Here is an 88,911-nt window from a genome sequence, read left to right as displayed (position 1 = left end):
GCACCCTCAGGCAAACCAGTAATGGAAATATCTTTTGAAGTTCCATCGTAGGTGAAAGTTTTACCTTCAAAAGTTACTCCCGCGATCTCTGCATTTTCGATTACCAGGGAAACCTCTTTTGAAGTTGACAGGTAATTATGCGTTTCTTCTGCAGAAATAGTAACAGGATAAGTTCCTGCATTGGTATAACCTTGCTGAGGAGTATACGATAATTCAGCTTCTGAATGGTTTAGCGTTGCTGCAACATCCTTAACAGTACCATCATAAGTGAAAGTTTGAATAGCATCGGCAGTGATTAAGGCTTCAGCTTTGTTAATCACAAGATCAGCAGTCTGAACTTTATCATTAAAGTTTTCCTGACTGATAGTTGCTGTTACTTTATAAGTGCCAGCATTGGTTTGTCCGTTGTTCTCATATTTCACTGTGGCACCCTCAGGCAAACCAGTAATGAAAATATCTTTTGAAGTTCCATCGTAGGTGAAAGTTTTACCTTCAAAAGTTACTCCCGCGATCTCTGCATTTTCGATTACCAGAGAAACCTCTTTTGAAGTTGACAGGTAATTATGCGTTTCTTCCGCAGAAATAGTAACAGGATAAGTTCCTGCATCGGTATAGCCTTGCTGAGGAGTATATGATAATTCAGCTTCTGAATGATTCAGGCTTGCAGTTACATTCTTCTCAGTACCATCATAAGTAAAAGTTTGAAAAGCATCGGCAGTGACAACGGCTTCTGCTTTTTTGATGACAAGGTCAGCAATCAGAACTTTATCATTATAGTTTTCCTGGCTGATAGTTGCAGTTACTTTATAAGAACCTGCATTAATCTTATCATTGTTATTATAACTTACAGAAGCACCTTCTGGAAGACCGGTTACTTCGATAGTTTTTGAAGCTCCATCATATGTGTAAGTTTCTCCTTCAAAAGTTACTCCCTCGATTTCTGCATTGTCAATTACCAAGGAAACCTCCTTTGACGCTGACAAATAATTGTCAGTCTCTTCAGAAGAGATAGTAACTGGATAAGTTCCTGCATTGATATAGCCTTGCTGAGGAGTATAAGTCAATTGAGTTTCAGAATGGTTTAATGTTGCTGAAACATCCTTAACAATACCACCATAAGTGAACATTTGAATAGCATCGGCAATGATTACCGCTTCAGCTTTCTTGATCACAAGATCAGTAGTCAGGATTTTATCATTGTAGTTTTCCAGCGTTACAGTAGCAGTAACTTTGTAGGTCCCAGCATTGATTTGCCCGTTGTTAGCGTATGTTACTGTCGCTCCTTCAGGAAGACCGATTACCGCGATGGATTTTTTAGTACCATCATAGATAAAAGTATCTCCTTCAAAAGCTACTCCTTCGATCTCCGCATTTTCAATGACCAACGACACCTCTTTAGAAGCAGACAAATAGTTGTCGGTCTCTTCCGAAGAAATGGTAACAGGATAAGTTCCCGCATTGGTATATCCTTGCTGCGGAGCATAAGCCAATTGCGTTTCGGAGTGATTCAAATTTGCTTCAACATTTTTAACAGTTCCGTCGTACGTGAAAGTTTGCGTAGCTTCGGCAGTAATTATAGCTTCTGCTTTGTTGATCACAAGATCAGCAGTCAGGATTTTATTATTATAGTTTTCCTGGATTACTGTGGCAGTAACTTTGTAAGTTCCAGCATTGATTTTATCGTTGTTGTTATAACTTACAGAAGCACCTTCTGGAAGACCGGTTACAGCTAAATTGTGAACTTCATCATTATAAGTAAAAGTTTCATTCTCAAAAGCAACTCCTGTGATCTCTGCATTATCAACTACCAAAGACACTTCTTTTGAAGTAGCCAGATAATTGTCAGTTTCATCAACAGAGACAGTTACAGGATAAGTTCCTGCCTTGGTATAGCCTTGCTGTGGAGTATAGGTCAATTCAGCTTCTGTATGATTCAATTCTGCAGTCACTTCTTTTTCTGCTCCATCATAAGTAAAAGTTTGTGTATCATCTGCAGTGATTAACGCTTCTGCCTTTTCAATGACAAGATCAGCAGTCAGGATTTTGTCATTATAGTTTTTCTGGCTAACTGTTGCAGTTACTGTGTAAGTTCCTGCATTAATTTTATCGTTGTTGTTATAACTTACAGAAGCACCTTCTGGAAGACCAGTAACCGTGAGTGTTTTTGAAGCTCCATCATATGTATAAGTTTCACCTTCAAGAGTTACTCCCGTGGTCTCTGCATTATCAATTACCAAAGACACTTCTTTTGAAGTAGCCAGATAATTGTCAGTTTCTCCGACTGATACGGTTACAGGATAAGTTCCTGCATCGGTATAGCCTTGCTGAGGAGTATATGATAATTCAGCTTCTGTATGATTCAATTCTGCAGTCACTTCTTTTTCTGCTCCATCATAAGTAAAAGTTTGTGTATCATCTGCAGTGATTACCGCTTCTGCCTTTTCTATGGTTAGATCGGCAGTTTTATAGGTAAGATCATAGTTGCTGCTTAAGTTTAATGTACCCTGTTGAATAGTATAGGAGCCAGCATTTTCCCCATTCTCACGGATCAGTTCTCCCGTAATAGTATCATCTCCTACTAAATCTCCGGCAGCAATCTCGTAAGTCAGTTCAGGATCAGGACCCCCATAGATTTTCGACTTATTATCTGCCGCTATGGTAATTGCTGCTTTATTAACGCTTAAAGTTTGTGTTACAGGTTCTGCCGAAAAAGTTTCCTCATCTCCTTCCTGGGTTGCTGTGATTTGAGTAGTTCCAACTTTCAAAATAGTAGCCTTATTCCCCGAGATTGATATTATATCAGTATCCTGGGCAGTGTAAGTGACAACCAAGCCCTGATCGGTAACTTCATCACCCAGGATAAATTCATCGTCTCCATAAGCTTTTGTGGAAATTTCTGGGAAAGTGATGTTTTGATCTAATTTGTTGATGGTGGTGAATGTCCAGGTATTGGAATCCCGCGTAAATCCATCAAAATCATTTTCAGCTTGATCCTGAACAAAACCGCCAGATAGTCCAATACTGATTTTTGTATTGACTGGTAAGGCAATATCTAATGGAATCGAAACACTAAGATTATCTTCTGCAACTTCGATCAAATCCAGATCCACAGTTTCCGAAAGATCAAAAGTTCTAAGCACCGTAGACCCATTATTGACTGTCAGCGTACCTGAAGTTCCCAAAGCGATTTCCTCGTCAAACGTGATTTTTAGCGAAGGCTGAAGCGTAACATCAGTGGCATTATTTGCCGGCGACAGCGTAGTGAGTGCCGGAGCTGTTTCATCTATTACAGTGATGGTAAAGGCTTGCTCGATGAACCCGGTTTCATTTTCGGCCCTTAATACCACAGGATGATCACCTACATCAGATTTAGTAGGCGTTCCGGTTAATACCGCTCCCGTCTGAAGGCGATAAACTTCATTGGTACTATACTTCGCATAGACCAAAGAGCCGCTCGAAGTAAAAGAGAGGCTCCAAATATTATCAGTCTCACTAAGCGAAACAACTTCGAAGGAACTGAAATCTGAAGTGTACTTCCTGACTCCACCGTTTGACATCGAAAGATAGAAATTACCCGATGCATCAACTCGAATAGAGGATACGTTCCTCGGTAGATTGGAAAGAACCGTACTGACTGATGTTCCATCATATTTTAAGATGGTATTATTTCCCCAGGTAGCGATGTATAGATTATCTTCATCGTCGAAGGTTAATCCAAATGGGCCGTATGTTGGTATTCCATCAGCGTCGGTTAAAACCACCTCTACCGCTTTGGTAGATTCATTTATTTTCAATATCTCACTATTACTATAATTGGCGGCATAAATAAATCCATCTTTATCTGTCAAAGAAAGAACTCCACCGGATCGGGCGATAAAAACCTCTTCTGTGGCTGATGGATCGTTAAGCGGTACCCTTGTGATAGACTGTGTAGAATTATAATATCTAGGGATATAAACATATCCATTCGCAATATGGAGTGCATAAACGCTTCCTGGTATCATTCCTGACTTCCAGGAAGTAGAAGTACCATCCGGTTCTATTTTAAAAATTTCGGTTCCATTTTGTCTGATGGCATAAATATTTCCCTCTTCATCTCCGGCTACACCAGACAAATATACACCTGAAGGAATATCACCAAATTGAGCGGCGGTACCTACTCCATCTGTACTAAAGCTCGACCAAGCAGGTAGGGTGGGTGCACTTAAGATTGTTTCCAAATTTCCTTCTACCGAAGCTACTACACCATAATTGTATTGTTGACCGTAAGGAATAGTTTTCGCTGGTGTACTGGTAATAGATGGTGGGTTTTGTGAAGTCAAGGTTGCAAAACTTTCCACTCCGCCATAACTAGTCCCTTCAGTGTTAGTCGCATAGGCTTGGTAATAATAATTTGTGGAACCGCTTAAACCAGAAACACTTTCTTCAAAAGTACCTGTTCCACTACCATTACTAATTTGGGTTACCCCAGATCCTCCTATGGTTGGAGTATTGTCTGAACTGGAATAGACAAAGCCGCGCTCTGTAACGGTAGCTCCGCCATCAGAAGTGATATTTCCGTTCAGTATAGCCTGGGAAGAATTTACCTCCGTAGCTGAAATTGTACTTACAACTGGAGTAGTGCTTGACAGTAACACAATTGGGTTTGGCCCAAAAGCTTCATCGATAGGCTGACCGGAGGGATATGAAGTCCTAATTAAGCGCCAAGAATGGGAGCCAGCACCTTTATTGGTTACATTATCTACAATAATTTGAACCTGGGCCCCAGCGGCGATATTTGAATCTGTTAAACTAACCTCCATCAGCCCTGTATTCCAGTTTCGAATTGAGAAGTCTTGATCCACACCATTCACCTTTACAGTAACATTCTGTTTTTCGGCATCGGTGATTTTATTATTATTAGAGCTTTCTCCAAGAAAGGGAACTTCCCATCCATCATAATTAATAACGTAAAGAATATTGGTAGGATTGGGCGTTACAATTTCATAATTAAATGTATACGTTACCCCGGTGGTATTCGCAACATTACTGGAACTTGTCCATGAAAAATTTTCAAAACTATAAGCGACATTAAATGAAAAGATCTTCTCAAAAGTATCTATTCCATCACTAGTCTGTATCCGTATACTATTTAATCCTTCAGGGATGAATTCTCCACTCACCTTAAATCGTACATAAGAATCTACCCCAGATTTTACTATTTCATAACTACTGTTATTATCATCTCCTTCCCCAGCAATTAAAGTATAGGTAAATGTATCCGTTGGATCAGCATCAGTTGTTGTAAGTTTTGCGAATGGACTTTGATTTCGACTTACATTATATAGCGGTAACTTAATATCAGTAGGGGGATTGTTCACAGCGCTAGTTATAAAACTCTCTACCCCACCATAAGTTGTCCCTTCACTATTGGTCGCATAGGCTTGGTAATAATAAGACGTGGAAGCGCTCAATCCCGTAAGTGCCTCGCTGAAAGCACCTATTCCACTTCCATCATGGGCTTGAGTCACTCCCGATTCTCCTATTGTTGGGGTTTGGTCTGAGGATGAGTACACAAAACCACGCTCGTATACTGGGTCTCCGCCATCGGCAGCTACTTCTCCATTTAAAGTAGCTTCGGTGGCGGTTATGGAAGATGCAGCTGAAGTTGTTGCTGTTGGAACTGTTGTTGGGGAAACAGCCGGCTCAAAATCAATATTATCCAATCCCACCAAGTAATATGCAGTGGATGGAATTTTTATCTGAAATCGTACCTGATCAATATTTTCCCAATTTGAACCAAAAGTCAAGAGACCTGAAACATCACCCCCTCCCTCTGAATACAAATTAGAATAAACTACGGCATCATTTCCAAAACCATAAGTACCCGCAGTTAACATATTTATTTCCACGGCTACTTTCTGGACTCCATCATCATAACCAATTACTTTATATTCCGTAGCATATCCCCTAAAATCAGAGTAGGTCTCTATGTTAAGAGAGACGAGTTTAAAATTATTGGTATTATCAATGCTAAAAAACTCAGCATAACCTCCAGCTTCGGCCACATTGTTTCCAATCAGTAATGCTTTTCCTGAAAACGCAGGATGTGGTGAGATTGCTGATACTTCATCAACACCAACGAATCGGTCAGAGCCAGGGCCTCCTGTATATCGAACTCCATCAATACCTAAGGATAGGTTTTGATAAGAATTACTTAAAGGTTGAGCATCAAAATTCTGGTCTGCTGGCGTTTGAGCGAATGGCGTTCCACTAATGAAAAAGGTTAAGATAAATAATATTAAAAAGCTCTTGTTACAGATGATCAGAGCTTGTATTTTGTTGTAAAATTGTTGCATAGATTAAGATTCAATATAGGTTATAACAAAGAATTGCAGGCCTCAGATTGTAGGAAAAAATGAAGGATAGGGCTAAAGAATAATCTCAGATTAGTAGGATATCTAAGTTGTTGAATTATTCTTCATAACCACTCCGAGCATTAATGTTAGTCCGGGATAGTTAAAAACTGTTTTAAATGTTTCGGATTTGAACTGAAGTAGACAGATTAAATGCCGACTTGAAAATCGTAGAAGTGTAAAAGTTCATCATATGAGAGTAGGTTAAGAATTTTATATCATTGGTGTGAAAATTTCACAAGACCAAAATTTGAAATGTGCACTATTTATTTACCAAACAAAAAAAGTCTAAATAAAATGTTAAGACTGTTAAAATAAGAAAAATGAGGTGTCCAAATCTGATTTGAGCACGGGTTGTTTTCCGAAACCGGAGCTTTTAGGCTGTTAATTTAAGGTGCTGGCATATTCGCTGGGGCTAATGTTTATAAGACTTTTAAAAGTTTTACTGAAGGAAGTTCTTGTGGCGTATCCGCATTCTTCGGCTAAAGCATCGATAGTATTATTTTCCAGGTAGCCTTGTTCAATTAAATTCCTGGCATGCTCTGTACGCAAGGTATTTTTATATGCAGCGAAACTTAATCCATAGTATTGTTTTAAAAAATATGAAATATGATGGGAAGGCATATCCAACTTTTTGGCACATTCAGATAGATTAAAATTTTTATCTAAATGACAGTTGTTTTCCTTCAAACGTTTGAGTTTGACCAGTACTTCTTCCTTTTCTAAGCCAAATTTCAGGCCTTCAGTTTCTTCATGTAAAATAAAATTTGCGTCAGGTCTTTGCTTTTGCGGATATCCATACAATATACTGGGAAAGTAAATTGGAATTATACCAATTAGGAAAAGGGCAATATACAATAGAAGCGTAATTATTCCACCATTTTTACCTATTATGATTAATGAGTCGAAAATTTCAACCAACATCATTTTTTCCAGGGCATAAATAATAGCCAACAAAGCCATTATCATCAGGATTCCCCAGAAAATCAACAACCACTTGTTGAGAATATTTTTTAATTCATCATTATCGCCATTTTTTATAAAAAATCTGATTTCAGGAATTATTGTAACCAAGACCCCGAGCTGCCATAGGTGTCTCATAAGAAGATGTTGATCAAGGCTTAGCAGCAAGTATTCTGCATTGAGCCTTGTCTCAGGGTTTGAGATTGCTCCTGATATAATATTTTGATAAACACTTTCTGGTTGAAGATAAACGTAAGTAACATCTATCAAACCTAATAAAAAAGGAACAAGTAAAATTAATTCCGTTTTATCAAAGCTTAAATGATCCGTCAAAATAACTTTAAAATAATAATATATAGGAATGAAAATAAGATTATAGGGTAGTAAGGGCCATAAAAAAAACCATTGAAAATGCTCTAAATATCCCCCATCTATTATATAAGCCTGCAATGCATAAACCGATAATAGAAAATAAAAGCTACCCAGGATGCGAGTTGCAACTGTATTAACGGATTTTTTAAAAAATAAAGTGGTAGTTAGCACAAAGCCGAAGATGGCTGCGAGAAGCAATATTATAATCATTTAACTTTAAATTTTCTCTCAATAATAAGCTTGCTATTTCGATGCAATTCTCCTCACAATGAATAAAGCTACATCAATGAATAATCAGGTCACCTAAGGGTTATGTTGTATTTTAAGATATATTTAACAGCAAATATAAAAAGATAATTAATATGATTTAGAATGCATTAAAAAAAAATCATCCCCATTGATATTTTAAAATATTCAATTCTAAATAATTTATGCTGTAGCTTAGTAAATTATTTACCCTCAATCCGAAGTAAGCTATGGTTTTGAGATTCCAAGATAAGGTTAGCATTGGTTCTATAGGTTAAGGAATTTTGAACTTGTTTAGGTCTTAAATATTTAAGAGCGAATTAATATCCGTTCAATACAGTGATTCTAAGGTTTTATATAATTTACGTAAAAAAAGATGATAGAAGATCTACTTAGTTTTCTAACACTGGTTTTTTTAATTTTACTTATCCGATCGTTTCGGGTAAATACTTCATTAAATAAAAAAATTACCTTAATTGAAAAATCCTTAATTAGGATTAAAGCAAGAAATCAGGCTAAACGACTCAATAAGTAGTAATTTTAATTTAAAACGGGATTTAAGAGGGCCTACCTTCAAATATAGCTTTTGCCTTCCTGAAAATCCTCTCAAAGTTGTGTTCTAAATCATCTTTTGAATACCTATTTTTCTTCTTATCATCCGGTAGTTGCCTCTTTATTTGTTGCAATTTAAACTGTAGTCTTTTATCCTGCCCATCGGCATAGCTTATTATTGAAAATTATATTTTGATTTCGAGGCCTCCCGATGCTTCGGGACGGAGCATTTAAACTCGATTATCGAGTAAAATTTTTCTTCTATTACAATTCAGAATCATAGGCGAAAATTAATTATAGAATACGTATTAGCTGAAGCGCCACCGTACCTGGGAGCAATTGATCAAAGCCTTGATTACTTCAGAATAATATCATCAATAAAGTGGATATTGCTAAGCCCGTTTAATAAGTAATGCAGAAGAAGGATAAAAGAAAAATAATCTCTAAAAAATAAAAATTCCCGTATATGGCAAATATGGCCCGCCGTGGCTTTTAAGCGGGAAAAAAATATATGGATTATTACCTTGAAGAGCTAGATGTTATCTGGCTTATGGGGATACCTAAAAAATAAATATAGACCTAATAACGCCATAAAACTTCCTGGAGAAAACTCAGCGATCAATATGGCTACTGTTGAAGTATCATTTAAATTGATTAAATTAAAAAATAAAATAGCACGAATCAATTCAAAAAAGAACCCTAAATCTAATGAAGATATTTTCATACCTTCTTTTATTTATCTCCCTTCAAACATACGGACAAGAAGTTAAAGGATATTTATATAATGCTAATGGTCGAATTGATCATAATATAACAGTGAAGAATATAACTCAACAACTGAATTCTACGTCTGATGGAAATGGCTTTTTTAAAATAAGTGCTAATGTTCAGGATACCATAGTTTTTAAGTCGATTTTATATGAAGAAGAAAACCTTATAATTGAAAGAAATCACCTAACCAACAATATTGTAATAGAATTAAAAAATACAACGCTGGACGAGGTAAAGATTCGTAATCGCAATTTTAAAACGGTACCTATTGAAAAATTAGATGAAAAATTATATTATTCCCTCCAACAGGACATTCTAAAAAACCCTACATTTTACGAACCCCACAAAGGTAATATTATTTATCTTTTACAAGCGGTTAAGGGCTTACTGAGTAAGAAAAAAGAAGCCCGCAAAACGGATCTTCCCAACCAAAAAATGATCAGTTATAATGAGCTCAAAATATTATTCAAAAAGGATGATATTTTAAATAAACAGTTCTTACTTGAGAATCTTTCAATCCCTAAAAGCTATCATCCCTTATTTTTAGATTTTCTTGTATCGAAGAAAATTAATTCTAATTTATTGCAGGAAAAGAAAAAACTTGACTTAATAAATCTGATTTATAATGCAGGAAAGGAATATAGGGAAATCAATCAACTTTAATGAAATACTTTTAGTTAGTAACAGGAAAGTCTAGGACCATTTATATGTTAACTGAGACAATCGCAGAAGAAATCAAAACTGGTCATCTAAAAATAAATGTTAGCATAGGTATTTCAGAAACAGTCGTAGGATTTCAGGCAACCTGGTATGTCCATCATCATAAGTATTCCAATAAACAACGGTATAAACAACCAACGCTAATTTATTAAGAAATTTATGTTTTAAAAAAGGACATACTTTAAAAAAAATTGAATTATCTGTAAAAATATTAATAAATAATTAACAGAATTAACACCTAAATTTGAGCTGTAATTCAGATGTTATTATGTCGTATTCTAAGTTGGTTCTAATTTTAATTCTAATACTTTTCGGAAACAGTACGATTAATTTGTATGCTTCGGATACTGAATCAATTCATACTAAAAATCAGGTTGAAGCTGAATTATCAGAAGACCTGAAATTATTATCCCCAAGCCATCTTTCTACTTCAATAGAGTTTTCACATTACCGATCCAGCAACTATTCAATCATCTATCGGTATTTGGAAAATGCCAGCGCGCTTTCAAAATTAAAAGCCTACTATTCAAAAAACCGATTTATAAAGCCGGGCTTAGATCTTTCAGCTATCATTTTTCCATTTCATTTTTTTCTTTAGAATTCCGGTGAGGGTTCACCTACTAGTGTATTCATCTATCGGTGACATATCCCTATGGATATGTTTTACCAGCTCCTAATTTTTTAAGAATCACAATTTTAAATCCAGAAAAATGAAAATCGATTTTATAATTATTTCCAGTATATTAGTAATCATCTGTTTTTTACCTTTTATTATATTTCCTTTAATCGCAAACAAAGAGAAAAAAAATATCATAAACAGGTTTAAGGAAGAAGCCCAAAAACTAGGGCTTAATATTAGTTATGAACTCCTCTGGAATAACAACCTTGCAGGAGTAGATGTAGAAAAAAGGCAATTTTTATTTGTCCAAAAAACAGAAATGAATTTTGAAATAAGATTAATAAATTTAATTAAGATGGGGGATATTAAAATACGACCCCAAACTCATACCTACAAGATACAAGGAAAACCTGAAGAAATTCTAACGCGTATAGATCTTGAAATTTATGAGCAAAATTCACTGGATTTTCAGGTAATAACCTTGTTTGATCATGACCTGAATTATAATCAGGAGTTTGAATTAAATAATGCACAAAAACTGGCATTGGAATTACGGAAATACCTCTCCACTCAACCATACCTAAGACGTACTGCATAATGTTTTTATATATTATTTTATTAGCCCTTGGCCTGTTTCTTCTAATCAAAGGAGCAGGCTGGTTAGTCAGCGGTGCATCCACGATTGCTAGGAAGAAAAAAATATCTGATCTGGCAATTGGATTAACTATAGTTGCTTTTGGGACCTCTGCCCCTGAATTAGTGGTAAATTTAGCCGCTTCTATCGAAAACCATCAGGACATTGTTTTCGGAAATATAATTGGTAGTAATAATTTTAATTTATTCTTTATTCTTGGAGTAGCAGGATTAATCACCCCTTTAGCGGTTCAATCCAGTACGCTTTTTAAGGAGATTCCCATCTCATTATTGGCGGGATTAATGGTATTGCTAATGGCGAATAGTTATATTTTTCAGGAGGAAATTTTAAGCCGTGGGGATGGGATCATCCTGTTAATTCTGTTTTTAATATTTCTGGCTTATGTCTATACCCAACTAAAAAGTGAACCGGTACTTGAGGAAATCAAAGAAGTAAATTTACCGATTTGGAAAATTTGGGGATTAATCATCATTGGACTTATTGCACTAGTTGCCGGAGGGAGAATGGTGGTATCCAGTGCCGTATTTATGGCTACTGAAATGGGAGTTAGCGAAAAACTTATTGGTTTAACGATTATAGCGGCGGGAACTTCTTTACCTGAACTTGCTACTTCTGTGGTGGCTGCACTGAAAAAAAATAGTGATATCGCCATAGGTAACGTAATAGGTTCAAACATTTTCAATATTTTCTTTATCCTTGGTCTAAGCGCCACTGTGAGACCAATCGCATATGATGTAGCATTTAACCGAGATGTTTACTTACTTCTTGGAGGGACGACCCTATTATTCCTGCTCCTTTACCTTGGAAAGAAAAAACTGGGTAGACTTGCGTCTGCATTACTGGTAGTTATTTTTATCTCCTATACCATTTACCTGGTAAGCCAGGAAATCTAAACTATACGATGCTCAACGATATACTCACCTCCATGCTATGGAGTATTTCACCTTTTGGTGAGGCAAAGGTTGGAATACCTTATGCAATCTATAATAATGTAAACCACTACCTTGCTTTTACACTATGCTTTGCCGCTAATGTAATGGTCTTTCCGCTGATGCAATTTTTCCTGAAACATATCAACAAGTATTTGCTCAAGTGGCGCGTTTATAAAAAGTCTGCTATTTTCGTTGCCCGCAGAGCAAAATTAGGTGCTGGAAAAAATGTTCAGAAATATGGATTTTGGGGATTACTTTTTTTTGTGATGATGCCAATTCCTGGAACTGGCGTTTATGCCGGGACTATCGCTGCCTGGTTATTTGGTCTGGAAACGAAACAAGCTTTTATTGCTAATACCCTAGGGATTTATCTTTCATGTATAATAGTTTGGACACTAACAGTTTTATCTTTCCAGGGAGTTTATTAAAATTTGATTAATCCATTCTTTAAATTCTAATATGTTCGGTAACAGGGTACAATATAAAAAGCAACAGAGAATGCTATCGTACTATTGCTTTCAGGATTTTACCAGGTACATATTTTATAAAAGATTGAGTAAAACTTTTTTGTACCAGGTTTATTAATGTGCTTAACTAATTTGGTTCCCATTATAATAGTTTAAGAAGGGAATTCCCGATTTTGAGTATTTCTGAAAAAAACCTAGTGATCATTAAATTTGGTCATTCTATCTTAGGCAGTACGATATTATATATTTAAAAAATATCCATTCTTTAAATATACTTGTGCACTAATAAAACTCATTTACTTTTGTGAGTTTCAATTACAGTTCAATTTTAAAAGCTATAATAATAATTCTATGAGGTATTATTTTTTCATTTTAATTGCCATCCTTAGCATTTCTTGTAAAGAGACAGAAGACAAAATACTCTTACAACAACAATCTTCCAAAGCTTTAATTACTCCCAATGCCATGGTAGTTTCTGCACGTGCAGAAGCTTCCGCGATCGGGGTTAAAATTATGCAAAAAGGAGGTAATGCCTTTGATGCTATGGTAGCTACCGAAATGGCTCTGGCAGTAACCTATCCTTTTGCCGGGAACCTTGGGGGTGGCGGATTTATGGTCTATCGTGAAGCAGATGGGACCAAAGGTTCACTGGATTTTAGGGAAAAGGCACCTGGCGCTGCTACTAAAAAAATGTACCAAAATGAAAAAGGAGAAGTCAATACAGAAATTAGTCGGTATGGAGGTTTAGCTGTTGGAGTACCGGGTACGGTAGCGGGTATTTTTGCTGTACACGAGAAATTTGGTTCACTCCCTTTAGATACCATTCTGGTTCCAGTAGTAAAGCTGGCACGCAGTGGTTTTATTATTACCGAAAAACAACAAAATCGATTAGATAAATATCGAGAAGAATTGTTAAGAGAAAATCAGGATAGTATTTTATTTTCAAAGAATTACCAAATGGGTGATACCCTTAGAAATATTGCACTCGCCAATACCCTGGAAAAGATAATAAAAAATGGAAGAGATGAGTTTTACAATGGAACAATTGGGAATAAAATTGTGGCTTTTTTAGAGCAAAACGGCGGTATAATTACACAACAAGACTTAAAAGACTACGAAGTGCAATGGAGGGAACCCATAGAAGTTAAATATAAAGACCTTAATGTCATTTCAATGCCTCCACCTTCCAGTGGAGGTATTGTATTAGGACAGATCTTACAAATGATTGAACCCTATCCCCTTTCCCAATATGGGCATAACAATTTATCATATATTCAAGTATTAACAGAAGCCGAAAGAAGAGCTTATGCAGATAGGAACTATTATTTAGGAGATCCAGATTTTGTAGAAATTCCCACCGATAGCCTTCTTTCAACAGATTATTTGAAAAAAAGAATGCAATCTTACGATCCTAACCAAGCCACGCCTTCCAGCGAAATAAACTATGGGGAGATTAATGGTTGGGAAAGTATGGAAACTACCCACTACTCTATTGTAGATTCCTTGGGTAATGCAGTTTCCGTGACCACGACTCTTAATGGTGCCTACGGTTCCAAAATGTATATAGAAGAACTAGGTTTTTTCCTAAATAATGAGATGAATGATTTTAGTTCCAAACCAGGAGTACCTAATATGTTCGGTTTAATTGGAGCAGAAGCTAATTCGATAGCACCTGGCAAAAGAATGCTTAGTTCTATGACACCAACAATTGTAGAAAAAGACAATGATCTCTATATGGTAGTTGGAAGTCCTGGAGGTTCTACTATTATAACCTCGGTGCTACAAACAATTTTAAATGTAGAATCCTTTGGTATGACAATGCAAGAAGCGGTGGTCGCTCCCAGGTTTCATCATCAATGGCTCCCGGATGAAATCCTCTTCGAACCCAATGCATTTAAAAAGCAATTATTGGATTCACTTAAAGGTAAAGGATATCATATAAATGAAAACGATTCTCAGATTATAGGGAAAGTCAATGCCATTAAAATATTACCTACAGGTGAATTAGAAGGCGGTGCAGACCCAAGAGGTGATGAAGCAGCACGAGGATTTTAACGAAAACGGTTTTCGTTAAAGTTAATAACATATAGGTTTACTAGGTTTATGTTTTAGTATCTTCGTTTTTAAAATGAGATATTATGATAAAAAATTACTTAGTAGTTTGTTTTCTTTTACTGGGGGTTTTAGCCTTTGGACAGGAGCAAATTTCGGGAACAGTAGTAGATGATCAATCCCAGCCTTTACCGGGAGTGTCAGTTGCCATAAAGGGGACTAACCAGGGAACAGTTACCGATTTCGATGGTAATTATTCGATCAGTGCGTCTCTTGGACAAACACTTGTGTTTACTTTCGTAGGATTTGATCCACGGGAAGTACTGATAGACCAAACTACCATAGATGTCCAGATGGTAGCTGGAACTAATTTAGGAGAAGTAGTATTAGTGGGCTCCCGAAGTCGCAGCCGAACGGTAGTAGAGTCTGCCGTTCCCGTAGATGTTTTGGATATCCAGGAAATACAAACCGCAGTACCCCAGGTTAACCTTAACCAGATGCTTAATTATGTGGCTCCTTCATTTTCCTCAAATACACAAACTATTGCCGATGGTACCGATCACATTGATCCAGCTTCGTTAAGAGGACTTGGTCCAGATCAAGTTTTAGTCCTTATAAACGGTAAGAGAAGACATAATTCTTCCCTAATAAATGTAAATGGATCGTTCGGACGCGGAAGTGTAGGAACCGATTTAAATGCAATTCCAGCAGCGGCAATTCAAAGGATTGAAGTTTTACGAGATGGTGCGGCGGCTCAATATGGTTCAGATGCTATAGCGGGAGTTATTAATATCGTTTTAAATGAAGAAGTTGGAGAATTAAACCTAAATGTAACTTCAGGGGCGAATTTTTCTAAAAATGCAAATAAGCAAACCGGTGGAATAGATGGCGAAACAGTAAATGTAGCTGCCAGTTATGGTATCGCTTTAGGTGAAAATGGTGGCTTTGTTAATTTCTCCGGTGATTTTGATTATCGGGAACCCTATAACAGAATGGGAGAATGGGAAGGCTCTATTTTTAATGCCTACAACGCCATAGAACGTGTTGCTGCAAATAATGGTGCCGATATCTCTAATTTAAGCGATAGTCAAATTCAGGAATTTGCACAACAGGTCTCCTATTTTGATTCCGATTTTCAAAATGATATTGCCTCCGCTGACCGATCAGGATTACAAGATTTACTAAGTATGAATGTCACCGAAGCTGAATTGGATGCTCGCGGCCAACAACGCAGCGATTATAATATGAGGGTAGGACAATCGGCCCTTCGTGGCGGCCGGTTTTTTGCTAATCTTTCACTTCCTTTAGATGACAATGGAACCGAAATATATTCATTTGCCGGTATAAGTTCTAGAAGAGGAGAATCAGCAGGATTCTACCGATTACCAAATCAGAGTCGAACATATACTCCAATATATATTAATGGATTTCTTCCAAGAATTAATTCAAAAATTAAAGATCAATCCTTGGCAGCAGGTATTAAAGGAATGGTTGGTGATTGGAACGTAGATTTTAGTAATACGTATGGCCAAAACCGATTTGACTATCTTATTTCTAATACTTCCAATGCATCGTTAGAAGGCGCCTCTCCGACAAGTTTTGATGCCGGTGGATTTTCTTTTGCTCAGAACACTACGAACCTTGATATTTCTCAATACTTTGACGATGTGTTTTCAGGATTTAATATTGCTTTTGGAGCTGAACATCGTTGGGAGAAATATGAAATTACTGCAGGGGAAAAAGCTTCTTACGAACAGTATACCGAGAACGGAGATGTTATTACTAATGCATCACAAATTCCCGCACAAGATTTCTTCGGAAACTCTCGGGCTGGAGGTTCTCAGGTTTTTCCAGGATTTAGTCCAAAAAATGAAATTTCAAGAGAACGTAGTAGTGTAGCCGGATACCTTGATTTAGAAGCGGATTTGACTAACAAGTTTCTTTTAACCTTTGCTACAAGATTTGAAAATTATTCAGATTTTGGTTCGACTATAAATTTCAAACTTGCCTCACGATATAAACTTAGTGATAATGTAAATATTAGGGCAGCAGCCAATACTGGATTTAGAGCTCCCTCTTTGCACCAATTAAATTTTAATTCTACCTCCACCATTTTCAATGATGAAGGAGATCCGGTAGAAGTTGGAACCTTTTCAAATGATAGTCGTGCTGCACAATTACTTGGTATTCCAGAGCTAAAAGAGGAAACATCCCGTAGCTTAAGTGTTGGCCTTACTGCGAAAATCCCTGATGCTAATCTTACCTTCACTGCAGATGGATATTTTGTAGCTATAGATGACAGAGTAGTTTATACAGGTCAGTTTAGAGGTCCAGGGACGGGTACCGAATTAGATCAGTTACTCTCGCAGGCCAATGCCACAGCCGCAGCTTTCTTTGCAAATGCCATAGATACCGAATCCAAAGGAATTGACGCGGTTATTACTCATAATGCTATTTTTGGGGATAATTTTAAATTGAAATCAGATCTGGCCGCTACGTTTTCTAAAACAAAGCAAGTCGGCGATATTCAGGCTTCTCCAGAATTGGAGCGTGCAGGTTTAGTTGACACCTATTTTCCAGAGGATAGTCGTATTTATCTTGAAGAGGCTGTGCCAAGAACAAAAGTTAATTTAAGCAATAGTCTTATTGCAGGAAAATTCAACTTCTTCTTAAGAAATGTTTACTTCGGTAAAGTAACGGAGGCGGTTTCAGATCCGCTCAGACAACAGGAATTTGATGGGAAAGTAATAACCGATCTTTCTATAGGATTTAAAGCGACTAATGCTTTAACCTTAACTATTGGCTCAAATAATATTTTTGATATTTATCCAGATGCAGCGGATCCAGCTTTCGGAAACCGTAGTGATGGAAGGTTTGACTGGTCCAGGTCTGCCCAGCAATTTGGGTTTTCTGGTCGGTTTTTATTTGCCAGGTTGAGTATTAATCTCCAATAGAGATTTTTATAGAGTCTTATAAATAGTCCCCGGAATTATCTCGGGGATTTTTTATTTTAAATATTTGCTATTTATTTTCTAGATTTATATCTAAACTGATTTGAAAAAAGATAAAATTTAATTACCAATTAATATATTGGGCCACTGCCCCACCCCTATCTAAATAGATGTCTTTTATTGCTTGCCAACGTCTCATCCTATGAAAAGCAATAATCTTGTCTCTCAAAAATAATATTTTAAATTTCATTATTCCATACTCCTTCAATTTTTAGGGCGTTGAATTTTTAATGAAGCTTTGCTTCAGTAAGAATTCAATGCAAAATAACCAGCTCAGCATCCTATTTGTGGTCATCTCTTTGGACGCCACCAGCATCATTATGATTGGTTAAAGTAGCCCATCCACTAGCTATAAAATGTGATCCATTAATGGTCACCCGAGACGTTTTGTGGTATGGGCCTTATTCTTTGAGCTTGATCATTGATTTATATTTATGCTACAACCCCCACTTCATAAGGAGTTTTTGTTTTTATCACAGCTAAAGTCCGACTCAGTAATTTGTGAGCTACCTTAACTATTATTTTTTTGACATCTTTCCCCAGATGCTTCCGGTAGTAAGCCTGAATAACCGGGTCGGTTCTAATGGCCTGCCAGGCAGCTTCCACATAATAAGAGCGAATGAGCCCGTGACACCGTGGACTCATTCCCATAGATCTGGAAGTAGCTCCGCTTTGATATATACCGGGAACCAGCCCTACATATCCTGCAAGGTGTTTGAGGCTGCTAAAACGTCTGAGATCTCCCAGTTCTGCAATAATTCCTACCGCTACAATTCCGCCAATTCCCGGAATACTTCTTAGCAGGTAGTAGTCCTCTTTAAAATGTTTACGACAGTAGGCCCTGAGCTGACTGGAAACATCACGAAGCTCTTTATCTATAAACCTAAAGGTGCGCATCTTACTGGCCATAGTTTCCCGGGCAGTAGGATAATTAAACTGTTGGCTATCTACCCAATTCCGAAAAGCGTGGCTCCAGTGATCATTATCAAACTCCGGAGGAACTTTGATTCCAAAATAAAGTAGCTGCATCTTGATCATACATTTGATGCGCCTGAGGTCTTTAACTAATTCGTTCCGGCGACGGAAGAGACTGCGTAATTCTTCTCGTTCCTTACCTGGAACTATAATTCCTTCCAAACGCCCGTCCTTAAGTTCCCGACTAATCAATTGGGCATCGATACGGTCGGTTTTGGTATGGCGCTCCTTTCCTTTTCGATGGATATCAGCTGGATTTACCACCAGGGATTTCCAACCGAAACTCTCGAAGCTACGATGCGCAGAATAGCCACAACAACCAGCCTCATAAGCAGTGGTTACCTGGTAATCGGGAAAATGTTTCTGAACGTATGGATATAATTTCTCTGGCTCAGGTGGCATGGTAAAAGATTTCCCAGCAAAAAGATCTGTGCTGCAGTGTATCTTCCAGCTTCTCTTGTGGATGTCAATTCCTATGAATAACTTTGGTAAGGCAGTAACTCGGGTTTCCATATCTTTAGTTTTTATAGTGATTATTAAAGATACTCGATTACTGCTTTTTCATTGATGCTATAAAAACTGTGCGAGCGGGCGAGCGTGATTATCCGTAGGACAAGTGAGCTCGGAATTCCGATTTAAAACAGGTCTTAGCATTATTTTTATATATTGTTGTTGCAAGTTTTTCTTCTCTAATTTAGTTTTAGAGGAGGCGTGGCGGTGTTGTAATCATTTCTAAAGCTCTATCTCTGAAGTATATTTTCAAATATAAAGTATCAGAGTACTTGTTATTCAAATGATTAAACTTATTAGAGAGATCAGTTAATAGGCTTTTAATTTCATCCGATTCTACATTATCCTCAAAATAGATTTCTATCCCAGCACGATCTGGTGAGTCCGAATAATTAAAATCTTGTCCTTTATTCAAGAGATGTCTTTTCAATATTATCTCTAAACTATCTATAGAGTGTTTAATATCATAATTTGTTAGAATCGAATCGTTTTGGATAAATATTCTTGATCTGAATGTCGGACAACTAACAATATTACTCTCTGAGCACTCGTACCAAGGGAGAAGTTTAAATCTATTTTCTTTTGTTGAATAATTAATAATTGGAACCGAATCATTGCAAGCTGCTTTGTCAATTTCTTTCAATAACTCAGCATAATTGCTAATGCTATCAATAAAAATATTTTTACGATTTGTAATCTTTTTAAGCTTTTCTTTTTCAGGATAGAAATAGGCTCCTTGTTCCAAATTTTTATTCTTTTGGTCACAAGAGAATAAAATTAGAATCATCAAAAATGATATGTAATTTACATTTTTCAAAATTTGCTACCACGCTGGGCTAAAAGCGTTGCTGTCCCGCAGGGCAGCTATGATTTTTTAGCCATTGTTACTCACCGTTCTTCTTATTCTTTCTACATTCTTATTCATTAAATGTCGAACATAATTCTGGTATATCCACCTTTTGAAAGGACTGAGTTTCTGTTGATGTAGTTTGTAAAAGTCATCTGGGGTGTCAAAAAGTCCAAAGTCCTGGTTGATTCCTTTCTCTTGGATATATGTGTGATTTTGATTCCAATCAACTTGTGGTCTTTGAAAATTATTTGTGTAGGCACCATAGCCGCAAAATGTTGTCTTACAATCAGAGAACTTTTCTTGTAAACCTGTTAGGTAAGGTTTGTCAAGAATAAGCCCTTCTAAATTGAACCATTCTTCATTAACATACACTTCGACCCAACTGTGAAGAATATTTGTTGGAGAAAGTTTATACCAAATTCCTGTAATTGCACCTTTCTGAAGGGCTTTATGGATGGTGAAACCATGCATTCTGTTGGGAATACCAACTGCTTTTAAAAGAGCCATAAAAAGATTCGCCTTTGTGTTACATTGACCGAATCCATCTTTCAATACTTCTGAAGCTGAAATGTTGTCCGCGATGTTGTAGCCAAATTTCACATCATCTTTCACATAATTGTAAATGCTCTTTACTTTATCTATTTCAGTCATTTTTTTCCATCCTCTGTCCCTAATCAAGGATGTTATTGAAGGATTGTCAAAATCTAAGATGTCCGTTCGTTTCAGATATTTTTTAAAGTCTATCGCCTTTTCAATTTGCTGTTCCATATCAATATCGTTTTTGATTTGTATACCAAAGGTCTTTTGACCTGTAAACTTAAACTTGAACAAACTGGCTAATCTTTAAAAAATCAAGAGGGCTGAAGCCAAAGTTTTCTTTAAAAACCCTACTGAAGTGGGCGTTGTCAGAAAACCCAACTCCAAGTGCAATCTCTGTAAACGACTTTTTACCGAACTGAGTTATACCTTTAATAAGTTTGTTCCATAGTTGGGCTCTCCTGTAAGTAATTCCTGTCTCTTCTTTGAAAAGGTGAAGAAATCGACTTGATGAGACATTAAAATGATCTGCAATTTCATCAAGGGATACTACTCTGTCGAAATGGTTTGATAAATAGACTAAGGCGTTATTAATTCTTTCATCGCCTTTGTGGATAGCTGAACTACAAAAACAGTCGTGTTTTTCTATAATTGAATTTAGCTCTTTGGCTAAAACCTGCTGCGGATTCGTATCAATCAATGCTCTTCTTAATTCCAATGCAGGTGTCAGATTGATTTCTTGAATTTCCTTATCTGATAGATGATTCCAAAAATGACCGATGGTCGAAGCGGGATTGATTAGAAGTAAAAATTGGCGAGTATTGGAAATAATCTGATGGGCCACATTTGACTTAATCAGTATTGGCTGTTCAGATTCGAAGGTGCCATCTTTAGTTTTTAAAATCACCTTACCATTAATTGGAATACTCAACTGAACAGCATAGTGCTTATGTTGCTGGTTATTTTCAAAGCTACCAACAAACCAACCAAAGTCTCTATCAATATGTACTGTATTCGTCATTTTTAAATGGTGGGTACCATTGATGCCCTTGCAGTTAGCGATGAATCTGCTATTTTTAATTCCCTAATTAAATATAATCAGGGTTTACTTTAAGTTTAAAAACTCGAAAAGAATATAGAAGTCGCATCTATTTAGGATAACCAACTTCATTCTATCTATGCGAGTAAACGTTGAAATATAATAGTGTAGGGAATCCAAATCTATAAATTATCCACGCAAGTATAAAGCGTTTTTCTTATAGTTATTAACAAAATATTAAGAATAAAAGCGATAATTGAATAATTTATGGATTTAAATAAATAAATTAGTCAATATAAATGAAACTGGATTATTGAAAAAATACTCTAAATATTGTGAAATTTAACCTCTAAAGCTGCTATTTCCTACTCATTTTCCTATAGACATTAAACTAAATATAGTAAGGGAACATCACAAAAAATTATATAGTGATCTCCTTCGTTTGTTAATTAAGCGTCCGACAAAATTGCTTTCTAGAAATTGAGGACTTCATCAAGTGCATCATCGGTTGGTCTCGCTACTACAAATCCCTTCTTTTTCAGAAGGGATTTTTTTATGCTTTTTATTTAAAGAAAACTTATCTTTCCTTTTCTAAAACATTGATTTACAATGAAACCAAAAATTATAATTTTTGATGTAAATGAAACTCTTTTAAACCTTATTCCGCTAAAGGAAGAAATAAACGCCGCGCTGGAAAACGAGATGGGTTTTGATGTTTGGTTTCCGAAATTACTTCACTATTCCCTGGTAGAAACTTCTAATGGCAACTACCAAAATTTTAGTGAAATTGCCGCTGCAACTTTTAAAATGATTTCAGAGAAATTTGACAAGAATTTTTCTGATTCAGAAATTAAGAATATTCTTTCTGAAATTACTAGGCTCCCTGCCTATCCCGATGTAAAACCAGGTTTGAAACAGCTAAAAGATGCTGGTTTTAAGCTCATCGCTTTTAGCAATGGCAAGCCAAATGTTCTCAATGCACAACTTGAATTTGCTGAAATAGCTTCATTTTTTGATGGAATTCACAGCGTAGAAGAAATAAAAAAATATAAACCACATCCTGAAAGTTACAGGTATATTCTAAAAAAATACGAGGTAACCCCCAAAAGAGCAATGATGGTGGCAGCACACGCCTGGGATATAATGGGTGCCCAGCGGGCAAACCTTCAAACCTGTTTTGTAGAAAGACCCGAAAAAAAGTTTTACAATTTAGCCGAAAAACCTAATTTTTGGGTAAAAGAAATAACAGAAATTGCAGAGAAAATAGGGTGAAAATTAACTTCAACTACGCATTTAGATTAGCGAGTACACCATACCTGCACTTATTCCGAATAAAATATGTGCAATTATAAGCTGTAAATAGAATTGGCTGAAATCTATTTCTGGCGGATTTTGATTTAATTTAAACATTATTTTCCAACCAAATATCCCAATTATTCCCGCAGCCAAACCAAGAACAGCCCCGGAAATTATATCTGCAGAAAATTGAGTGTATTCCCATATGAAACTAAAAACCAACACAAAAAACCAACCGATTAAATAATGTATAAGCCAACCCAAAAAATGATTCTTTGATGGTTTCTGTTCAATAATTTTAGAGCGTGAAATTAAAGAGTTGAGCAACTCCGGTTCCCTAAATTGCTTAGATTTAAAATTAGACACTACGTAGCTAAATAAGGTCATAACCGATGTAGCAACCAATCCCGAGACTAAAATTGTAAATACATCCATTGCTCTTTCTTTATATCCAAGGCTCATAATAGCAATAATGCTATCCGCCTCGGTCCATTAAAATATTTGACTAAATAAAATAAAAAGAAAGATAAAAATTGTTTCTAAAAAGAAATTGAGGCTTAACAATTAATTGACTTTAAATTAACCTTGCGCTAATTCTTGTGCTTTATATTGAAGCCAAATCTTAATAGAAACTAAGTCGAAAAATTCGGTTTAAGTAGAGTGAAAGCCCTAATGCCTATTTGAATTTCAAAATATAACTTTATGAAACTAATAATAAAAGTATTATTAACATTAGGCGTTTTAGCCGGAAGTTTCGTGATGATTGGTTCTTTTACATTTGATCAGGAAAATGTTGTAGACGCGCCGCCCAAAATATTTGCTTTGGTTTTGGGGCTGGGAACAATTGCTGCTATTTATATAATATGGCGCAGAAAAAGTCTAACTACTGAAGAAGATAATACTACCGATTATTAAAACCACTTCAACTTTATCTTTACCACCTCGAATACTAAATAACTCTTCTTAAAATATCCACCGCTTTTTACAAAGTTAAATCTTTCCAAAACCTTTACTATAATTCGCCTTTCTGCTAACTGATAGCTAATTTTAAAGAAAAAATAAAGCAATGGAAAAAGTTGAATTAGGAAAATCTGGTTTAAGATCGGCACCAATTATATTTGGAGGAAATGTTTTTGGATGGACATTAAATGAAAAAGAGTCCTTTAAAATGTTAGACGAACTTTTTGAGCTCGGTTTCACCACCATAGACACCGCAGATGTTTACTCCCGTTGGGCAGATGGCGTTCCACACGGCACTTCAGAAAGAATTATTGGTAAATGGATGAAAGAACGCAAATTACGCGATAAAATTACTTTAATTACTAAAGGTGGATCCAGTTTACAACCCGGAGGGCCAAAAAATAATACGCAAGATTATCTTACCGGTGCAGTTCAGGATTCACTTTCGAGACTGCAAACCGATTATATAGATTTATATTTTACGCATTTTGATGATGGAGAAACCCCTGTGGAAGAAGCCCTGGAAGCTTATCAAAAGTTTATAAAAAAAGGAGAAATAAAGCATATTGGTGCTTCAAACTTTTCTGCAGAAAGATTACAAAAATCCCTGGATGTAGCCACTGAGAAAAACTTACCGGCTTATGAAGTTTTTCAGCCTGAATACAATTTAATGGTGCGTGATAAATTTGAAGGGGATATTAAAGAAATTTGCACCAGGAATAACTTAGGAGTAATTCCTTATTTCTCACTCGCCAGCGGATTTTTAACCGGGAAATACCGAACTAAAGAAGATTTTGAAGGCAAAGAGCGTAAAATGTTTGCCGATAAATTCCTGAATAATCGTGGTAAAAAAATCCTGAAATCCCTTGATAAAATTTCAGAAAAACATGATGTTTCGCAAGCTGCTGTTGCTCTTGCCTGGTTAATAAACAGACCCGGAGTAAGTGCCCCAATTGCCAGCGCTACTAAGTCTTCACATCTTAAATCCTTTACCGAAGCGGTAAAGATCTCTCTTTCTAATGAAGATATGGAGATTTTAAATAAGACCAGTGAAGAGTAGAAATACTATATAGAGATTGCTTCAGCTAAAAGCTCTTCACACAACAAAATTATTCAGTGTAACTTACTTTTATCCATTAGTATTAGAGAACGTCATGCTGAACTCGTTTTAGCATTTAACAAGATAATACTTAAGCTAAACTTAGACCCTGAAACCAGTTCGGGGTGACGTCTAATCCACAATTTAAAAATTTATATCAGCATATTTAATTACCCTAAAACCTTTACCAATTCAGCGAAATCAACTTTTTGTTGCTCGCCAGATTTCATATTTTTCAGAGTAAATTTTTCAGCTTCCATTTCTTCCTCTCCAGCAAGAATTACAAATGGAATTTCGCGCTTGTTGGCATAATTCATCTGCTTTTTCATTTTGGCTGCATCTGGAAATAGTTCAGCAATAACACTTTCGTTTCTCAATTTATTTACTGCTTTTAGCGCGTAAAGTGCTTCTTTATCACCAAAATTGATAAAAAGTGCCTTGGTGTTTTGGGTAACAGCTTCAGGAAAAAGATTGAGTTCTTCCAGTACCAGGTAAATTCGGTCCAGGCCAAAAGAAATTCCCACGCCACTCATATCTTTTAAGCCAAAAATTCCGGTAAGATCGTCGTAACGGCCACCGCCACCAATTGAGCCCATTTTTACATTTTCGGGAGCCGAAACTTCAAAAATTGCGCCGGTATAATAATTGAGTCCGCGGGCAAGAGTAACATCTAAGTCAAGTTTTGCAGTTTTTAAAGGCATCTCCTGGATAGCTTTTTCAACAAATTCCAGTTCTTTAATTCCTTCCATACCGGTTTCCGATGAACTCAGGATTTCTTTAATTCCGGCTATTTTTTCAGTAAAATTACCGTGTAATCCAAAAATTGGTTGGATTTTTTCAATAGCAGTTTCAGAAATACCTTTTTGCAGCATTTCTTTTTTAACGCCCTCTTCCCCTATTTTATCCAGCTTATCTAGGGCAACAGTAAAATCTATAAGTTTGTCTTTTTCGCCAATCACTTCAGCAAAACCAGATAATACTTTTCGGTTATTGATTTTAATGGTTACACCTTCCAATTTTAATGCTGAAAAAACGGCATCGTATAATTGTACGAATTCAACTTCCTGCCACAAGCTTTTGCTTCCAACAACATCGGCATCACATTGAAAAAACTCTCTAAATCGTCCTTTCTGCGGCCTATCGGCTCTCCAAACCGGTTGAATCTGGTAGCGCTTAAACGGAAAATCTATTTCATTTTGATGTTGCACCACGTACCGGGCAAAAGGCACCGTAAGATCGTAGCGGAGGGCTTTTTCACTAATTGAAGAAGTAATCTTTAAGCTATCTCTTTTTTCATAAGCTTCGTTATCTGCTTTTTTAAGAAAATCTCCGGAATTTAGAATTTTAAAAATTAAACGGTCTCCTTCTTCCCCATATTTTCCCATCAGGGTATCTGAGTTCTCGAAACTTGGAGTCTCTATTGGCTGAAAACCAAACTTTTTAAATTCGGTTTTAATTACATCAAAAATATAATTTCTTTTGGCAACTTCGGCCGGGTTAAAATCTCGAGTTCCTTTTGGAATAGAAGGTTTTTGTGCCATACAATCTTGAGGAATAGTTTCCTTTTTTAGTTTAAAGTTAACGCCGCAAACCGGCTGAAACATTGCTGCAAATATCTTAAATTTTACCCGAACCCAAACAAATTTCAGATTTTAAGTAACATTCTGCTACTTATGAAGTCTAATTAAATAGCACTGAAAAAACATTCTATGTTCGGGTTATTAAAAGAAAACATAAGCATCGCTTTTAATTCCATTAAAAGTCAGCTACTTAGAACTATTCTTACAGTTTTAATTATTGCCATTGGGATAACTGCTCTGGTTGGGATTTTAAGTGCGGTTACCGCGCTGGAAAACACAATTAGCAGCGATTTTGCTTCTATGGGAGCAAATACTTTTAATATTCAGCGGTACGACTTCAATTCACAGCGACAGGGTGGCGGGGAAGTTGAAAAAATTAATCCTATAATTAGTTATAGGGAAGTAAAAAAATTTGAAGAAAATTTTCAATATCCTAAAGCACAAACCGCAGTTTCCTTTACAGGAACTACTGTTGCAGAAGTTAAATATATTAATGAAAAAACCGATCCTGAAGTACGTGTAATTGGCGTGAACGAAAATTTCCTGGAAAATTCTGGGTTAAATGTAGAAGCAGGACGTGAATTCAACATTTTTGATATTCAGAATAATAATAACGTAGTAGTGCTTGGAGCCGATTTTGCCAAGCCCGAAGGACTTTTTAAAGGTGCAGATCCTATAGACAAAATTATTAGTATTAGAGGAGCAAAATTTAGGGTTATTGGGGTTCTGGAATCAAAAGGCTCCACTTTTGGAAACAACCAGGATTTACGTGTTTTAATGCCTATACAATTGGCGCGGTCTATGTTTACCCAACCGCAAATAAATTATGCAGTAAGCGTTAAAGTTGACGATAAGGAATTGTTAGAAGGCGCGCAAGACGAAGCTATTTTAACCTTCAGGAATATACGAAAATTGAATCCCATGGAAGAGAATAATTTTGGGATGGAACGCAGTGACGATCTTATTAACCGCATTTTTTCTATTACCAGTTATCTTAATTTTGCAGCCTGGATAATTTCTATAATTACCATTTTTGGTTCATCAATCGCTTTAATGAATATTATGTTAGTGAGTGTAACCGAAAGAACGCGAGAAATTGGAGTAAGAAAAGCCTTAGGTGCTAAGCGAAAAACCATAGCTACCCAATTTTTTATGGAAACACTTATAATTGGACAAATTGGTGGAATTGTAGGCATTATCTTCGGAATATTAATTGGAATGGCCGTTTCTGCCGCAGCCGACTTTAACTTTACCACGCCCTGGGTGGCTATGATCTGGGCTACTGCAATCACTATTCTTGTAGCCATTTTAGCCGGAAGTTATCCCGCCGCCAAAGCAGCCAGGCAGGATCCTATTGAGTCGCTTAGGTATGAGTAGTAAGTAGTAAAATTAGAGATTTTTCATTGAATTTAATCCCTTGTAAGGCATAAATAGTAAACTAAAATTTTACTGTTTTCAACCTTTTCTTATACTAACCTTTTTAATAATTTATTCCAGGATTCTAAAAGCTTATTTGCTTTCTACCATATTATCAAAATACTTATAAAGCTCACCCTTTGTGATATTGGCTCCTTGCTTTATTAACGCGAAAATATCTTTATTTCTATCGTCACTTAATGCTTTAGATGAAGTATAAATATTCACAGATTCGTCCAGCAAATTAGTTTGTAGCCAGCTGTAGCCTTTTCGGGTAGTGAGATCTACTCCTTCATGTTCAATTTTAATGGCAATAAGATGAATAGTAACTTCGGTAATATGAAATAAATAGATTTGATTTGCAGAAAAGTGCTCCAGATATTCTACTTTATTAAGAACCCCTTCCCAAATTAGATCGCTAAAAACATCAAGTTCCTGCTCTGCAGCCTTTGGCTTGTTCTTTTTAATATCTTCCCACTCATCTGCAGTAATAGATTGTGTAGCAAGGAAATTAATAAATTCCTGCTTCATTTCTTCAAACTGCTCTTTGGTTAATCTGGAATATTTCATTTTGGTAAAAATTAAAATTAACTTTCAAATTCCATATATTTAAAATCGTCATTCTAAATTTATTTCGGAATCTAAATATTTGGAATGCCAACATGTTAGAAGCTGAAACCAGTTCAGCTTGACGATAATAAAGATCCCGACCTGCGTCTGGATTAATTCGACCAACTAATTTACGGCGTAGCTTCGCTACTTGTAAATCAGGGTCTCATTAGAATAAGAAAAGCCCACTACTGGAGCGGGCTTTTAAACTTTGTAAAAAAATAAATTAAGCTTCAGCTACAACATCAAAATTGTAAGTAGAAATCACTTCACGATGAAAACGTAAAGTTGCTTCGTACTGTCCTAATCTCTTGATGTTTCCACCAGCTATAGTTATATATTTCTTATCGATTTCAATGCCTTCTTTAGCAAGTGCATCGGCCAAATCAGCGTTAGTAATAGATCCAAATAATTTGTCTCCTGCACCGGCTTTAGCTGTTAACTTAACTTCAACGTTATTAAGTTTTTCAGCCTGCTTTTTAGCTTCGTCGATAAATTTTTGCTCTTTATAAGCTCTTTGTTTCAGGGTCTCCGCCAAAACTTTTTTAGCTGAAGGAGTTGCAAGATGTGCATATCCCTGAGGTATAAGATAATTTCTACCGTAACCGTTTTTAACGTTTACAACATCATCTTTAAAGCCTAAATTATCTACGTCTTGTTTAAGTATCAATTCCATAATTGCCTCTTTTTATTTTAGTAAATCACCAACATATGGCATTAACGCAAGGTGACGTGCTCTTTTCACAGCAACAGCCACTTTTCTTTGGTATTTTAAAGAAGTTCCTGTTAAGCGACGAGGCAATAATTTTCCCTGCTCGTTTACGAAACTCATTAACCAGTCTGGATCTTTGTAATCTATATACTTAATTCCAGATCGCTTAAAACGACAATACTTTTTCGTTTTACTGGTCTCTATATTAAGAGGAGTAAGATACCTGATCTCTCCGTCTTTTTTTCCTTTTGCTTGTTGTTCAATAGATGTAGCCATACTTACGCTTTTTCTTGTTGTCTTCTATTTCTTCTTTTCTCAGCCCAAGCGATAGCGTGCTTGTCTAACTTTACAGTTAAATAACGCATCATACGCTCGTCTCTTCTAAAAGCAAGTTCCAACGGCTCTATAGCCTCTCCTGGAGCTTTGAATTCAAACAGGTGGTAAAACCCGCTTTTTTTGTGTTGAATTGGATAGGCTAATTTTCTAAGCCCCCAATCTTCTTTCGATACCATCTCGGCCCCTTTAGAAACAAGAAATTCTTCGTATTTCTGAACTGTCTCCTTTATCTGCTCATCAGATAAAACGGGATTCAAGATGAAAACAGTTTCATAAGTGTTCATAAAAATTTACTTTAAATTTATTTGGCTGCAAAAGTAACTCAATTATTTCTATTATCAAAGCTTAAAAGTAAACTACCATATAGTAATTTAAAGAGGCATTAATAAAGAAAAAAGGTTTGATTTTTAAGTCAGGTTTCAGAATATTTAGATTTTTGATTAAACCAGTTTTGGAATAAAAAATTAGAATATTTTAATACCAGGGTTAAAGCACTTCATTTCTTACTACAAAATGAAAGATAAGCTTGGAATTTCACCTATGATTTTAAAGTTTATCTTGTGATTTAAGTATTTTATGTTTAATATTGTTATTACTTAACCTAACTACTGTGGAAGAAATTTTACTCAAATGTATTGTTGTTGATGATTCCAGCTTACAACGATTATCTATCGTAAAGTTGATAAAAGACCATGCTAATCTTAAGCTGGTTGCCGAGTACAATAACGCTATTGAAACTAAAAACGGCCTGCTCGATAATGAAATAGATTTGATATTTCTTGATATTGAAATGCCTGTATTAACAGGTTTTGAACTTCTTGACGATCTTCCCAACAAACCACAAATTATCTTTGTGACCGGGAAAACACAGTATGCTTTTAAAGCTTTTGATTATGATGCCGTAGATTATATTCATAAACCGGTAACTAAAGAACGCTTTAATAATGCGGTGAATAAGGCGATAAATCTTTACAAATTAAAGCACCAGATCTCTGCACCACCAGAAGATGAAGATTATATTTTTGTAAAAAGCAATCTTAAAAACCGAAAGGTTTTCCTCAATAAATTAAAATATATCCAGGCCCTGGGAGATTACGTAAAATTTGTTACCGAGAAAGAAAATTTTGTAGTTCTCGCTACCATGAAATCTTTTGAAGAGCAACTTCCCAATGATAAATTTCTGCGAACTCATAAATCTTATATAGTAAACCTCGATAAAATTGAGAGATACAATTCTAAGAATATTGAAATAGATAAACAGAAATTACCACTTAGCCGCCACAAAAAAAGCAACCTGGTTGAAGCTTTAAGTGCGATTCAGTAGAGTATTACTTTCTTTTTTAACGTTAACCTGAACTTGTTTTCGGGTTCTAACTTATTATTCCTATTACTTTATATATTATATAGGATCTACATTAATCACCACTTTAACACTTCTAAAAGCGCCAATAGCATTAAAACTTCCCATAATTCTTTGCAGTACTTCTTTTGTTTTTCCTAAAGATTGTTGCTGCGGAATTTTAAGCAAAATATTCTTATAATATTCGTTTCTAATTCTGGCTACGGGCGGGAATTCGGGACCAAGAACGTTCTCCTTAAAAACGTTTTTCATTCCTGCGGCAAGCCAATCTGCAGCATCATTGGTTTTAGAAAAATCACGACATTTTAATGTAATTCTTATTAAACGATGAAAGGGCGGGTATTTATAATTATACCGCTCTTCTAATTGGTCTTTATACATCCCCGAATAATCACCCATTGAAACCTGCTGAATAATCTGGTGATGCGGATTATAACTTTGAATTAAAACCTTTCCACGCTTTTTTGTTCTTCCTGCCCTTCCCGCAACTTGCAGCATCAACTGGAAACTGCGTTCGTGGGCTCTAAAGTCAGGGAAATTCAGTAAATTATCAGCATTCATAATTCCCACCAGGTTTACTTTTCTAAAATCGAGACCTTTGGTAAGCATTTGAGTTCCAATTAAAATATCTGTTTCCTGTTGTTCAAAAGCATTTATTAATTTTTCGTAGGCATATTTTCCACGGGTTGTATCCTGGTCCATTCTCGCGGTTTTATATTCGGGAAAAATGGCTTTTAATTCAGTTTCAATTTGTTCAGTTCCAAAACCTTTGGTGGTAATTTCAGAACTATCGCAAGCCATACATTTCTTTTGCATTGCAATATGATAGCCGCAATAATGGCACCGTAGCTGGTTGTTATGGCTGTGATAAGTCAAACTTACATCGCAGTTAGGACATTGCGGAGAGTGGCCGCAAGTATTACATTCCAGCACAGGAGAAAAACCTCTTCGGTTTTGAAATAAAATTACCTGTTCCCCTACATTCAGGGTTTCTTTAATTTCCGCGAGCATTCTATCAGAAAAATGCCCCTTCATCTCCTTCTTTTTATATTTTGTTTTTATATCTACAATTTCCATTTCGGGTTCCAGGACATCACCATACCTTCTATTTAATTCTACCAAAGCATATTTATGATGTTGTGCGTTAAAATAAGATTCTAAAGAAGGAGTCGCCGATCCCAAAATAGTTTTCGCATTAAAGAAATTCGCCAAAACCACGGCCGCATCCCTGGCGTGGTATCGCGGGGCAGGATCAAATTGTTTAAATGAGGTTTCGTGTTCTTCGTCTACCACCACTAAGCCGAGATTTGCGAAAGGAAGAAAAATTGAAGAACGCGCGCCAATCACTATCCTCGCTTTTTCTGAATCTTCTAAAATATGCCGGTACACTTCTACCCTTTCATTTACCGAATATTTACTGTGATAGACCAAAACTTTATCTCCAAAATAAGCTCGCAAACGTTCAATTAACTGGGTGGTTAAGGCAATTTCAGGCAAAACATAAAGTGCCTGTTGGCCATTCTCAATAACCTCTTCTATAAGTTTGATATAAATTTCAGTCTTCCCTGAAGAAGTTATTCCGTGGAATAAACAAACATCCTGTTCTTTGAGACCTGCCTTAATTTCTGAAAAAGCTTTCTGCTGAATTTCACTTAACTGAATCCCTGTTTCTGAAGCATCGCCATTAAACGTAACTCTATCGGTTTTTTCGTAATATTCTTCGAGAATTTTCTTATTGATGAGGCTCTTTATAATCGCTGCTGAAACCCCTGATTTTGCGCTTAAATCTTTTACTTTTAATGGCTTTTTATGTTGTGCTTTAATACTGAAAAAACTTAGTAAAGCTTCTTTCTGCTTTGGTGCTTTTTCTAAATCATCCAGAAGGCGATGCATTTCGGTTTCATTATCATAAACCGGGTTCAATTTTACAAAGCGTATTTTCTTCGGCTTATACTGCTCATAAATTTCTTGGTTAAGAACCACCAAACCTTTTTCTACCAGGGCATTTATTACCGGTAATACTGCTTTTTTATCCAGGATTTTCATCACTTCCTGAATTTTCACCGAGGACTGTCGCTGCAAAGCTTCAATCACTAAAAACTCTTCATCTTTAAGCTGATTTTCATCAAATTCAGCATCTTTAATTAGCTGTACAATACTTTCACTTTCCAGTAAAAACGCACCGGGTAAAGCAGCTTTAAGAACATCGCCTTCGGCACACATATAATAAGAAGCAATCCAGGCCCAGAATTTTAGTTGATGTGCTGTAACCAACGGATTCTTATCTAGAATCTGGTTAATAGGTTTAGCCTCGTAAAGCTGCGGCGGATTTTGATGAATTTTCCCAACAATAGCGGTATACACTTTTGATTTTCCAAAGGGAACTGCAACTCGCATTCCTTCTTCCAAAAAATCGGCTTCAGCTTTGCTTATTGAATACGTGAAGCGTTTTTGTAACGGCAACGGCAAAATTACATCTATAAAATAGGCCATATGGAAATTGAAAGTTTAATCAAAAATAAAAACCATCCTTAAATAAGAATGGTTTTTAGTGTTTTAAATTTTAGAAAGTTTTATTCTGCTCTTTCCCAAATTTTCGTTTTGTAGAAAAAAGCGATATAACCTCTAACATTTAGTTTATCGGGATTTTTTTCATCAACCCAAATTTTACCTTTATATTCTTTCCCGGACTTCGGGTCTATTAAAGTTCCATCTATATATTCATCACCATCTTTTATAAAGTCACGAATCACATTTAGGCCCTCTATAGGTTTATTTTTAAGCTCTCCCGGGCACTCGGTACATTTTTGGTCACGATCTTCTTCTTTGGTAATCTTTATCACTTTACCGTGAACTGCATCGTCTTCTTCGTAAATCTCTATTATAGAATTCACACGGCCGGCATCGTTTACTACCTTCCATTTACCAAATACCCCTTGCGCGTGGACTCCTGAGGAAATCAGGATAAATCCAAAAAGTAGTAGGTTAATTAAGTTGAATTTGGTTGTCATTATCTTATTGTTTTATTGTTTACCCAGCATACCTTCTTTAAGGTCATCATCTGCGGGTTCATTAGAAAGCCATATTCCAAATAAAGCCTTTTTAAACTCCATTCCTTCAATTGAGCCACTTTCTTTTTCATTTTTATAAATTACTGAACCTCTTGATGGCAAATAAACGATATCAAAAACATCTTCTTTATTTATTTCATCTTTAAAAAAGCTGATGAACTTTTTTATTTCTGCTGAAATTGGGGCTGTATTTCCACCGGTTGAGCTTTCAAAACCTTCAGTAACTGCGTCAATCATTCGGTCGCTGGTAATCATTTTTGAAACTATGTGCAATCTTATTGCCATAGCTTCATCTTTATTCATTATTTCAGAAGCATTTCCAGATTTATTTTTAAGGTAAAGTCCGCCGGCATACATATCCATCCAAAACTTTTCTCTAACTCCGGCGCCGTTCAGCGTCATTGTTTCAGAGCCATATTCTAAAGTAGCAGGTAAAGTAGCACCTCCAATTTCGGTTTGTGCTGAAGTTAAATTTAAGCCGAAAACGGCTATTAATACAACTATTAATTTTTTCATTTTTAATGTGGTTTTAGGTTGTTAAGTTATTTAATTTTTTTCTTCATTTTTATTAAAGAAGCATTTAATTCAAATCCTAAGAGCAATATATTAGAATTTAACCAGATATACACCATTAAAATTAGCAATGCCCCTATAGAACCATATAATTCGTTATACGCTGAAAAGTTTTCTATATACAACCCAAAGAAATAAGTAGTTATAATTATTAATAAAGTAGTAAAAAGAGCTCCTATAGAAAAGAATCTTGCCTGCCTGGCTTCTTTAGTGCCAAAATAATACAACATGGCCACTACAATATAAATTAGTAAAACAAACCCAACATATTTTACAATGGCAGCGCCTCCATCTGTTGCCAGGCCTAACTCCTTTAAATCGTCCATTGCATAAGTTAAATAGACTACCAGTATAATGGTAAGAAGCAACAACAATGCCATAATAAGGGATATTCCCACGGCTACCAAGTATTGTCTAATTATAGACCTGTTGGCGTTGGTATGATAAGAAAATTCAAACCCGGTAAAAATCGCGTTTATTCCATTGGTCATTAAAAATATGGAAACAAGAAAAGCGATAGAAAGTAGTCCACCCCTGGGGGTATTGGCAATATCTAGCAAAATATCGTTAAAATATTCCTGGGTATCTGGCGGTAATAAAGATTCCATAAAAAGCAGGAACTGCAGCTGGAAATCGTCTATAAATTGGATATAGGGAATTAGGTTAAGCATAAACAGCAAGAACGGAAACAGCGCCATAAAAAAACTAAATGCAATGGCACTTGCCCTGGTAGAAAAGGTTCCTTTAATAATTCCTCCCGAATAAATTTCCCAAAGATCGTAAAGCGATAGGCCATCAAAGCCGGGCAAAATTATAGCCCTGGTCTTTCTCTCCCACCAATTTGAAAATTGTTCTAATTTAGACAGAAAGGCTTTTTTTGGAGCCATACCTTATATTGCTTTTAAGCTAAGATCTAAGTTATAAACCGAATGCGTTAACGCACCACTGGAAATATAATCTACGCCGCATTCTGCATATTTACGCGCGGTATCCAGGGTAATTCCTCCGCTGGATTCTGTTTGGCATTTACCATTAATAAGTTTCACCGCTCTACGGGTATCTTCATAATTAAAGTTATCTATTAAAATACGGTGAACACCTTCGTTTTCTAGAATTTCTTCAATTTCCTTTAAATTTCTCGCTTCAACAATTATTTTAAGATCAAGTTTATTGCTCTTAAGGTAATCTTTAGTCTTGTTAATTGCTTTAGAAATTCCGCCGGCAAAATCTATATGATTATCCTTTAACATGATCATATCATACAAAGCAAACCTATGATTCTCCCCTCCCCCAATTTTTACTGACCATTTTTCCAGCGCTCTAATCCCTGGAGTGGTTTTTCGGGTATCCAAAATTTTAGTGTTAGTACCTTCCAGTTTTTGAACAAAAGTATTTGTTTTGGTAGCTATGGCGCTCATTCTCTGCATAGCGTTTAATACTAATCTTTCGGCCTTTAAAATTGATTGTGAACTCCCTTCTACAAAAAAAGCCACATCTCCCCTTTGTATTGTTTTACCGTCTTTGAGTAAAACTTCAACTTTTAACTCAGGGTCTACTTTATCAAAAACCTGCAGGGCAAAATCTACTCCTGCCAGAATTCCTTTATCTTTCACCAGGAGTTTAGCTTTTCCTATAGCTTCTTCAGGAATACAGGCCAGAGAGCTATGATCACCTTCTCCAACGTCTTCTCTAAGCGCATTTTCAATAATTAGGTCTATTTCTTTTTCAAATTGTTCTTTTGAGATCATTTGCAATACTTATTTTTGTAAATGTAGCAAAGTCTGCGTTAAATATACCGAATGACCATAAAATTACTCTGCATAGGAAAGACCGATAACAGGGAGCTTAAACAGCTTATTGAAGTTTATAAAAAACGACTTCAGTTTTATAATAAATTTGAAATTGAAATTATTCCCGATCTTAAAAAGACGAAAAACCTTGATGAAAATCAACAAAAGGAAAAAGAAGGGGAATTAATACTGGCAAAAGTTCAGAATTCAGATTACCTGGTGCTTTTAGATGAAAATGGAAAAGAATTTTCTTCAGAAAAATTTTCAGTATACATTCAGAAAAGATTAAACAGTGGGCTCAAGCAACTTATTTTTGTAATTGGCGGGCCTTATGGTTTTTCTGAAGCGGTTTACCAAAGAGCCAATTCTAAAGTAGCACTCTCACAAATGACATTCTCTCACCAAATGGTTCGCTTATTTTTTACCGAACAATTATACCGTGCTTTCACTATTTTGAAAAACGAACCCTACCACCACCGCTAAAACCCAATCTATGGAACTTGTATTCGCTACGCATAATAAAAATAAGCTAATTGAAATTAAGGCACTTTTGCCACATTACATCAAACTACTGTCTTTGGACGATATTGGTTGTGAGGAAGATATTCCCGAAACTGCCGATACTATTGAAGGTAATGCAATTTTAAAAGCAGAATATGTTAAAAACCGATACGGTTACGATTGTTTTGCAGATGATACCGGGCTGGAAGTTGAAGCGCTAAATGGAAAACCCGGGGTTTACTCTGCTCGTTTCGCAGGAGAAAATAAGGATGATGCCGCAAATGTGAGAAAATTACTAAGCGAGTTGGAAAATAAAGAAAACCGAAACGCTCAATTTAAAACTACCATTGCTTTAAATTTAAACGACAGGCAAAACCTCTTTACCGGAATTTGCAAAGGCGAAATTATAAAAGAAATACGCGGGGAAAAGGGTTTTGGTTATGATCCTGTATTTAAACCAAATGATTTTGAAAAGACTTTTGCCGAAATGAGCCTTGGTGAAAAATCAGAAATAAGTCATCGTGGAAAAGCCTTTAGAGAGCTAATCGCCTATCTTTCAAAATAAAAGAACTAGATAGGTGTATATTGCTATGTAAGCCGTACCTTTGCCGCTTATTTAATTTTTTATATGAACAAATTTGAACAATTAGGTTTAAACCCTTCTATTCTTAAAGCAGTCGAAGAAATGGGTTTTACAAGCCCAAGTGAGATACAGGAAAAAGCGATTCCTGTTTTACTAAACGAAGATACCGATATGGTGGCATTGGCCCAAACCGGTACAGGAAAGACAGCTGCTTTTGGATTCCCGCTTATCCAGAAAATAAACGTAAGTAAAAAACATACCCAGGCATTAATTCTTTCACCAACACGTGAACTTTGCCTGCAAATTACCAACGAATTAAAGAATTACTCGAAGTTTGAAAAAGGTCTTAATCCGGTTGCTATTTATGGTGGTGCCAGCATTACAGACCAGGCCAGACAAATTGAACGTGGAGCTCAAATTATTGTGGCAACACCGGGACGTATGCAAGATATGATTAATCGTAATCTTGTAGATATTTCTAAAATAGAATACTGTGTTTTAGATGAAGCCGATGAAATGCTTAATATGGGCTTCTTTGAAGACATTAAAGCAATTCTTTCTCATACTCCAAAAGAAAAGCATACTTGGTTATTTTCTGCCACTATGCCTAAAGAAGTTGCAACAATTGCCAAGAAATTTATGCGTACTCCTATTGAAATTACCGTAGGATCTAAAAACCAGGGAACATCTAATGTTTCCCACGAGTTTTACCTGGTAAATTCAAGACAACGTTACGAAGCTTTAAAAAGACTGGCAGATGCCAATCCAGATATCTTTTCAGTAATTTTTTGCCGAACAAAAAGAGATACTCAAAAAGTAGCTGAAAAACTTATTGAGGACGGTTATAGCGCTGCAGCTTTGCACGGTGACCTTAGCCAGAATCAACGTGATTTGGTGATGAAAAGTTTTAGAAACAAGCAAATCCAAATGTTGGTAGCTACAGATGTTGCTGCACGTGGAATTGATGTAGACGATATTACTCACGTAATCAACTACCAGTTACCCGATGAGATTGAAACGTATACTCACCGTAGTGGCCGTACCGGTCGTGCTGGCAAGAGCGGAGTTTCTATGGTTATTGTTACCAAAAGTGAAATGCGTAAAATTAAAAGTATTGAGCGTATTATTCAGCAGAAATTTGAGCAAAAAGATATTCCAGACGGAATGGAAATTTGCCGTGTGCAGCTGTTTCACCTTGCAAACGATATTAAAGAAACCAAGATTAATCACGATATAGATGCGTATCTACCGGGAATTAATGAGGTATTAGAAGATTTTACCAAAGAAGAGCTTATTAAGAAATTCTTTTCTGTAGAATTTACTCGTTTCTTCAATTATTATAAAAATTCTGAAGGTTTAAGTTCTCCTTCCGCTCCTGCAGATGGTGGTGGTTCTGGAGATTCTACACGTTACTTTATAAATGTAGGTGCAAAAGATGATTTTGACTGGATGAGCTTAAAGGACTTCCTTAAGGCTACTTTAGATCTTGGCCGTGACGATGTTTATAAAGTTGATGTTAAAGACAGCTTCTCTTTCTTTAATACCGATGCAAAAAATACCGAAACTGTTTTAAGCACCTTTAAAGACTTTAAACATCAGGGTAGATATATTAATGTTGAAGAAACTACTGATACCGGCGGACGTGGAAAACGCGGCGGCGGTGGCGGCCGAAAAGGCGGTAAATTTAACAAAGGCGGTGGCAAACCTGACTTTAAAGGAGGTGGACGTAGACGTTCAGACGATTTTAAAGGTGGTTCTGGAAAAGGAAAAAAATCTGGAAACCGAAGCAAAAACATAGAAAGCTCTATTAAAAGAAGACGGAGCAAAAATTAAATTCACATCTGGCGCCTAAATTTTCAATTATGGCATTGTTTTTTATAAGTATTTTATAATTTAGGCGCCAATTGTTATGAAGAAATTCCTTTTTACCTTTTTATTACTTTTTTTAGCTTTTCAGGCATTTTCACAGGATGTTGTATCGGGAACCGTTATGAACGCTGCCGACGATAAACCTATTGAAAAAGTTCATATTGTAAACCTAAACCAGGTTAAAGGTGCCGTTAGTGAAGAAGACGGATCCTTTGAATTACAGGCCACAGTTAACGATACTCTCTATTTTTCTTATCTTGGATTTAGACCTATAAAAGTTAGGGTTACCAACGACTGGCTTAAATATGGAAATGTAAAGGTTAAAATGACCGAGTTGGGAATTGCTTTAGAAGAAGTGGTTTTAAAACCGGTTACTCTTACCGGATATTTAGAGATTGATGCCAGGAACATTCCTATTTATGAGAATAACCGCTATAGCATCTCGGGCTTAAATGCCGGTTACGAAGGCGGAGATAATTCTGCCAGTGCGGTTTCCCGTACTTTGGGAGCTATTTTTAATCCTGCCGATTTGATGCATAATATTTTTGGGAAGAAACCAAAGCAAATGCGAAAATTAAGGCAAATGAAAGAAGATGATGAAATAAGAACACTTCTACGTAATAAATTTGACAGGGAAACTCTTATCGCACTTCTTCCAATCAATAAAGTAGAAATTGATGAAATCTTACAGCGCTGTAGCTATTCTAAAGATTTTTTAAGATCGGCAAACGATTTGCAAATTTTAGACGCTTTAAGTGGTTGCTACGAAGAATACAGGGTTTTACAAAGAAACTAAACCCTTACTCCTTTTTCCATAGTGGTTTTTAAACTAATTAGGCCTTTTTCGAGATCCTGGCCCATTAATTTATCGGCACTATAAAACAAACTTATTACTGAAAGTGGAAACGGTAAATTACCGCGAATTCCCCAAACTACTTTAGATTTTCCCGGTTCCAGTTCTTTTGCTGCAAAATAAGTAAGCATACTCACTTTTACCGGTTTTACAAAAAGCACGCGAGTCTCAAAAACTCTTGGGTGTTTTACTTTTATAATTTTTTGAAGCCCTTCCCCTATTTCGTTATTCTTACTTTTCCAGTAAATAGCCGCTCCTAATTTTCCATCCTCACCTTTATGTTTTAAAACTGCTTCAGGATGTTTTGCAAACCAGGGCACCCAAAGCGGATGTTTCTTTAATTGCCGTACATAGCTAAAAACCACGTCTCTCGGAGCATTGATCACCATTGTTCGGCTAATGTCATACCTTTTCTTTGCCCAGGCGTGCAGAAAAGCTATAAAAGTGATAAACGCTATAAGTAGGTAAAAAAAGAGGGTCATTAGAAAAAAATATTTAACTAATTTAAGGATTTTCTGTGTTGAATTGCGCTATAATTGAATTTGAATTTTTAATACATTTTTTTAGCCATTCATATTTCAGCTTAATTTTATCTTCTTCAGAAAGTTGCCAGTTAATTTCACTACTTTTTAGTCTTGAAGTAATGCTCTGTAAAATAATAGCTGCAGAAACCGAAATATTAAGACTTTCAGTAAAACCAAACATCGGAATATTTAACCTGCAATCGGCTTCATTCAAAATTTCATCGCTTAAACCATCTTTTTCGGTTCCGAAGAAAATAGCCGAAGGTTTTTCTATATCAAAATCTTTAAGGGCAGTGCTTTCTCCATACGGTGTGGTGGCTACAATTTGATAGCCTTTTTCTCGTAATTCTTGTATGCATTCTTTTGAAGTGGAATACCTGTTAACATCTACCCATTTTTGGGCGCCCATCGCAATCTCTCGGTCAATTCGTTTAGGCTTGCGTTCTTCTATTACGTGAATATTCTGAATTCCAAAAACCTCACAACTTCTAATTACCGCACTGGTATTATGTAATTGATAAACATCTTGGGTTGCAACCGTAAAATGATTGGTTCGTTCTGCAATCACCTTATTGAATAAAGCAATTCGTCGTGGTGTAAGAAATGTTTCAAGATGTTCTAGAAGACTGGTTTTTTGCATGGGCTAAAATTATAAAACCCCACTTGAAGTGGAGCGTTTTCGCGAGAATATTTTTTAAAATTTTCAACTGAAAAAAATTAAAATTATAATTCATAAAAAGTTTAAAAATGAATACAAAAAAACCCGGCCTCATTGAAACCGGGTTTTTCACTCTAACATCAACATTTAAGTTCTAAGAATTAGAACCAACATTACCTTGAGCTACAAGCGTCTCTAAATCTTCAGCATTTAAGTGCACATTTAGATAACCGTTATATTCTAAAAGCCCATTATAATCTATCATATCTGCATCTTCCCCGTCAAAAGCTGAAACATTGGTCATACTCATTCCGGTATCACCATCAACTGCATTTAGAGAGATGGCAATATCTCCTGGTGCATCTTCAACAGAACCAACGTGGATATGTGCAGGGTGTTCTCCACCATCAGGAGTCCCATCTAAGATAATAGTAACCAAAGTTTCGCCGTTTACACGTTCTTCAAACATTGCAGTTCCCATTATTCCATCAACATCTACACTTCCTAAATCATAAGAAGCAGATTCGCCGGTTAGTTCATTCTGACCTATATCACCCTGAGCTACAATAACTCCAAGTTGATCTGCACTTAAATGAACGTTTACATAACCGTCATAATTTAATACATCTTCGTAACCAAATTCGGTATCATCATCAAGCATCCCAACGTGAGTCATACTCATTCCGGTAGCTCCATTTACCGGATTAAAAGTGAAAGCTATATCGCCACCTTCAGCGGCAGTTCCCATATGGATGTGAGCAGGGTGCATTCCGTCTTCTGGAGTTCCCTCTAGCATAATAGTTGCCAGGGCTTCTCCACTCATTCTTTCTTCAAAAATTACAGAACCACTAATTCCTTCAACAGCTCTTTCTCCTAATTGGTAAGCTTTGCTTTCTCCGGTTAATTCATTTGCTCCTATATCTCCCTGGGCAACAACAGTAGCCAAATCTTCTGCACTTAGGTGAACGTTAACGTAACCATCATAATTCAATACTTCTTCGTATCCAAATTCGGTATCGTCGTCTAACATTTCTACCTGGGTCATACTCATTCCGGTTGCTCCGTTTACCGGATTAAAAGTGAAAGCTATATCGCCTGGGCCTTCAGTAAATGAGCCCATATGAATATGTGCAGGGTGCATTCCATCTTCAGGAGTATTATCTATCATAATAGTCGCCAGGGCAGCACCACTCATACGTTCTTCAAACATTACCGTTCCACTAATTCCTTCAACAGCTCTTTCATCAAGCTCGTAAGATTTAGTTTCGCCAGTAAGTTCATTACCACCTATATCGTTTTGAGCTACAAGTGTTCCAAGTTCATCTGCGCTTAGGTGAACATTTACATAACCATCATAATTAAGTATATCGTTATATAAAAATGCAGTACCATCGTTTAATTCCGCAACATTGGTTTTACTCATTCCGGTCGCTCCGTTCACTGGTGTAAAAGTAAAAGCAATATCTCCCGGTGCTTCTACAACAGATCCCATATGAATGTGGGCGGGATGCTCACCATCGTCTGGAGTGCCATCAAGCATAATGGTTGCTAAAGCTTCACCATTTACTCTTTCTTCAAACATTATATTTCCAGAAATTCCTTCTATAGCTCTTTCTTCAAGCATATAGTTTTTAGATTCTCCGGTAAGTTCATTTTGACCGATATCTCCCTGGGCAACCAAAGTACCAAGATCGTCAGCACTTATGTGAACATTGATATATCCATCAAAATTTATAGCTTCTTCATAAGTAATACTTGTTCCATCATCTAGTGTAGAGAAAGTAGTTGTACTCATTCCGGTAGATCCATCTACTGGTTCAAAAGAAACTGCAATATCTCCACCTTCTGCAGCGGTATTATAATGAATATGTGCTGGGTGCATTCCTCCATCTGGAGTTCCGTCTAATTCAAGCTCAACGGTGGTACTGTTATCTTCATTTTCCATAAATGTAGCTGTACCTGAAATTGAAGGATCGGCAACGGAGTAAAGTTGAAAGGATTTTGTTTCCCCTTCAAAATCATCGCCCCCTCCATCGGGGTCTACTGCATCATCATCGCTGCTGCAGCTCATAAACATAAACGGTAGTGCTATAAAAATAGCAAGTAAGAATTTTTTCATAAGTTTAAAATTTTTAAGTTATTAGTAAATTAGAGATAAGAAAAAGCAACAAAATGCTTTTTACGTTATCAAATCTATAGATAGATACGAGGGAGCTGGATTTAACGGATGTTAAGGTTTATAAAAATAGCACCCAAACTATGTTAATATGAAAAAAATAGTGGTTTTAACCGGTGCCGGGGTGAGTGCCGAAAGTGGAATTAAAACGTTCCGGGATGCCGATGGCCTTTGGGAAGGCCACGATGTTATGGAAATTGCATCGCCTATTGGTTGGGAAAAAGATCAAAAAAGGGTTTTAGAGTTTTATAATCAACGTCGCCGGCAATTATTAACGGTAGACCCTAATGCTGCGCATACTGCACTGGCTGAACTTGAAAAAGAATTTGACGTAGAAATAATTACTCAAAACATAGACGATCTTCACGAAAGGGCCGGCAGTACAAAAGTTACCCATTTGCACGGCGAGCTATTGAAAGCCAGAAGCACTTTTAATGAAAATCTTGTACTAGATTGGAAACAGGATATTAACCCCGGAGATTTCTGCGAATTTAAATATCAGCTTAGGCCCCACGTTGTTTGGTTTGGAGAAGCGGTGCCTATGTTTGAGAAAGCTATGGAAATTGTAGCTGAAGCCGAAATACTTATGATTATAGGAACCTCAATGCAGGTCTACCCGGCAGCAGGCCTGGTAGATTTTGCGCCCGAAGGAATTCCCATTTATTTTATAGACCCGAAACCTAATATTCAGGAAAAAGGGAATCTTCATATTATTGCAGAAAAAGCTTCCATTGGCGTTCCTCAGCTGGTAAAGGAATTAAAGAATTCAGCATAAAATTTCCTACTATTCATAGAAAAAGAAATGCTACAGCGGTTTTAAAGATTATTTGGAAGCAGTATATTTACGGCTTTTAATTTCTAAATCAAATACATGACACCGCTAACCGCCATTTCTCCAATAGATGGAAGATATCATTCCAAAACCAAACAGCTCTCGCAGTATTTTAGCGAAGAAGCCCTAATAAAATATCGTGTAAAGGTTGAAGTTGAATATTTTATTGCGCTTTGCGAATTACCACTACCCCAGCTTAAAGATGTAGATCATTCGGTTTTTAGTGATTTGCGCACCATTTATGAAAACTTCACTACGATTGATGCACAGGCGGTAAAAGAGATTGAAAAAACTACCAATCACGATGTAAAGGCGGTAGAATATCTTATAAAAAATAAGTTTGATCAATTAGGCCTGGAAGCTTATAAAGAATTTATCCATTTCGGATTAACCTCACAGGACATCAACAATACCGCGGTTCCATTAAGTTTAAAAGATGCAATTGAAGCCGAGTATATTCCTGAAATAGAACAAATAATTTCTAAACTCACGCAGCTTTCCCAGGATTGGGCAAATGTCCCTTTATTGGCAAGAACTCACGGGCAACCGGCTTCCCCTACTCGTTTAGGTAAAGAAATAGAAGTTTTTATCACGCGTTTAGAAGCTCAATTAGATCTTTTAAATAAAGTTCCACACGCCGCCAAATTTGGCGGAGCCACTGGTAACTTTAACGCTCATAAAGTTGCTTACCCAAATACCGACTGGAAAGAATTTGGAACTAATTTTGTCCAGGAAAAATTAGGGTTACACCATTCTTTCCCAACCACTCAAATTGAGCATTACGACCATATGGCTGGGCTATTTGATGGCTTAAAAAGAATAAACACCATTTTAATAGATTTAGATCGTGATATCTGGACCTATGTTTCTATGGATTATTTTAAGCAAAAGATCAAAAAAGGTGAAATAGGTTCTTCGGCAATGCCTCATAAGGTGAATCCGATAGATTTTGAAAATAGTGAAGGAAATTTAGGAATTGCCAATGCTATTTTTGAACACCTTTCAGCGAAATTACCACTTAGCCGTCTGCAAAGAGATCTTACTGATAGTACGGTTCTAAGAAATATTGGCGTACCCATGGGGCACACAAGTATTGCTTTTAAAAGTACCTTAAAAGGACTGGATAAATTATTGCTGAATGAAGAAAAACTAAATGCTGATCTTGAAGCTAATTGGGCGGTTGTTGCTGAAGCTATTCAAACTATATTACGCCGCGAAGGATTTAAAAATCCATATGAAACGCTTAAAGGTCTTACCAGAACTAACGAAAAGATCAATAAAAAGAGTATCGCCGATTTTATTGAAGCCTTAGAGGTTTCTGATGCAGTAAAAGAGGAACTTAAAAAAATAACCCCGCAAAATTACACGGGTATTTAAATTAAAAAGAGGTTGTTTGAATTTTCAAACAACCTCTATAATAGTTTCAACTAAAAAACTATTCTTCAATTTCTGTTTTAAACATACCGGTAATTCCTTTTAAACCGTCTACATCTACGTCTCCTTTTTCAAGCGATTTCATAAGTTCCATCAATTTCTGCGGATTCATATCTTCACCTAATACACGAGCTACTCCCACTCCTTTGGTATCATCATACCCGTAAACAATAATTTCGTCTATGGCCTCTTCGTCTCCGGTAAAATAAATTTCTGCTTTACGATCGTTTGAGCCATATTTCATTAATAGCTGGTACTTCTCATCCTGCAAAATACTACTTAGTTTAGCTTTTTCGGCTTCATATTCCTCTTTGCTTTCCTTAACCGGCAAAGCCAAAACATTAATTTTCTTCACACTTTCCAGCGTAGCTCTTTGATTTTCGTCCAGGGCATCAGCGTTGGTAAACATACTGGTAGGTACATCTAAAGCGATGAACTTATTGTCCTGCTGATTTTCTACATAATACTCCTGCAAACTCGGCTCGTTCGCACACGAAACAAAGGCTGCAGCCGCCAGTGCCAGGCCTAAAATTTTTATTGATTTCATTTTATATTGATTTTAAGTTGATCTAAGATTTATTTTCTACATTTTTAAGCTCTTCAGCACCTGGTATTTTAAGGTCTGATGTTAAGCGCGATAATTGCGAAAGGTCTATTTCTCCGGTAATACTCAAAATAACAGAAATTAGTTCACCTTCTTTTTCACCTTCCATAAACATAAACAGCTCGCTTACATAATTATCGTTTTTTCCTCCTTTAGAATAAAACCTAATATTTTTCCCATCTTCGTTTACTCGCATTAACTGCTCTAAAGAATTTGAGTTTAAATAACGCTCAACATCTTTTTGCATTTCATTTCGCACTGAAGCCGTGGTGCTGGTAAACATCTTAATTTCATCAAGATTTTCAATGAGTTTCAGGTATTCCCTGGCTTCTGGGTTATCTTCGCTTAAATCTACTTTTGCAAGCATTTTAAACATCTTGCTGGTCATTACCATCGCATCAACATCCTTCATATTTTCATACTTGGCAAACGACTGGGCTTGCGTTATTACTGGTAAAAGGCCAATAATAATAACTATTGCTATCTTTTTCATATTATTCGGTTTTTATAAATTTATCTTTGGTGTTATTAAATTCTTTTAGGTATATAAGGTCTTCTTTCCCTTCATTCATTAATTCGGAAACCATTTTTAAAGCTTCCATGCTTTTTTGCAAAGCCTCCTCTTTATCCTGAACTGTACCAAGATCACTATGATTCATTTCCGTAGGTTTATTCTGAAAAAAGAAAAGTCCCACTATTACAATTATACTTGCCGCTATGGCTGTCCAAAAGTATTTATTCCCCTTTGCTTGCGACGGAAGTTCTACTTCCCGCTGCATTTTTTGTGTTCTGGTTTTTTCTGAAAAAGAAAATAATAACCCATAACTTTTTAAATCGGCCGGCACCTCATTTTTTTGAAAATATTCCCGAAGTGCATTTTCTTCAGCCAGAGATGTTTCACCGGCATCATATTTTTCCAGTAATTCTCTAATTTTTTGTAATTCCATAATTATGCTTGTTTGTTAAGCTTTCTCTTATTTTTTTCCTAGCTCTAGATAAGGCTACCCGAATGGCCGTAGCCTTCATTTTAGTAATTTCAATAATCTCGTCAAATTCCAATTGCTCAATATCCCTAAGCTGAAAGACAATTTTTTGCTGTTCTGGCAACTCATTTAAAATTTGGTCTATCCACAGCATTTCATCTTTAACCTCCAGTTCTCTTTGGAGCGAAATTGAATTATTCTCATAATTCTGATGAACAATTCTTAAATTATTATTCTTTTTAGCTTTTAATTCATCTAAACAATAGTTTTTTGTTGTAGTCATTGCAAAAGCTTCAACATTGGTATAATCCTTGAGTTTGTCCTTTCGAGCCCATAGTTTATAGATTACTTCCTGGGTAGCATCTTCTGCAGCTTCTTTAGAAATAAGCAGTCTCAATGCAAGCCGGTACATTTTATCTTTCACCGGGTTAATTTTTTCCAGGAAGGCTTGTTGTTTCATGTATGGTTGGTTTAATAACCTTCTTACCTTTAAAACGATTAGCGGTAATATTTGTTACAATAGGATTTTGAATTTAATTTAATGTGGGTATTTTTAGCAATCTAAAACAAACTTAACTTTATGAAGATTAATAAACTAATTTTACTTTTATTCCTGGCTACAGGAGTCTTGAGCAGTTGCTCCAAAGACAGTGATGACGAACGCTTCCCGGTTGAACCAGGAGGCGAAAAGCCGGGGGAAACTCCTAATTTAGAAATCGAAAATTATTTATATGATGCAATGAGCATCTACTATGTATATGAAGCCGATGTTCCAGAATTAGGTGAGAATTATTTTGATTCTGAAGCCGATAAAAATGAATGGCTGGCTAGTTTTGATTCTCCCGAAGATCTTTTTAATAACGGATTAAAAGTTCCTGCGCCAAAAGATCGTTTTAGCTTTATTATAGATGATTATACTATTTTGGAAAATAATCAAGCTGGAATTCAAACTACAACCGGAATGGATTATGGATTGGTAAGATTTGGCAGTAATGGAGTTTTAGCCTATGTACGGTATGTGATACCAAATAGTCCTGCCGATGAAGCCGGCGTTACTCGTGGTACTCTTTTTACCGATATTGATGGGGAAACCATGAACCTTGATAATTATCAATCTCTTTTAGGAAGAGATGGCTATGAAATTACAGTAGCTGAAATTAACGATAATATTATTAGTAATACCGATGAAACCATAGCACTAAACAGAATAGAAATTACCGAAAATCCGGTTCTTTTATCTAAAGTAGTAGAAGTAGATGGAATAAGTGTTGGCTACATTATGTATAATAGTTTTACCGCCGATTTTGATGATGAATTAAACGCTGCTTTTGGAGCTTTAAAAGCTGAAGGTATAGACGAATTGGTTTTAGATCTTAGGTACAACGGCGGTGGTTCTGTAGAAAGTGCGGTAGATCTTTCCAGTATGATTACCGGGCAGTTTAAAGGCGAAATTTTCTCTAAACAAACCTGGAACGCTCTATTACAAAGTCAATTTACCGAAGAAGAGTTGGTAGATAGGTTTAATGATAAAATTAGAACAGAAGAAGCGATAAACAGCCTTGGACTTAGTAAAGTATATATAATAGGTACAGGTTCTACAGCTTCTGCCAGTGAATTAGTAATGAATGGTCTAGCTCCCTATATTGAAGTAGTTCACGTTGGAGAAGGTACAGTAGGGAAATTCCAGGCGGCGGCCCCATTATATGATTCTCCAAATTTTTTACGTCAAAACCGAAATCCGAATCATAAATATGTAATTCAACCACTTATTTATGAATCTAAAAATGCGAATGAAGATGCATATTATGAAGAAGGTTTAGTTCCAGATATTGAAGCTGAAGAAGATATTGTAAATCTTTTGCCATTAGGTGAGCCAGAAGAACCACTTCTTGCTGCAGCTCTTGCCGATATTACCGGTAATAGAATGGCAATTCCTGCGGTTTCTTACGATTCCAGATTTACTAAAATTGGTGAGCGTGGAGATACCGATGTAGATTACCAAAGAATGTATATAGACGAAATTCCTGAAGAAATAAGGAAAAAAGCTGCTGAATTTAAGCAGTAATTTTAAAAGTATATTTAATGCAAAGCCCCGATTCAGTTGTGAAACGGGGCTTTTTTATTCAAATTTGAATAAACAAAAAAAACAGTTTTTAATCGGTAAAGTAGAAACCGTTTGGGCTTACGCCTCCGGAATCAAATTGTGAAATTATTTCTCCTTCAAAATTATATATTCTTACCACACCATTTGAGCTATAATCTCCTGCATCGCCAGTATATAAATATCCATCCTCGATTTCAAATCCGTAAAAAGAAGTAATATCAGTAAAAGTAAAAAGACTCTCCTCAGGTAACTCTGTAGCAGATTCTTCCATAGAGTAAACAGATCCATTGAGAGTATAATAAATAGTATCATCTTCAATTTCAAAATTTGAAGGATGATCTGTGGTATTTGGAAAAATCAACTCTTCTGTTATTTCATTATTTGATAAGTCTATTTTAGAAATACTGCCAGCTGTTTCACCAACTCCTTGAGCATAACCGGGTACTCCTCCAGACATTACCCACAAGAAGCCATCTGATATCTCTATTGCATTAGGAGAATCACCAATTTCTATACTTACTTCCACAGTATTGGAAATAGGATCTATAATCACAATCTTATTATTATAATTATAGCCGCCCTGTAAAGCTACATATAGTTTATTATTATCATTAATAATCTTTTCAGGCCCTTCTCCTACACTAATTGTTCCAGTAGATTCATAGGTACTTGCATTATATATAGCGATATAATCATCTGTATCATTAGAGGCATCTCCCCAATTGGTAACATATATCTTCTCGTCTACCAAAGTAAGATACCGTGGATTACTTAATCCCTCCTCAATTGTATGAATGTGCTCAAAAGTATACCGATCAACAATTTGAACTATATTGGAAACATTCATAACGATATATGCATAATTATCATCCAATGTGAGACTCTGCCCTGTATCTCCCAGAGAAGAACCATTTACTGTAGAAAATATATCGGATTCTAGATTAGAAAAATCATTATCAATATATGATATTGAACTATTATTGTTACCGAAACCACCTTCATTAAGCACAAACAATCCATCTGCATAGGTGCTTTCAGGTTGCTCTATTTCAGGATCCACAACATCGTCATCGCTGCTACAGGAATTCAAAAATAAGCCACTTATCACGGCCATAGTTAATAGTTTACTAATTCTTTTCATTGGTTAGAATTTTAGCAAAGAGCGGAGCAAATAAGCAGTTTAAAAATCTGATTTTAAGAATATTTGCTTCCAGCACCATGCTGGTTAAAAATTAAGGTTTAGGTATATATTAAAGTTTCTGCCGGGCATCCACCGGTTTTCTACACTTTGATATTCTTCGTTTAAAATATTGAGCACCCTCGCTCCAATCTTGTAAGTACTTGTTTTTCCCAAATCATATGAAATTCCAAGGTTTGAAACCGTATAAGCATCCATATTATAGCGGGAATTATTATCAGATCTGGTAAAAATCTCTCCGTTATATAAAAGCTGATAATCTATACTGAAATCTTTAAAAGCATAAGTAAGTGCACCTGTGGCTTTATGAAACGGTACATAAATAAGTTGGTATCCCGTATTCATATTTTCTGAAACCGTATAGGCATAAGTACCAGAGGCGCTAATTTGGTGATCTTTAAAAATCTCTTTTTCCCAGCCTGCCAAAACCTCAATACCGTAGGTTTCTACCTTTTCTTCATTTCTTGGACGCCAAATATTATTACTGGAAGGTAACCAGCGTATCATATCATCAATTTTAATATAATAACCGGTTAGACTAAACTTCAGGTTTCTATGTTTAAAATGGTTTCCAAGCTCAACCTGGTTAGAAGTTTCGGGGCGTAAATTAAGATTACCGGCACCGGCCCAGTAAAGATCGTTGTAAGTGGGAATTCTAAAATTTCTGGAAATATTCATTTTTAGACTATAGAAATCGGTAAAATCATAATGTGTTCCTGCAGAAAATAGTAACGGACTTTCATAATTTTCGGTTATCTCTTTTCTGATTCCCAATTCATATTGAAATTTTTGAAATGGCCTATGCTTCATTAAGAATGCCGAAGAAAATATATTTCGGATATTTTCGGTAATTCCAGAGCCGCTACCATCGGTGTACGTGTTCGTGAGTACAGCATTTAGCTCTAAAGTTTTTGAAATTGAATAATTTAAATCGTATTTGCCAATCAAGATTTGCGCTTTGCCAGAGGAAGATTGATTTTCAGTAATATTCCCGTAGAACTTATAATTTTCATTTAGATGGGCTAACCTTGCAACCGAAATAAAATCACCAAACTCTCCTACCCATTCCAATAAATTTCGGGTATCAAAATTCTGGTATTTTGTTTTGGTTTCTGACGGGCGAATCAGGGAGAAATGCCGCTCCCCATCAAAAATTTCACTATAAAATTTTAAAGTGTTTTTTTCATTTAACCGATACGCGAATCCAAGATTTAAATTGCTATTGTAGAACTCCCCATTCTCGTTCTTTCTGTCTTCAATGGGCCATTCATAATCATTATCTGATGAATTTCTAGCCGCAGCAAGACTTAAACTCCATTTTTTTCTTGAAGTCTTTATTTTATACCGGGCATCGAGGGTATTAAAACTGCCATATTGAAAGAAAATATCCTGCTTTGTTTTTCCGGTAAAATCAAGATTGGTATTTAAATGAACGGTTCCTCCAATGGCTCCGGTACCATAAACTACACTTCCGCCGCCACCACGAACACTAATATTATCAAATCCGCCTGCGTTTAGAGCATTAAAATCGGTTTGGCCGTTAAATTGTGAATTTATATTAATCCCGTTCCATAAAACCGCTGTTTGTGAGGCTGTTGTTCCGCGGAAGGAAGGTGAGGAAACCATTCCCAGTCCATTCTCTTTAAAATAGATATTGGTGTTGAAATTTAATGCTGAAGTAAGCAGCGCCCCGTTTTTCTTTAAAACTGAATCGTTTAAAACGGTAACCTGTTGGCCGGTAGAAAAGTCTTTCAGCTTGATATCTGTCAAAAATACTTCGTCTAAAACGTTAATTGTATCGTTTTGAGCAAATACAGGCAAACTGCATAGCAGGCCAAGGAATAGAATGTAAAATCGCGTTTTTTTCATCTGCACTCTGACTTTTATCCCGAAAGTCTAAGAATTTATTGGTTATATTTTGGCAGGTCTCCTGGCTCGCGTCTTGTTGTTTACCTTCCCATTCCAAATAAGAACAGTGGTTTTTGAAGTGATAACAACAAGCATCCCTTTCGGGACTTAGCTTACAGTTGCGGGAACAGCTCAGGCTTAATAAAGTTAGATGGTAGAAGTTTGAAATACGAAGAAAACTTCGTGCTTCATATTTTGTACTTCCAAAATCATACTTTTCCTGATTCCCTTTTAATCGGCGTGAAAAACACATCCGAACCAAAAATTTCAATGCGAAATTAAACATTTATTTTAGTTGCGACCATTAAATTCTAAATAATCTTACTTTTGAAAATTCCTAATTATAAATATTCTATATAAAAGTTTTCGTCATCCTTAACTTGTTTCAGAGCTTGCCCCGTAATTTATTTAGGGGGCTAAAAGAAGATAGCATTATATAAATTCAATTTTTTTAAACTACCATAAAATGAAAATAAAGACTGTAAAAGCACTTAATCTTCTACTCCTTTTTCTAGTATTTTCCGCCTGTAAAAACGAGCAAAAAGATAAAAATATTGCTTCAGAAACACCTCAAGATTCAGTTGATTTAAAACACGCTACTAATTTCAGCATCAATGATTTTGGAGATTATTATATTATAAAAATAGAAACCGCCTGGCCCGATGCCGATAAAGCTTTTACCTATTTATTAACTAAAGAAAATACTGAAATTCCTTCCGGTTTAGATTATGACCAAAAAGTGCAAATTCCGATAGAAAAAATGGTGGTGACTTCTACCACGCATATTCCGGCTTTGGAAGCTTTAAATGAAGAAAACAGCTTAAAAGGATTTCCAGGTCTCGATTATATTTCTTCAGAAAAAACCAGGAAATTGATTAATTCAGGAAAAATTAAAGAGCTGGGGAAAAATGAAAATATAAATACCGAGGTTCTTATTGATCTGGATCCAGAAGTGGTGATTGGTTTTGCAATTGACGGAAACAATAAAACATTTGAAACCATTCAAAAAACCGGAATTCCGGTGATGTACAATGGCGACTGGACCGAAAAAACTCCGCTGGGAAAGGCGGAATGGATTAAATTCTTTGGCGTTTTTTATAATAAATTAGATGAAGCTGAAAAGATTTTTAATAAAATAGAAACCGATTATACTGAAGCCAAAGAATTAGCAAAGTCGGCAGCAGAAACGCCTAAAGTATTAAGCGGCGCTATGTATAAAGACCAGTGGTATTTACCCCACGGAAATTCGTGGCAAGCCCAATTTATTAAAGATGCCAATGCAAATTATGTCTATGCCGATACTCAAGGGAATGGAAGTATGGCTTTATCTTTTGAAAATGTGTTAGACAAAGCCCAGGATGCCGATTATTGGATTAGTGCAGGACAATACACTTCTTATACCCAACTTTTAAAAGAATCGCAACATTATGAACAGTTTGAAGCAGTACAGAATAAAAATGTCTACAGCGTAAGCCTAACCAAAGGAGAAACAGGGGGTGTACTTTATTTTGAATTAGGCCCGCAACGTCCAGATTTGGTATTAAAAGATCTGGTATCCATTTTTCATCCAGAGCTATTGGGAGATTATGAAAACAGGTTTTTTAAGGCTTTGGAAGAATAATTATGGAGATTTGGTTCTAAAAAACTTAGTGGACTATCCTTCTAAATATAGCTTGATTTCGAAACAAATTCCGGATCAATTAAATCTAGATTATCGAGTAAAATCCCATTATCGTTCTTCATTAATTTTATCTACTCAATTTATTTCAGATATTTACACCGAAATAAATCACCAGCCTTGTTGCAGTCCCAAAAATATGTACTTCCACTTCTACTCCTTTTTATAGGAGTAATTATCCTGGTTTTTTTAAATATTAGTTTGGGCTCAGTCAATATTCCTTTTAAAGATGTTTTTGCTTCAATCTTTAATTTAGAAGTTTCAAAAGAAACCTGGCGATATATTGTAGTGGAATACCGCTTACCTAAAGCTATTACAGCAATAATAACCGGCTCTGGACTCGCCATTAGCGGACTGTTAATGCAGACTTTATTTCGTAACCCCTTAGCTGGACCGTATGTTTTAGGCTTAAGTAGCGGTGCCAGTTTGGGTGTGGCAATCGTTATTATGGGTGCTTCAGTTTTTGGAGGTGCTTTTGCTGGAATTTTACTTTCCAAATGGAGCTTGGTAATTGCTTCCAGCCTGGGAAGTTTATTAGTATTAATTGCTGTTATGCTGGCTTCCCTCCGGCTTCGAGATACTATGGCAATTCTTATTATAGGTTTAATGTTTGCCAGTTTAACCGCGGCAGTGGTTAGCGTTCTTTCCTATTTTAGTCCCGCGGCACAGCTTCAGCAATATGTATTTTGGTCTTTTGGAAGTTTGGGTGATCTTTCCTGGAACGAGGTGGGAATTCTCGCCATGTTTTGGTTTGTGGGAATAATTTTAGCCATTTCCTGTATTAAAAACCTCAACACTTTGTTGCTTGGCGAACAATATGCTAAAAGCCTTGGGGTAAGTATTCAAAAAAACCGTTTAATCATCATTATAGCCACCAGTTTACTTGCCGGAAGCATTACTGCTTTTGCAGGGCCAATTGCATTTGTAGGTTTAGCAGTTCCGCATTTAATTAGGCAAATAATTCCTGTAAATAATCATAGCATTTTAGTGCCAGCAGTTATTTTAGGTGGTGCGGCGCTCATGCTTATTTGCGATATTGCGGCACAAATGCCGGGACAGGAATACACTTTACCTATAAATGCCATAACTTCGTTAATTGGCGCGCCGGTGGTAATCTGGCTCTTGGTGCGTAAACGTAAATTTTTATTCTGAAGTTGAACCAACCTAAAAAACATAGCATTCTTAAAACCATTGGTCTTGATATCGGGTACAGTAATAAAACCGAGAAAACGATTATTACTGAAGCTATTAATATTGAAGTTCACGAAGGAGAACTGGTTGCTGTTATTGGTGTTAATGGAGTCGGAAAATCTACATTTTTACGAACCCTAAGTGGTGTTCAGGATGCGCTAAAGGGAAAAGTTCTGGTTAAAAATGAACAAATTCAGCAGATAGGTTCTTTGGAGCTGGCATCTTTAGTGAGTCTCGTACTCACCGAACAACCTATTTCTAAAAACTTAAGTGTTTTCGAGCTCGTGGCACTTGGCCGACAACCCTATACCAATTGGATTGGCAGGTTAAGCAAAACCGATTTACGGCAAATCAAGAAATCTTTGCAAAATGTAGGAATCGAAGATTTACAAAACAAAAAGTGCTACGAATTGAGTGACGGCCAGCTACAAAAAGTTTTAATTGCACGCGCCATTGCACAAAATACGCCTCTGGTTATCCTGGATGAACCTACCACCCATTTAGATCTTTACCATAAAGCATATGTACTAAAACTGCTCAAAAAACTCACCCGAAAAACCAATAAAGCTATAGTTTTTGCTTCCCACGAAATCAATTTGGCCATCCAGCTTTGCGATAAAATTATTCTCATGCAAAATAATAGCGTGACCACCGGTTCCCCTAAAGAATTATTGGAATCTGGAGCATTTGCTACTGTTTTTCCAGAAGGCTTGATCGTTTTTGATAAAGCTTCAGCCTCATTTAAAATTAATCCTTAATTATCTTTTAGAAAATATTTTAGACCGAAGGTAAAGTTGTTGGAATAAAAGTTTTTAAGCGTATAGAATTCGGCCTGGGTATTAAGATGAAGATACTTCGTGACTGGCCATACCACAATCCCACGATACCGCTGAAATTCATCTGAAAACGTATCCAGAAAATATCCGGCATCTAGATTAATTTTCCAGAAGTTATTTTCATTTACATATTCGTAAGCCAACCCTAAACCACCATAAAAACGTTCATCTAAAGTCCAGTATGGAAAGCCATTAGACCTGTTTGAATTACCCAGCATTCCAGATAATTCGGTATAAGGTCTAAATTTCGCCATTTTATTCAGTCTAAGATTCATAGATAAACTGGTAAGCGCCTGTACATCCATCACATCTTCGTCGTCATAATGGTTTCCTTCTATATAAAAAACCGCCTGGAATTTCTCTTTAAACTGAAGTTCTTCATAAACATTTAATTGCGTTTGATAAATGTCCAGGATATACGCGGGGCCGGTGATAGCGGGTTTTCTAAAAAACTGAAAAGAACTATATAAACTATCTTTTGCAATTGACGCCGAAGCTTCCAAATGAAGATAAGCTTTTCCTGCTTCGTTAAACTCAAGACGACTTCCAAATCCAAAATTAAATTTTTCTATTCTTTCCCTGGTTTTAAACCTGTAAACCAGTCCGTATAGCTCCATATCTCCATTATTTTCAAATTCACCCTGAAATGGAATTGCATATGCATTATAGCGACTTAACCCAAATTGATGCTCATTGAACTTCTTATCTCGAGTGCCATAAACCGCTTCTAAACCTACAGAAGTTGGATCTAACCTATCGCTAATAATATTACTCCCTATTTGTACAAAATCGCCCTGTGTTATTCTAAGATTCTGCTCTATTTTAGAAGCTACTTCAGGATAAAAAAGTGAAGGATATTCTTTTAAAAGCTGTCTTTTTTCTTCAGGATTAAGGTAAACCACGGTATTATTCAATTGCCTTCGTAAACGCTCTTTATTACTTGATTCTGGCAGTTGAGAGGCAAGGTTCCAGGCTTTCAGCATTTCGCTACGACCCAAATAATATTCGGTCATAAAAACCTGAATAGCTTCTTTTTCCTTTGGATTATCTTTTTTAGTATAATTAGCATACAAACGCTCTACTTCACTGAAATTTTCCAACGAATAAAACCATTGCATCCTTTCTACTACAGGGAAATTTGGCACGCAAGAAGACCATTCCAGCGCTTTTCTATAACTTCCCTGGTCGCTATAAGTATAGGCAATAGTCGTAGCCAAATGCTTTAAATCTTCTCGGCAAGCTTCTATCTCCAAAAGTTTTTGCGCCGCTTTTTTATCATTATCGGCAATAAGATATTCTATAAAAAGCGGAAAGTTCTTTTCTTTTAAAAACTCATATTCCCCGGTTTGTACCCGCCAGTTATCTATTGCGCTTTCCGCTATATCGTCACTACACTTAGACCATTTAATGGCCTCATTGTATTTTTTAGCATCGGCGAAAATCCAGGAAATAGTAGAAGCGGCAAAGCGAAAATCTTCACGGCAGTGCTCTATGTTTTTCACTAAATTAAATGCAGCTTCGGGATGTTTCTCATTTAACAGTGAAAAATAGCTGGAGCGCTCCTCATCTACTTCAGTATTCTCTATTAGGTTCAATAATTCTTCTTTTGTTAATTGTACCTCTGTATTGCTTCCAAAGTAACCTATAAAATCTCTTCTAAGCTTTAGGCTTTCTGGATTTAATTCTATTTGTCTCAACATCCAGCGTTTCCTGGTTTCCAAATCAGGATAATCACTCTGAGTGGTAAATTCTGAAGAAAGGTTTATGTAAGCAGATGATTTATTTTCACTGTATTTTCTTTCCAGCAACGGCCAAATCTCCATTTGGCGATTTTCCCAGCCTAAATATTGAAATAATTTTAACCAATCTTCGCGTTCATAATGATTGTTCTTCGCAATTTTAGATTTTAATTCATTAATCTCTTTGTGGATATCTCCTAAATCTTCTGAAGGTTTTATTAAAAGGTAAGATTCATAGTTTTGAGTGATTTTGCTAAAATCCTCAGAAAAATTATTTTTAAATTTTGGAAAAATTATTTTTTTGTCCTGTGTTTGAATATTAAAAAGATAGCCGTCTAAGAATGGTGTTTTTGTAAATTTTAGTTGTTTATTTTTTATAAAATTTTCAGCTTCAGCAGTATTTTTTTCTGAAACATATGCAAACCAGAAATTTTGGTTCTCACTATTTTGAATGCTGGCAGTAACTTCAACTTCACTCTCATTTTCAATAAAATTATAAGGAATTTCTCTCCAGTTTTGAGTAATCTTAGCTGCTTCAGAAACTTTTAAAAATCGAATTAAAGGAAAAGTATTCTTTACATCTTTAATATAATTTCGAAATCGTGGAAACAAACCCGGTGAGCCATCTTCTGAAACTCTCCAGCCATAAGAATTTATATTCCGTAAAGTATAATCACCGGCACTTTCCCGAGGTTCTTCTCCGGGAATTTGGTAAATATCATCGGGGTGAATAAAATGCGTCCAAACGCCTGTATATAAATATAAAGATTGCTGATTGAATTGCCTGGTAGAGGTTAAAGCAAACCCGCTGGTAATTCGTGGAAAATTGAAAAAATGATCGTTATAAGGCTCCCTGTCAAATTCTCTATCGCCACCTTCTTCAAAATTTCCCAGGTAAATACTGGCATTATAAATAATTTCGGGGATGTTTTCTTCTAAAGCAAGAAAACCGGTGCTGTCTATAATATTTGAAGGTGGAACATATGAAACCGGTAATTCACCGTAATTACGCGCTGCCCAGCGTTTTTTAACCGCCTTAAGGCTTAAACCCATATAATTTTGATTAGGCCAAACTTCATCGGTAAGTGAAGCGTGATTATAACCATGTAAAGCTACCTCATGTTTAGAATCTTTGAAATCAACCATAAGTCTGTCGGCAGCATTCGCTCCATTAGAACCTGTTAATACAGATTGTTCCCACTCGGGAAAATTAAATGGCGGCGAGGTACGATTAGAATAATCAAAACATACGTAGGCAGAATATTCCAAACCTTCTTCCCTGGCCAGTTTAAGCATATCTTTCCACCAAACTTCAGTATAAAAACGCGCCTGACTAATATCCATTTCTGAAGTAACCGGCTCCATCTTTACGTTATAAAGCGGCGCAGGAAAATCGTCTAACATTATGCTTGAAGCATTAGCCACAGGATAAGGAACCCCTTCTAAACCCTGCAAAATTGCTGCAAAGAAAAGTCCGCGCTCCTGTTTCTGAGAATATTGATCGGTATTAAAAGTGATTACCGAACCATTCCCTATTTTATTTTTTATAATAAGAGGATAATCTTCTTCAGAAATTGAAGTTGCCAGAATCTCTATATCTTCCTTAAAGTTATCTGTTTGCAGGCCAAAATGTTTATTCTCGTTTTTATAAACTTTCCCTTTTAGAGCCGGTAGAAAACTGGACTGAAATTTAAAACCCTGGGCTATGGTATCTATTTCAAAGTCTGCATCTCCCCTTACGCCTGCTAAAAAACCAAAATTTTTATTGGTAGCGACCGAGGGAATAAAAATATGACCTCCTTTAGCAACAAATTCAATTAAAAAATTCATTGCATCTTGATTTAGTGGTTCCAGATCATAGACCACAATTACTTTAACTGCATTGCCTACTTCTGGCTTTTCATTAAAATCAAACCTATTAATTTCATTATAAGGGATTTTTGCATAATTAAGAGCTTTTCTAATATGATTGCTGTTTCTAAAACTTAAATCATTTCCCGGCTCTACCAGGTAAGTTATCCACGGGTTCTCACTAAAATTATCATACTGCACCTTGGGACTGGCTTCCTTAACCTCCTCCTTCTTAATATCTTTTTCGCATCCTATTAAAATAATAGAAAACACTAAAAAAACAGCCTTAAATATTTTAGTTGGTAAAAATTTTTCCATCAAAATAATAGTTCATTAATATTACTGGCCCGTTCCCTGTTTTCTATTTGGTAAACCTCTAAATTTTTATCCTCATAATATACATCCACATTTCTCCCTTTCATTTTTAGTAATTCCAGCCTTTCCAGGGTTAAATTACGTTGCTTTTCTACTATAGCTTTTTTAGCCTGGTTAGCCTCCTGTATGTCTTTATACACAAAAACATACATCGTTTCGGGTAAAATAATATCTGGGTTATTTTGTAGGTATTCGAAATTATTTTTATATCTGTTGAATCTCCTGTCCAGCTCTATATAGGTATTATTAAAATAATCGTAGTTATAGTAATAATGGCTGTTTCTGCTAAAACTGAAGTATGGCAAAGCATTTACAACCGCATAGGAATATGGTAAATTTTGAGATTGAATTTTTGAATAGGCTTTAAAAACAACATTTTCTGTCTTATTTTCTTTAAAATTTAATGTGGCTACACCAGGGAATGTGAATATGGTAAGCACGGTAATTACTATGCTACCTATTATTACTTCCAGACGTATGCCAACTTTAGGAGAAAAATTAAAAATAGAAAAGAGGTTAACCATTACATTTAGAATTATCCCAAAAAATATGGGGAGAAATATGCAAAGCACCTGACTTAAAATATCCAGGTCTACAAGACCAGTATCTAATTGGTAAATCCCGAACATTAAATTGATAAAACTGAGGAATACCAGACTGGCCAACCATTTATGCGATTTTTTAAAATAATTATAAATAGCAATAAGCAGAAAAACTACAGCGGCTATTTGGTAATAATCCATCAGGTCTCTAAATGGTGCAACCAAATGAGGATTGTAGGTATAAGTATCAAAAGAATAAAAGTTAGACAAAATAAAGGCGCCAAAATCTTCTTTTATAAGCAAAGCCGCGATGCCGTATATTGTTCCAATAAAGGCTAACGAAAAGAAATAGGCCAGCAAAACCTGAGTGATTTGCTTTAAATTATCTTTAAGTTTAAATATAAAAAGTACTAGCAAATAAGGAAGAAGAAGTAATACACCCACAAAAAGATCTAATAAAAGAATAGCGCTAAACAAGGTAATTAACCAATAAAATTTCGCCTTTTTACTGTAACTAAAACTTTGCGGATAAATACAAAAATACATTGTAGGTAAAGCAATAATCAAAGCGGTAAAAACCGATTTATGTTCAGCAATTAAATCAATATTAATGGGGAGGAATCCGTAAAAAAGGGCAAAACTTAAGCCCGCGAATATGCCCGGAGCTTGCTTTCGTGAAATTTTAAAAACTAGCCAGTATATTATTAAAGAAAGCAATGCAGATTCTAATAATCCAAAAGATTGCAAAGCCTGGGCGTTAGTTATATGCGTTAATTTTGCATATAAATTAATAAGTAAATAATCTCCCATCATTTCCCCGGTTTGAAAGAACCAGGTATTAGCAGAAATCCCATTTATAAAATTAAGCTTACTAAACCAACTCGAGGAAAGTGTGTAAACATCTTCCTGAAAAAGTGAACTTCTCGAGATATAAGTAAGCACAGGTAATAAAAGCCCTATGGCTAATTGCCAGTTTCTATGATATTGAGAAAGGCCATGTTCAGAATGTTTACGCTCTGGTTTAATTATATTATCTCTATCCAGAAACCTCTGTCCCTTTTCCATTTTAATAGTAATATATAAAAGGGAACGCGTATAAATTTTACGTAACTGAGCTTTTAAGGGTTGCTTAAAATTAAGATTCATAAAGGCTAAAACAGCCAGGCCAATTATAATGCTTATAATAACAAAGATGTCAAATATCCCGGTTAGTATTAAAATAAAACCACCTAGTAATACCGCTGCCATTACAAGCGCAATAGTAGGAACCAGAAAATTTAAAGCAGATTGTGCAGAAATTCGTGTAGAAACAATTCTATGTATTAATAAAATTAATACAAATAACAGGATGATTCTTAACGGACCGGTTAATAGGTAGGGTTCTAAAAACATATAAATTAATTCAACCTTTTTCGGGGATTTCCTGCAAATCTATTTTCCCAATAAAATAAGGCCAGGGGGTTTGTGCTAATCTTTGTTTAATATCTTTTTTTAACTTTCGGGTTTCGGCATATTCTATTAAAACCACTGGGACTTCGTATTCATCATACACCTGCTTTAGCTCGTTTAAAAGTTGCTGAAAAATAGCTTCCTCTCTTAATTGATATTTTTTCTCCTGAAAATTATAATCTGAAGCAATACTTTCTTTTGCTACAGAATCTATAAATGGATGGGTATCTTTTAGTATAGAAACACCGGCATTTTGCATTAAATGAATATTGGGATAAACCAAGTTTAAAATCTTTAAAAAATCTATTAAAGCTTCTTTCTTTTCTGGTGTAGGCCCAAAACCGGTATAGTTATCTATATTGTCTAAAAACATCCCGTCCAGTCCTTTTTTCATATTGTAATCAAAAATTGCCATTAGAGCTTCCCGGGTTTCTTCATTTTCAATGTCTAAAATATGGCTATTCCATATTTTATTTTTTCCAAAAGTGAAATCTTTAATTTCGGGAAAATGAGCAGCAGCCTCATTAACTTCTCCCAGGCTAATATAACCCAGAATGGTAGTATTATTTTGCTTTAGCATTGCAATGTCTTCACTGTCAAAATGAGCGCTTTCTATTACTACAATTTCGTATCCTGAAACTTCTGCTGGGTAAAAATCGCCATAGGTAAAAAGTATTTGTTTTTCCTGGGTAACCTTTTGAGCGACTAACTGGGCGGTATTTAAACAGATTGCTGCTGTAACCATAAATATTTTAATAAGATGCATAGTAATAATAGTCCAGATTTTTAAAGAAACTATATGTTTCCCGTGTTGTAAGTATTGCAAATAACAGAGACCCCACTAACATTCCCATAACACTATATTCGTAAGAAACCCATCTGCTTAAAAAGACTCCAATTATAAAATTAACCAGAAAAGCACTTATAATGGCCACCAGTGGTTTCCTATGTCTTCCCAGCGTATATAGATAGAGTACATTTAACATTCCCAGGCTAAGAAATAAGTAACCTATACTTCCAAGAATACAAACTTTTATACTCAACGGACTCAGAATTTCATCAAAACCTCTGGAGTAGCCCCAGGGTTGCGTAACAATTAAATATAATAATACGGCAATACCCGCGGCACTAATAGCAAATAAACGTAAATGTTTAAAATACATCTTTTTCATTTTATCGTTAAAACGCTGAAAATCTGAATATTTTGTTTGAAGTTGATGAAAATCCATATGCCTAATATAAGAGTGAATAGCGTATTCCATTACTCCGCCAAGAAGGAAGAAAATGAGAATAGCGAGATCCATTCCAATCTCATAATCTTTTTCATAATAAATTATATAGGGAATATCCCTGTTTAAGGTAGAAGACCAGGCCACTATCCTGTCCAGGAAAACAAAAAGAAAAATAAAAGTACCGTATAAAAAGTAGTTGAAATTACGATATAACGAGAGCATTACCTTTGGCTTCTTTTTTACCGCGGTTTCATTTTTCAGCTTAAAATGAAAGAAGGAATAGATATAACCAACCGAAATTAAAGAAGCAACCAGAATCCCTGTCCAATGAATATAATAAGGGTGCATATCAGTATAAAAATGAAGTAAAAGCGCTAACACCGTACCTGCAAAGACGCTAAAAGAAAGCATCCATCGTTGTTTTAACGCATATAAAGGCGCTAAAACCAAAAGAAGAAAACCTATAAACAAGGCGTAAATAAAGGTTATAACTACAAAAAGAAGACTATAAAGTGGGATTACTAAATTGATAAGTAAAGAGAATATAAAAAAGCCTAATATAGCAATAGTCCCGTTTTTTATAATTTGGACGGTAGAATGTTTCGCCATATGGTAATCTTTATTATACCAGTAATAGGAAACCTGTTTTCCCAAAACCTGCACAAAACCCGCACTGCTAATAAAACCAATAATTACCCCCAGTACCACTGCGGTAGATTGTAGGTTATTAAAATGAGAGTAAGTCCAAAGGGAAAATCCGAATAAAATTATGGCAACCACCTGCAAGAAAACCGGAAATAAATGTAAAAGTCCTGAAGTATAATCTACAAGAAAGCGCTTGGTATTTTTTGTCGTAATATACTCGGTTAGAGCGAGTCTTTTATAAGTTTTGGCTTCAGCAACACGCTGATTATTATTTTTAAGGTTTGCCAGGGTAATGGCATCATAAGCTTTATAAATATAATTTGAAAGATGCATTATACTTTCAAAGCCATAATCTTCTTTCGCATCTACTTCCCTAATTCCAAAAGATTCTATTGTGGCGGCTACCACATAAACATTCACGGGTTTACCATTACGTTCTTTAACCGCAACAACAAGTTTTGCAATAGCTTTAATTTGATCTTTAGTCATTTTCAGGAAAAATCTTCAATCTTGGTAAGTTTTTTTTTGGCCCTGGGTATTTTCACAATATCATCATAAATAGCTTCATATTCGCCAATAAACTTGGATAAGGTGAAATTATTCAAAACTTTTTCCCTGGCATTTCTTCCCATACTCTTTCGCAAATCATCATCTAACAGCAATTTTAAAACATTGTCACCAATTTCTTCGGCATCTTTTGGTTTACAGGTAAAACCACAGCTATTATCAAGTGCTTCTTTAACTCCGCCCACATCAGTAGAAACCACGGGAATACCACAACCCATAGATTCAATTACGGTATATGGAAATCCTTCAGAAATAGACGTCAGGATAGAAATATCTCCCTCTAAAAAAACTTCCTGTGGGTTGTTCCTTGGGCCCATTAATTTAAAATTGTTTTGCAATCCTAATTCGGCTATAAGTTCAAGGCATTCTTTGGTATAATCAGGTACGGCATCATTATCTCCATAAACCAGGTATTGTACCTCGGGAATACTTCTTTTAACTACCGCACAAGATCTAATCATGGTAAGAATATCCTTTAATTCAAAAATTCTCGCCAAAGCAACTACGGTAGGAATGTCTTTTAAATGTGGAGGTTTAGGGCCGGGTTTAAAAACTTCGGGATCAATACCATTGTATATTATTCTGAATTTAGACGGATCTGCCCCGTACCATTTTTCCCATTTTTGATTGAATTTATTTACAGAAATAATTACTTCGGCCTTATGATAAACCAAACGGGTAATAGCTTCTGAAAACCTTATAAGTAAACTCTTTAAAAAATATGGATATTCTGAATTGTTTATAGCCAATAACCTTTCTCTAATAAAAACTCCGTGTTCTGTGAGGATTATTGGGGTCCCGTATTTGTAATTGGCAATAAGTGCCGGAATTACCGGGAAGCCACTTAGCGTTAAATGAGAAACATCTACTTTTGGAATGTTCACTATGGCAAGTGGTATTAAAAACCTGTAAATCCAGCGCAAGCCTATGGTAATATCTATTAAAGATGCATCGGGGTTACGCTCACCAATAATAAATTTAGCGAGAGTATCTCTATAAGTTAGCCAAACCTGCTCATTTCTAATGGTTTCTTTATAATCATAATCTTCAAAATAAAACCACAACTGATGAAAAATTATATCCAGGTCTTCTATATCACGGTCGTCGCTATAAATAAACTCCAGTAAGCTTTTAAAAATAGGAATAAACTTTTGAGCAACTACTTCATCATTAGTCCACTCTTTTTTAGCTACCGTTTTATAATATTCCTCACCGTAACTTATATAATCGTAAGGTTCATCTGGTGTCCAAAGAGGCACCTGTATTACTTCGTTTATATTATCGCTAAGTTTATACTTATACTCTGTCTCAAAAGAAGCATTTATAGAATACAGTTTAAAATCTACATTGCTAACCCTGTTACATAAAATATGCGCCCAGGTAGAAACACCGCCACCATTAAAAGGATAAGTGCCTTCCATTATAAGCAATACAGATGGTTTTGCCATTTAAAAGTTTTGCGCCAAAAATATATTAAAAATCAGTTACTTAAAAACCCGGCGATATAAATTTTACAAGAAAACCCTAAATTATAATTTGTTTAAATAGAATAACAATCCTACTATAAAGCGTAATTTAGGGATGGTAATTTAACTTATCTTTGTTTAAAATTGCTCCATATCTATGAACTTCTTTAGAATAAGCATTTATATGCTTTGCTACTTATTCCTTTCCTGCGGTGAACACGTGGCTCAGGAATCGAATAATAATAATAATAATAATATTGACTACCGCCAGGAAATGCGGGAGTTTGTTATTGAAATAAGTGAAATCGCAAAAGAAGAAAATCCTAATTTTATAGTTGTCCCACAGAATGGAGTTCAGTTGGTTTCCAAAGAAGCTAAATTAAAGAAAACTCCTGCTTTAGATTATTTAAATGCTATAGATGCGGTAGCCCAGGAAGATCTTTTTTATGGTTATCCAAAGTTAAACAAAATCACCCCAAAAGCCGATAATTTATATTTAAGAAAGTACCTTGATTTGGCAAAAGACGAGGGCAAGCAAGTATTGGTAACTGATTATTGTTCGGGTTTTAAGCTTATGAAAAATTCCTACAGGCTTAATGAGGAAAACAATTATACTTCTTTCGCGGCGCCACGGCGGGAACTTGATAGAATTCCAGCTTATCCTGTTTTTAATGAAAATAATAAAAATATAAGCCATCTTTCTGAAGCTAAAAACTTCCTGTATCTTTTAAATTACGCTGAATATTCTTCGAAATACGATCTTATCACCGAACTTGCTTTTACTAATTACGATCTTATTATTATGGATCTTTTCTTTCATAACGAAGCTTTTACTGCCGAAGACATTCAAAAATTAAAGAAGAAAAAAAATGGTGCTGAGCGTTTAGTTATATCTTATATGTCTATTGGCGAAGCCGAAGATTATCGTTTTTACTGGGAAGAAAATTGGAGTTCCAAATCCCCAACCTGGCTCCTTGAAGAAAACCCGGAATGGGAAGGGAATTTTAAAGTAGAGTACTGGAACGAGGACTGGAAAGATTTAATCTACGGCAGCGAAAACGCTTATCTCTCTAAAATTATCGCTGCAGGTTTTGACGGGGTTTACCTGGATATTATAGACGGTTACCAATATTTTGAGGACCGGGAATAATTAATATCTCTGCATAATCCAGGTCCTAAATTCTTAATCAATTCGGGCAAATAAGTATCTTTGGGAAAACTCCATTTTCTCAATGAACGATTATTTACTTTTCGCCTTAATTTTTGTCACACTCTTAATCGGACTTTACTTCGGAAAATTAATTTCAGGATTAAAAAGTAAAAATAAAGAAGCTATTCTTGAAGAAAAGAATAATCAATTATCACTTCAGGTTGATGAGTTTAAAAATCATATGAATAGCAATTTAGAGAATTATAAAACTGAATTATTAGATTATAAAAATACATTCCGGGTACAAACTGAAAAACTCGAAAAAGAACGCGAAGAAATTCGAAGAGAGAAAGATTTTTTAAATACAGAACTCACCCGCCGTAATGCCGAATTTGAAAATTTAGAGCAAAGAAATAAAGAACAAAAAGCCGAAGTTGAACAACTTCAGGAGAAATTCGAGAAAGAATTTGAAAACCTCGCCAATAAAATTTTAGAGCAAAAATCTGAGAAATTTACCCTTCAGAATAAAGAAAATATTCAGAATATTCTAAACCCTTTGCAGGAAAAAATCCTTCATTTTGAAAAACGAATCGAAGAAGGAAATAAAGAAAGTATAGATCGCCATGCTATGCTGCGACAACAAATTATTGGGTTAAAAGAGCTTAACGAGCAAATGAGCAAGGAAGCCACCAATCTCACTAAAGCGCTTAAAGGCGACACTAAAACACAGGGAAACTGGGGCGAAATGATCCTGGAGCGGGTTCTGGAACGCAGCGGACTCCAAAAAGGCAGCGAATACAGTGTACAACAAAGTTTTACCAATGCCGACGGGAAACGGGTTTTGCCCGATGTGGTAATTAATCTTCCTGGCGATAAAAAAATGATCGTAGATTCTAAAGTCTCCCTAAACGCCTACGAACGCTACAGCAATGAAACAGATGAGCAGGATAGAAAACAACATCTGAAAAATCACCTTACCGCTATTCGAAACCGGGTAAGTGAATTGGGTAATAAAAATTACCACCAATTATACGAGATGGAAAGTCCCGACTTCGTTTTACTTTTCATTCCCATTGAAGCTGCGTTTGCTGTCGCTTCCAACGAATATCCAGGACTGTATTCTGAAGCTTTTGATAAGAATATAATTATCGTTACACCCACCACTCTACTCGCTGTACTCAAGACCATAGACAGTATGTGGCAAAACGAAAAACAAAAGCAAAACGCCATTGCCATCGCAACCCAGGCCGGGGCTTTATACGATTCTTTCACTGCTCTAACCGAAGAGCTTACAAAAATTGGCAGGCAATTGGGAACGGTTCAAAATTCCTATGAAGGCGCGATGAAAAAGCTTACCGGAAAAGGAAATCTACTTAGACGGGTAGAAAAACTTAAAAAACTGGGTGCTAAAGCCAATAAACAAATAGATCCTAAAATGCTATCAGCTATAGATGAGGAAGAAATTGAAGAAAATCATGAAAATTAACCACTCTCCTGCAAGGTTTTGAAAACCTTGTAGGTTTGTAATTATTATGCATTCAAGAAAATAAAACCAAAAATTAATATGAAAACCTATAACAAATCAGTTTTCAGTTTTTTATTGATAAACCTTTTTATGCTGAATATTTCAGCACAGTATATTTATTTTCCTGAAGCCGGAACCTGGGAAGAAAAAGATCCAAAATCTTTCAATTTAGATTTCTCCGAAGCTATTCAGCTTGCTGAAGCAAACGAATATTCCGAATCCAAAGATTTACGCCAGGCAATATTAAAGGGCTTCCAACACGAACCTTATCACGAAATCTTAGGACCTACCAAAAGACGCGGTGGCCCGGCGGGAATAATTTTAAAAAATGGCTACTTAGTGGCAAAATGGGGAGATACAAAGCGTGTGGATATGACTTTTAGCGTTACCAAAAGTTTTCTCTCTACCACCGCCCTACTCGCCTTAGATCAAAACCTGATCACTAATGTTAAGGACCCGGTAATCAATTACGTTTGGGACAATACTTTTGAAGGCGAACATAACTCAAAAATCACCTGGAAACATTTGCTTGAGCAGAATTCAGATTGGAGCGGGGAACTTTGGGGTTCTTATGATTGGGCCGACAGGCCTTCTCAGGATACAGGAATAGACGATTGGCGAAACCGGAAACTCAACGAACCTGGAACGCATTTTAAGTACAACGATGTTCGGGTTAATGTACTCGCCTATTCTTTACTCAATGTTTTTAGAAAACCACTTCCCAAGGTTTTAAAAGAAAAAATTATGGATCCTATAAACGCTTCTTCGAGCTGGCGCTGGTTTGGGTACGAGAATTCCTGGACTACCATAGATGGCTACAAAATGCAATCGGTTAGTGGTGGCGGGCATTCCGGCGGCGGAATGTTTATCAATACCGAAGATATGGCGCGTTTTGGTTTACTATTTATGAATAATGGCAATTGGAATGGCGAACAATTAATTTCAGAAGCACTTATTCAAGAAGCTATTCAGCCTTCAGCTACAAACCCAAACTACGGATATATGTGGTGGTTAAATGCCGATGGCCCGAGACAATGGAAAAATATAGATAAAAACATTTTTTATGCGGCTGGTTTCGGCGGAAATTTTATTATTGTAGATCGTAAAGAAAACCTGGTAATTGTTACCCGCTGGCTGGAACCTTCTAAAATAGAAGAATTCGTGCAGAAAATCTATAACTAGAATTATGAAAAAAACACTTTTTGGTATTTTAGGAGCTATTTTACTACTCTTCATCGCCTGGTTTGCATTTATCTACTTCGTGCCTTACAGCGAAGGCACAAGGAGCGGCGAACTTATAAAATTCAGTAAAAAAGGTGTGATTTCTAAAACCTGGGAAGGTGAAATTAGCCAGGGAATTAGTGGTGCGCAAATCTTTCAATTTTCAGTATTAGACAATAACCAGGAAGCTATAGAAGCGCTACAGGAGAACGAAGGTAATTATGTTAGACTAAAATATGTTGAGCGTTACGCCACTTTTTTCTTTTGGGGTGATACCAAATATTTTATAACCGAAGTAGAAGAAGCCGAATCCCCTCATTTTAGAGATAGATAATTTATGACTCAATTTAAACACGTAAAAGACTCACAGGTAGATATTTCAGAATTAATGCTGCCTTCTCATTCAAATTTCAACGGAAAAATTCACGGAGGCTATGTGCTTTCACTTATGGATCGCATCGCTTTTGCCTGTGCCTCCAAACACTCTGGAGCCTATTGTGTAACCGCTAGTGTTGATACCGTAGATTTCCTAAAACCTATAGAAATTGGCGAATTAGTAACGATGAAGGCTTCGGTAAATTACGTGGGTAATAGTTCTATGGTAATTGGAATTCGCGTTGAAGCCGAAAATATTAGAACCGGCGAGATAAAACATTGTAATTCTTCCTATTTCACGATGGTGGCTAAGGCTGAAGACGGAAAATCGCTACAGGTTCCCGGCTTAATCCTTAGTAATGAGCACGATATTCGTCGTTTTGCAAAAAGCATAAAACGTAATAAAATGAAGCTGAATCGTAAACAGGAATTTCATGAGACCGATTTTTCTTCAAAAGAATATGTGCACTTACTGGATGAATATAAGGTTAAAATAGAGCAGTAAAGAATTTGAAATTTAATGGATTTATAGCAGCTATTTTTGTGGCGATAATAATCGCCTATTTATTCCCTGAGGGAATTGTGATTTTTCCGCTAAAAACCATCACCGACATTGGGATAGGTTTTATTTTCTTTTTCTACGGACTAAAATTATCTCCCGCAGAGTTTAAATTGGGTTTTCTGAATTATAAAGTTCACATCGCAATTCAGTTAGCCACCTTTGTAGCCTTCCCACTTTTAGCTCTGCTATGCTTACCGCTTTTTGAAGCAGGAACAGGTTCAGATCTTTGGATTGCTTTATTTTTTCTGGGAACACTTCCTTCTACAGTCTCTTCTTCTATAGTGATGGTTTCTTTGGCTAAAGGAAATTTGCCTACCGCCATTTTCAACGCCAGCCTTTCGGGTTTAATAGGCATCTTCGCAACTCCCATTTGGCTAAGTTTTTTTCTTAGTGGAAGTACCGATTTTGAATTCCTGGATGTACTTATAAAATTATGCTGGCAGATTATTATACCGCTAATTCTTGGATTATTTCTACAAAAATTTCTTGGGAATTTTGCAAGAAAGCACAGTAGAAAATTAGGCTTGCTAGATAAAACTACTATTATACTAATTGTTTACTCAAGCTTTAGTAACTCGTTCACATCCAATATCTTTAGCAGCGTAGAAACTATTGATTTACTTAAGCTTACCGGGATAGTTATTTTATTGTTTTTTATAGTTTACTTTGGACTTGGTTTAATCTGTAATATTTTAGGTTTTAGTTTAAAAGACAGGATCACCACCCAATTTTGCGGTACTAAAAAATCCCTGGTGCACGGCTCTGTAATGGTAAAAGTAATCTTTGGAAATTCAGCCAATACCGGACTATTATTACTACCTATAATGATCTATCATTCTCTGCAATTAATACTAATCGCTTTTTATGCTGAAAACTATAGAAAGCGAGTTTTAAAAGCTGAAACTTTAGAAGAAACTTTATAAGTAAAGCGCAATATCAGCGATACTTATAGTGAAAAAGATCCAACCCAGAATTAACAGAAGTCCGCCAAGTGGAGTTATTGGTCCTAAAATCTTTATTTTCTTTCCAGCGGAATCGCTTAGGGTTAAACCATAAATACTAAAAGAGAACAGAAATATTCCAATTATAAAAAACCAGGCAATAAGCTGCTGAGAAATACCAATAAACGGAAAAACTATTCCGGAAATTATAAGCATAATTGCGTGGTACATTTGGTATTTTACTCCTGATTCAAAACTTTTTAGCTGATCTTCAGAAAAACGCTTTTTTAAAGCGTGGGCTCCAAAAGCACCAAAAACTACTGCAAGTGTGCCGTAGATTCCACCTATTATGAGTACAATTTCTTTCATTAGTTATAATTATAATCCTGAGAGGTTATTTATTTAAGTTAGAAAACCTACAAAGTTTAAACACCTTGTAGGTTTTTGGTTTATTGTGTTGAGTAAAAAGAACTGGTTTCGTCAAGCTGAACTTGTTTCAGCTTCTAACATTTTTATAATTATTAAGATCTTAGATCCTGAAATAAATTCAGGATGACGATTATTTAATTCTTTCAAGAGCTTTATTTTTCATAATAAGTAAAGACCTCACAGGTTTTAGAAACCTGTGAGGTCTGTTTGTCCTACTTACTCAAATACATCTTCCTCCTACTATACAGGTCGTAAAAGGCATCGTCCCTTAAGCTATCAATAAAGAGAATACTTTCCCCTGTACTTTTCATTTCAGGACCTAGTTGCTTGTTCACTTTATGAAACTTATTGAAAGAAAATACCGGTTGTTTTATTGCATAACCTTCTAACTTCGGATTAAATTTGAAATCCTTGATTTTCTTTTCACCAAGCATCACTTTGGTCGCGTAGTTCACATAAGGTTCTTTATAAGCCTTCGCGATAAACGGCACCGTTCTGGAAGCTCTAGGATTGGCCTCAATGATATACACCATATCATCTTTAATAGCGAACTGGATATTTATTAAACCAACTGTATTAAGCGCTAAAGCGATCTTACGGGTATGGTCTTTTATCTGCTCCATCACCAGGTCTCCAAGGTTAAAAGGAGGTAACAAGGCATTAGAATCTCCAGAGTGGATTCCGCAAGGTTCAATATGCTCCATTATTCCTATAATATGAACATCTTCCCCGTCACAAATTGCATCTGCTTCAGCTTCTATAGCACCATCTAAATAATGATCCAGTAACAATTTATTATTCGGGATTTTTCGAAGTAAATCTACTACTGTTTCTTCTAGTTCGTCCTTATTGATCACAATCTTCATCCCCTGGCCACCTAATACGTATGAAGGTCTAACCAGGATTGGGAAATCAAGTTCATCGGCTAATGCCAGGGCTTCTTCAGCAGTTTCAGCGGTTCCAAATTCAGGGTAAGGAATATCGTTAGCCTGAAGCAACTTTGAGAAGCTTCCGCGATCTTCAGCAAGATCTAAAGCTTCAAAGCTGGTTCCCATAATTTTAATTCCGTAGCGATCCAGTTTTTCAGCTAATTTCAGTGCAGTCTGTCCACCAAGCTGAACGATCACTCCTTCTGGTTTTTCGTGACGAATAATATCATAAATATGTTCCCAGAAAACCGGTTCAAAATAAAGTTTATCGGCAATATCAAAATCGGTAGAAACCGTCTCAGGGTTACAGTTTATCATGATGGTTTCGTAACCGCATTCTGAAGCGGCCAATACACCGTGCACACAACTGTAGTCAAATTCAATCCCCTGACCTATTCGGTTGGGTCCAGAACCAAGAACTACAATCTTTTTCTTCTCGCTCACCTTACTTTCGTTATCTACATAACGTTTGCCGTCTGGAGTTTCAATTTCGGCTTCAAAAGTGGAATAGTAATAAGGGGTTTCAGCTTTAAATTCAGCCGCACAGGTATCTACAAGTTTATAAACCCTATTTATTCCCAGATCTACCCGTTTATTATAAACTTCACTTTCCAGACAATCCAGCATATGTGCTATTTGCCTATCGGCAAAACCTTTTTGTTTCGCTTCCAGCAAAAGATCTTTTGGTAGAGATTCTTTATCGTGCTTAGAGATCTCTACATCTAAAGCATAAAGCTCTTCGTATTGACGCAAGAACCACATATCTATTTTAGTGATCTCGTGAATGCGGCTTAACGGAATTCCCGCCTGTATTGCATCATAAATCACAAAAACACGATCCCAACTAGCGTAAGTAAGTTTTTCTATAATTTCGTCGTACTTGGTGTAGCTTTTTCCGTCAGCTCCAAGTCCGTTTCTTTTAATCTCAAGTGATTGTGTGGCTTTATGTAAGGCCTCCTGAAAGGAACGGCCAATTCCCATCACCTCTCCCACAGATTTCATTTGAAGTCCTAAGGTGCGGTCTGCGCCCTCAAATTTATCGAAATTCCAGCGCGGGATTTTCACGATCACGTAATCTAAAGTAGGCTCAAATAAAGCCGATGTAGATTTAGTAATCTGGTTTTCCAATTCATCTAAGTTATACCCAATTGCCAGTTTTGTTGCAATTTTCGCTATGGGATACCCGGTTGCTTTAGAAGCTAAGGCAGAAGATCTTGAAACCCTTGGGTTAATTTCTATCGCAATAATATCTTCCTTTTCGTCTGGACTCACCGCAAACTGTACGTTACATCCACCGGCAAAATCGCCAATGCTACGCATCATTTTTATCGCCATATCACGCATACGCTGGTAAGCGGTATCGCTTAATGTCATTGCGGGAGCTACTGTAATAGAATCGCCGGTGTGGATCCCCATTGGATCCATATTTTCTATAGAACAAATAATTACCACATTATCGTTCTTGTCTCTTAGAAGTTCTAATTCATATTCCTTCCAACCTAAAAGTGCTTTGTCTATTAGCACCTCGTGAATTGGCGAAGCTTCCAGGCCGTGGGTAAGTTTTTCATCAAACTCATCTGGACCGTGTACAAACGAAGCTCCACTTCCACCTAAAGTAAAAGAGGCACGAATCACTAAAGGAAAACCAAACTCCTGCGCAACTTCTTTTCCCTGAAGATAAGAGGTCACCGTTTTTGCCGGGGCTACTGGAATTCCAATTCTCCCCATAAGCTGTTTAAACTTTTCGCGATCTTCGGTAATATTAATGGCGTCAATATCTACCCCTATTAATTTTATTCCAAAATCTTCCCAAATTCCTTTTTCATCGGCTTCAATACAGAGATTTAAAGCAGTTTGGCCACCCATTGTTGGTAGAACTGCATCTATATTGGGATGCTTTTTAAGAATTTCTACAATAGACTTTGTAGTTAAAGGTTTTAGATAGACGTGATCTGCCATAGACGGATCTGTCATAATTGTAGCCGGATTGGAGTTAAGCAGGATAGTCTCTATCCCATCTTCACGCAAGGAGCGTAAAGACTGTGTTCCGGCATAATCAAATTCGCAGGCCTGGCCTATAATAATAGGTCCGGAGCCAATAATAAGGATACTTTTAAGGTTGTTGTTTTTGGGCATTTTTTATCAGGATTGTAGCATATGAAACATAAAAATAAGGAAGCGATTGGATATAAAAAAAGGCGTTACTAAAAAAAGTAACACCTTTAAATATTTTAAATCCTAATTCTCATTAGTGCTTATGTCTGTTTTCAGAAGAGACAGATATTTTCTTTCTTCCTTTAGCCCTTCTTCTGGCGAGGACTTTTCTTCCGTTTGCACTAGCCATTCTTTCTCGAAAACCGTGCTTGTTCTTTCTTTTTCTCTTGGATGGTTGAAACGTTCTTTTCATTTTAAATATCTTTAAATCTTCTGAATAATCGTTTTTTTAGCTCTCTGTAAAACTGCGTGCAAATATACAAAGCTTTTTAACTATTACAAGAGGTAATTTAAATTATTTTTAATTGTTTTTCTTACCTTTGCCGCTTCCAAAATAAAAGCATTTATGTTTAATAAGAATATCAAATTAGTTTTAGCGGGAGCTGTAATAGGTCTTGCCATTTGGCAGTTTATAGAAGGAAACATTGGAAATGGTATTATGTACATCCTACTTTCCTTAATTTTTATATTCCTGTATTTTAAAAATGAAATGATATTACTTGCTTTCTTGCGACTTAGAAAACAAGATTTTCCCGGCGCAAAAAAGTGGTTAGATAAAATTAAAAATCCAGAAACCGCGCTTACCCAAAAACAACAGGGTTATTACTGGTATCTACACGGGCTAATGGTTTCCCAAACCAATATTACGCAAGCCGAAAAATTCTTTAAACGTGCTATTAAATTAGGCCTGGCAATGGATCAGGACCTGGCGATGGCAAAATTAAACCTGGCGGGAATTGCAATGACAAAACGCCGAAAAAGAGAAGCTACCAATTTACTTGCTGAAGCTAAAAAACTGGATAAGCACGGAATGCTTAAAGACCAGATTAAGATGATGAAGCAGCAAATGAAGAAAATCTAATTTTTACATAAATTTAGTTAATTTCAGCTTTCATTAATTTTTCCGCAACTTTTGGCCAAAATATTGACCCTTCAGCGATAATATTTCAGCAATAGTTTCTTCCGAAGTATCTTTGTTTTTAACTAAACAGAACAAAGTGCATGAAGAGACTTTTACTCCTCTTTTTTATAATTTTAGGCTTAAATATACAGGCTCAAACAGAGAAAAGCGACAAGCTCTATTTCTCTGATGCACTTGTTATACACTTACCTGAATATAATAAGGAAGCAAAAGCGGCTTATAGATACAGGCGCTTTGAAGAAGCCGACCGGTTATTTGAAAACTTTGTTACCGCTAAACTGCAGGGAACATATATAGACAATTTTAAATTTCTAAATCTCAAAGGAAAAAAAGTTACGCTATACGATTATAAAAAGCCCGTTTATTTATTAACCTATGCTTCCTGGTGCATCCCGGGGAAAGGCGAAATACCAGCACTTAATGAACTAGCCGATAAATACCGGGATAAAATTGATTTTGTAATTGTGTTTTGGGATAAAAAAGAAACCGCCAAAAAACTTTCCAAACAATTTAATTCACATATAAATGTATTATATGTAGATGAAACCAGGAACAACCACGCTTTTGTGGTAGAAAACCTGAAACATTCTTTAGGTTTACCAACGTGCTATTTAATTGGCGGTGACCGGGAAATTAGGGATATTAAAAGGAGTATTTTTAATCCTTATAATTTATCTAAAGAAGAATCTTTTGAACTTAATTACGAAGCGATTAATTCCGCAATTACCAATAATCTTATTGGTAATTCAGAAAAGAAGGAAGAAATAAAATGGAGCGCCATTACACCGGAATAATTAAAGCAATGGAGCCCAGAGCCTGGCCAGGGCTTCTCTTATTTTTTCTAAAGCCGGGCGTTGCATCCATTCATTTATAGTTAGCTCGGTGGTTTCTTTAAGGTCATTTTTATAAACCCCAGTCATTTCTCCAGCCACTTTTTTATCGTATAAAAATGCATTGATCTCAAAGTTAATATCAAAACTGCGATTATCCAGATTACAGGAACCAATACTGGTTAGTACACCATCTACCACCATAGTCTTAGCGTGGACCATCCCTTTATGATAATGAAAAACCTGAACCCCAGATTCCAGTAATTTTTCTATATAAGAATTGGTGGCATAACGTGCAATCACCGAATCTCCTTTTTCGGGAATAATAATTTTAACTTCTACTCCTATCCTACTTGCCATACACAAGGCGGTAAGAATTTGATTGTTTGGAATAAAATAAGGTGTGGTTATATAAATATATTTATCAGCAGTATTTATTGCGGTTAGAATGGCTTCCATAATATTTTGCCAATCGGTATCGGGGCCACTGGCGGCAATTTGAACCGCAGTATTTTCGGTTAAATCTATCTTCGGAAAAAAACTATCTTTAATTTTAAGTTCTTTTCCACTAATAAAATTAAAATTCAGTAAAAATTGAGCCTGCAAAGATTTTACGGCGTGGCCTTCAATTCTAAGATGAGTATCTCGCCAGAACATTTTTTCTTGCGGGTTTTCTTCAAAATTCACATATTCATCACATATATTAATTCCTCCAATAAACCCAATATTCCCGTCTATAATCGCCATTTTTCGATGATTGCGATAGTTTAATTTTCGGGTTAAATTGGGAAACCAAACCGGCATAAACGGATAAATTTCAATTCCGTAGGATTTCATTTTTTTAACCGCTTTTGATGAAAGTCTGCTCGCTACGTAATCGTAACTAACCCGTACTTTCACGCCTTCCTCAGCCTTTTCACACAGTAATAAAATAAGTCGATTTCCTATTCTACCACTATTAAAAATATAATATTCTATATGAATATGATCCTGGGCTTTCTTAATATCTTCAAATAAGGCTGAGAACTTATTTTCGCCATTTATAAGGACACGGACTTTATTTAAGAAAGTAACCGGTTTCTTTTGATTATTTTGCAGTAAGTGAACCAGCTTGATCTTTTGATTAACACACTCCTGATTTAAATTAACCAGATCTTTTTTATTAAGCATTAGCTTATCTTCCCAATGCTTAATAATCTTCTGGTCGTACAGTTTTTTACGGTTAAATAACTTGCTTTTCCTAAATTCCTGGGCAAAAAAGTAATAGACCAATAGGCCTATAACCGGTAGTACAAAAAGTGCAAAAATGAGCGAAATACTTTTTACCGGTTCTCTAAAATGCATTAATTCGTAACCGGCCGTTATAAAAACGATTATAAAATTGATAGTTAGAAGTACCCACCAAAAATTATCCAGGAAAGCACTCATTTACTTTACCGCGGTGTAAGTTTTCTCTGCAGGGATCTTAATCTCGTATTCCTTTCTGGATGCATTATTTAAATGTGCTTCCCTAAGCCAGGGATTATGGATTTTCAAGATCTTATAATTAATATCAAAATGATGCGCAAAATCGGCGAAATCTTTAACCACGGTATCAACTTTTACCGTTTTGGTTGGAATATGTTTGTAAAGATGTTTTTCTTCAAAATTGAAGCCGTATTGTTCAGGATTGCTTAAAATCTCTTTTATAGCAAGGATTCTAAACATATATCTTCCGGTTTCTTCCCCAAGCAATAATTCGTAATAATCATCTACTTTTTGACGTTCTAACTGTCTTTCAACGCCTCTATTCCCGGCGTTATAAGCGGCAGCCGCCATTGTCCAGCTACCAAATTTTTCTTTAGATTTCTTTAGATAATCGGCAGCCACACGGGTAGATTTTTCAATATGGTAGCGTTCGTCTACATTTCCATTTATCTCTAAACCGTAATCTTTCCCCGTACCTTCCATAATTTGCCAAAAACCTTTGGCTCCTGCAGGAGAAACTGCCTGTGTTAAACCGCTTTCAATTACAGCCAGGTATTTAAAATCGTATGGCACACCTTCTTCCTTCAGAATAGGTTCAATAATTGGAAAATATTGATTGGCCCGCTTTATTAAAAGCAAGGCATTAGATTGCCAGTAGGTATTTACCAGCAATTCCCTGTCCATTCTTTCGTAAATATCTGGATCATCAATTGGCACCTCTTCTCCTGCAAAGTTTATATTCTCAGGCATTGGGAGTGCATAGATATTATAATCTTTTACCGGACGCTCTTTTTGATTGGCTACAGAAGATTCAGCTGTAGCCTCGTGGTTAGAATCTGGAGACTGTTGAGCAGCTTGTATACTTACAAACACAATAGTGAAAAGTCCCACTATAACTAATGCAGATTTTAAAATTTTCATATTAATTCAATTTTTTATTTTTCTCTTCAATTTTTCCTGAAAGTATTATTTCAGGAAGATACTTATTAAACCAACGATAACGATTCAAAATCATTATATGAGTCCCACCTTTTACGGTAATACATTCCGGAATATATTTTATAGGAAAAATTTCGTCTTTATCACCGTGAATATGAACAATGCCTTTTTGGGCTTTGGCACAATTCCATAAAACCATATTTTCTATAGCCCAGTCTAAATAACGCTGATTCCTAACTGAAAGATATTGCCGGTAAAGTTTCGCCCTTTTTTTAATAAAATCTCCTACAGCAATCTTTTCAAAATGATCTACATAATCAAACAAACTTGTAGGTATAAGTTTAAATAAACCTGTGCTGGCGGCGTATCGCATACGCCTTGGCAATTCTTCTCTACACTTTACACTAGAAATAATAATAAGTCTTTTAAGATTAAGACTCTTTGCCATTTCCTGCACAATAACCCCGCCAAAAGATACACCAATCAAGACTACATTTTCGTGCTTTACGTATTTATTCATACGCAAGGCATAACTTTTAAGGCTTTCCTCTTTTTTAGGAATAATCCATTCTAAAAAATGCATTTTAAAACGGTCTTCTGGAAGTTTTATAAATTCAAATATGGAAGAATTAGCAGCCATACCGGGCATAAAATAAACGTGAATCAACTGGTTTTCTTCAGTCATTTTAACAAGTATATAACACTTAACATTGGGCTAATGCCGTAAATTTACCTAAGAAGTGAATTTTGAAATATTTTCAATTTTTAATTCTAATATTTCATAAAATACTCCAGGAGCTTGTCCCGGGGTAGTTTGCACTCCAAAATTACTGCTATTTATTTGGCTTTCACAATTGAAAGATTAAAAATAATGGAGAATTTTACAAAGCCTATAATTTTATTGTTTGCTGCTAATAATTCAGCTTTAAAGGCTTTATTTTCCTACCTTTACAATAACCATCCAAAGAAAATTTTCACAACTAATTATTGCCGATTTATGCCATTAAATTGGCTGACCCAATGGTTAATAACAAAAAAGAGAAATGATGAATGCCGAAGAAATTATAATTACCGATAATGAATTTTTAAGACAGTTTGAAACTACTATAAATCAACAACTTGCTACCATAGAGTACGCCCAGCAGGAACGAAAAATATTTTTAACAAAAGTATTTATGCCTGAAACTCTTAAAGAAGAAGGCTATATGGATATTTTTATTGAAGCTGTTTTAGAAGAAATTAAAGAACGAAATACGCGCGTAATGCCTACCAGTCCAGATGTTGCTAAATTTATGCGTAAGAACAGAAGAAAATATAAAGACCTTTTACCGGTAGGAATAAATATTTAAACCGCTACTTTTTCTGAAGCAAATTCAAACCTAACCAATCCATCTTCGTCAATTAAAGTCAGTTCTATTTGATGAAGTGTATTTACCAATGCAGGGTCCCAGGGTGCTTTTACCTTTACATAGTTCTCTGTAAAACCGTGAATGTATCCTTCTTTATTTTCCCCTTCAAAAAGTACGGTACTTGTATTTCCTAACTGACTTTCATAAAACGCCCGTCTCTTTTTAGCTGAGAGGCCACGTAGCATTTTGCTTCGTTTCTTTCTCACTTTGGTAGGAACCACACCTTCCATTTCTGCTGCAGGAGTATTATCACGCTCAGAATACGTAAAAACGTGCAGGTAAGAAATATCTAATTCATTCAAATAATTATAGGTTTCCAGGAAGCGTTCTTCGGTTTCGCCGGGAAAGCCAACAATAACATCAACACCAATACAGGCATTGGGCATTACTCGCTTAATTTGCGCCACCCTATCGCTATAAAGCGAACTCATATAACGACGCTTCATCAATTTAAGCAAATCGTCACTTCCGCTTTGTAATGGGATATGAAAATGAGGCACAAACGTATTACTATCGGCAACAAAATCTATGGTCTCGTTTTTCAATAAATTAGGCTCAATAGAAGAGATTCTTAAACGTTCAATTCCATCTACCTCATCTAAAGCTTTTACAAGGTCAAGAAAAGTATGTTCGTGCTTTTTATTGCCAAATTCACCTTTTCCGTAATCCCCAATATTTACTCCGGTAAGCACAATTTCTTTAATTCCTTTTGCTGAAATTTCAGCGGCATTGGTTAAAACATTTTCCAGTTTATCGCTTCGGGAAATTCCACGCGCTAACGGAATGGTACAATAAGTACATTTATAATCACACCCATCCTGCACCTTTAAAAATGCACGGGTTCTGTCACCAATGGAATAAGCACCCACGTAGAAGTCGGCTTCATCAATTTCACAGGAATGAACTTCCCCAAGATCATTTTTAGAAAGATCGTTAAGGTAATCGGTGATTTTGAATTTTTCAGTCGCCCCAAGCACTAAATCTACTCCATCTACATCGGCAAGTTCTTCCGGTTTCAATTGGGCATAGCAACCCACGGCAATCACAAACGCATCTTCATTCACTTTTTGCGCTTGTTTTACGATGGTTTTAAAGCGTTTATCGGCATTCTCGGTAACCGAACAGGTATTGATCACATAAATATCAGCTTCTTCAGTGAATTCCACACGCTTAAAACCTTCATCTTTAAAAGATCTTGCAATGGTAGAAGTTTCTGAAAAATTGAGTTTACAACCCAAGGTATAAAATGCGACCTTCTTAGTATTCATACACCTGCCTGTTTCTGTAGAAGTTAAACGATTTTTAGGGCTGCAAAGATACCAACAATTATTGTTTTAGGAAAACATTGTTTTGATTTCGGTACTCGGTACTCGGTACTCGGTTCTCGGTTCTCAGTTGTCGGTTTTGGTTAAGTCGTCATTGCGAGAAGGCGATAGCCGACGTGGCAATCTGTCCTTAAAAATCGCATTCAAACGTCATTCCGGGTTTAATAAATTAGATCCCGGATGAAAAATCGGGGCAGGTTCTGAAATAAGTTCAGGTTGACGTTTTGATCAAAAACATTGAACTGAAGATTGCTGCACTCGCAATAACGAATTAACTTAACATTATATAAGAAGAGGAATGATTAAACTTTCTCAACCGAACCAACTATAACCTCAGCTTCCAGTATAATTTTACTTTTTATAGAATTGGAGATCAAACAGGCTTTTTCACTTTTTTCTATGATGCGTTTGGCTCTTTCAGCATTATTTTCGTCGGAAATTTCCAAAACTGGTTTTAGTATAATTTCAGTCATTTGAAATTTACCTTCAACTTTATCCAGTTTTCCAATTGCTTTAGATTTAAAAGAGATAAACTCCAGTTTAGAATTTTCAGCAATAGCCAGGAAGGTTGTCATCAAACAACTTTCTACCGCGGCAACCAGAAAATGTTCAGGAGACCAAATGTTGGGCATTCCTTTTGGAAAATCTGGCGGGGTTGCTGTTTCAATAATATCGGTCAATTCAGGAGAGCTAACTTCTCCTTTTCGATCTTCTAACCAGATAAGATCTACCTGATATTCGTGTTTTTCAGCCATAACTTTATATTTTTTAAACCCAAATGGGGTATTTTCTTTTACAAAGAAACAGCGATTAAAAACTAAAAAATATGATTCAGGTCAGCTTCAGGAAAAACTTTAAGATTCAATAAATTCTTTAAGCGTATTTACCACATAATCCAGCTCATCCCTGGTATTAAATCTCGAAAATGAAAACCGTACCGATGGTTTTTTAAGGTCTTCTTCTTCTAAAAATGCATTTAGCACATGAGATCCCTTATCACTTCCACTTTGGCAGGCACTACCTTTAGAACAGGCAATTCCTTTTAAATCTAATTGAAATAATAACATTAAAGCTTTATCGGCTGGCACCGGCAAACATACATTTACCAAAGTATAGGTACTTTTTGAAGCATCGTCACAATCACCGTTGAATTTCACCCCGGGAATTTCGGCTTTTAATTTTGAAATAAAATGAGCTTTTAGATCACTTATATAGGCCTTTTCTTCGGCTAAATTATCTAAAGATAGTTTTAAAGCTTCTTCCAGGCCTACAATATTATGAACCCCTTCTGTGCCGGCACGATGGCCACGCTCCTGCTCTCCTCCAAAAATAAGTGGTTTTAATCCGCTGTTTTTTCTAATAAAAGCAAATCCCACACCTTTTGGGCCGTGAAATTTATGGGCGCTTACCGCGGTAAAATTTACCGGTATTTCACTAAAATCAAGATCATAATGTCCCACCGATTGTACACAATCTGAATGAAATAAGGCGTGATGTTTTTTACACAATTCTCCGACTTTTTTAATGTCCAGTTTATTCCCAATCTCGTTATTTACATGCATCAGGCTAACCAACGTCTTTTTATCTGAAGCATTTAATAATTTTTCTAAATGTGCTACATCAATATTTCCGCGGGAATCTAAATCAACATAAACTACCTCTACATCAAAACAATCCTGAAGCTGCTCTAGGGTATACAAAACCGCGTGGTGTTCAATTTTTGAAGTGATTATTCGCTTAACTCCAAGATCACGAACCGCGGAATTTAAAGCCAGGTTATCGGCTTCAGTACCACCAGAAGTGAAAATTATTTCTGAAGCTTTTACATTTAAATAACCGGCAACAGTTTTACGCGCCTGCTCTATTAAAGATTTAGCAGATCTTCCAAAAGAATGGGTAGAAGAAGGATTACCATAAACCTCTTTCATCACAGAGGTCATTCGGTCAATTACTTCATCACGCATTTGCGTGGTCGCGGCAGAATCAAGATATACATTTTTCATTGCCGCAAAATTAAACGAAATAAAATTATTTAAAAGAACCTGCCCTAAAAATCTTGAATTCCGCTATTTTTGTTTCACTTTGAATATATTACCATACTATGAAAAAGATTCTTGCAGCTTTATTTTTCTCTTTTGCCCTTTATTCCTGTGACGACGGGGATATTACCGTGACCAGTTTCGATTTAGAAAACAGTGATCTAACTTTATGTGAAATTGATGGTAAAAAAGTGCTTTGGGCTGTAAATAATGAAGATGTTTATGAATCTATGTCTTTAGAATTAAAAGATAATCGTTTAAATGATACGCTTACGCAGAAAATTTTAACGCTGGAGGTAAATGATTCAATAGTAATTAATCTCTCGGGCGAAGATAACCGACTGGTTTACAGAATTTATGACAGTGAGATTAATGGAGGCGAATATTTTTGTAAGGGAGTACCGCCAGGATCTCCGCGGGTATTAGAAGAATATGTTTCTGCCGGCGGAGTTGTGGTAATTAGAACCAGGTTTAATGATATAAGCCTCGATGCCGACGCCGATGGGGATGGCGTACCCAATGGCGAAGAAGGATATGATCCCAACGGAGACCATCTGGATACTGATGGTGATGGTATCCCAGATTATTTAGATATTGATGATGATAATGATAATGTCCCTACGGCTGATGAAAAAAATGCCAGTCCTGAAGATCCTACAACAGAAGAAGGTTATTTAGATACAGATGTAGATGGAATACCCAATTATCTTGATCCCGATGATGATGATGATGGGGTTTTAACCCGCCACGAAATTGATCCTGAGGATGTACAAAGAGCTATTGACGAAAATAACGATGCCTTTTTAAGTCCTATAAATACGGCTGAAGTTGATGGATTCCCAAATTATTTAAATGAAAATATTTTTGATCCTAATTTTGAACACGATCTTCAGTTAGATCATCATATTACAAGAAGTTACAGATCTACCATTGAGATTAAAAATTTTAATTTAATTAGACAGGATGGAAGCGGCGAAGATATTCGGTTTGATTCTTATCTCCTGGGAAGGCTGGATGTTACAAGAATTCCTTTTCAGCAATTTACTAACCTTCAACAGGAAAATGAAGAGGGACAAAGTGATAACGAAAATGGTGAAGAAGAAACTAATACAGAAGATTAAACATTCTGAAAAAAATAGACCTCTGTAGCACCCAGACCATATTTTTGATAATCGGCATCGTAAAATTTAAGGTTGTCGTATCGGCCCAGTAAAAAATCCAATTCGGCTTTTAAGACTCCCTCACCTACCCCGTGAATAAACACAATTTTCTGAATTCGTTTTCTCATTGCGAATTCTATTTGCCGTTTTGCAGTTTCTAATTGAAGGTTCAGCATATCGTAATTATTCATCCCGCGGGAAGAAGTGGTAAGTTTTTCAATATGCAAATCTACTTCCATTGGAGGCAAATTTCTTTCTTTCGGCTTTATGCGTTGTGATTTGGGTTTTGGAGGTAACTTTTTTTCAGCTAAAACCTTTTCAAAATCAACATCATCAGATAAAGCTTCAATTGGGGTTTCAATTTTCACTAATTCCGCTGCAGAAAATTCCATTTCAAAACCATCGGTAGTTTCAATATAAACGGTGCCGGCTTCAGTTTTTATTACATAACCTTCCAGCACATCATCTAAAACCGCCACTTTATCCCCTTTTTTCAGCTCCATTACTCGTTATTTTCGTCTTCTTTATGATCGTCTTTTGTCTCTACCCAAAAATTTGTTGCACGATAAAGACCTAGCATAATAGTGACTAAACCAATGATTTTAAAGTAAGCGTGAGCACCTTCAGCTGCAATAGCATAAATTAAAAGTGCGCCACCTACTACGATTAAAATTGTATTTATTACTTGAGAATTATTCATTTTTTTACCTGTTATCCCTTATTTGTAAAATGTTTAAAATAACGGTTCTTGTATTTTCTGCAAAGTTACAGGAATTATGAGGCAAATATACTTCTTAGCTTTTATTTTCTCTTTTTACTACGGAAATGCTCAATTACACATTTCGCCTTCGACTTCCGGAGACTCCTATATTTATCTTAGCGATCGTTTTTTGTATGTTGAAGACAATATCAATTTAGAAAAAAACCACAATCCAGAAACTGAAGCAAGCATTTACCTTAGAAAAGAATCGCAATTATTACAGGGAGAAAAAAGTACAAATCTCAATTATGGGAATGGCTTACTCTCGGTTTTCCAGGAAGGCACGTCTAATGCTTTTGATTATAATTACTGGGCCTTGCCGGTTAAAGATAATATTAGTCAAGACCAATTTGGTGCCGTGATTTTTCAACCCAAGAACAAAACCAATAGCAATCCGGTCCATATTACAGGAAGTTTAGAAGGCACTTCCCACCCTTTAAGAATTTCTCGCCGCTGGATTTATAAATATTCTGGCAGTGATTATAATGACTGGCAGCACGTAGGTGTTAGTTTTGATGTTGCGCCGGCCGAAGGCTTTACTATGAAAGGTGTAAATGGCACTGACCCCAGACTCGTTAACGGAGTTGAAAATAATCCAGGCAATAGCCAGCGATACGATTTTAGAGGTTTACCTAATGATGGCGAGATAAAAGTTTCAATAAATAAGGACCAGTCAGTTTTGGTGGGCAATCCTTACCCTTCGGCCCTACATTTACAAAGTTTTTTAATGGAAAATTCCGCCAGCACAGGCATTGCTTATTTTTGGGACTCTAAAAATAATGGTGATTCTCATAATCTAAAAGACTATGAAGGTGGTTATGGTTCTTACTCTCCGGGGCCAAATGCTTATGCGCCCGCAGTTTTTAAAACTTATAACGGTGCAGGTGAAGAAACAGGAAGTTCGGGAGAAACCGGTAGTGAAATTGCTCGCGAATATGCCCCCATTGCACAGGGTTTTATGTTAAGCGGAAGAAACGATGGCTATATTCATTTTAAAAATTCGCAAAGAAGGTTTCAACAGGAAAATTCACAAACTTCAGAGTTTAAAAATCAGCAAAAAAGTGAGATTCCACTTTTAAAACTCAATGTAATAGTAAATAGCCTCTACACCCGTGCCCTACTTTTAGCTTTTAGGGAAGATTCTTCTAAAGATTATGATTGGGCAATGGATGCAAAGATCTATGGGGTTTTGCAGAATGATGTGGGATGGAATATTGAAGAAGCGTTTTATAATATACAGGTAAGGCCGTTTAGAAAAAATGATAAAATTCCGTTGCTAATTAATTTAACAGAAAATGCTTCATTAAGCTTTCAACTTGATGATTTTAGACAATTTGAGAATGAAAATGTGTATATTTTTGATGCTGAGTTAGAATCTAATTTTCGATTAAATAAAGATATATTTTCAATAGATTTACCAAAAGGAAACTATAGTAATCGATTTTTTATTAGTTTTATTGAGGAAAAAGAAGATAATTTGCAATCTGAATTACCAGTAGAAGAATTAGATTTTTCAATACCTGAAGCTCTTATTGTTCAAAATAACATAGAAGCGCAATTGGAGATTAAAATGGTGGAAACCGATGTAAAACAAATTTTGTTATACGACCTTAACGGACAAATGATTTATAATAAAACATTACCAGGCGGAAGTGCAAATTATACATTGCCTACTTCAGGACTACAGGACGCAATTTATGTCCTGAAATTAATTTCTTCTAGCAATATGGAATTCACCAAAAAAATTAGCATTAAAAATTAATTATGGAAGATTTTATGTTGCCCTGTCTTAACAAAAGCCTCTTTGGAGTAGATTGTTTTGGCTGTGGGGGTCAACGCGCCTTATTACTTGTTTTTAATGCAGAATTTACCCAGGCATTTTTAATGTTTCCGGCTATCTATCCCATTTTATTTTTACTTGCCTTTCTCATCCTGAATCTCTTCGTAAAATTTAGATACGATTTTCAAGTAAAAATCGGGCTAATTATTTTGAGCGGAGCGGTAATGCTAATTAGCTATTTAATAAAAATGAATCAATTAATACAACTAACCCAATAAACCAATCTTTATGGAAAGACAACAATTACCAAATTCAACTTTAATTTTAATTTTCGGTATTCTCTCAATTATAGGATGCTGCTGTTACGGTATTCTGGGAATTATCTTCGGAATTATTGCGCTTGTAATGGCAAAAAGGGCTACCGAAATCTATAATGCACAACCTGAACTATACACCGGGTACCAGAACGTAAAAACCGGGAAAATTCTTGCTATTATTGGCCTTATACTAAGCGCTATTAGTTTAATAAGCACTATTGTAATGTTTATTATGTATGGCGGAGTAGATGGGATTTATGAGATGCAAAATGAAATTTTAAGAGAAATAGAACAAAATCAATAGGTCTTTTTCTTTTTGAGAATAAGAAAGAGGCCGTCTAAAAAGTATTT

Annotated in this window: 76 protein-coding genes and 1 riboswitch; of the genes, 34 read left to right on the top strand and 42 right to left on the bottom strand. The window is 35.9% G+C overall.

All coding sequences use genetic code 11. The features are described from left to right. Positions 1-6,338: MBG domain-containing protein (locus B4F31_RS08390; protein WP_286761069.1), on the bottom strand; the 6,338-nt coding region annotated here is incomplete at its 3' end. 441 nt (positions 6,339-6,779) lie between these two features. Further along, the gene (locus B4F31_RS08385) at positions 6,780-7,808 is read right to left on the bottom strand and encodes a helix-turn-helix transcriptional regulator (protein ID WP_286761068.1); all 1,029 of its coding nucleotides are present in this window, start codon (positions 7,806-7,808) and stop codon (positions 6,780-6,782) included. 1,428 nt (positions 7,809-9,236) lie between these two features. Between B4F31_RS08385 and B4F31_RS08380 the strand changes: the two genes are divergently transcribed. From B4F31_RS08380 to B4F31_RS08355, 6 genes are all read left to right on the top strand, one after another. Next, on the top strand, positions 9,237-9,962 hold the full coding sequence (locus tag B4F31_RS08380; RefSeq protein ID WP_286761067.1) for a hypothetical protein: 726 nt from the start codon (positions 9,237-9,239) through the stop codon (positions 9,960-9,962). A 767-nt stretch (positions 9,963-10,729) separates the two neighbouring features. After that, on the top strand, positions 10,730-11,236 hold the full coding sequence (locus tag B4F31_RS08375; RefSeq protein ID WP_093306536.1) for a hypothetical protein: 507 nt from the start codon (positions 10,730-10,732) through the stop codon (positions 11,234-11,236). Then, the gene (locus tag B4F31_RS08370) at positions 11,236-12,186 is read left to right on the top strand and encodes a calcium/sodium antiporter (protein ID WP_093306533.1); all 951 of its coding nucleotides are present in this window, start codon (positions 11,236-11,238) and stop codon (positions 12,184-12,186) included. Before B4F31_RS08375 ends, B4F31_RS08370 begins: the two co-directional genes overlap by 1 nt. A gap of 8 nt (positions 12,187-12,194) precedes the next feature. Then, a complete protein-coding gene (locus B4F31_RS08365; RefSeq protein ID WP_286761066.1) occupies positions 12,195-12,653 on the top strand; it encodes a COG2426 family protein in 459 nt (152 codons plus the stop codon). Between the two features lie 390 nt (positions 12,654-13,043). Further along, a complete protein-coding gene (ggt, locus tag B4F31_RS08360; protein WP_286761065.1) occupies positions 13,044-14,747 on the top strand; it encodes a gamma-glutamyltransferase in 1,704 nt (567 codons plus the stop codon). A gap of 83 nt (positions 14,748-14,830) precedes the next feature. Then, complete coding sequence (locus B4F31_RS08355; RefSeq protein WP_286761064.1) at positions 14,831-17,698, top strand: TonB-dependent receptor; 2,868 nt, start codon at positions 14,831-14,833, stop codon at positions 17,696-17,698. Between the two features lie 489 nt (positions 17,699-18,187). On the opposite strand, the gene B4F31_RS08350 is transcribed toward B4F31_RS08355, so the two are convergent. The 4 genes from B4F31_RS08350 to B4F31_RS08335 form a co-directional block, all read right to left on the bottom strand. Continuing rightward, positions 18,188-19,243 carry an IS110 family transposase gene (locus B4F31_RS08350; RefSeq protein ID WP_286761063.1) on the bottom strand — a complete coding sequence of 352 codons (1,056 nt, stop codon included), beginning with the start codon at positions 19,241-19,243 and terminating at the stop codon, positions 18,188-18,190. Between the two features lie 187 nt (positions 19,244-19,430). Next, complete coding sequence (locus B4F31_RS08345) at positions 19,431-20,057, bottom strand: hypothetical protein (RefSeq protein ID WP_143083686.1); 627 nt, start codon at positions 20,055-20,057, stop codon at positions 19,431-19,433. Positions 20,058-20,114: 57 nt separating this feature from the next. Continuing rightward, entirely contained in the window at positions 20,115-20,858 is a 744-nt protein-coding gene (locus B4F31_RS08340; protein ID WP_286761062.1) for a transglutaminase-like domain-containing protein, read from the bottom strand. Between the two features lie 49 nt (positions 20,859-20,907). Then, positions 20,908-21,648, bottom strand: coding sequence for a helix-turn-helix transcriptional regulator (locus B4F31_RS08335; RefSeq protein ID WP_286761061.1), 741 nt, complete (start codon positions 21,646-21,648; stop codon positions 20,908-20,910). Between the two features lie 627 nt (positions 21,649-22,275). Here B4F31_RS08335 and B4F31_RS08330 point away from each other — a divergent pair. Continuing rightward, positions 22,276-22,938, top strand: coding sequence for a haloacid dehalogenase type II (locus tag B4F31_RS08330; RefSeq protein ID WP_286761060.1), 663 nt, complete (start codon positions 22,276-22,278; stop codon positions 22,936-22,938). A gap of 21 nt (positions 22,939-22,959) precedes the next feature. Here B4F31_RS08330 and B4F31_RS08325 read toward each other — a convergent pair whose 3' ends face one another. Beyond that, entirely contained in the window at positions 22,960-23,424 is a 465-nt protein-coding gene (locus tag B4F31_RS08325; RefSeq protein ID WP_093306472.1) for a hypothetical protein, read from the bottom strand. 240 nt (positions 23,425-23,664) lie between these two features. Between B4F31_RS08325 and B4F31_RS08320 the strand changes: the two genes are divergently transcribed. After that, entirely contained in the window at positions 23,665-23,877 is a 213-nt protein-coding gene (locus B4F31_RS08320) for a hypothetical protein (RefSeq protein WP_075327077.1), read from the top strand. A gap of 151 nt (positions 23,878-24,028) precedes the next feature. Then, a complete protein-coding gene (locus B4F31_RS08315) occupies positions 24,029-24,982 on the top strand; it encodes an aldo/keto reductase (RefSeq protein WP_093306474.1) in 954 nt (317 codons plus the stop codon). Between the two features lie 209 nt (positions 24,983-25,191). Here the strand turns inward: B4F31_RS08315 and hisS are convergent, their stop codons facing one another. Continuing rightward, positions 25,192-26,562 (bottom strand): histidine--tRNA ligase, encoded by a 1,371-nt coding sequence (hisS, locus tag B4F31_RS08310; RefSeq protein WP_286761070.1) that lies wholly within the window; start codon positions 26,560-26,562, stop codon positions 25,192-25,194. A gap of 168 nt (positions 26,563-26,730) precedes the next feature. Here hisS and B4F31_RS08305 point away from each other — a divergent pair, with 168 nt between their 5' ends. Next, positions 26,731-27,978, top strand: a complete 1,248-nt coding sequence (locus tag B4F31_RS08305) for an ABC transporter permease (protein WP_075327079.1) — start codon at positions 26,731-26,733, stop codon at positions 27,976-27,978. Between the two features lie 132 nt (positions 27,979-28,110). Here B4F31_RS08305 and B4F31_RS08300 read toward each other — a convergent pair whose 3' ends face one another. From B4F31_RS08300 to rpsF, 4 genes are all read right to left on the bottom strand, one after another. Beyond that, positions 28,111-28,587: a DUF6495 family protein gene (locus B4F31_RS08300; RefSeq protein ID WP_075327080.1), complete on the bottom strand. Its 477-nt coding sequence runs from the start codon at positions 28,585-28,587 to the stop codon at positions 28,111-28,113. A 265-nt stretch (positions 28,588-28,852) separates the two neighbouring features. Further along, complete coding sequence (gene rplI, locus B4F31_RS08295; RefSeq protein WP_075327081.1) at positions 28,853-29,302, bottom strand: 50S ribosomal protein L9; 450 nt, start codon at positions 29,300-29,302, stop codon at positions 28,853-28,855. 12 nt (positions 29,303-29,314) lie between these two features. Continuing rightward, positions 29,315-29,614 (bottom strand): 30S ribosomal protein S18, encoded by a 300-nt coding sequence (gene rpsR, locus B4F31_RS08290; protein ID WP_075327082.1) that lies wholly within the window; start codon positions 29,612-29,614, stop codon positions 29,315-29,317. 2 nt (positions 29,615-29,616) lie between these two features. After that, positions 29,617-29,958: a 30S ribosomal protein S6 gene (rpsF, locus tag B4F31_RS08285; RefSeq protein WP_075327083.1), complete on the bottom strand. Its 342-nt coding sequence runs from the start codon at positions 29,956-29,958 to the stop codon at positions 29,617-29,619. A gap of 326 nt (positions 29,959-30,284) precedes the next feature. On the opposite strand from rpsF, the gene B4F31_RS08280 reads away from it, so the two are divergent. Then, entirely contained in the window at positions 30,285-30,998 is a 714-nt protein-coding gene (locus B4F31_RS08280; RefSeq protein WP_075327084.1) for a LytR/AlgR family response regulator transcription factor, read from the top strand. A gap of 75 nt (positions 30,999-31,073) precedes the next feature. On the opposite strand, the gene priA is transcribed toward B4F31_RS08280, so the two are convergent. From priA to nadC, 5 genes are all read right to left on the bottom strand, one after another. After that, complete coding sequence (priA, locus tag B4F31_RS08275) at positions 31,074-33,527, bottom strand: replication restart helicase PriA (RefSeq protein ID WP_286761059.1); 2,454 nt, start codon at positions 33,525-33,527, stop codon at positions 31,074-31,076. Between the two features lie 80 nt (positions 33,528-33,607). Then, complete coding sequence (locus tag B4F31_RS08270; RefSeq protein WP_286761058.1) at positions 33,608-34,045, bottom strand: DUF2147 domain-containing protein; 438 nt, start codon at positions 34,043-34,045, stop codon at positions 33,608-33,610. 12 nt (positions 34,046-34,057) lie between these two features. Continuing rightward, complete coding sequence (locus B4F31_RS08265; protein ID WP_208225805.1) at positions 34,058-34,621, bottom strand: chalcone isomerase family protein; 564 nt, start codon at positions 34,619-34,621, stop codon at positions 34,058-34,060. A 26-nt stretch (positions 34,622-34,647) separates the two neighbouring features. Next, complete coding sequence (locus tag B4F31_RS08260) at positions 34,648-35,565, bottom strand: YihY/virulence factor BrkB family protein (RefSeq protein WP_208225806.1); 918 nt, start codon at positions 35,563-35,565, stop codon at positions 34,648-34,650. Between the two features lie 3 nt (positions 35,566-35,568). Then, a complete protein-coding gene (gene nadC / locus B4F31_RS08255; protein WP_286761057.1) occupies positions 35,569-36,426 on the bottom strand; it encodes a carboxylating nicotinate-nucleotide diphosphorylase in 858 nt (285 codons plus the stop codon). 51 nt (positions 36,427-36,477) lie between these two features. Between nadC and rlmH the strand changes: the two genes are divergently transcribed. The 4 genes from rlmH (at position 36,478) to B4F31_RS08235 (ending at position 40,217) form a co-directional block, all read left to right on the top strand. Then, positions 36,478-36,951 (top strand): 23S rRNA (pseudouridine(1915)-N(3))-methyltransferase RlmH, encoded by a 474-nt coding sequence (rlmH, locus tag B4F31_RS08250; RefSeq protein WP_286761056.1) that lies wholly within the window; start codon positions 36,478-36,480, stop codon positions 36,949-36,951. 10 nt (positions 36,952-36,961) lie between these two features. Then, on the top strand, positions 36,962-37,534 hold the full coding sequence (locus B4F31_RS08245; protein WP_286761055.1) for a non-canonical purine NTP diphosphatase: 573 nt from the start codon (positions 36,962-36,964) through the stop codon (positions 37,532-37,534). A 63-nt stretch (positions 37,535-37,597) separates the two neighbouring features. Further along, complete coding sequence (locus B4F31_RS08240) at positions 37,598-39,385, top strand: DEAD/DEAH box helicase (protein WP_286761054.1); 1,788 nt, start codon at positions 37,598-37,600, stop codon at positions 39,383-39,385. 76 nt (positions 39,386-39,461) lie between these two features. Continuing rightward, positions 39,462-40,217 carry a carboxypeptidase-like regulatory domain-containing protein gene (locus B4F31_RS08235; protein ID WP_075327093.1) on the top strand — a complete coding sequence of 252 codons (756 nt, stop codon included), beginning with the start codon at positions 39,462-39,464 and terminating at the stop codon, positions 40,215-40,217. On the opposite strand, the gene B4F31_RS08230 is transcribed toward B4F31_RS08235, so the two are convergent. The 3 genes from B4F31_RS08230 to B4F31_RS08220 form a co-directional block, all read right to left on the bottom strand. Then, a complete protein-coding gene (locus tag B4F31_RS08230) occupies positions 40,214-40,756 on the bottom strand; it encodes an SRPBCC family protein (protein WP_208225810.1) in 543 nt (180 codons plus the stop codon). The two genes, B4F31_RS08235 and B4F31_RS08230, sit on opposite strands and share 4 nt — an antisense overlap. 22 nt (positions 40,757-40,778) lie before the next feature. Next, on the bottom strand, positions 40,779-41,438 hold the full coding sequence (locus tag B4F31_RS08225; protein WP_286761053.1) for a TrmH family RNA methyltransferase: 660 nt from the start codon (positions 41,436-41,438) through the stop codon (positions 40,779-40,781). 172 nt (positions 41,439-41,610) lie between these two features. After that, the gene (locus tag B4F31_RS08220; RefSeq protein WP_286761052.1) at positions 41,611-43,575 is read right to left on the bottom strand and encodes a hypothetical protein; all 1,965 of its coding nucleotides are present in this window, start codon (positions 43,573-43,575) and stop codon (positions 41,611-41,613) included. Positions 43,576-43,723: 148 nt separating this feature from the next. Here B4F31_RS08220 and B4F31_RS08215 point away from each other — a divergent pair, with 148 nt between their 5' ends. Beyond that, positions 43,724-44,407, top strand: a complete 684-nt coding sequence (locus B4F31_RS08215; RefSeq protein ID WP_286761051.1) for an SIR2 family NAD-dependent protein deacylase — start codon at positions 43,724-43,726, stop codon at positions 44,405-44,407. A 96-nt stretch (positions 44,408-44,503) separates the two neighbouring features. Beyond that, entirely contained in the window at positions 44,504-45,841 is a 1,338-nt protein-coding gene (purB, locus tag B4F31_RS08210; protein ID WP_286761050.1) for an adenylosuccinate lyase, read from the top strand. A gap of 58 nt (positions 45,842-45,899) precedes the next feature. Here purB and B4F31_RS08205 read toward each other — a convergent pair whose 3' ends face one another. The 4 genes from B4F31_RS08205 to B4F31_RS08190 are packed head-to-tail and all read right to left on the bottom strand — an operon-like array spanning position 45,900 to position 47,945. Then, positions 45,900-46,445, bottom strand: a complete 546-nt coding sequence (locus tag B4F31_RS08205; protein ID WP_208225814.1) for a DUF4252 domain-containing protein — start codon at positions 46,443-46,445, stop codon at positions 45,900-45,902. 22 nt (positions 46,446-46,467) lie between these two features. After that, the gene (locus B4F31_RS08200) at positions 46,468-46,995 is read right to left on the bottom strand and encodes a DUF4252 domain-containing protein (RefSeq protein WP_075327101.1); all 528 of its coding nucleotides are present in this window, start codon (positions 46,993-46,995) and stop codon (positions 46,468-46,470) included. Between the two features lies 1 nt (position 46,996). Next, the gene (locus tag B4F31_RS08195) at positions 46,997-47,449 is read right to left on the bottom strand and encodes a hypothetical protein (RefSeq protein ID WP_286761049.1); all 453 of its coding nucleotides are present in this window, start codon (positions 47,447-47,449) and stop codon (positions 46,997-46,999) included. Further along, on the bottom strand, positions 47,430-47,945 hold the full coding sequence (locus tag B4F31_RS08190) for an RNA polymerase sigma factor (RefSeq protein WP_286761048.1): 516 nt from the start codon (positions 47,943-47,945) through the stop codon (positions 47,430-47,432). The genes B4F31_RS08195 and B4F31_RS08190 overlap by 20 nt, the downstream gene beginning before the upstream one ends. Positions 47,946-48,065: 120 nt before the next feature. On the opposite strand from B4F31_RS08190, the gene B4F31_RS08185 reads away from it, so the two are divergent. Next, the gene (locus B4F31_RS08185) at positions 48,066-49,550 is read left to right on the top strand and encodes a S41 family peptidase (RefSeq protein ID WP_286761047.1); all 1,485 of its coding nucleotides are present in this window, start codon (positions 48,066-48,068) and stop codon (positions 49,548-49,550) included. 88 nt (positions 49,551-49,638) lie between these two features. Here the strand turns inward: B4F31_RS08185 and B4F31_RS08180 are convergent, their stop codons facing one another. Both B4F31_RS08180 and B4F31_RS08175 read right to left on the bottom strand, forming a co-directional pair. Then, a complete protein-coding gene (locus B4F31_RS08180; protein WP_093306288.1) occupies positions 49,639-50,730 on the bottom strand; it encodes a YncE family protein in 1,092 nt (363 codons plus the stop codon). An 84-nt stretch (positions 50,731-50,814) separates the two neighbouring features. Further along, positions 50,815-52,656 (bottom strand): TonB-dependent receptor plug domain-containing protein, encoded by a 1,842-nt coding sequence (locus B4F31_RS08175; RefSeq protein WP_286761046.1) that lies wholly within the window; start codon positions 52,654-52,656, stop codon positions 50,815-50,817. Between the two features lie 34 nt (positions 52,657-52,690). Then, positions 52,691-52,973, bottom strand: a riboswitch (cobalamin riboswitch). A gap of 188 nt (positions 52,974-53,161) precedes the next feature. Between B4F31_RS08175 and B4F31_RS08170 the strand changes: the two genes are divergently transcribed. From B4F31_RS08170 to B4F31_RS08160, 3 genes are all read left to right on the top strand, one after another. After that, a complete protein-coding gene (locus tag B4F31_RS08170; RefSeq protein ID WP_286761045.1) occupies positions 53,162-54,316 on the top strand; it encodes an ABC transporter substrate-binding protein in 1,155 nt (384 codons plus the stop codon). A gap of 177 nt (positions 54,317-54,493) precedes the next feature. Then, entirely contained in the window at positions 54,494-55,525 is a 1,032-nt protein-coding gene (locus B4F31_RS08165; protein ID WP_093306282.1) for a FecCD family ABC transporter permease, read from the top strand. A gap of 2 nt (positions 55,526-55,527) precedes the next feature. Then, on the top strand, positions 55,528-56,322 hold the full coding sequence (locus B4F31_RS08160) for an ABC transporter ATP-binding protein (RefSeq protein ID WP_286761044.1): 795 nt from the start codon (positions 55,528-55,530) through the stop codon (positions 56,320-56,322). Here B4F31_RS08160 and B4F31_RS08155 read toward each other — a convergent pair. From B4F31_RS08155 to pelF, 5 genes are read right to left on the bottom strand one after another with little or no spacing between them, the layout of a single operon-like run. Beyond that, a complete protein-coding gene (locus tag B4F31_RS08155; RefSeq protein WP_286761043.1) occupies positions 56,319-60,308 on the bottom strand; it encodes a DUF2194 domain-containing protein in 3,990 nt (1,329 codons plus the stop codon). The genes B4F31_RS08160 and B4F31_RS08155 overlap by 4 nt on opposite strands. Continuing rightward, positions 60,308-62,299 carry a hypothetical protein gene (locus tag B4F31_RS08150; protein ID WP_286761042.1) on the bottom strand — a complete coding sequence of 664 codons (1,992 nt, stop codon included), beginning with the start codon at positions 62,297-62,299 and terminating at the stop codon, positions 60,308-60,310. The genes B4F31_RS08155 and B4F31_RS08150 overlap by 1 nt, the downstream gene beginning before the upstream one ends. Positions 62,300-62,309: 10 nt before the next feature. Then, on the bottom strand, positions 62,310-63,101 hold the full coding sequence (locus tag B4F31_RS08145) for an endo alpha-1,4 polygalactosaminidase (RefSeq protein ID WP_286761041.1): 792 nt from the start codon (positions 63,099-63,101) through the stop codon (positions 62,310-62,312). A gap of 7 nt (positions 63,102-63,108) precedes the next feature. Next, positions 63,109-64,722 carry an exopolysaccharide Pel transporter PelG gene (pelG, locus tag B4F31_RS08140; RefSeq protein ID WP_286761040.1) on the bottom strand — a complete coding sequence of 538 codons (1,614 nt, stop codon included), beginning with the start codon at positions 64,720-64,722 and terminating at the stop codon, positions 63,109-63,111. A 2-nt stretch (positions 64,723-64,724) separates the two neighbouring features. Beyond that, positions 64,725-66,248: a GT4 family glycosyltransferase PelF gene (gene pelF, locus B4F31_RS08135; RefSeq protein ID WP_093306271.1), complete on the bottom strand. Its 1,524-nt coding sequence runs from the start codon at positions 66,246-66,248 to the stop codon at positions 64,725-64,727. Positions 66,249-66,423: 175 nt separating this feature from the next. Here pelF and B4F31_RS08130 point away from each other — a divergent pair, with 175 nt between their 5' ends. From B4F31_RS08130 to B4F31_RS08105, 6 genes are all read left to right on the top strand, one after another. Continuing rightward, positions 66,424-67,416: an endo alpha-1,4 polygalactosaminidase gene (locus B4F31_RS08130; protein WP_093306270.1), complete on the top strand. Its 993-nt coding sequence runs from the start codon at positions 66,424-66,426 to the stop codon at positions 67,414-67,416. Between the two features lie 82 nt (positions 67,417-67,498). After that, the gene (gene rmuC / locus B4F31_RS08125; protein ID WP_093306268.1) at positions 67,499-68,902 is read left to right on the top strand and encodes a DNA recombination protein RmuC; all 1,404 of its coding nucleotides are present in this window, start codon (positions 67,499-67,501) and stop codon (positions 68,900-68,902) included. Between the two features lie 78 nt (positions 68,903-68,980). Then, the gene (locus B4F31_RS08120; protein ID WP_286761039.1) at positions 68,981-70,123 is read left to right on the top strand and encodes a serine hydrolase domain-containing protein; all 1,143 of its coding nucleotides are present in this window, start codon (positions 68,981-68,983) and stop codon (positions 70,121-70,123) included. Between the two features lie 4 nt (positions 70,124-70,127). Next, positions 70,128-70,496 (top strand): 6-phosphogluconate dehydrogenase, encoded by a 369-nt coding sequence (locus tag B4F31_RS08115; RefSeq protein ID WP_093306263.1) that lies wholly within the window; start codon positions 70,128-70,130, stop codon positions 70,494-70,496. A gap of 3 nt (positions 70,497-70,499) precedes the next feature. Further along, a complete protein-coding gene (locus B4F31_RS08110) occupies positions 70,500-71,042 on the top strand; it encodes an acyl-CoA thioesterase (protein WP_093306260.1) in 543 nt (180 codons plus the stop codon). A 5-nt stretch (positions 71,043-71,047) separates the two neighbouring features. Further along, on the top strand, positions 71,048-72,022 hold the full coding sequence (locus B4F31_RS08105) for a bile acid:sodium symporter family protein (RefSeq protein WP_093306259.1): 975 nt from the start codon (positions 71,048-71,050) through the stop codon (positions 72,020-72,022). Here B4F31_RS08105 and B4F31_RS08100 read toward each other — a convergent pair. From B4F31_RS08100 to rpmH, 3 genes are all read right to left on the bottom strand, one after another. Next, a complete protein-coding gene (locus B4F31_RS08100) occupies positions 72,017-72,409 on the bottom strand; it encodes a DUF423 domain-containing protein (protein WP_286761038.1) in 393 nt (130 codons plus the stop codon). The two genes, B4F31_RS08105 and B4F31_RS08100, sit on opposite strands and share 6 nt — an antisense overlap. 272 nt (positions 72,410-72,681) lie before the next feature. Further along, positions 72,682-75,534, bottom strand: coding sequence for a carbamoyl-phosphate synthase large subunit (gene carB / locus B4F31_RS08095; protein WP_093306255.1), 2,853 nt, complete (start codon positions 75,532-75,534; stop codon positions 72,682-72,684). A gap of 112 nt (positions 75,535-75,646) precedes the next feature. Beyond that, positions 75,647-75,805, bottom strand: coding sequence for a 50S ribosomal protein L34 (gene rpmH / locus B4F31_RS08090; RefSeq protein WP_075327124.1), 159 nt, complete (start codon positions 75,803-75,805; stop codon positions 75,647-75,649). Between the two features lie 153 nt (positions 75,806-75,958). Between rpmH and B4F31_RS08085 the strand changes: the two genes are divergently transcribed. Together B4F31_RS08085 and B4F31_RS08080 are read left to right on the top strand one after the other, a co-directional pair. Next, complete coding sequence (locus tag B4F31_RS08085) at positions 75,959-76,474, top strand: hypothetical protein (RefSeq protein ID WP_075327125.1); 516 nt, start codon at positions 75,959-75,961, stop codon at positions 76,472-76,474. Positions 76,475-76,614: 140 nt separating this feature from the next. Then, positions 76,615-77,328: a TlpA family protein disulfide reductase gene (locus B4F31_RS08080; RefSeq protein WP_286761037.1), complete on the top strand. Its 714-nt coding sequence runs from the start codon at positions 76,615-76,617 to the stop codon at positions 77,326-77,328. Here the strand turns inward: B4F31_RS08080 and cls are convergent, their stop codons facing one another. From cls to B4F31_RS08065, 3 genes are read right to left on the bottom strand one after another with little or no spacing between them, the layout of a single operon-like run. After that, positions 77,329-78,792, bottom strand: a complete 1,464-nt coding sequence (cls, locus tag B4F31_RS08075) for a cardiolipin synthase (protein ID WP_093306250.1) — start codon at positions 78,790-78,792, stop codon at positions 77,329-77,331. It lies immediately after the preceding gene. Next, entirely contained in the window at positions 78,793-79,752 is a 960-nt protein-coding gene (locus B4F31_RS08070) for a lytic transglycosylase domain-containing protein (RefSeq protein ID WP_286761036.1), read from the bottom strand. A 1-nt stretch (position 79,753) separates the two neighbouring features. Continuing rightward, positions 79,754-80,455, bottom strand: coding sequence for an alpha/beta fold hydrolase (locus B4F31_RS08065; protein WP_245764402.1), 702 nt, complete (start codon positions 80,453-80,455; stop codon positions 79,754-79,756). 361 nt (positions 80,456-80,816) lie between these two features. Between B4F31_RS08065 and B4F31_RS08060 the strand changes: the two genes are divergently transcribed. Next, entirely contained in the window at positions 80,817-81,119 is a 303-nt protein-coding gene (locus B4F31_RS08060) for an N-acetyltransferase (RefSeq protein WP_075327131.1), read from the top strand. Here B4F31_RS08060 and mtaB read toward each other — a convergent pair. From mtaB to B4F31_RS08045, 3 genes are all read right to left on the bottom strand, one after another. After that, positions 81,116-82,447, bottom strand: a complete 1,332-nt coding sequence (gene mtaB, locus B4F31_RS08055; RefSeq protein ID WP_093306245.1) for a tRNA (N(6)-L-threonylcarbamoyladenosine(37)-C(2))-methylthiotransferase MtaB — start codon at positions 82,445-82,447, stop codon at positions 81,116-81,118. The genes B4F31_RS08060 and mtaB overlap by 4 nt on opposite strands. Positions 82,448-82,806: 359 nt before the next feature. Continuing rightward, entirely contained in the window at positions 82,807-83,259 is a 453-nt protein-coding gene (locus tag B4F31_RS08050; RefSeq protein WP_075327133.1) for an OsmC family protein, read from the bottom strand. 99 nt (positions 83,260-83,358) lie between these two features. Next, the gene (locus B4F31_RS08045; RefSeq protein ID WP_286761035.1) at positions 83,359-84,507 is read right to left on the bottom strand and encodes a cysteine desulfurase family protein; all 1,149 of its coding nucleotides are present in this window, start codon (positions 84,505-84,507) and stop codon (positions 83,359-83,361) included. A 98-nt stretch (positions 84,508-84,605) separates the two neighbouring features. On the opposite strand from B4F31_RS08045, the gene B4F31_RS08040 reads away from it, so the two are divergent. Next, positions 84,606-85,664 (top strand): hypothetical protein, encoded by a 1,059-nt coding sequence (locus B4F31_RS08040; protein ID WP_286761034.1) that lies wholly within the window; start codon positions 84,606-84,608, stop codon positions 85,662-85,664. On the opposite strand, the gene B4F31_RS08035 is transcribed toward B4F31_RS08040, so the two are convergent. Both B4F31_RS08035 and B4F31_RS08030 read right to left on the bottom strand, forming a co-directional pair. Beyond that, a complete protein-coding gene (locus B4F31_RS08035) occupies positions 85,661-86,206 on the bottom strand; it encodes a Smr/MutS family protein (protein ID WP_093306241.1) in 546 nt (181 codons plus the stop codon). The genes B4F31_RS08040 and B4F31_RS08035 overlap by 4 nt on opposite strands. Further along, complete coding sequence (locus tag B4F31_RS08030; RefSeq protein ID WP_075327137.1) at positions 86,206-86,403, bottom strand: hypothetical protein; 198 nt, start codon at positions 86,401-86,403, stop codon at positions 86,206-86,208. Before B4F31_RS08030 ends, B4F31_RS08035 begins: the two co-directional genes overlap by 1 nt. 76 nt (positions 86,404-86,479) lie before the next feature. Here B4F31_RS08030 and B4F31_RS08025 point away from each other — a divergent pair, with 76 nt between their 5' ends. The 3 genes from B4F31_RS08025 to B4F31_RS08015 are packed head-to-tail and all read left to right on the top strand — an operon-like array spanning position 86,480 to position 88,864. Then, a complete protein-coding gene (locus B4F31_RS08025) occupies positions 86,480-88,225 on the top strand; it encodes a T9SS type A sorting domain-containing protein (protein WP_286761033.1) in 1,746 nt (581 codons plus the stop codon). A gap of 2 nt (positions 88,226-88,227) precedes the next feature. Further along, entirely contained in the window at positions 88,228-88,521 is a 294-nt protein-coding gene (locus tag B4F31_RS08020) for a DUF2752 domain-containing protein (protein WP_075327139.1), read from the top strand. Between the two features lie 10 nt (positions 88,522-88,531). Continuing rightward, positions 88,532-88,864 (top strand): CCC motif membrane protein, encoded by a 333-nt coding sequence (locus B4F31_RS08015; protein WP_075327140.1) that lies wholly within the window; start codon positions 88,532-88,534, stop codon positions 88,862-88,864. Positions 88,865-88,911: the final 47 nt, after the last annotated feature.

This window comes from Salegentibacter sp. UBA1130 (assembly GCF_002311535.1).
In the GTDB taxonomy this organism is placed as follows: Bacteria; Bacteroidota; Bacteroidia; order Flavobacteriales; family Flavobacteriaceae; genus Salegentibacter; species Salegentibacter agarivorans.
This window is presented reverse-complemented; position numbering and strand designations above follow the sequence as displayed.

Excerpts from the sequence above, each read along its gene's own strand:
- B4F31_RS08380 (WP_286761067.1), top strand. The coding sequence starts at position 9,237 with ATGAAGATATTTTCATACCTTCTTTTATTTATCTCCCTTCAAACATAC.
- B4F31_RS08375 (WP_093306536.1), top strand. The coding sequence starts at position 10,730 with ATGAAAATCGATTTTATAATTATTTCCAGTATATTAGTAATCATCTGT.
- B4F31_RS08370 (WP_093306533.1), top strand. The coding sequence starts at position 11,236 with ATGTTTTTATATATTATTTTATTAGCCCTTGGCCTGTTTCTTCTAATC.
- B4F31_RS08365 (WP_286761066.1), top strand. The coding sequence starts at position 12,195 with ATGCTCAACGATATACTCACCTCCATGCTATGGAGTATTTCACCTTTT.
- ggt (WP_286761065.1), top strand. The coding sequence starts at position 13,044 with ATGAGGTATTATTTTTTCATTTTAATTGCCATCCTTAGCATTTCTTGT.
- B4F31_RS08355 (WP_286761064.1), top strand. The coding sequence starts at position 14,831 with ATGATAAAAAATTACTTAGTAGTTTGTTTTCTTTTACTGGGGGTTTTA.
- B4F31_RS08350 (WP_286761063.1), bottom strand. The coding sequence starts at position 19,243 with ATGGAAACCCGAGTTACTGCCTTACCAAAGTTATTCATAGGAATTGAC.
- B4F31_RS08340 (WP_286761062.1), bottom strand. The coding sequence starts at position 20,858 with ATGGAACAGCAAATTGAAAAGGCGATAGACTTTAAAAAATATCTGAAA.
- B4F31_RS08335 (WP_286761061.1), bottom strand. The coding sequence starts at position 21,648 with ATGACGAATACAGTACATATTGATAGAGACTTTGGTTGGTTTGTTGGT.
- B4F31_RS08330 (WP_286761060.1), top strand. The coding sequence starts at position 22,276 with ATGAAACCAAAAATTATAATTTTTGATGTAAATGAAACTCTTTTAAAC.
- B4F31_RS08325 (WP_093306472.1), bottom strand. The coding sequence starts at position 23,424 with ATGAGCCTTGGATATAAAGAAAGAGCAATGGATGTATTTACAATTTTA.
- B4F31_RS08320 (WP_075327077.1), top strand. The coding sequence starts at position 23,665 with ATGAAACTAATAATAAAAGTATTATTAACATTAGGCGTTTTAGCCGGA.
- B4F31_RS08315 (WP_093306474.1), top strand. The coding sequence starts at position 24,029 with ATGGAAAAAGTTGAATTAGGAAAATCTGGTTTAAGATCGGCACCAATT.
- hisS (WP_286761070.1), bottom strand. The coding sequence starts at position 26,562 with ATGGCACAAAAACCTTCTATTCCAAAAGGAACTCGAGATTTTAACCCG.
- B4F31_RS08305 (WP_075327079.1), top strand. The coding sequence starts at position 26,731 with ATGTTCGGGTTATTAAAAGAAAACATAAGCATCGCTTTTAATTCCATT.
- B4F31_RS08300 (WP_075327080.1), bottom strand. The coding sequence starts at position 28,587 with ATGAAATATTCCAGATTAACCAAAGAGCAGTTTGAAGAAATGAAGCAG.
- rplI (WP_075327081.1), bottom strand. The coding sequence starts at position 29,302 with ATGGAATTGATACTTAAACAAGACGTAGATAATTTAGGCTTTAAAGAT.
- rpsR (WP_075327082.1), bottom strand. The coding sequence starts at position 29,614 with ATGGCTACATCTATTGAACAACAAGCAAAAGGAAAAAAAGACGGAGAG.
- rpsF (WP_075327083.1), bottom strand. The coding sequence starts at position 29,958 with ATGAACACTTATGAAACTGTTTTCATCTTGAATCCCGTTTTATCTGAT.
- priA (WP_286761059.1), bottom strand. The coding sequence starts at position 33,527 with ATGGCCTATTTTATAGATGTAATTTTGCCGTTGCCGTTACAAAAACGC.
- B4F31_RS08270 (WP_286761058.1), bottom strand. The coding sequence starts at position 34,045 with ATGACAACCAAATTCAACTTAATTAACCTACTACTTTTTGGATTTATC.
- B4F31_RS08265 (WP_208225805.1), bottom strand. The coding sequence starts at position 34,621 with ATGAAAAAATTAATAGTTGTATTAATAGCCGTTTTCGGCTTAAATTTA.
- B4F31_RS08260 (WP_208225806.1), bottom strand. The coding sequence starts at position 35,565 with ATGGCTCCAAAAAAAGCCTTTCTGTCTAAATTAGAACAATTTTCAAAT.
- nadC (WP_286761057.1), bottom strand. The coding sequence starts at position 36,426 with ATGATCTCAAAAGAACAATTTGAAAAAGAAATAGACCTAATTATTGAA.
- rlmH (WP_286761056.1), top strand. The coding sequence starts at position 36,478 with ATGACCATAAAATTACTCTGCATAGGAAAGACCGATAACAGGGAGCTT.
- B4F31_RS08245 (WP_286761055.1), top strand. The coding sequence starts at position 36,962 with ATGGAACTTGTATTCGCTACGCATAATAAAAATAAGCTAATTGAAATT.
- B4F31_RS08240 (WP_286761054.1), top strand. The coding sequence starts at position 37,598 with ATGAACAAATTTGAACAATTAGGTTTAAACCCTTCTATTCTTAAAGCA.
- B4F31_RS08235 (WP_075327093.1), top strand. The coding sequence starts at position 39,462 with ATGAAGAAATTCCTTTTTACCTTTTTATTACTTTTTTTAGCTTTTCAG.
- B4F31_RS08230 (WP_208225810.1), bottom strand. The coding sequence starts at position 40,756 with ATGACCCTCTTTTTTTACCTACTTATAGCGTTTATCACTTTTATAGCT.
- B4F31_RS08225 (WP_286761053.1), bottom strand. The coding sequence starts at position 41,438 with ATGCAAAAAACCAGTCTTCTAGAACATCTTGAAACATTTCTTACACCA.
- B4F31_RS08220 (WP_286761052.1), bottom strand. The coding sequence starts at position 43,575 with ATGAAAAAATTCTTACTTGCTATTTTTATAGCACTACCGTTTATGTTT.
- B4F31_RS08215 (WP_286761051.1), top strand. The coding sequence starts at position 43,724 with ATGAAAAAAATAGTGGTTTTAACCGGTGCCGGGGTGAGTGCCGAAAGT.
- purB (WP_286761050.1), top strand. The coding sequence starts at position 44,504 with ATGACACCGCTAACCGCCATTTCTCCAATAGATGGAAGATATCATTCC.
- B4F31_RS08205 (WP_208225814.1), bottom strand. The coding sequence starts at position 46,445 with ATGAAATCAATAAAAATTTTAGGCCTGGCACTGGCGGCTGCAGCCTTT.
- B4F31_RS08200 (WP_075327101.1), bottom strand. The coding sequence starts at position 46,995 with ATGAAAAAGATAGCAATAGTTATTATTATTGGCCTTTTACCAGTAATA.
- B4F31_RS08195 (WP_286761049.1), bottom strand. The coding sequence starts at position 47,449 with ATGGAATTACAAAAAATTAGAGAATTACTGGAAAAATATGATGCCGGT.
- B4F31_RS08190 (WP_286761048.1), bottom strand. The coding sequence starts at position 47,945 with ATGAAACAACAAGCCTTCCTGGAAAAAATTAACCCGGTGAAAGATAAA.
- B4F31_RS08185 (WP_286761047.1), top strand. The coding sequence starts at position 48,066 with ATGAAGATTAATAAACTAATTTTACTTTTATTCCTGGCTACAGGAGTC.
- B4F31_RS08180 (WP_093306288.1), bottom strand. The coding sequence starts at position 50,730 with ATGAAAAGAATTAGTAAACTATTAACTATGGCCGTGATAAGTGGCTTA.
- B4F31_RS08175 (WP_286761046.1), bottom strand. The coding sequence starts at position 52,656 with ATGAAAAAAACGCGATTTTACATTCTATTCCTTGGCCTGCTATGCAGT.
- B4F31_RS08170 (WP_286761045.1), top strand. The coding sequence starts at position 53,162 with ATGAAAATAAAGACTGTAAAAGCACTTAATCTTCTACTCCTTTTTCTA.
- B4F31_RS08155 (WP_286761043.1), bottom strand. The coding sequence starts at position 60,308 with ATGGAAAAATTTTTACCAACTAAAATATTTAAGGCTGTTTTTTTAGTG.
- B4F31_RS08150 (WP_286761042.1), bottom strand. The coding sequence starts at position 62,299 with ATGTTTTTAGAACCCTACCTATTAACCGGTCCGTTAAGAATCATCCTG.
- B4F31_RS08145 (WP_286761041.1), bottom strand. The coding sequence starts at position 63,101 with ATGGTTACAGCAGCAATCTGTTTAAATACCGCCCAGTTAGTCGCTCAA.
- pelG (WP_286761040.1), bottom strand. The coding sequence starts at position 64,722 with ATGACTAAAGATCAAATTAAAGCTATTGCAAAACTTGTTGTTGCGGTT.
- pelF (WP_093306271.1), bottom strand. The coding sequence starts at position 66,248 with ATGGCAAAACCATCTGTATTGCTTATAATGGAAGGCACTTATCCTTTT.
- B4F31_RS08130 (WP_093306270.1), top strand. The coding sequence starts at position 66,424 with ATGAACTTCTTTAGAATAAGCATTTATATGCTTTGCTACTTATTCCTT.
- rmuC (WP_093306268.1), top strand. The coding sequence starts at position 67,499 with ATGAACGATTATTTACTTTTCGCCTTAATTTTTGTCACACTCTTAATC.
- B4F31_RS08120 (WP_286761039.1), top strand. The coding sequence starts at position 68,981 with ATGAAAACCTATAACAAATCAGTTTTCAGTTTTTTATTGATAAACCTT.
- B4F31_RS08115 (WP_093306263.1), top strand. The coding sequence starts at position 70,128 with ATGAAAAAAACACTTTTTGGTATTTTAGGAGCTATTTTACTACTCTTC.
- B4F31_RS08110 (WP_093306260.1), top strand. The coding sequence starts at position 70,500 with ATGACTCAATTTAAACACGTAAAAGACTCACAGGTAGATATTTCAGAA.
- B4F31_RS08100 (WP_286761038.1), bottom strand. The coding sequence starts at position 72,409 with ATGAAAGAAATTGTACTCATAATAGGTGGAATCTACGGCACACTTGCA.
- carB (WP_093306255.1), bottom strand. The coding sequence starts at position 75,534 with ATGCCCAAAAACAACAACCTTAAAAGTATCCTTATTATTGGCTCCGGA.
- rpmH (WP_075327124.1), bottom strand. The coding sequence starts at position 75,805 with ATGAAAAGAACGTTTCAACCATCCAAGAGAAAAAGAAAGAACAAGCAC.
- B4F31_RS08085 (WP_075327125.1), top strand. The coding sequence starts at position 75,959 with ATGTTTAATAAGAATATCAAATTAGTTTTAGCGGGAGCTGTAATAGGT.
- B4F31_RS08080 (WP_286761037.1), top strand. The coding sequence starts at position 76,615 with ATGAAGAGACTTTTACTCCTCTTTTTTATAATTTTAGGCTTAAATATA.
- cls (WP_093306250.1), bottom strand. The coding sequence starts at position 78,792 with ATGAGTGCTTTCCTGGATAATTTTTGGTGGGTACTTCTAACTATCAAT.
- B4F31_RS08070 (WP_286761036.1), bottom strand. The coding sequence starts at position 79,752 with ATGAAAATTTTAAAATCTGCATTAGTTATAGTGGGACTTTTCACTATT.
- B4F31_RS08065 (WP_245764402.1), bottom strand. The coding sequence starts at position 80,455 with ATGACTGAAGAAAACCAGTTGATTCACGTTTATTTTATGCCCGGTATG.
- B4F31_RS08060 (WP_075327131.1), top strand. The coding sequence starts at position 80,817 with ATGAATGCCGAAGAAATTATAATTACCGATAATGAATTTTTAAGACAG.
- mtaB (WP_093306245.1), bottom strand. The coding sequence starts at position 82,447 with ATGAATACTAAGAAGGTCGCATTTTATACCTTGGGTTGTAAACTCAAT.
- B4F31_RS08050 (WP_075327133.1), bottom strand. The coding sequence starts at position 83,259 with ATGGCTGAAAAACACGAATATCAGGTAGATCTTATCTGGTTAGAAGAT.
- B4F31_RS08045 (WP_286761035.1), bottom strand. The coding sequence starts at position 84,507 with ATGAAAAATGTATATCTTGATTCTGCCGCGACCACGCAAATGCGTGAT.
- B4F31_RS08040 (WP_286761034.1), top strand. The coding sequence starts at position 84,606 with ATGAAAAAGATTCTTGCAGCTTTATTTTTCTCTTTTGCCCTTTATTCC.
- B4F31_RS08035 (WP_093306241.1), bottom strand. The coding sequence starts at position 86,206 with ATGGAGCTGAAAAAAGGGGATAAAGTGGCGGTTTTAGATGATGTGCTG.
- B4F31_RS08030 (WP_075327137.1), bottom strand. The coding sequence starts at position 86,403 with ATGAATAATTCTCAAGTAATAAATACAATTTTAATCGTAGTAGGTGGC.
- B4F31_RS08025 (WP_286761033.1), top strand. The coding sequence starts at position 86,480 with ATGAGGCAAATATACTTCTTAGCTTTTATTTTCTCTTTTTACTACGGA.
- B4F31_RS08020 (WP_075327139.1), top strand. The coding sequence starts at position 88,228 with ATGGAAGATTTTATGTTGCCCTGTCTTAACAAAAGCCTCTTTGGAGTA.
- B4F31_RS08015 (WP_075327140.1), top strand. The coding sequence starts at position 88,532 with ATGGAAAGACAACAATTACCAAATTCAACTTTAATTTTAATTTTCGGT.